The sequence below is a fragment of the Mucilaginibacter sp. genome (assembly GCF_039921305.1).
Lineage (GTDB): Bacteria > Bacteroidota > Bacteroidia > Sphingobacteriales > Sphingobacteriaceae > Mucilaginibacter.
In genome coordinates, this window is sequence record NZ_JBDSCA010000039.1 from 57,672 (window position 1) to 155,425 (window position 97,754).

The 97,754-nt window shown below is 40.7% G+C and carries 105 protein-coding genes and 1 other RNA gene (1 of these 106 only partly in view); 97 read left to right on the top strand and 9 right to left on the bottom strand.

The genetic code is table 11. From position 1 onward, the window contains the following. The 30 genes from ABIN91_RS10755 to ABIN91_RS10900 all read left to right on the top strand — a co-directional run. A protein-coding gene (locus tag ABIN91_RS10755; RefSeq protein WP_348051100.1) for a fasciclin domain-containing protein crosses the window boundary here: on the top strand, positions 1-1,524 show its 3' portion. It extends 705 nt beyond the left edge of the window; only the last 1,524 of its 2,229 coding nucleotides appear in the window; its start codon lies beyond the left edge, outside the window; it ends in the stop codon at positions 1,522-1,524. Positions 1,525-1,550: 26 nt separating this feature from the next. Continuing rightward, the gene (locus tag ABIN91_RS10760; RefSeq protein WP_348051101.1) at positions 1,551-4,829 is read left to right on the top strand and encodes a SusC/RagA family TonB-linked outer membrane protein; all 3,279 of its coding nucleotides are present in this window, start codon (positions 1,551-1,553) and stop codon (positions 4,827-4,829) included. 16 nt (positions 4,830-4,845) lie between these two features. Next, positions 4,846-6,408 (top strand): RagB/SusD family nutrient uptake outer membrane protein, encoded by a 1,563-nt coding sequence (locus ABIN91_RS10765; protein WP_348051102.1) that lies wholly within the window; start codon positions 4,846-4,848, stop codon positions 6,406-6,408. Between the two features lie 22 nt (positions 6,409-6,430). Continuing rightward, positions 6,431-8,170 (top strand): fasciclin domain-containing protein, encoded by a 1,740-nt coding sequence (locus ABIN91_RS10770; RefSeq protein ID WP_348051103.1) that lies wholly within the window; start codon positions 6,431-6,433, stop codon positions 8,168-8,170. Positions 8,171-8,272: 102 nt separating this feature from the next. Further along, positions 8,273-9,745 carry a fasciclin domain-containing protein gene (locus tag ABIN91_RS10775; RefSeq protein ID WP_348051104.1) on the top strand — a complete coding sequence of 491 codons (1,473 nt, stop codon included), beginning with the start codon at positions 8,273-8,275 and terminating at the stop codon, positions 9,743-9,745. A gap of 21 nt (positions 9,746-9,766) precedes the next feature. Further along, positions 9,767-12,961 (top strand): SusC/RagA family TonB-linked outer membrane protein, encoded by a 3,195-nt coding sequence (locus tag ABIN91_RS10780; RefSeq protein ID WP_348051105.1) that lies wholly within the window; start codon positions 9,767-9,769, stop codon positions 12,959-12,961. Positions 12,962-12,993: 32 nt separating this feature from the next. Further along, on the top strand, positions 12,994-14,703 hold the full coding sequence (locus ABIN91_RS10785) for a RagB/SusD family protein (RefSeq protein WP_348051106.1): 1,710 nt from the start codon (positions 12,994-12,996) through the stop codon (positions 14,701-14,703). Positions 14,704-14,904: 201 nt separating this feature from the next. Continuing rightward, positions 14,905-16,203 (top strand): hypothetical protein, encoded by a 1,299-nt coding sequence (locus ABIN91_RS10790; protein WP_348051107.1) that lies wholly within the window; start codon positions 14,905-14,907, stop codon positions 16,201-16,203. A gap of 13 nt (positions 16,204-16,216) precedes the next feature. Further along, positions 16,217-18,367 carry a hypothetical protein gene (locus ABIN91_RS10795; RefSeq protein ID WP_348051108.1) on the top strand — a complete coding sequence of 717 codons (2,151 nt, stop codon included), beginning with the start codon at positions 16,217-16,219 and terminating at the stop codon, positions 18,365-18,367. Positions 18,368-18,518: 151 nt separating this feature from the next. Then, on the top strand, positions 18,519-18,677 hold the full coding sequence (locus tag ABIN91_RS10800) for a hypothetical protein (protein WP_348051109.1): 159 nt from the start codon (positions 18,519-18,521) through the stop codon (positions 18,675-18,677). A gap of 87 nt (positions 18,678-18,764) precedes the next feature. Then, on the top strand, positions 18,765-19,304 hold the full coding sequence (locus ABIN91_RS10805; protein WP_348051110.1) for an OmpA family protein: 540 nt from the start codon (positions 18,765-18,767) through the stop codon (positions 19,302-19,304). Positions 19,305-19,695: 391 nt separating this feature from the next. After that, the gene (kaiC, locus tag ABIN91_RS10810) at positions 19,696-21,477 is read left to right on the top strand and encodes a circadian clock protein KaiC (protein ID WP_348051111.1); all 1,782 of its coding nucleotides are present in this window, start codon (positions 19,696-19,698) and stop codon (positions 21,475-21,477) included. Beyond that, positions 21,461-21,745 (top strand): circadian clock KaiB family protein, encoded by a 285-nt coding sequence (locus tag ABIN91_RS10815; protein WP_348051112.1) that lies wholly within the window; start codon positions 21,461-21,463, stop codon positions 21,743-21,745. Before kaiC ends, ABIN91_RS10815 begins: the two co-directional genes overlap by 17 nt. Positions 21,746-21,752: 7 nt before the next feature. Continuing rightward, positions 21,753-22,067, top strand: coding sequence for a circadian clock KaiB family protein (locus ABIN91_RS10820; RefSeq protein ID WP_348051113.1), 315 nt, complete (start codon positions 21,753-21,755; stop codon positions 22,065-22,067). Between the two features lie 10 nt (positions 22,068-22,077). After that, the gene (locus ABIN91_RS10825; protein ID WP_348051114.1) at positions 22,078-23,817 is read left to right on the top strand and encodes an ATP-binding protein; all 1,740 of its coding nucleotides are present in this window, start codon (positions 22,078-22,080) and stop codon (positions 23,815-23,817) included. 700 nt (positions 23,818-24,517) lie between these two features. After that, on the top strand, positions 24,518-27,673 hold the full coding sequence (locus ABIN91_RS10830) for a SusC/RagA family TonB-linked outer membrane protein (RefSeq protein WP_348051115.1): 3,156 nt from the start codon (positions 24,518-24,520) through the stop codon (positions 27,671-27,673). Between the two features lie 13 nt (positions 27,674-27,686). Further along, positions 27,687-29,558, top strand: coding sequence for a RagB/SusD family nutrient uptake outer membrane protein (locus tag ABIN91_RS10835; protein ID WP_348051116.1), 1,872 nt, complete (start codon positions 27,687-27,689; stop codon positions 29,556-29,558). Between the two features lie 210 nt (positions 29,559-29,768). Next, positions 29,769-31,013, top strand: coding sequence for a M20 family metallo-hydrolase (locus ABIN91_RS10840; protein ID WP_348051117.1), 1,245 nt, complete (start codon positions 29,769-29,771; stop codon positions 31,011-31,013). A 39-nt stretch (positions 31,014-31,052) separates the two neighbouring features. After that, positions 31,053-33,179 (top strand): peptidyl-dipeptidase Dcp, encoded by a 2,127-nt coding sequence (dcp, locus tag ABIN91_RS10845; protein WP_348051118.1) that lies wholly within the window; start codon positions 31,053-31,055, stop codon positions 33,177-33,179. Positions 33,180-33,489: 310 nt separating this feature from the next. Next, on the top strand, positions 33,490-35,034 hold the full coding sequence (locus ABIN91_RS10850) for a pseudouridine synthase (protein ID WP_348051119.1): 1,545 nt from the start codon (positions 33,490-33,492) through the stop codon (positions 35,032-35,034). Positions 35,035-35,313: 279 nt separating this feature from the next. After that, positions 35,314-36,723: an L-fucose/L-arabinose isomerase family protein gene (locus tag ABIN91_RS10855; RefSeq protein WP_348051120.1), complete on the top strand. Its 1,410-nt coding sequence runs from the start codon at positions 35,314-35,316 to the stop codon at positions 36,721-36,723. Positions 36,724-36,725: 2 nt separating this feature from the next. Continuing rightward, a complete protein-coding gene (locus ABIN91_RS10860) occupies positions 36,726-37,550 on the top strand; it encodes a transketolase (protein WP_348051121.1) in 825 nt (274 codons plus the stop codon). A 10-nt stretch (positions 37,551-37,560) separates the two neighbouring features. After that, complete coding sequence (locus ABIN91_RS10865; protein ID WP_348051122.1) at positions 37,561-38,532, top strand: transketolase C-terminal domain-containing protein; 972 nt, start codon at positions 37,561-37,563, stop codon at positions 38,530-38,532. Between the two features lie 52 nt (positions 38,533-38,584). Further along, positions 38,585-39,523 carry a D-ribose ABC transporter substrate-binding protein gene (locus ABIN91_RS10870; RefSeq protein ID WP_348051123.1) on the top strand — a complete coding sequence of 313 codons (939 nt, stop codon included), beginning with the start codon at positions 38,585-38,587 and terminating at the stop codon, positions 39,521-39,523. A 3-nt stretch (positions 39,524-39,526) separates the two neighbouring features. After that, positions 39,527-40,144: a DUF2291 domain-containing protein gene (locus ABIN91_RS10875; protein WP_348051124.1), complete on the top strand. Its 618-nt coding sequence runs from the start codon at positions 39,527-39,529 to the stop codon at positions 40,142-40,144. Positions 40,145-40,148: 4 nt separating this feature from the next. Beyond that, positions 40,149-41,651 (top strand): sugar ABC transporter ATP-binding protein, encoded by a 1,503-nt coding sequence (locus ABIN91_RS10880; RefSeq protein ID WP_348051125.1) that lies wholly within the window; start codon positions 40,149-40,151, stop codon positions 41,649-41,651. Positions 41,652-41,660: 9 nt separating this feature from the next. Further along, positions 41,661-42,629, top strand: coding sequence for a ribose ABC transporter permease (gene rbsC, locus ABIN91_RS10885; RefSeq protein ID WP_348051126.1), 969 nt, complete (start codon positions 41,661-41,663; stop codon positions 42,627-42,629). After that, positions 42,629-44,140, top strand: a complete 1,512-nt coding sequence (gene glpK / locus ABIN91_RS10890) for a glycerol kinase GlpK (protein ID WP_348051127.1) — start codon at positions 42,629-42,631, stop codon at positions 44,138-44,140. Before rbsC ends, glpK begins: the two co-directional genes overlap by 1 nt. Positions 44,141-44,610: 470 nt before the next feature. Continuing rightward, positions 44,611-50,262, top strand: a complete 5,652-nt coding sequence (locus ABIN91_RS10895) for a HAMP domain-containing protein (RefSeq protein WP_348051128.1) — start codon at positions 44,611-44,613, stop codon at positions 50,260-50,262. 7 nt (positions 50,263-50,269) lie between these two features. Beyond that, positions 50,270-51,487 (top strand): hybrid sensor histidine kinase/response regulator, encoded by a 1,218-nt coding sequence (locus tag ABIN91_RS10900; protein WP_348051129.1) that lies wholly within the window; start codon positions 50,270-50,272, stop codon positions 51,485-51,487. Between the two features lie 295 nt (positions 51,488-51,782). Here the strand turns inward: ABIN91_RS10900 and ABIN91_RS10905 are convergent, their stop codons facing one another. The 5 genes from ABIN91_RS10905 to ABIN91_RS10925 all read right to left on the bottom strand — a co-directional run bounded on the left by ABIN91_RS10905 (position 51,783) and on the right by ABIN91_RS10925 (position 54,267). Beyond that, positions 51,783-52,004, bottom strand: a complete 222-nt coding sequence (locus tag ABIN91_RS10905; protein ID WP_348051130.1) for a hypothetical protein — start codon at positions 52,002-52,004, stop codon at positions 51,783-51,785. 198 nt (positions 52,005-52,202) lie between these two features. Continuing rightward, positions 52,203-52,625, bottom strand: a complete 423-nt coding sequence (locus tag ABIN91_RS10910) for a helix-turn-helix transcriptional regulator (protein WP_348051131.1) — start codon at positions 52,623-52,625, stop codon at positions 52,203-52,205. Between the two features lie 4 nt (positions 52,626-52,629). Beyond that, positions 52,630-53,034: a hypothetical protein gene (locus tag ABIN91_RS10915; protein ID WP_348051132.1), complete on the bottom strand. Its 405-nt coding sequence runs from the start codon at positions 53,032-53,034 to the stop codon at positions 52,630-52,632. A 9-nt stretch (positions 53,035-53,043) separates the two neighbouring features. Further along, the gene (locus tag ABIN91_RS10920) at positions 53,044-53,496 is read right to left on the bottom strand and encodes a hypothetical protein (RefSeq protein ID WP_348051133.1); all 453 of its coding nucleotides are present in this window, start codon (positions 53,494-53,496) and stop codon (positions 53,044-53,046) included. A gap of 3 nt (positions 53,497-53,499) precedes the next feature. Further along, entirely contained in the window at positions 53,500-54,267 is a 768-nt protein-coding gene (locus tag ABIN91_RS10925) for a helix-turn-helix transcriptional regulator (protein WP_348051134.1), read from the bottom strand. A gap of 132 nt (positions 54,268-54,399) precedes the next feature. Here ABIN91_RS10925 and ABIN91_RS10930 point away from each other — a divergent pair, with 132 nt between their 5' ends. The 27 genes from ABIN91_RS10930 (at position 54,400) to ABIN91_RS11060 (ending at position 72,276) form a co-directional block, all read left to right on the top strand. Continuing rightward, the gene (locus ABIN91_RS10930; RefSeq protein ID WP_348051135.1) at positions 54,400-54,654 is read left to right on the top strand and encodes a LuxR C-terminal-related transcriptional regulator; all 255 of its coding nucleotides are present in this window, start codon (positions 54,400-54,402) and stop codon (positions 54,652-54,654) included. 4 nt (positions 54,655-54,658) lie between these two features. After that, positions 54,659-54,868 carry a hypothetical protein gene (locus tag ABIN91_RS10935; protein ID WP_348051136.1) on the top strand — a complete coding sequence of 70 codons (210 nt, stop codon included), beginning with the start codon at positions 54,659-54,661 and terminating at the stop codon, positions 54,866-54,868. Between the two features lie 2 nt (positions 54,869-54,870). Continuing rightward, a complete protein-coding gene (locus ABIN91_RS10940) occupies positions 54,871-55,254 on the top strand; it encodes a hypothetical protein (protein WP_348051137.1) in 384 nt (127 codons plus the stop codon). Then, on the top strand, positions 55,251-55,439 hold the full coding sequence (locus tag ABIN91_RS10945; RefSeq protein WP_348051138.1) for a hypothetical protein: 189 nt from the start codon (positions 55,251-55,253) through the stop codon (positions 55,437-55,439). Before ABIN91_RS10940 ends, ABIN91_RS10945 begins: the two co-directional genes overlap by 4 nt. A 1-nt stretch (position 55,440) precedes the next feature. After that, on the top strand, positions 55,441-55,719 hold the full coding sequence (locus ABIN91_RS10950; RefSeq protein ID WP_348051139.1) for a helix-turn-helix domain-containing protein: 279 nt from the start codon (positions 55,441-55,443) through the stop codon (positions 55,717-55,719). A 1-nt stretch (position 55,720) separates the two neighbouring features. After that, a complete protein-coding gene (locus ABIN91_RS10955; RefSeq protein ID WP_348051140.1) occupies positions 55,721-56,110 on the top strand; it encodes a hypothetical protein in 390 nt (129 codons plus the stop codon). Positions 56,111-56,119: 9 nt separating this feature from the next. Further along, positions 56,120-56,962: an AAA family ATPase gene (locus ABIN91_RS10960; RefSeq protein WP_348051141.1), complete on the top strand. Its 843-nt coding sequence runs from the start codon at positions 56,120-56,122 to the stop codon at positions 56,960-56,962. Between the two features lie 126 nt (positions 56,963-57,088). Next, a complete protein-coding gene (locus tag ABIN91_RS10965; RefSeq protein WP_348051142.1) occupies positions 57,089-57,988 on the top strand; it encodes a hypothetical protein in 900 nt (299 codons plus the stop codon). Between the two features lie 2 nt (positions 57,989-57,990). Then, on the top strand, positions 57,991-58,161 hold the full coding sequence (locus ABIN91_RS10970) for a hypothetical protein (RefSeq protein ID WP_348051143.1): 171 nt from the start codon (positions 57,991-57,993) through the stop codon (positions 58,159-58,161). Between the two features lie 29 nt (positions 58,162-58,190). Then, the gene (locus ABIN91_RS10975; RefSeq protein WP_348051144.1) at positions 58,191-58,379 is read left to right on the top strand and encodes a DUF3820 family protein; all 189 of its coding nucleotides are present in this window, start codon (positions 58,191-58,193) and stop codon (positions 58,377-58,379) included. A gap of 223 nt (positions 58,380-58,602) precedes the next feature. After that, on the top strand, positions 58,603-58,962 hold the full coding sequence (locus tag ABIN91_RS10980; RefSeq protein ID WP_348051145.1) for a DUF3127 domain-containing protein: 360 nt from the start codon (positions 58,603-58,605) through the stop codon (positions 58,960-58,962). A gap of 70 nt (positions 58,963-59,032) precedes the next feature. Then, positions 59,033-59,665, top strand: a complete 633-nt coding sequence (locus ABIN91_RS10985; RefSeq protein WP_348051146.1) for a hypothetical protein — start codon at positions 59,033-59,035, stop codon at positions 59,663-59,665. Next, positions 59,665-59,898: a hypothetical protein gene (locus tag ABIN91_RS10990; protein WP_348051147.1), complete on the top strand. Its 234-nt coding sequence runs from the start codon at positions 59,665-59,667 to the stop codon at positions 59,896-59,898. The genes ABIN91_RS10985 and ABIN91_RS10990 overlap by 1 nt, the downstream gene beginning before the upstream one ends. Before the next feature lie 2 nt (positions 59,899-59,900). Continuing rightward, positions 59,901-60,236 (top strand): DUF4406 domain-containing protein, encoded by a 336-nt coding sequence (locus ABIN91_RS10995; protein ID WP_348051148.1) that lies wholly within the window; start codon positions 59,901-59,903, stop codon positions 60,234-60,236. Continuing rightward, complete coding sequence (locus ABIN91_RS11000) at positions 60,227-61,756, top strand: DNA methyltransferase (RefSeq protein WP_348051149.1); 1,530 nt, start codon at positions 60,227-60,229, stop codon at positions 61,754-61,756. Before ABIN91_RS10995 ends, ABIN91_RS11000 begins: the two co-directional genes overlap by 10 nt. A gap of 133 nt (positions 61,757-61,889) precedes the next feature. Continuing rightward, positions 61,890-62,924 carry a DNA cytosine methyltransferase gene (locus ABIN91_RS11005; RefSeq protein ID WP_348051150.1) on the top strand — a complete coding sequence of 345 codons (1,035 nt, stop codon included), beginning with the start codon at positions 61,890-61,892 and terminating at the stop codon, positions 62,922-62,924. Further along, the gene (locus ABIN91_RS11010) at positions 62,921-63,178 is read left to right on the top strand and encodes a hypothetical protein (RefSeq protein WP_348051151.1); all 258 of its coding nucleotides are present in this window, start codon (positions 62,921-62,923) and stop codon (positions 63,176-63,178) included. The genes ABIN91_RS11005 and ABIN91_RS11010 overlap by 4 nt, the downstream gene beginning before the upstream one ends. Before the next feature lie 175 nt (positions 63,179-63,353). After that, the gene (locus ABIN91_RS11015) at positions 63,354-63,563 is read left to right on the top strand and encodes a hypothetical protein (protein ID WP_348051152.1); all 210 of its coding nucleotides are present in this window, start codon (positions 63,354-63,356) and stop codon (positions 63,561-63,563) included. A gap of 276 nt (positions 63,564-63,839) precedes the next feature. Then, entirely contained in the window at positions 63,840-64,220 is a 381-nt protein-coding gene (locus ABIN91_RS11020; protein WP_348051153.1) for a hypothetical protein, read from the top strand. Positions 64,221-64,238: 18 nt separating this feature from the next. Further along, positions 64,239-66,575: a DUF3987 domain-containing protein gene (locus tag ABIN91_RS11025; RefSeq protein WP_348051154.1), complete on the top strand. Its 2,337-nt coding sequence runs from the start codon at positions 64,239-64,241 to the stop codon at positions 66,573-66,575. 253 nt (positions 66,576-66,828) lie between these two features. Beyond that, positions 66,829-68,181 carry a hypothetical protein gene (locus ABIN91_RS11030; RefSeq protein ID WP_348051155.1) on the top strand — a complete coding sequence of 451 codons (1,353 nt, stop codon included), beginning with the start codon at positions 66,829-66,831 and terminating at the stop codon, positions 68,179-68,181. Between the two features lie 315 nt (positions 68,182-68,496). Further along, on the top strand, positions 68,497-68,691 hold the full coding sequence (locus ABIN91_RS11035) for a hypothetical protein (protein WP_348051156.1): 195 nt from the start codon (positions 68,497-68,499) through the stop codon (positions 68,689-68,691). Further along, positions 68,682-69,113, top strand: a complete 432-nt coding sequence (locus ABIN91_RS11040; protein ID WP_348051157.1) for a hypothetical protein — start codon at positions 68,682-68,684, stop codon at positions 69,111-69,113. Before ABIN91_RS11035 ends, ABIN91_RS11040 begins: the two co-directional genes overlap by 10 nt. Positions 69,114-69,116: 3 nt before the next feature. Beyond that, complete coding sequence (locus tag ABIN91_RS11045; RefSeq protein ID WP_348051158.1) at positions 69,117-69,545, top strand: hypothetical protein; 429 nt, start codon at positions 69,117-69,119, stop codon at positions 69,543-69,545. Next, positions 69,545-70,030, top strand: a complete 486-nt coding sequence (locus ABIN91_RS11050; protein ID WP_348051159.1) for a terminase small subunit — start codon at positions 69,545-69,547, stop codon at positions 70,028-70,030. The genes ABIN91_RS11045 and ABIN91_RS11050 overlap by 1 nt, the downstream gene beginning before the upstream one ends. Continuing rightward, complete coding sequence (locus ABIN91_RS11055) at positions 69,987-71,492, top strand: PBSX family phage terminase large subunit (protein ID WP_348051160.1); 1,506 nt, start codon at positions 69,987-69,989, stop codon at positions 71,490-71,492. Before ABIN91_RS11050 ends, ABIN91_RS11055 begins: the two co-directional genes overlap by 44 nt. A gap of 145 nt (positions 71,493-71,637) precedes the next feature. Next, a complete protein-coding gene (locus tag ABIN91_RS11060; protein ID WP_348051161.1) occupies positions 71,638-72,276 on the top strand; it encodes an NUMOD3 domain-containing DNA-binding protein in 639 nt (212 codons plus the stop codon). A 4-nt stretch (positions 72,277-72,280) separates the two neighbouring features. Here the strand turns inward: ABIN91_RS11060 and ABIN91_RS11065 are convergent, their stop codons facing one another. Further along, entirely contained in the window at positions 72,281-72,493 is a 213-nt protein-coding gene (locus tag ABIN91_RS11065; RefSeq protein WP_348051162.1) for a hypothetical protein, read from the bottom strand. A gap of 92 nt (positions 72,494-72,585) precedes the next feature. Between ABIN91_RS11065 and ABIN91_RS11070 the strand changes: the two genes are divergently transcribed. From ABIN91_RS11070 to ABIN91_RS11255, 38 genes are all read left to right on the top strand, one after another. Beyond that, positions 72,586-72,861 carry a hypothetical protein gene (locus ABIN91_RS11070; protein ID WP_348051163.1) on the top strand — a complete coding sequence of 92 codons (276 nt, stop codon included), beginning with the start codon at positions 72,586-72,588 and terminating at the stop codon, positions 72,859-72,861. 1 nt (position 72,862) lies between these two features. Continuing rightward, the gene (locus tag ABIN91_RS11075; protein WP_348051164.1) at positions 72,863-73,108 is read left to right on the top strand and encodes a hypothetical protein; all 246 of its coding nucleotides are present in this window, start codon (positions 72,863-72,865) and stop codon (positions 73,106-73,108) included. Between the two features lie 262 nt (positions 73,109-73,370). Continuing rightward, on the top strand, positions 73,371-73,610 hold the full coding sequence (locus ABIN91_RS11080; RefSeq protein ID WP_348051165.1) for a hypothetical protein: 240 nt from the start codon (positions 73,371-73,373) through the stop codon (positions 73,608-73,610). A gap of 174 nt (positions 73,611-73,784) precedes the next feature. Further along, a complete protein-coding gene (locus ABIN91_RS11085; RefSeq protein WP_348051166.1) occupies positions 73,785-73,970 on the top strand; it encodes a hypothetical protein in 186 nt (61 codons plus the stop codon). Between the two features lie 73 nt (positions 73,971-74,043). After that, entirely contained in the window at positions 74,044-74,247 is a 204-nt protein-coding gene (locus tag ABIN91_RS11090) for a hypothetical protein (protein WP_348051167.1), read from the top strand. 5 nt (positions 74,248-74,252) lie between these two features. Continuing rightward, positions 74,253-74,609, top strand: a complete 357-nt coding sequence (locus tag ABIN91_RS11095) for a hypothetical protein (RefSeq protein ID WP_348051168.1) — start codon at positions 74,253-74,255, stop codon at positions 74,607-74,609. Continuing rightward, positions 74,606-74,950 carry a hypothetical protein gene (locus tag ABIN91_RS11100; protein WP_348051169.1) on the top strand — a complete coding sequence of 115 codons (345 nt, stop codon included), beginning with the start codon at positions 74,606-74,608 and terminating at the stop codon, positions 74,948-74,950. Before ABIN91_RS11095 ends, ABIN91_RS11100 begins: the two co-directional genes overlap by 4 nt. Positions 74,951-75,967: 1,017 nt before the next feature. Continuing rightward, on the top strand, positions 75,968-77,434 hold the full coding sequence (locus tag ABIN91_RS11105; RefSeq protein ID WP_348051170.1) for a phage portal protein: 1,467 nt from the start codon (positions 75,968-75,970) through the stop codon (positions 77,432-77,434). A 345-nt stretch (positions 77,435-77,779) separates the two neighbouring features. Beyond that, positions 77,780-78,085: a transfer-messenger RNA gene (ssrA, locus tag ABIN91_RS11110) on the top strand. A gap of 106 nt (positions 78,086-78,191) precedes the next feature. Further along, positions 78,192-78,404: a hypothetical protein gene (locus ABIN91_RS11115; protein ID WP_348051171.1), complete on the top strand. Its 213-nt coding sequence runs from the start codon at positions 78,192-78,194 to the stop codon at positions 78,402-78,404. After that, the gene (locus tag ABIN91_RS11120) at positions 78,401-78,679 is read left to right on the top strand and encodes a hypothetical protein (RefSeq protein WP_348051172.1); all 279 of its coding nucleotides are present in this window, start codon (positions 78,401-78,403) and stop codon (positions 78,677-78,679) included. Before ABIN91_RS11115 ends, ABIN91_RS11120 begins: the two co-directional genes overlap by 4 nt. 4 nt (positions 78,680-78,683) lie before the next feature. Then, a complete protein-coding gene (locus tag ABIN91_RS11125; RefSeq protein ID WP_348051173.1) occupies positions 78,684-78,929 on the top strand; it encodes a hypothetical protein in 246 nt (81 codons plus the stop codon). Positions 78,930-78,931: 2 nt separating this feature from the next. Beyond that, positions 78,932-79,393 (top strand): ASCH domain-containing protein, encoded by a 462-nt coding sequence (locus tag ABIN91_RS11130; protein WP_348051174.1) that lies wholly within the window; start codon positions 78,932-78,934, stop codon positions 79,391-79,393. Between the two features lie 2 nt (positions 79,394-79,395). After that, positions 79,396-79,659, top strand: coding sequence for a hypothetical protein (locus tag ABIN91_RS11135; protein WP_348051175.1), 264 nt, complete (start codon positions 79,396-79,398; stop codon positions 79,657-79,659). Positions 79,660-80,006: 347 nt separating this feature from the next. Further along, the gene (locus ABIN91_RS11140) at positions 80,007-80,429 is read left to right on the top strand and encodes a hypothetical protein (protein WP_348051176.1); all 423 of its coding nucleotides are present in this window, start codon (positions 80,007-80,009) and stop codon (positions 80,427-80,429) included. Continuing rightward, a complete protein-coding gene (locus tag ABIN91_RS11145; RefSeq protein ID WP_348051177.1) occupies positions 80,426-80,749 on the top strand; it encodes a hypothetical protein in 324 nt (107 codons plus the stop codon). Before ABIN91_RS11140 ends, ABIN91_RS11145 begins: the two co-directional genes overlap by 4 nt. After that, positions 80,746-81,081: a hypothetical protein gene (locus tag ABIN91_RS11150; protein ID WP_348051178.1), complete on the top strand. Its 336-nt coding sequence runs from the start codon at positions 80,746-80,748 to the stop codon at positions 81,079-81,081. Before ABIN91_RS11145 ends, ABIN91_RS11150 begins: the two co-directional genes overlap by 4 nt. Positions 81,082-81,086: 5 nt before the next feature. Continuing rightward, on the top strand, positions 81,087-81,242 hold the full coding sequence (locus ABIN91_RS11155; protein WP_348051179.1) for a hypothetical protein: 156 nt from the start codon (positions 81,087-81,089) through the stop codon (positions 81,240-81,242). 10 nt (positions 81,243-81,252) lie between these two features. After that, positions 81,253-81,822 carry a hypothetical protein gene (locus ABIN91_RS11160; RefSeq protein WP_348051180.1) on the top strand — a complete coding sequence of 190 codons (570 nt, stop codon included), beginning with the start codon at positions 81,253-81,255 and terminating at the stop codon, positions 81,820-81,822. 6 nt (positions 81,823-81,828) lie between these two features. Next, positions 81,829-82,080 carry a hypothetical protein gene (locus ABIN91_RS11165; RefSeq protein ID WP_348051181.1) on the top strand — a complete coding sequence of 84 codons (252 nt, stop codon included), beginning with the start codon at positions 81,829-81,831 and terminating at the stop codon, positions 82,078-82,080. A 5-nt stretch (positions 82,081-82,085) separates the two neighbouring features. Then, positions 82,086-82,526, top strand: a complete 441-nt coding sequence (locus ABIN91_RS11170) for a hypothetical protein (RefSeq protein WP_348051182.1) — start codon at positions 82,086-82,088, stop codon at positions 82,524-82,526. Between the two features lie 150 nt (positions 82,527-82,676). Further along, the gene (locus ABIN91_RS11175; protein WP_348051183.1) at positions 82,677-82,958 is read left to right on the top strand and encodes a hypothetical protein; all 282 of its coding nucleotides are present in this window, start codon (positions 82,677-82,679) and stop codon (positions 82,956-82,958) included. A 101-nt stretch (positions 82,959-83,059) separates the two neighbouring features. Beyond that, positions 83,060-83,488: a hypothetical protein gene (locus tag ABIN91_RS11180; RefSeq protein ID WP_348051184.1), complete on the top strand. Its 429-nt coding sequence runs from the start codon at positions 83,060-83,062 to the stop codon at positions 83,486-83,488. Position 83,489: 1 nt separating this feature from the next. Next, positions 83,490-83,717: a hypothetical protein gene (locus tag ABIN91_RS11185; protein ID WP_348051185.1), complete on the top strand. Its 228-nt coding sequence runs from the start codon at positions 83,490-83,492 to the stop codon at positions 83,715-83,717. A 121-nt stretch (positions 83,718-83,838) separates the two neighbouring features. Next, positions 83,839-84,465 carry a DNA cytosine methyltransferase gene (locus ABIN91_RS11190; protein ID WP_348051186.1) on the top strand — a complete coding sequence of 209 codons (627 nt, stop codon included), beginning with the start codon at positions 83,839-83,841 and terminating at the stop codon, positions 84,463-84,465. A 291-nt stretch (positions 84,466-84,756) separates the two neighbouring features. Beyond that, a complete protein-coding gene (locus ABIN91_RS11195) occupies positions 84,757-85,437 on the top strand; it encodes a hypothetical protein (RefSeq protein ID WP_348051187.1) in 681 nt (226 codons plus the stop codon). Between the two features lie 3 nt (positions 85,438-85,440). Beyond that, positions 85,441-86,115, top strand: a complete 675-nt coding sequence (locus ABIN91_RS11200; protein WP_348051188.1) for a hypothetical protein — start codon at positions 85,441-85,443, stop codon at positions 86,113-86,115. Then, positions 86,115-87,194, top strand: a complete 1,080-nt coding sequence (locus ABIN91_RS11205) for a hypothetical protein (protein ID WP_348051189.1) — start codon at positions 86,115-86,117, stop codon at positions 87,192-87,194. Before ABIN91_RS11200 ends, ABIN91_RS11205 begins: the two co-directional genes overlap by 1 nt. 5 nt (positions 87,195-87,199) lie before the next feature. Then, positions 87,200-87,370 (top strand): hypothetical protein, encoded by a 171-nt coding sequence (locus ABIN91_RS11210; protein WP_348051190.1) that lies wholly within the window; start codon positions 87,200-87,202, stop codon positions 87,368-87,370. A 1-nt stretch (position 87,371) separates the two neighbouring features. Then, a complete protein-coding gene (locus ABIN91_RS11215; protein WP_348051191.1) occupies positions 87,372-87,695 on the top strand; it encodes a DUF6706 family protein in 324 nt (107 codons plus the stop codon). Beyond that, a complete protein-coding gene (locus ABIN91_RS11220) occupies positions 87,689-88,012 on the top strand; it encodes a hypothetical protein (RefSeq protein WP_348051192.1) in 324 nt (107 codons plus the stop codon). Before ABIN91_RS11215 ends, ABIN91_RS11220 begins: the two co-directional genes overlap by 7 nt. A gap of 23 nt (positions 88,013-88,035) precedes the next feature. Then, positions 88,036-88,461, top strand: a complete 426-nt coding sequence (locus ABIN91_RS11225; protein WP_348051193.1) for a hypothetical protein — start codon at positions 88,036-88,038, stop codon at positions 88,459-88,461. Then, positions 88,458-88,877, top strand: coding sequence for a hypothetical protein (locus ABIN91_RS11230; RefSeq protein ID WP_348051194.1), 420 nt, complete (start codon positions 88,458-88,460; stop codon positions 88,875-88,877). The genes ABIN91_RS11225 and ABIN91_RS11230 overlap by 4 nt, the downstream gene beginning before the upstream one ends. 33 nt (positions 88,878-88,910) lie before the next feature. Continuing rightward, positions 88,911-89,477: a hypothetical protein gene (locus ABIN91_RS11235; protein WP_348051195.1), complete on the top strand. Its 567-nt coding sequence runs from the start codon at positions 88,911-88,913 to the stop codon at positions 89,475-89,477. Positions 89,478-89,496: 19 nt separating this feature from the next. Further along, positions 89,497-89,691 carry a hypothetical protein gene (locus ABIN91_RS11240; protein ID WP_348051196.1) on the top strand — a complete coding sequence of 65 codons (195 nt, stop codon included), beginning with the start codon at positions 89,497-89,499 and terminating at the stop codon, positions 89,689-89,691. A 57-nt stretch (positions 89,692-89,748) separates the two neighbouring features. Then, positions 89,749-90,282: a hypothetical protein gene (locus ABIN91_RS11245; RefSeq protein WP_348051197.1), complete on the top strand. Its 534-nt coding sequence runs from the start codon at positions 89,749-89,751 to the stop codon at positions 90,280-90,282. A 35-nt stretch (positions 90,283-90,317) separates the two neighbouring features. Further along, positions 90,318-90,476: a hypothetical protein gene (locus ABIN91_RS11250; protein WP_348051198.1), complete on the top strand. Its 159-nt coding sequence runs from the start codon at positions 90,318-90,320 to the stop codon at positions 90,474-90,476. Between the two features lie 11 nt (positions 90,477-90,487). Then, a complete protein-coding gene (locus ABIN91_RS11255) occupies positions 90,488-95,041 on the top strand; it encodes a phage tail tape measure protein (RefSeq protein ID WP_348051199.1) in 4,554 nt (1,517 codons plus the stop codon). A 209-nt stretch (positions 95,042-95,250) separates the two neighbouring features. Here the strand turns inward: ABIN91_RS11255 and ABIN91_RS11260 are convergent, their stop codons facing one another. The 3 genes from ABIN91_RS11260 to ABIN91_RS11270 form a co-directional block, all read right to left on the bottom strand. Continuing rightward, entirely contained in the window at positions 95,251-95,658 is a 408-nt protein-coding gene (locus ABIN91_RS11260) for a hypothetical protein (protein ID WP_348051200.1), read from the bottom strand. Between the two features lie 134 nt (positions 95,659-95,792). Further along, positions 95,793-96,179: a helix-turn-helix transcriptional regulator gene (locus ABIN91_RS11265; protein ID WP_348051201.1), complete on the bottom strand. Its 387-nt coding sequence runs from the start codon at positions 96,177-96,179 to the stop codon at positions 95,793-95,795. 42 nt (positions 96,180-96,221) lie between these two features. After that, on the bottom strand, positions 96,222-96,404 hold the full coding sequence (locus ABIN91_RS11270) for a type II toxin-antitoxin system HicA family toxin (protein WP_348051202.1): 183 nt from the start codon (positions 96,402-96,404) through the stop codon (positions 96,222-96,224). Between the two features lie 190 nt (positions 96,405-96,594). On the opposite strand from ABIN91_RS11270, the gene ABIN91_RS11275 reads away from it, so the two are divergent. Both ABIN91_RS11275 and ABIN91_RS11280 read left to right on the top strand, forming a co-directional pair. Beyond that, the gene (locus ABIN91_RS11275; protein WP_348051203.1) at positions 96,595-97,062 is read left to right on the top strand and encodes a hypothetical protein; all 468 of its coding nucleotides are present in this window, start codon (positions 96,595-96,597) and stop codon (positions 97,060-97,062) included. Further along, on the top strand, positions 97,059-97,754 hold a 696-nt coding region (locus tag ABIN91_RS11280), incomplete at its 3' end, for a phage tail protein (RefSeq protein WP_348051204.1). The genes ABIN91_RS11275 and ABIN91_RS11280, both read left to right, overlap by 4 nt.

Genomic DNA, 97,754 nt, shown 5'->3' on the forward strand with positions numbered 1-97,754 from the left:
AGCTTTGATCAATACATCGCAACGAATCCCAACTACAGCGATTTTAGAAAATTAATGGATTCGATAGCTTTTTATGGAGCCAGCGTAACGTTAACGCATGCCAATTATGTAGCAACCGGCTCAACAGATTCGGTGTACATTAAATCATATGATGGCAGACTTGCATTTAGTTTGAATAACGAAAACTATACCGCTGCTTTAACAGCTTCACAAGCGGCTGGTTATACTATGGTTGTACCTACCAATACAGCTTTGAATGCCTACCGTGCCAGAATATTATCAAAATTTGGCAATTCGTTTTTTAAAGGAGCCCCTGCCAGTGTAATAGCCGACTTTATTAACTCACTAATGTGGCCATCAAATGTGTGGCCAAGCCAGTTTGCCCTTACAACAAATTACCAACTTGAGGGTGCTACAATGGGAACGTTGGATATAGTTGATAAACAAATATTAAGCAATGGTACTTTTTATGGTACTTCAAAATCGCAACAAGCAAACGTATTTAGAACAGTATTTGGTGTACAATACCTTGATCCTAAAACCAGTATAACTTTACAAGCCTATAATTTTGCCAGTACAGGTATAAAATCTCAGCTTATTCAACCAATTGTTAAAAATACCATATTCCTGATGAATGATGATGTACTTACAGCTAACGGCTGGAGGTATAACGAGGGAAGTGCAAGCTCTACAACTACTGCGTGGGGTTACAGATCTTCGTCATCAGGTAGTTATTCACACAGCGCTGTTTATCGCGATGTTATTTTCCGCCAGTTTGCAACAGGGGTTATCCCCGGCATAGATGCCTCAAGCTTAAGCGGATCGGGTATATTGGAATCCCTTAACCACGAGTTTATCAAATATAATAATGGTAAGGTGCAAACCAGCGGCACACTTGATGCTGGTGTTGATTTAAATGTAATAAAAACAGACGCCACATCTGTAAATGGTACAGCATATTATGTTGATGGTATGTTGTCGTTCACTAACAACAATGTTGGGTACCATATTCAAAAGCTGGCGGCTAAATATCCGGCGAGTTATTCGTCATTCTACTATTATCTATCAACAGCACCATCAACTTTGTATAACCAAACCACACAGGCTATTGCCGGGGTTAATACCGGGGTTGATGTTAGCTATACCATATTAGTACCAAACAACATTGCCATTTCAAAAGCAATTAAAGCAGGATTATTACCTGGGAATAAAACAACCGGTGCATTGCCAACAGCTGCACCGTCTTCAGCAGCGGATATTGACCTGGTTCGTAAGTTTATTTTGTATCACATAGTAAATGGTGCTTCGTTGCCTGTAGATCAGCGTACGCGCGGCGATAATTATACAACTATGCTGCAAAACGAAAGCGGTGCTTCCACATTCTTGTTAATTACCAATCAGCCTGGTGTGATGACCGTTACTGACAGACAGGGTGGGGTGGCTAACGTATTTAATGACGCCACAAGCAATCAAATATCAAACCGAGCCATCATCCAGTCTATGGATAATTACTTAAGCTATTAATTAAGCCTATTCCGAATAATATATATATGAAAACACTTTTACTAAAAAGTTTTTATTTATTGATGATTGGAACTTTAATTGGTTTACAACCAGTTAAAGCCCAAACTCAAAGCCAGGCACAGCAAACTACAACAATACGTGGCCGGGTTATAGATAAAAAAGACAAACAATCCATCATAGGCGCATCAGTTGTTGAGCTTGATAATAATAACCGTACCGTAACGGGTGTATCAACAGATATTGATGGTAATTTTGCCATTAAGGTTTCAAAAATCACCAACCAGATATCGGTTTCATTTATAGGCTACAAAACTTTTTTAACCAAGGCTGTTGGCGAACGTAGGATTATCAATGTGCAGTTAGAAGCCAACGCTAACCAAATGACGGAGGTAGCTATAACTGGCAACAGAACTGTGAGCAATGGTACCGGCTTAAATATCGATGCACGCAACTCTACCATGGCATCGTCAACCATTAATGCTAAAGATCTTGAAGAACTTGCCGTAACATCTATTGACCAGGCTTTAGCCGGGCGTTTACCAGGTGTTGACTTTGGTGCTACATCGGGCGATCCGGGTGCTGGTATGTCAATCCGAATCAGGGGTACGGCATCAATAACAGGCAGTGCCGAGCCATTGATTGTTTTGGATGGATTACCTTATGAAACCACTATTCCGCCCGATTTTAATTTTGGTACCGCCGATGATGTGGGTTATGCGCAATTGCTAAATATTTCACCCTCGGATATTAAAGATATTACGGTATTAAAAGATGCCGCTTCAACAGCGGTATGGGGTTCCAAGGCCGCTAATGGCGTATTGTTGATCAACACCAAGCGTGGTATAACTGGTAGCCCTATCATAAACTATAATTTGAAGGCTTCCATGTCTGTTCAGCCTAAAGGGATTCCGATGTTGGATGGAAATAGCTATGCTACATTGATACCGGAAGAATTTATGAATGCGACAGGTGCTCCTTTAGATTTTTTGGGTAACGCCGGTCAAAACAAAGCATTTCAGTACGACCCGTCAGACGCATTTTATTATTACAACTATGGCCAAAACACAAATTGGTTAGAGCTCATCACCCGCAAGGGCTTTACTCAAGATCATAACATATCAATGAGCGGTGGTGGCGAAAAAGCAAAATACTATGCATCCTTCGGCTACCTTAATCAAACCGGTACAACCTTGGGTACCGATCTTACACGTATCACAACAAAAATAAATCTGGATTATACGGTATCAAGCCGCTTGCGTTTTCGTACAGACTTAACCTATACGCATGTTAACAATACATTGAATTATGATAAATCGTTGAGGACTGTTGCTTATAATAAAATGCCTAATATGTCGCCTTACTTATATGATGAGTATGGAAACAAAACATCGGCATATTTTTCACCAACATCAAACATACAGGGTAGCTATCCGGATACCTACAATCCGTTAGCATTAGCCAACACAGGTTTAAGTCACTTATCCGGTGAACGTATTACCCCCAGGTTCAACATTCAGTATGATATTTTACCATCCTTATTAGTTTCAACTGTAGATTTGCAATTTGACATCAATAACCTTAAATCAAAAACATTTTTACCTCAAATAGCAACCGGGAAAATAAGTACAGATAACTCGGTTAACCTGGCCAGTGATAATGATGGGGATTCGTACAATGTACAATCTAAGGTAAATTTTATATACACCCCGCAATTAGGAGAGAAACATTCGTTACAGGCATTACTCTCGTTACAAACCGAAGATTCAAACTCAGCATCGTATAATGCTACAACCGGCAGAACAGCCTCTGCGTTTTTGCAAGATCCATCAAGCCCGGGCATTAATAGTTTAGGCTTAAGCTCAAGCCAGGGCGAAAGCCGCAATTTTGGGGCTGTGATACAAGGACAGTATGTTTTACTTGACCGTTATATTTTGAGTTTAAACGCCCGTTTAGATGGTAATTCTAAATTTGGACCGAATAACCGTTATGGATTGTTTCCGGGCATTGCCGGAAGGTGGCGTATATCAGGTGAGCCCTTTTTAAAGAAACTGACTTTTTTGAATGAGTTAAGCTTAAGATTAAGCTATGGTGAAGCAGGGCAAGCTCCGGATGGCAGCTATTATGGTACTTATACGCCTTTGGGCTGGTCATATAATGGCAGGGCATCTGTAGTGCCCGATAAGGTTGAGTTGAGTAACTTAAAATGGCAAACAGTAATAGGGAAAAACGTAGGATTTAATTTAGGCATATTCAATTCGCGTATTAAAGCCGATGTAGAGTTTTATCAAAACACAACTAAAGATCTGTTTTTCAAAGATTTGAGTGTTGCAAATATTTCTGGCTATAACACTATCGGATTAAACATTGGTACACTACAAAATAGCGGATGGGAGCTGGGTCTTAATACCATACCTATCAAAACTAAAAACTGGATTGTGGGCTTTGATTTTAATATCGCACAAAACGGTAATAAGTTAACTTCGGTATCTGATTTTTATCCGCGCGAAAGTTCTTTGGGTGTGCCCGGACTAGGCAAATTTAAATCGTTTTTATTGGTAGGTAACCCGTTTGGCTCTTTCTATGGATTTAAATATAAAGGAGTTTACAAAGATAAAGATGCCACCATTGCACTTGACGACGCTGGTAAACAAATATCCGATGCCAATGGCAACAAGGTATATATGCGATATAATTATCCCGCAATAAACTACACTTTTCAGCCGGGTGATGCGGTGTATGAAGACATAAACAAAGATGGTAATATTGATTATCGCGATCTGGTTTATCTGGGTAATGGCGTACCTAAGTTTACAGGTGGTTTTGGTCCGAACATTACCTTCATGGGGGCACTTAAAATCTCCGCGTTTTTCAGTTACCGTTGGGGATACCAGGTTATTAATAATGTTAAAATTACCACTACTAATATGTATGGGGTTAACAACCAAAGCACCGCAGTATTGAGGCGCTGGAGAAACCCGGGTGATGTTACTGATATACCCCGTGCTTTACTTGGTGTAGGTTACAATTGGTTAGGTTCTGACCGTTATGTAGAAGAAGGTTCTTTTGTGAAATTAAGCGCTGTTACTGTGCGGTATAATTTCCCGAAATCGTTTCTACAAAAGCTAAAAATGAATAGCCTGAGTATGTATTTAACCGGCCAAAACCTGTTAACGCTTACAAACTATACCGGCCAAAATCCGGATGTATCAACCCAGGGAGATAATACACCTTTTAGTTTCCCTACTGATGGCGGCTTAACGCCACCGTCAATAACTTACACATTTGGTTTAACCGTAGGATTTTAATAAGATGAATAGTAAGATGATCAATAATATAAGATATAGGGCCTTGTTGCTGGTTACCTTGTTGTTGGCCGGGGCATCGTCTTCGTGCAACAAATGGTTAGACCTGAAACCACAGGATGGCCTGGTGAAACAGGACTACTGGAAAACCAAAGAACAATTGGATGCCGCGGTATCAGGCTGTTATGCTTCAATGCTTGACGGGGCTTCATTACCCTTAACCAAATACATGTTTATATGGGGCGAGTTAAGAGGGGATATGACTGTATCTGCCAACGATGCAGCCGCAGGATCTACAACAACCACCCTTAGTACTTTAACCCGCGATGAACTGGATATGCAGCATACCGATTTGGTTTCTACCAACACGCTTACCAACTGGGATGCTTTTTATGAAATCATTAACTTGTGTAATAATGTAATTAAATATGGCCCAGGCGTTAAGGGTAATGATAACACATTAACCCAGGCTGCATTAAATGCTTACATAGGCGAGGCGCGCGGAATAAGGGGATTAATGTATTTTTACTTATACAGAACATTTGGAGAAGTACCATTGAAACTGGAGCCAACATCCAGCGACAGCGATATCAAACCATTGGCTAAAAGCACTAAAGAACAAGTATATGCTCAAATCATATCTGATTTAAAGTATGCCGCTGATAACACTGTAATTTCTTATGGTAATATAGCAGATGACAAAGGCAGAATAAACCAATATACAGCCTACACTATACTTGCTGATGCATACTTATGGAACGAAGATTACCAAAACTGTATTGATGCTTGCAACAAGGTGATTAACTCGGGCAATTACCAGATTTTCCCGGCCTTAACCGGGCAGTTTACCTGGTATAACAGTGTTTATATTACTGGTAACTCTGTTGAAAGTATATTTGAGCTACAATTTTACGCGCAAAAGCTCAATCCGTTTTATGATATGTTTGTTGGCAACAAAAGCCCTAAAGAGTTTAAAGCGGCCGATTATGTTGTTAACGGAGATTTATTTGGAACTGATCTATTGGATGCTTTTAACCACGATATCAGAGGATCAAATACATCCATGTCTGAAGGTACGGGCGCCATCCTTAAGTTTAACTTAGCCTCTACGGCAAGCACAACTTATCAGCATTGGTTTTTATACCGTTACTCTGATGTGTTACTGATGAAAGCTGAGGCACTAACCTGGTTATCACCAGGCAATGTGACTAATTCAACGGCCGCGATCAATATTGTTAACCAGATTAGAACTGCACGACATGCGCTTGCTGTTGTTGGTAACACCTCTATCAATGTGCCCGATCCAACAATTACACTTGATGTATCAAATTACATATTTAACGAACGCGCCCGTGAGTTTGCTTTTGAAGGGAAAAGATGGTTTGATATTCTTCGTAATGCCAAACGAAACAACTACGCCAATATTAATATTCTGTTAAATATTGTTTCGGCAAGCGCGCAGCCTGATAAGCAACAGTCGGTAATTAATAAATATAAAGATATACGCAGTCATTACTTACCTATATATACCAAAGAAATACAAAACAATAGCCTATTAGTTCAAAACTCATTTTATCAATAACCCATTTATTAAACCAGTAATTATGGAACAGAAATTAAAAACCAAACTATCATTTACGCTGATATCGGCTATGCTGGTATTGGGTTTATGGGGTTGTGTGAGAGAATCTATCCAGCATACAACATCGGATACGGTGAATATTACCCAATATTTGGGTAAATATCCCGAGAAGTTTTCATTATTAAGTAAGGTGTTGAGTATATCAGAAACAGCTTCGTTTTTGAAAGCGTATGGATCATACACCATGTTTGCACCAACAGACGATGCGATAAAAGCATATCTGACTACACTTGGAAAGGCTAATGTTGAAGACGTTAGCGCGGCCGCATGGAAAGATTTTGTAAGGTTTCATTTACTTGCAGATTCGGTGCCAACATCCAGATTTACTGATGGTAAACTGCCAACATTAACCATGTATGGCCAATTTTTAACAACACTGGCAAATAATACTAATGGTATTACCCAAATTACGGTAAACAGGCAGGCTAATATTACACAACCTAATATTTCGGTAGGTAATGGTATTATTCATGTAATTGATCATGTTTTGATACCTACGGCCCTTACAGTAGCAAAAACCATTGAGGCAAATCCTAAATACAGCATATTTACCCAGGCGTTAAAAGAAACTACTTTGTATGATAGTTTAAATTATGCGCCAACGGCAAACCCAATTGCTGGCCGGGCCTTTTTAACTGCTATAGCCGAAAGCGATGATGTGTTTAAAGCCGCAGGTATTACAAGCTATGCCGCTTTGAAAGCCAAATACTCAAATACAGGTAACCCTAAATCGGTTACAGATAGTTTGCACCTGTTTATGGACTATCATATTCTATATGATGCCAAATACCTGGCAGATATAATTGTTGCAAGTGCACATAATACATTGGCTTCTAACCAGGTACTTACAGCTAAATTATTGGGTACAACTGTATTGATAAATGATGATGATTTTAATGGAGTACATGAGCCAGGTGTGGTGTTAACTCGTGATTTTAGTGACATTACCGCAACCAATGGTGTTGTTAACGATGCGGCTACACATTTCGCGATCAAAATACGGAACCCTTACCCGGTTTATTTTGATGTACAGCAATTGCCTGATATCATGAAGAATACTTCTGTGTATCAAAAAAGCGCTGTTTATACTTATACCGCAGCCGAGACCGCATCCTTTGCTGATGTTAAATTTTCGGCAGCAACAGCAAAATTCGCCTATAATGGCACAAGTCAAACAGTTGCTAAAACAAGTTATAACAAAGATACCTACCGTGTTCCGTTGGGCGGTAGCAACCCGTTATGGTGTGAGTTTAGAACTCCATTAATTATACGTGGAACCTATAAAGTGTGGTTGGCATATTACCAACAGGTACAAGGATCGGCACCTACCACTGAGGCTTCAGCATCAATTGGTATTGATGGATCGGCAGATAGAGCGCCTTTGGCAAATGCACGTACCGTGAATTTTGGCACCAAGCGCCCCGGATTGAAAAAAACTGTTAATGGTGTGAGCGTTGATGATCCGGATGGCGAAGAAGCTATTGGTTTTAAAACCTATATGGCCAGTACAACAGGCGCGCAAGTTGCCAGGTTGATGGGGGTAGTTACCATTACACAAACAGGCCGCTACTGGTTCAGGTTAACCACGGTTAATGGTAATCAGGAAGCCAATAATGTGGATATGATACAATTTATTCCTGTTGGAATGGATCAACAATATCCAAAGTTTAACCCAGACTGCTCAATAATACCAAGACCATAATTACAAAAATCACCTACAGTGTAGCTAATATACTGTAGGTGAAATGATAGAATAAAAGTTATGCAGGGTGATTTATGCCCGCAAACACAAAAAATAATTTAAATGATGATCAATTTAAAAATACGATGTGCCGTTTTATTGCTTGCAGCCTGCGCTACGCTATCTGCCTGTAAAAATGCCTGGCAAAATCATGATGTAATAACCAACGAGGCGCTTAATATTACGTTGGCGGATCAGATCAATAAGACACCGGAGTTAAGTACCTTTAATACTTACCTCGTTAAAACCGGTTATGATAAAATACTGGCATCTACAAAATCGTATACAGTATGGGCGCCAACCAATACGGCTATGCAAGCTATTGATCCAACCATTTTAACTGATACCGCCAAACTGAGAAAATTTGTAGCTAACCATATTTCATACCAGCAATACTTTACAACTACACCAAATCCATCATTAGTAATCAGAACCCTTAGTGGGAAGAACATTATTTTTACCAGTTCCACGTTTGAGGATGCCAATATTGTTACAGGCAATGTTTATGTAATGAATGGTGTTTTGCATACTATAAACCAAGCCGCAGGAACCAGGCCAAACGCTTATGAGTTTATGGTAAGTAATTTTGCTTCGGGCAAACAAAACGCGTTTATCCAGAGTCTTTTTCATAGTGAAATTGATACGAGTAAAGGGGTTAAGTTATATACCGACCCGGTTACTAAAAAGAATGTTTATCAGGCTGGTACAACTTTTCCTGTAACTAAAAACTATTACTTTCAACGGGTATCTGATATCAGTAGTGAGGACAGTTTGGTTACATACATCATATTAAATGATGCAGCTTTTGATGCGGAAAAGGCAAAAATTGGTAAATACTATAACGTTAGCACATCAGCAACCATATCTGATAGTCTTACTAAATTCAATATTCTTAAAGATCTGGTTGTGAATCATGTGTATAGTGCTGATAATCTGCCTGATTCCATGATTACTACATCGGGTATTAAAATACACCTGGATAAAAGCGCCATTATACAAACTCAAAAGTTAAGTAATGGTGTTGCCTTTGTGGTTAATAGTATTGGGTATAAGCTATTCAGTAATAAAATACCTGATATATTAATACAAGGTGAATTTCCAGATTCATTGCGTACGCCATCATCGCCAACTATTAAGATCAAGAAAGATCCATTGAATGTTAGATTTACTGATATACAATCGGCCAGCATTACATCATCACCAGATCCACTTTATTTTTACAGATATAAGGTGACCGCAAACTCGGCCCAGTATAAAGTTTACTATCGTGCGCTTAATGATATTTATACCACTCCGTTTAACCAGAAGGTTGACTTTGGTACAGCCAGGCGATATCCCTTCGCTGCTGAAACTCCCTTAACAACATTAGGTTATCAACCTGTTTTGGTAGGCAATTACGCGGAAGTTTACCTGGGTACTTATACAGCCGCTAACTATGGCACTTTATACACATTTTTGGTTTCGGCGTTAGGGGTAACTGCTACAACGCCAAGCGCACTTTCATTAGATTACATCAAACTGGTCCCAATTAATTAATCGCTGATATAAATTACCTATATGCATTTTTTTACAAAATCGGTAAAAATACTACTACTACAAAGCCTGATGGTGTCTGTCGCGGCAACGCAACTGCATGCACAACAAGCCGATTCGTTAACCCGTACCAAAATAGGTTTAGCAACTAAAGCCAAAATTGTTATTAATGGAACTGTTAAAGAGGGAGCCACGGGCAAACCATTAGCCGGCATCAGCATTAGCGTAGGAGGATATTCTGCTGCTTTAACAGATGATAAAGGGCAGTTTAAAATTAATGTGACCAATTATGATGCGGTTATTACGGTTTCTGGCCCGGGCTATCAACGTAAGGTTGTTGCCTTGAAAGGAAAATCCAGTGTTAACATAAGTTTGTTTGAAGAAGGATATGTATCACAATATGATTTAACTACGCTGCCATACTCTGTTGTGCCTAAAAATCAGGTTCCTTTCGCGGTAACATCAATTAACACTCAGGGAACATGGAACAGAGCTTTGGAAACTCCAGACTCTTATTTGCAAGGCCGTGTTGCTGGCCTTGATGTGGTAAGACGCTCGGGCACGCCGGATATTGGTGCCGATATGTTATTGAGGGGATACAACTCGCTATATGCCACCACACAACCTTTAATAGTGGTTGATGGTATTATTTACGATAATAACAATTATGCGAAATCAATTATAGCAGGTCACGTAACCAATCACTTTGCTGATATCGATCTGAAAGATATTGATAACATTACTGTGATTAAAGATGGAAATTCAACCTATGGAACACGCGGTGGTAACGGCGTAATATTAATTACAACAGGCCGTGCAAAAGATGTAGCCACGCGACTTGATTTTGCCGCCTATGGTGGTATAAACGCGAGCGTAAAAAGCTTGCCGGTGATGGGAGCCGATAATTACAGAATTTATTTGGCCGATGTATTGAAAACTATCCCGGGGGTAACAGATGCACAAATACAGGCGCAACCTTACTTTAATGATAATCCAAATCCTAATTACTATACCTATCATCAAAATACTGATTGGCAAAAACAGGTAATGGGAAGCAGCGCGAGCCAAAATTACTATATGAAAGTTACCGGTGGGGATAATATTGCTACTTATGCCTTATCTGTAGGCTATCTGGGTAACCATGGATTAACTAATAATACCAATTTAACCCGTTACGAATCAAGATTTAACGCTACTCTTAACCTGTCGCGGAAATTAACTTCCAGAGTAAACCTGGCATTTGCAAAGAGTGAGCAAAATCTGCGCGATCAGGGGCAGGCTTATAATACCAATCCATTGTATCTGAGTTTGATTAAAGCTCCGTTCATGTTTCCTTATCAGATATCCGGTACGGGTATACAATCCCCCAATATTGCAAAAGCCGATACGTTTGGTGTAAGCAACCCAATTGCGGCTGCTAATAAGATCCAGGAACTTAATCGTAATTACAGGTTTGTTGGCTCAGTTGCGTTTGATTACCAGTTTAACAAGGAATTCGCACTTAAAACTATTGGGGGCTTAACTTATGATAAAGTACGTGAAAATGGCTTTTATCCGTCAAACGGCATAGCGCCAATTACTTACAGTTCATTTGTAGCTAACGATGTATCGTTTGCCAATGTACAACGTTTGTTTAGCTTGTATACCGATACCCGTTTACAGTATAATCATGAGTTTAATAAATCAAACCAGGTAGCGGCTAATGTTGGTTTCAGGTATAACCGGAGCGATAGTGAATCGGACTATGGATATGGCTTTAATACGGCCAGTGATGACTTTGTGAGTTTAGGAGGCGCAAACAACGCAACGCGTATAGTTGGCGGTAGCTTAGGTAAATGGAATTGGTTAAATACTTACGCCAATGTTGATTATAATGCCATGAACAAGTATTTCCTGTCTTTTAACCTTGCGGTTGATGGCTCATCTAGATTTGGTCCGGAAATATCAGGCGCTTTAGGAATTAATGGTGCCAAGTATGCGGTATTACCATCGGTGGCGGCATCGTGGTTGGTATCATCAGAGATATTTATGGCCGATAACCACCTTATCGAACTGTTAAAACTTCGCGCAAGCTACGGCTTGGTTGGTAATGATGATATAGGTAATTATAATTCAAAAAGTTTATACACTTCGCAAAACTTTTTAAGCAGGCAAGGATTAGTGCCAAGTGGAATTGGTAACCCAGGTGTTCAATGGGAGGGAGTAGCCAAATTGAATGTTGGTTTAGATGCAGGTTTTATGAATGGCCGCTTAAATGTAAGTGTTGATGTTTATAACGATAAGGTATCAAAAATGCTGATCTATCAATATGCCAATACCGGTACCGGCTTTAATTATGCCATTACCAATAGCGGTGGTATGCGCAACAATGGCATTGAGCTTGATATCACCGGAAGGGTAATTAACAAAGCTGCTTTTAAGTGGGATATGGGTTTAAACCTATCTGCTAACCGTAACAAAGTAACCACTTTGCCCGATGGTAATAGCTTTATATCAAGCTACGGCGGTGCCACTTTTATAACACAGGTTGGCCAGGCTGCTAATTTATTTTATGGCTATAAAACCAATGGTATATATATCAGTAATGCCGAAGCTTCGGCCTCGGGTTTAACCAATAAACTGGCCTCGGGTTACACAGCGGCATTTCAGGGTGGCGATGTAAGGTTTGTTGATACCAATGGCGATAAGGTGATTGATGAGAAAGACAGGCAGGTTATTGGCGACCCTAATCCGGATTTGATAGGCGCTTATAGTAACAGGATCACGTATAAAAGATGGTCGCTTGACGCGATGTTCGCTTTTAGTTTGGGTAACGATATTTATAACAGTACACGCGCTAACCTGGAATCATTATCTGACGTGCGAAACCAAACTCTGGCTGTGGTTAACCGCTGGAGGGTTGACGGGCAGGTAACCGATGTGCCCCGTGCATCATACGGTGACCCTGGTGCAAACTCGCGCTTCTCTGATCGTTGGATAGAGAATGGCTCTTACCTGCGTTTAAGAACATTATCATTAAGCTACAACGTGCCACTTAAAGGTAATTTCCTGCGGTCGGCAACGGTTTATGCTACCGGGAATAATTTGTTTACGGTTACCAAATATTTAGGGTACGACCCAGAGTTTAGTGCATTAGGCAGTGCATTTTCGCGCGGTGTTGATATCGGACTTGAACCTATGGTTACTTCAATGCAGTTAGGTGTGCGTATAGGCTTGTAATTAACAATAACAGAACACGAAATTTAGTATATATGAATAGGAATTTATCCGGGTTAATTAAAAAAGCATTTTTGTTGGTGATATGCATCAGCTTAGCATCGTGCAAAAAAATGTATGATATACAACCCGAAGACTCGTTAACAGGCAGCCAGGTTTACCAAAATGTTTACGATGCCGATGCGGCAGTATTAGGTATATATGGCCAGTTTATAGGTTTGGCCGATAGGTACATTATATTGAATGAGTTGCGTGGCGATTTGCTGGATATTACACCAAATGCTAACAATTATTTGAAGCAGTTAAATGTACACAATGTTACGTCAGACAACCCGTATGCCGACCCGAGACCGTTTTACAAAGTAATTAATAGCTGTAATGATGCATTGAAAAATTTCACCATCATGCACAATAATAAGCTGTTGGATGATAATCAATATTACCAACGTTATAGTGATATTGGTGTTTTACGCTGCTGGTTGTACTTGCAATTGGGTATCCATTATGGCAATATACCTTACATTACCGAGCCGGTTAGTACGGTAAATGATCTGAATAACGAAGCACAGTTTCCTAAAATTACTTTTGACCAGTTATTGGATAAACTAATCGCTTTTACCGAGGCTATACCTAAACCTTATCTTACTCAAAACACATCGGTAACAAGCCCTACATTGTTGCTTCCTTCTGGTACTTACGTATTAAAAGATGGTGTTTTTAAATTCTTTATTCATAAAAGAAGCTTTTTAGGCGATCTGAATCTTTGGAAAGGTAATTATCTGGCTGCCGCGAGTTACTATAAAGATGTTATGGAAACGGCCGGTACGCTAACTAACAGTGTTGATTATGATATCCAATTATATGATACTTATCGGGTAACTAATGACAATAGCGGGCGTAATACGCTATTAACCATAGGCACAATAAATCCGTGGATGTCTATCTTTTATAATCCATTAGCCGAGCCTGAGACTAACCGTGAGCGGATGTGGACATTACCGTTAGATCAAACTTATAATACCAATCCGTTTATTCCGCTGTTCTCGTCAACATCATCATACCTGCTTAAGCCATCAGCATTGGCTATTAATAATTGGGATAACCAGGTGCGTAGCGATGGTGGTTTGAGTGATCGCCGTGGTTTAAATGCATCGTACCGGATAACCGGCGGCAAAGTTGAAGTTGGTAAATACCTGGCTACTTATAACCCTTTATTGCCATTAAGTACCACTACAGGTATATTGGTAATGTATAGGGCCGGCGCATTGCATTTGCGTTATGCCGAAGCCATAAACCAATTGGGCCGTAGCATGTTAGCGGGTGTATTGATCAATGATGGTGTGTATACCGGGTTAAACGGGCAACCTAACCAATATAATGGCGCCCCTGATGTTTATCCGTTTAATTTTAACCCCGTAAAGCCTACCGGTGGTATAAATGGGCCATGGTACCGTAGTATTGGGATAAGAGGCCGGGCGGTTGATGCTAAAGTAACATTTGATCCGGCCAACCTGGTTACTGATACTGAAAATAAAATTATTGACGAAGATGGCCTCGAATTGGCATATGAAGGCTATCGCTGGGCTGATCTGTTGCGTATTGCTTTGAAAAGATACGGAACTGATCCAAATTACCTGGCTAATAAAATAGGTGCCAAATTTGATGCTACAGGTAGCCCTGATGCTGCTACGGTGCGTGCACGCTTATCTAACAAGGCAAATTGGTATTTACCATTTAAATGGTAGTTGCTGGCGGGACTTAAATGAATAATACTCTTGTCATTAATTGATATTGAAGGTTAGAACGAGTAGATAAATATATAGGCTAATGACTATTGATGGCTTGTTAGATCGTACTACTAAAAATGAAAATAATTATAAGGTACTTAAAATAGCAATTAACACATCATACAACACATCTAAACATTTAATAATAAAATTATACTAATGCTTAAAAGTATCTATCTAACACTATGTTTTAGTGGTTTTGCAGTTTTAACACATGCTCAGCAATTGGCCTTTCCGGGTGCTGAGGGATTTGGCCGGTTTGCTACCGGTGGCCGGGGCGGCACTATTTACCACGTTACAAATTTGAATGATACCGGTGAAGGTTCTTTTAGAGATGCGGTTAGTAAAGCGGATCGTACTGTGGTATTTGACCTGGGCGGTGTGATCAAGATCAAAGAGGGGATACTTGTTGCTCCAAAAGTCACCATTGCCGGGCAAACTGCGCCGGGTAATGGTATAGTAATTTATGGTAACAAGGTTGGCTTTTCAACCAATGACATCGTTAGATATATGCGTTTCCGTGGAAGCATAACTATGCCAAGGGGAGCTTGTACCGTTGTTGCTGATAATGCTACCGATGTAATATTTGATCACGTTACCGTTGAATGGGGGCGTTGGGATAATTTCCACATTAAGGGTACAACCAACATTACTTTACAATATTGTTTAATTGGCGAGCCTATCGACCCGCAACGTTTTGGGGCTTTGTTCGAAGATCCGCATAATGTTACGGTACATCATTGTTTATGGATAGATAATCACAGCCGTAATCCTAAAGCTAAAGCGGGTATTGAGTTTGTAAACAATGTTATTTATAACTGGGGCGTTAATGGTTTAGTTGGCGGGCATTCAGGCGCCGATCATTTTCAGGATGTGATTGGTAATTACTTTATAGCCGGGCCAAACTCTGGGCATGCGTTTTTGGGGATGTTCACTTCTACAGATCATGTTTATCACAAAGGCAATTATGTGGATATGGATAAGGATGGCGTGTTAAATGGTCGTAGGGTATCTGATTCGGATTTTGTAAGCAAGAAAGTTAAGCCGGCTATTTTGGTTGATTCAAATTCGGTTAAAGGTGCTACGCTAATGAAAGAACCTAACTTTAAAGGCAATGTTAAGATTGACGAAGCCGTTATTGCTTATCAGAAAGTAATGAAGGAAGCGGGGGCATCTATCAATCGTGATGCTGTTGATACCCGCATTATTGGTTATCTAAAAACAATAGGTAAAGAAGGTAAGATATTCAAAACCGAAGCCGATGCGGGTGGACAGGGTGAAATGGCTGCCGGTACTGCACCAAAAGATACCGACGGTGACGGAATAGCGGATGATTGGGAAATTAGCCACAAACTTGACCCTAAAAAGGGTAGTGATGCACAAGTTATTGGCAAAGATGGTTACAGTAACCTGGAAAGATATTTAAATGAGTTGGCAAATAAAGGAATTAAGAAATAGCTTGGTACTACACATGTATAAAAATAATACGGTTAAAAATTGGTTAATAATTGTGTTGCCTGCCCTTTTTACAGGGCAGGCTTTTGCACAAAAGCCCATTAACAGAATGGCTGTGGTAAGCAGGCATAATGTTGTGGTTAAAAAGATTGATTCGTTATCATCACTATCGGTTGGTAATGGGGCCTTTGCTTTTACGGTTGATGCTACGGGTTTGCAAACTTTCCCGGAAGCGTATCAAAAAGGAGTTCCTTTGGGTACCTTATCACAATGGGGGTGGGACTCGTTTAAGGATACGTCGGGCTATAAATTGTCAGAAACTTATAAATATTATAATCAGCAGGGCCGTAAAGTGAGCTATGTTGTTGAAAATAAAGAGCCTTTGCGCGGGAAGGATGCAACGCTATGGTTCAGGCAGAATGTGCACCGGGTAGAATTAGGTAACCTGGGTTTGGAAATAACTAAAAAGAATGGCAATCCGGTAACGGTTAAGGATATTCAGAATATTCACCAGGTGTTGAATTTATGGACCGGCGAGATAAAAAGTGATTTTACAATTGAGGGTATTCCGGTTGAGGTATTGACGGTATGCCATCAGGAAAAGGATATTGTTTCTACATCTGTTAAATCGGGATTGATCAGGCTGGGTAGATTGAAGATCAGATTAAGATTTCCGTACCCGACTGCAGACTGGACAGATGTTGGCAATAACTGGAAAAATCCCGAAAGGCATAAAACAGTTATTGTTTCGCATGGTGATGATCATGCTGTAATTAGCCATCAATTGGATTCGGCTTTGTATTATGCTTCGTTGGTTTGGAGTGGTAAGGCTGTTATTAATGAGAAGCAGGCACATTATTTTATTGTTTCTCCTGATAAAGATTCAGACAATATCCAACTAAGCTGTGGCTTTAGTGAAGAACAACAACATATAGCCACGCCATTATTCGGTGATGTAAAAACCAATAGCATTGCCGGGTGGAAATCATTCTGGAGCAGGGGCGGAGCAGTTGATTTTGCAGGCAGTACCGATCCAAGAGCCAAGGAACTGGAACGCCGGATAATCCTATCAGAGTATTTAACTAAGATACAATGTGCCGGCGATTTCCCGCCGCAAGAAACCGGATTGACCTATAACAGCTGGTATGGTAAGCCACACCTGGAAATGCATTGGTGGCATGCGGCGCATTTCCCGCTATGGGGCAGGCCAGATCTGTTAGAGCGAAGCATGAGCTATTATGATAAGATTGAAGACAGAGCTAAAGCCATTGCCATACGCCAGGGTTATGAGGGTGTACGTTGGCCGAAGATGACGGATAATAAAGGCAATGAAAGTCCATCTTCTATAGGGGCTATGCTGATCTGGCAGCAGCCGCATTACATAACCTTTGCGGAATTATGCTATCGCGACCAGCCCACTAAAGAAATTTTAGACAAGTACAGTAAGCTGGTGTTTGAAACAGCTGATTTTATGGCATCGTTTGCTACTTATGATGCCGCCAAAGGCAGATACGTTTTGGGTAAAGGCTTAATACCCGCGCAAGAGCGCTTTAAAGCCGAGGATACTTATAACCCCACATACGAACTTGCTTATTGGAACTGGGCCCTTGCAACGGCTCAAAAATGGCGTGAAAGGCTTGGCTTACCCCGCAACGTAAAATGGGATGATGTGATGAAGAAATTATCGCCACTACCACAGCAAAAAGGTTTATATCTTGCTACTGAGAGCGCTACCGACTCTTATACCAACCCAAGATATATTACCGATCATCCTTCGGTATTTGGTACGTTTGGCATGCTGCCAGAGAGTAAAATGCTGAACAAAGTGGTAATGAAAAAAACATTTAACTACATCTGGAAAAACTGGAAATGGGAGGATACCTGGGGCTGGGATTTCCCGATGACGGCCATGACGGCTACGCGTTTGGGTATGCCCGAAAAGGCTATTGATGCTTTATTTATGAATGTGCATACCAATACCTATTTGATAAACGGCCATAATTACCAGGATGGCAGGCTTCGTATTTATCTTCCCGGTAACGGTGGCTTGTTAAGTGCTGTTGCGCTGATGTGCGCAGGATGGGATGGTAACAAGGTGAAAAATCCAGGCTTCCCTAAGAATGGTAAATGGAAAGTGAAATGGGAAGGTTTGAAGCCAATGCCATAAATGATTGATGGTTAAAGGATTGAATGGCTGAATAAACAGGATTTGGGTATTCGGTTCTTCAATCATTATTAGTACAAACTATATTAACTGGTGTTTGTTTATTTAACGAGGCTGATGTTTTCGGCTTATTGTTTTATTAAATCAAACCGCCATGTTAAACAAGGATCAGGGTAAACCAACCCAAAAGTTAGAAACAGATAGGCCTTTGAGCGAAAAGGACGAAGTTAAAAAGGCAGAACACGAAATGGCTAAAGCTCAGAAAGGGATTAAGGATAGTGTTAAAGCTGATTTGAAGAGCCGGGAGAAATAATGAGTTGTGTTTTGAATGTGGAAATATTAAGAATAAAGAAAACCCTGAAAAGGTATTCTGACTAATTTAGACTCCAAACATTCAACCATGAAATTTATAAGATTAAGATATATACCGGTAACGGTATTGGCACTGGCATTAGGTTTATCGGCATGCAAAACTAAAAAAGTAATGCAGAAACCGCCTGGACCACCAGGGCCGCCACAAACCAAAGTGGTTTTGCCTGTTAAAGATAAACCTAATAATGATGTTGCGGCAAGTACAGTAGCCGTGGCTCCACTTGTTTTAAAGCCAGATTATAATTTTACCAATTTGCAGTTTGAGTTTAACTCGGCTATACTAAAAACATCATCATACCCCATGCTGGATAAGGTAGCTATGGAGATGAAAAAGGATGCATCAGTTAAATTCAACTTGAGCGGCTACGCTTCGGCAGAGGGGACTCCTGAACACAATATGGAGTTATCTGAGCAAAGAGCCAGCGCCGTTAAAATTTATTTACTAAATGCCGGTGTTACAGAGTCACAGATGAGTTCCAAAGGTTATGGCGAAGGGAATCCGATAAAACCTAATACCACCGAAGATAACCGTGCGCTTAACCGCAGGGTTGAGATCAAAAAGAATTAGGTACGTTTATAACATATCAATCATTTAAAGTCTGGTTTACTTGGTGTAATTAATGCCTACTAACCAGACTAATGAAAATTCTATTGTAAAACTATTTGCATCAGGATTCACTATTGGAGTAAACTATGATACGCGCCAGTGTAAACGCTGGGGTATAAACAGAAATTGGTTTACCTATCATGATAATGTAAGTTCACAGAACCGGTTATAGCATGGACTGGATTATTTTAAGTAACTAATGTATTATTTTATTTGGCGGTTTCAGAAACCTTACCAAGATTTCTGAAACCGTTATCTATTTACCTATTTCAAAAAACAATTATTTAAATCACATGTTGGAGGTAATTGTTATGTTATATAGAAAAGATAGACAGAATTTACATTGTTATTTATGCCCATTAAAACAAAAATAAAACAAATTAATGGTGTGGTACACCAAACCTTGCTTAAAACGCCAACCGGTATAAATGGATTGGATGAGATTACCCTTGGGGGCTTACCAGGCGGCAGGCCAACTTTAATTTGTGGTAGTGCGGGCTGTGGTAAAACACTTTTTTCTCTGGAGTTTATTATTCGTGGTGCGGAGCAATATAACGAACCTGGCGTATTTATAGCTTTTGAGGAAAAGGCTAATGAACTGGCAACCAATGTAGCTTCGCTTGGTTTTGACCTTAATAAATTACAAGAGCAAAAAAAAGTTAAAGTTGACTATATACACATTGACCGTAGTGAGATAGAGGAAACCGGTGAATATGATCTTGAAGGTTTATTTATTCGTTTAAATTATGCAATTGATAGTATTGGCGCTAAAAGAGTTGTGCTTGATACCATCGAAAATTTGTTTTCGGGCTTGAGTAATCAGGTAATATTGCGTGCGGAGTTACGCAGGCTTTTTCAATGGCTAAAAGACAAGGGCGTTACCGCTGTTATTACCGGTGAGCGTGGCGAAAGCTCGTTAACACGCCAAGGTTTAGAAGAGTATGTGTCGGATTGTGTGATATTGCTGGACCATCGGATCATCAATCAAATATCAACCCGCAGGTTGCGTATTGTTAAGTACCGTGGGTCGTTACATGGTACTAATGAATATCCGTTTTTAATTGATGACGAGGGAATATCTGTATTACCAGTAACTTCATTACGATTAAATAAGCCGGTGTCGTCGGATATTATTTCGAGCGGAATTGTTTCATTGGACGGGATGTTGAGTAAAGGCGGATTCTATCGCGGAAGCAGCATATTGGTATCTGGCACAGCCGGAACAGGTAAAACCAGTATAAGTGCCAGTTTTGCAAATGCTACTTGTTTAAATAAGGAAAGATGTTTGTTTTTTGCCTTTGAAGAATCCCCGCAGCAAATTATCCGCAATATGCATTCTATCGGGATGGATCTACAGAGCCATTTGGATAGCGGTTTGTTGCAGTTCTTCTCATCACGGCCAACGCTATATGGTTTAGAGATGCATTTGGTAGCCATGCATAAAGCCATTAAGAAATTTCAGCCCACAGCGGTGGTTTTAGACCCAATAACTAATCTAATAACTGTTGGTTCGGTTAGCGAAGTAAAATCTATGCTGGTAAGGTTGATAGATTTTTTACAGGAAGAGCAAATTACTGTAATGTTTACTGCTCTAAATTTAAATACGATTGTAACCGAGCAAACAGACGAGGGTGTATCATCATTGGTGGATTCGTGGGTGCTGTTGAAAGATATTGAATTGAACGGCGAGCGTAACAGAGGCCTATACATTATGAAGGCGCGCGGAATGAAGCACTCAAACCAGGTGCGCGAATTTGTGATAACAAATGATGGTTTAAATTTGATCAACGTTTATCTTGGCCCCGCTGGTGTACTAACGGGTTCTGCACGTGAGGCACAAGCCCTGCTGGAAGAAACCGGGCAGGTGTTGCATAATAATTCGGTAAGTAGGAAAGACCGCGAATTAGAACGTAAACGTCGGGTTTTACAAGCACAAATAGATAAGCTGCAATCGGAATTTGAATCTACTGAAGAAGAGTTGAATAAGGCCTATGTTGAAGAAGCGCTTAAGAAAGAGGCAATGGAGCAAACCCGTGCTAAATTGACAAATATGCGCAAGGGCCATATGGGAGTCGATAATAGCATAAAAACAGTTAAGGATAAAAAAAATAAAAATAGTGGAAGAATTATATGAATTGAGACTTTATGTAGCCGGAAAGACACAAAAGTCGGCCGCGGCATTAAGTAATCTCAAAAAATATTGCGAAGAACATTTAGCAGGTCAATATACTATAGAAGTGATTGATTTGCTTGAAAAGCCGCAATTGGCCGAAGGAGATCAAATTTTTGCTATACCAACTTTAGTAAAAAAGGTACCTGAGCCGGTGAGGAAAATTATTGGTGATTTATCAAACATAGAAAAAGTACTGGTGGGATTAGATATTCGTCCGAAAGTGTCATAACATATATATGAACCAGACTGGTGCCACTATATTGAATAATGATGTCGATAATACAGAGGTTTACGTATTGCGGTTGTTTGTAACGGGTGCGTCTCCGGTATCTGTGCGTGCTATTAATAATCTTCAAAAGATATTAGAGGAACATCTGAAAGATCGCTATGAACTGGATATCATTGATGTTCATCAGCAACCGCAGTTGGTGCAAAGCGAAAATGTTACTGCAGTACCTATGCTGATCAAAAAAATACCGGGCCCTAAAAGACGGTTAGTTGGTGATATGAGCGATACGGAAAAGGTTTTACGCGGGCTTGGTTTAACATAATATTATTGGTATGGGGAGTGAAAAAACATATCAGCAACTGGCCGACGAACTTGAAGTCACACTTTCAGAATTACAGGAGGTGCGGCATAACCTGGAAGAGGCAACCGATATTATTGAAGCTATCCGATCGGGTGAGATAGATGCATTGGTGGTGAAAAATGGTGATGAACATCAGTTGTTCACCCTGAAAAGTGCCGATCAAACCTACCGTATTTTTATCGAACAAATGACCGAGGGGGCAGTTACCCTTAACCGGGATATGAATATTGTTTACAGTAACTCGCGGTTTGCCGATTTGGTAGGCTTACCCCTGGAAAAAGTTACCGGGCAACCATTTTGCCGCTTTGTAACATCAGAATTTGAAAATTACTGTCCTGTACTGATAACTAAGGCATGGGAAAAGGACATGAAGGGTGAGTTACTACTGATGGCCAGTAATGGCTATCAAATACCTGTATTATTATCCTTAAAAACCCTTGATCTTGATGAGGGCCTATCAATGAGTGTGATCATAACAGATTTAACCGAGCAGAAAGAAAATCAAAGAATTTTAGAATATAAGAATACACAACTGGAAGAAGCCCAGCAGATTGCCCAACATTTAAATGCTAATCTGGAAAATACAGTTAAAGAAAGAACCCGGGAGCTTGAAACCAACATCCAACAAAAAAGCGAAGTTGAAATTGAACTTAGAAGTGGGCGAAAACGACTGATACGTATTTTGGAAACAATGGCCGAGGGGGTAAGTATTGTTGACCTTAACGGGAATTTAACCTATGCTAATCCGCTGGCTAAAAAGATTTTGGGGGTTAAAGACGGCCTTTTGCCAGATAAAAGTTTTTATAACGCGCAGTGGAAAAATCTACGTAAAGATGGAACGCCGCTGCCTGATGATGAGCATCCCATGGCTATAGCTATGGATACAGGTATGCCTGTTTATGACCATGAAATTGCTGTACAGCAAAATGATGAAACCAAGCTATATATATCAGTTAACGCGGCGCCATTGTATGATGAAAACGGTGTAGTTACTGGTGTTGTTGGTACGTTTATGGATGTTACCAACAGGCATCTGCAACAACAGCAAAAAGATGATTTTATTAGTATTGCCAGCCATGAGCTTAAAACGCCAATAACCAGTTTAAAGGCATCGTTACAACTTTTAACACGGTTGAAGAATACGTCGGCATCGGCCATGTTACCTAAACTGATAGACCAGGCCAATAGAAGTATGGAAAAAGTAAGTTCGCTGATTGAAGATTTGCTTGATGCCAGCCATATGAATGATGGACAATTACATTTAAAGAAAAAGAAATTTACCTTGTCACAATTGATAAACGATTGTTGTCAGCATGTACGTGACGAAGGAATTTACACGATTGTTACCGAAGGCGATCTCGATCTATCTGTTTATGCTGATGCTGAAAAGATTGAACAAGTGATAGTGAACTTTGTAAATAACGCGGCTAAGTATGCTCCAAAATCGAAAGATATCCATTTGAATGTATCAAAAGTAAAAGACATGGCGCGTGTTACCGTAACGGATAAAGGACCAGGCATTTCTGCTGATGATGTACCGCATTTGTTTGACCGTTACTACAGGGTTGACAGTAACGGGATCAAATACTCGGGATTAGGTTTGGGACTTTATATTTCGGCCGAAATTATCAGAAAACATAACGGCGAAATTGGCGTGGATAGTGAGGTAGGCAAGGGTAGTACCTTTTGGTTTATGATACCGTTAAGGTAGTTTTACCAACCACATAGTTTCTGCATTACCCATGTAGTTTTTAGTAACCAACCCAAACATCATTTTAATAATCACTTAACCAATACCTTTCTTGAGATTGGTGGTTTTCTATACATTAATACTGCTATGCACATAGCCTGGGTGTATAGTTCACGGACTATATTCCTATTCTAAATCTTTACGTAAGGTGCTTGCCTTTTATTAACTAAACGTATAGCATAATCCATTTTACGCCGAAAAAATAATTATCAAATTGACACATATCTGCTTTGTGTACAAAATACACAAAGATTAAGGGCTTCATTAATCATAATATCACCATTTATTAAAGAAAAATCATTGTTAATAAAGCGTAATAATAAGTTTTTATGATGTAACACTTTAATTACAATACTGCACTGATTCAGCCTATTATGATTTTAATTGATTGCGTTTAAAGCGTATAGAAATTTATTTAAACTATTAATAATCAGCATTCTATGGTGTTTTTTATTTGTTTTTATCATTTAACTTGCGATAAATTTACACCACCAACTAAGCGTTGAAACCAATTAAACTCATAGTATAATTCATGACAGATCATATTTTTTAATCGGCAGAAATATTCTGCTGGAGTGAATTGAACAAGGTTCAATTTCATGGCTATTACACCGGTTCTCAATAATCTGGTGGTCAGTTTTTTACCAAAACCAATTAAATTATGAAAAAACAAATTACTCTTCTAATTCTTATTTTAGTAACAGGGTGCTTATCTGCCTTCGCTCAAAATATCACTGTTAAAGGTGTTATAAAAGATAGCCAGGGATTACCTTTACCCGGTGCAGCTGTTAAAATTAAAGGAACACCTATAGGTGTGGCAGCTGATGTTTCTGGAAAATACAGTATAAGCACACCAGCAAAAGCAACATTGATTATCACAAGTGTAGGTTTTGCAGCGCAAGAGGTAGCTGTTGGTAGCCGTACCACTATTGATATAACCATGCTTGATGATAACAAACAACTTAATGAGGTTGTAGTTATTGGTTATGGCACACGCGAAAAGAAATACGTTACAGGAGCCATAGCAACCGTTAAAGCCGAACAACTAGAAAATGAAAATCCAGCCAGCGTTACCGATCTGTTGAAAGGTAATATAGCCGGTATTAATGTTGGCATGAATACTTCGCCTAAAGGTGGTGGCTCAGGCGATTTATTAATACGTGGTAAAGCTTCGCTCGCCGCAAGCACCACGCCGTTAATTGTTTTAGATGGGGTGGTATACCAAGGCCAACTGGCTGATATTAATCCAAATGATATTGAAACGCTTGACGTTTTGAAGGATCCCGGAACATTAGCGGTTTACGGTTCATCGTCTGCCGCGGGAGTGGTAGCTATTACCACTAAAAAAGGTAAGGCTGGTCCGCCTCAAATCACTTTCAATGTTAATTATGGTTTTGAACAATTACAAAAAGATCAAAAATTTTACCAGGGAGAAGCTTTTTTAAATTGGCGTGCTGATGGTCAAAGAGCATCAAATACAACTTTACCCGCTTACCAATGGTCAGACCCTAGAGCTTTGCCTGATGGTGTTACCGTGGCACAATGGATGGCCTTAACTGGTGCTACCGGTGATCCGGTTGATGTATGGCTTACCCGGTTAGGTCTTTTTGCTAACGAGAAAGCTAATTACATGGCAGGTAAGGTTACTGATTGGTCTAAACTGGTTTTCCAAAATGGTAAACGTCAGGATTATACAGCAAGCTTATCAGGTAAGAGTGATGTATTAAGCTATTATATGTCGGGAAATTTTGTTGACTATCAAAATTTAATAAAAGGCGGTGAGTATAAAAACTATCGCTTTAGAGCAAGCCTTGAAGGTAAAGCATCAAAGTATCTAACTTTAGGTTTCAATGCCCAATACGCTATGCGTGATGAAGGCGCGATAACAACAGGGCCCAGCAACCAATCAATTGATAATACCCAGGCAGACTGGACCCAGATCATTAACCAATCGCCATATGGTGATTTCTATAATGCAGATGGTTCAATTCGACGGATAGATACTGATGACAGCGGGCTGAATGCACGTAATCCATTTTTGGGAAATTACTATAATCAAAACGAAGCCGTACAAAGTACATTGCAAGCAAATCTGTATGCCAAAGTAAAGCTTCCGTTTGGCTTCCAATATCAACTTAATTTTGTACCAGATGTTGAATCCTATCGCAATTTTGAATTTAAACCAGTAGCTAACCCTAATGAGTTAGCCGGTGGCGAAGCCTGGCGTACAATGGAAAACCGGTATAAATTTTTGTTAGATAATTTGTTAACATGGGATAAAACTTTTGGTGTACATAACTTTAGCTTTACCGGACTACTTGAAAAAGAAAAATACCAAACCTGGTACACCAGCACAGCCAATTCTGGCTTAACCCCAAGTGATGCATTAGGTTACCACCAGATAGGAGCAGGCCTGCTGCCTGTTGAAAGCAGTGACGACCGTGTTTATAATGCCGACGCGTTAATGGGCCGTTTAAATTACACTTTAATGAGCCGGTATTTATTAAGTGCATCTATCCGCCGTGATGGTTTCTCACCATTTGGTCTTCAGTTTCCAAGATCAACATATGCAACAGCTGGCTTAGGCTGGATATTTAGCGATGAGAGCTTTATGAAAGGCAATCAATTTAAATGGTTAAATTATGGTAAGTTTCGTGTGAGCTATGGTTCAAATGGTAACCGTTTAGCAACCGGAACAGCCGATCCATCTTTAGCCTTAGCGGTAATAACAACAGCAAAATATCCTACTATTGTTGCCGGAACACTAACTAACAATGTGGCTTTATATGCAAGCTCATTACAAAACCCCAACCTGAGGTGGGAAACCACAACAGGAACCAATATAGGTTTAGATTTTGCCATTCTGAATAACCGATTAAGCGGCTCAATTGATGTGTATAATAGAAAAACTACCGATCAGATAGTTAAACGTACATTAACCACAATTGAAGGATTTAACATCAACGCATCATCGTTAACAAATATTGGCGAGGTTAACAATAAAGGTTTAGAACTTGCGCTAAACAGTAAAAATATAAGTTCAAAAAACTTTAACTGGAACTCAAGCGGTACCCTATATATAAACAGGAACAAGATTGTGCATTTATATGGAGCCACAACTATTACTAATGCCGATGGCTCTACTTCTACCATAGAAGCCGATGATAAAGCTAATGGTTGGTTTATAGGCCATGATATTGATGCCGTATGGGATTATAAAATTTTAGGTGTATGGCAAGCTAATGAAACCACAGAAGCGGCTAAATTTACCGGTGCTGGTATTAAACCAGGCGACTTTAAACTGGAAGATGTTGATGGTAATCATATTTATAATGATAACGACAAGCAGTTTTTAGGCTCAACCAATCCTGATTTCATTTGGTCGTTACGTAACGATTTTAACTTCTTTAAGCATTTTGATTTTTCCTTTTTGCTGGTATCGAGCATTGGCCAGTTAACACAATTTGATCAGGCTAAAAATCAGCCAGGCAGTGTGGGTTTTGCACGTCAAAGCTCGTATGTACTGCCTTACTGGACAGCTGATAATCCAATTAACGATTATGCCCGCTTAAATTCAGGTTCAAACGGAACAACAATACACGTTTGGCGCAAATCATCATTTGTACGCTTACAAACAGTTTCTGCAGGTTACACCTTCGACAAAAAGCTGGTAAATAAATTAGGAATACAAAGTGCCAAGGTATACTTCAATGCCAATAACGCTTTAGTTTATGCGCCAAGCTGGGATTTTTGGGACCCGCAGAATGCAGGGCCTACACCAAGAATTTTTTCGATGGGTTTAAACGTTACTTTTTAATGAATAGTGATATATGAAAAAGATAAATAAAAAGATTTTAACAGCGCTGATATTAGCGACTGTTATTATTACCAACGGTTGTACCAAACGTGAAGAACTTGTGCCCGAAGCTCCTTCAAAATTTACACCTGATGTAACCTTAACTTCGCCAGCGGCATTTAAGGCGGCTGTTGATTATATGAACCTGAATGCCCGCATCGAGTTTTTTGGGGATTCGGCACCAATGCTAACAGAATCTATTTTCTCTGATGTTGCCGTTGAGGGTACGACAGATAAAACCACACCAGCACAGGATCTAAATGTACGTATAACACCAACCGCGAATTTAAATAGTGATGACTATAATAAAATTGGCCGTTATTGGGAATTGTGGTGGAATGGTATTCATTATGCCAATACAGTTATCTCACGTATTGATAATGTAAAGTGGCCCACAACTGCGGCACGAAATACTATATTGGCTGCTGCTTACTTTCACAGAGCGCGTTGTTATTATCGTTTATGCAACGAGTGGGGGGATGTTCCGTTGATATTAAAAGAAGAGACAACCGTTAACGTTGGTTATTTTACTACACAACGGGCTGTGATATTAAAACAAATGAAAACCGATCTGGAATTTGCAATTGCAAATCTTACAGAAGCGGTTGATAAAGGTGAAGTTTCTAAAGGTGCGGCAAATCACTTATTGGCTAAAATTGATTTGTCTTTAGGTCTTTTTGATGACGCCCTTACAGCATTAAATGCCGTAATTAACGGTAGCCCATACCACTTAATGACAAACCGTTTTGGTATAGTAGCCAGCGATGCTTCTAAAAACGTAATATGGGATTTGCATCGTCCGGAAAACAAATCAATAGCTGCTAATACCGAAGCATTATACATTGTTTTAGATCGTGAAACTTTGGATGGAGCTACTGCTAACGGTTCACAGGTAATGCGTAATTGTATACCAATGTGGCATAATGGTACCATCCTAACACCAACTAATAAAAAACCTGGTGTTGTTGATGCGATAACTGCTGAATTTCCGCTTACCTTATGGTATGGCCGTGGCATTGGGCGTAATCGTGGCACACCATATGCCACAAAATACATATGGACAGATAATACCGATTTGCGCCACGCGCCAGGCAACTGGATGAATATGACCGATTTGGTATATAACAACTCAGCTATTAAGGCTACAGATCCGGCATGGTACGGGCAGAAATTGCAGCAATATACGGCTGCAAATGTAAATCAGGTATTTTTGAATGGCGCTAAAGATACCATTCGTGCGTGGTTTGGCTGGCCACATTATAAAGTGTTCATTGGCTCTGGTAGCATCGCGGTTGATAAATGGTGGAGTCCGCCACGCGGTACCAATACCGACTGGTATGTATTCCGTTTGGCAGAAACACTATTGTTAAGAGCCGAAACTTACCTATGGAAGAATGACCCGGCAAGTGCTATGGGTGATTTGAATACTGTTAGATTACGTGCACAAGCGGCTTTATTAACTGATCCTACAAAAGTTACCATGAGCACCGTGTTAGACGAGCGCGCCAGGGAACTATATTGGGAAGAGCCACGCCATGCCGAGCTTGCACGTATGGCATTTATTTATGCTCAAACTGGTAAAGCATCATATACCGGCAAAACCTATTCGTCAGCAAATTTCTCAACAGATAATTTCTTTTACGATCGCGTTATCGAAAAGAATGATTTTTATAATAAAGGAGTGGTTACAAACTCCGGAAATACCTTTACAATATCACCATATCACGTTTTGTGGCCAATACCAGATGCTGATATTAAGTTGAACATTAATGGACATATTAATCAAAACAAAGGTTACGATGGCTCATCCAGCAATATTGCGCCTCTGGACCATGTTGTACAATAAATAGTAAATTGGTTTATTTATTAATGAAGCTACCCGGTTTAGTACCGGGTAGCTTTTGTTTTTATAGATAGGGTATAATATGCAATATTTGAAACCCAATTACTGCTTTTCAAATAAAGTAACTAAATTGTGCGCTTAACAATATCCCCGCCAAGTAATGTATTGTAGGGATAATACTCTTGGTACTTATAACTGACTAAACAATACTGAATGAAGATTAATGCACCACGGTTAAGCGATCATTTTAAACAGATGAGCGAGATCGGTAAAATAGGAGAGACAGGTACTTGCCGCCCGGCACATTCTAAAGAAGAAAAGCAAGCGTTTGAACTTGCAGCAAGTTGGATGCAAAACGCGGGTATGAAAACCCATATAGATAACTTTGGCAATTTAATTGGCAGGCTTGAAGGCAGCAAACCAGAACTGCCTGTACTGATGATGGGTTCACATTTAGATTCACAACCCTACGGTGGCCGTTTTGATGGTGTAGCTGGAGTTTTATGTGCCATTGAAGCTGTAACAATCTTAACGGAGAGTGGCGTTAAACCTGAACGCAGTATCGAAGTGATTTCTTTCGCGGACGAAGAAGGTTGGCGATTTAAAAAGGGCCTATTCGGGTCGCGTGGAATATTAGGTAAATTAGAACAAGGTGAATTACAGCGTACTGATCACGATGGCATAACCCGTGAACAGGCTTTGATTGATTTTGGTTGCGATATTACAAAATTTGCAGAATCGGAATACAAACCGGGAAGTATTCATTGCTTTTTAGAGTTACATATTGAACAAGGGCCAATATTGGATTGGAGTAATAAACCAATTGGTGTTGTGTTTGGAATATCGGGGCCATTGTGGCTTACTGTTAAATTGAAAGGTATGGCTGGTCACACAGGTTCGGTGCCAATGCATCTTCGTCAGGATGCCTTGTTAGGTGCAGCTAAGATCATCGTTGGTTTGAATGAGATCGTTACCCAAATTCCCGGCGCTCCAACAGTTGGTACAGTGGCTACAATTGATGTATTCCCGGCATCACGTAACATTATTGCCGAAGGGGTAACCTTTACGCTTGATTTAAGAGATATTGATCTGGATAGACGGAATGCTTACGAAAAACAAGTTCGTGACTTGATCGCCACTACAGCCGAAAAACATAAACTCACTTACGAAATATCCGAAGATACCAATAGCGAACCACGCTATTGTGCCAATTGGATAAAAGATATTATTAAAGAAGAAACAATAACTCAGGGCTTAGATGCTCCCGAATTAATGAGCGGTCCGTTTCATGATGCCTTGGCATTGTCTTATGCCTGCGATTATGGAATGATATTTATCCGTTGTAAAGATGGCATCAGCCATAACCCATTGGAGTATTCATCTGATGAAGACTTAGCTTTGGGCACCGAGATATTGTATGGTACTATTTTAAAGGTACTGGCAAAACATCAATTATAACTGCTAACAAAACAACTCTGTACTATTATTAAATTATTTATGAAATATACTTACCGCTTACCCTTGCTTGTTATGTTAACCATTTCAACAGGTTCTGCTTTTGCCCAAAACGGCGGGCTTGATCCGTCTAACCCATTCTTCACGCCAAGCAATTTGCCTTTGCATGCGCCCGCTTTTGATAAGATCAAAAACAGCGACTACAAACCCGCTTTTGAAGCCGGAATGAAACAACGGCTCGAAGAAATTAAAAAAATCGCTAATAATCCAGCCGCTCCAACGTTTGCGAATACGCTGGTAGCTATGGAAAAAACTGGTCTTTTACTCACCCGTGTTCAGGAAACTTTTGATGTGCTGGCAGGTGCATATACCAACCCTGAACTACAAAAGGTTGAAGAAGAAGAAGCTCCTAAATTGGCTGCTAACAGCGATGAGGTTTATTTAAATACCAAGCTGTTTAAACGCATTGAAGCCATTTATACTAAGCGTGCGCAGCTAAAGCTGGATGCGGAATCAAAACGATTATTAGAGGTTTATTATCAAAACTTTGTGCTCGCCGGTGCACGTTTATCTGAAACGGATAAAGAAAAGCTTAAAAAACTCAATCAGGAAGAAGCATCGTTAAGCGCTAAATTTAGCAGCCAGTTATTAGCCGGAACAAAAGCTGGCGGTGTATTATTAAATGATAAATCAGAATTGGCAGGATTATCCGACGCCGCTATTGAAGTGGCTGCACGCAATGCAAAAGCAGCCGGGCATGATAGACAGTATTTGATTTCGTTACAGAACACCACGCAACAGCCCGATCTGCAATCATTAACCAACCGCGCTACGCGTCAAAAATTATACGAATCATCCATCAACCGTACTGAAAGGGGAGATGCTAACGATACACGTGCAACCATCGCACGTATGGCACAGATCCGCGCGCAAAAAGCGAGCTTACTTGGTTTTAGCAGTTATGCGGCCTGGAAGTTACAAAATCAAATGGCTAAAACTCCTGCTGCGGTTGAATCGTTTTTGAGTAAGCTGGTTCCTGCGGCTACTGCTAAAGCCAAACAAGAGGCTGCCGATATTCAGGCTCTTATAGATGAGCAAAAAGGTGGCTTTAAAGTTGAGGCCTGGGATTGGAATTTTTATTCCGAACAATTGCGCAAGGCACGTTTTGATCTGGACGAAAACCAAATCAAACCTTATCTCGAAATTGATAATGTGTTACGCAATGGCGTATTCTACGCGGCTAACCTGTTATACGGACTAACCTTTAAAGAACGGAAAGATTTGCCTGTTTATCAGGAAGATGTACGCGTTTTTGATGTAATTGACAAAGACGGTAGCCAGTTGGCCATATTTTATTGCGATTATTTTAAACGCGACAACAAACGTGGCGGGGCCTGGATGAGTAACATGGTTGATCAATCAAAACTGTTGGGAACCAAGCCTGTTATATACAACGTGTGTAACTTTACCAAGCCTGCACCCGGCCAGCCGGCGTTGATCAGCGCTTCGGATGTGCGTACCATGTTTCACGAGTTTGGGCATGCTTTGCACGGTATGTTTGCCAGTCAGCAATACCCAACCTTATCTGGAACGGCTACAGCGCGCGATTTTGTAGAGTTTCCATCTCAATTTAACGAACACTGGGCAATGGATCCTAAGGTGATCAAACACTACGCCATACACTATAAAACAGGTGAGCCAATGCCGCAGGAATTGATCAACAAAATTAACAAGGCTGCTACATTTAACCAGGGTTATTCATTTACCGAAATCCTGGCTGCTCATAACCTTGATCTGCAATGGCATAATTTACCTGCTAACGCTCCTTTAAAGGATGTTGACCAATACGAAGCAGAATCATTACACAAAACCGGGCTTGATCTGCCGCAAGTGCCGCCACGTTACCGGTCTACTTACTTTGCTCATATTTGGGGTAATGGCTATGCGGCCGGTTACTATGCTTACTCGTGGACGGAAATGTTGGCGCATGATGCCTTCGCATGGTTTCAGGAGAATGGCGGCCTTACCCGTGCCAATGGTCAACGCTTCCGCGATATGGTTATATCACGTGGTAATAGTCAGGATTTAGCTACCATGTACCGTAACTTCCGTGGTAAAGATCCTCAGATAAAACCTTTACTAATCTCTCGCGGGCTGATAAAAGAATAAATATCAACCTTCGAAAAATGATTTAAAGCCGTAAGCTAATAGCTTGCGGCTTTTGTTTTAACCCTGCTAACCCATGTGTATTGCTATTCTCAGCATTACATTATTTCCTTTAACCTAATTCAAGGAATATCTATAATTTCGCAGAGTCAAAAACAATACAAAAAACTTGAGGAACGGCGATCAAAGTAACATTTCATATTTTTCTGATAGCTCTATTAATGGTGTAGCGTTACCCGAGCGGTTTACCTTTCCATTTTTTTATGAACCACATCCATTAACAAAAATAGCAACAGCTGAATTGCAGCACTATTTGGAAACTCAAACGGATCTGGATCATAATTTCGGGCTTACAGAAAATCAGCAGGGAACTGCTATTGGTAAAATGTTTGGCGTTTTGGTTGTTCAAGATACTAATGAGAAATTGGGCTATTTATCGGCTTTTTCAGGAAAACTGGCTGGCTCGAATGATCATCCCATGTTTGTTCCGCCTGTTTTTGATATGCTTATCGAGGATAGTTTTTTCCTGAAGGAGCAGGAGATACTTAATAGCATCAACGATCAGGTCAAATTCATAGAATCGAATGAAAATTACAGAAGTCTGAAAGATGATTTTGAAAAGTTTTCATACCAATCCAATCAAGAAATATCTTCTTTTAAAGAGCAACTAAAAAACAATAAAGTAAATCGGAAAAAACTTCGTGAAGAGCGCAAAATCAATTTAGGCGAACATGATTATGCTGAATTTGAAGCATACATGATCAGGCATAGTTTGCACGATAAACATCAGTTGAATGTGTTGTTGGATAAGCAGAAACAACTTTTGGATGCTATCCAATTAAAGATGATGCAATTTGACGATAAGATTGAATCTTTGAAAAAAGAACGCAAGGAAAGATCGGCTGCTTTACAACAACAACTTTTTGAACAGTATGTATTTTTAAATAAGGACTTAAAAAAGAAAAGTTTACATTCTATATTCAGTGATACAGTTTTTGGGAAACCACCCTCGGCCGCAGGCGAGTGCGCCACTCCCAAACTTTTACAATACGCTTTTTTGAACGATTTTAAACCACTTGCAATGGCCGAGTTTTGGTGGGGGGCACCTCCAAAGTCTGAGATCAGGAAGCACAAACAATTTTATCCGGCCTGTACCGGAAAATGCAAGCCCATCCTGGAGCATATGTTGGAAGGAATGACCGTAGATGAAAACCCACTTTTAAACAATTTGGGCGAGGGCAAGAAACTTGAAATTGTTTATGAAGATGATAGTTTTGTAGTGGTTAATAAGCCTGCCGAATTATTGTCAGTTCCGGGAATCCAAATTCAGGATTCAGTTTATACCCGGCTCAAATCCGCATTCGTGAGCATCGAACCACTTATCATCCATCGGTTGGATATGGCTACTTCCGGGCTTTTGGTAGTAGCCAAAACTAAAGAGGCACACAAGGATATTCAAAGGCAATTTTTGAAACGAACCGTAATTAAGCGATACACCGCATTACTCTCTAAAGTGATTGAACAGCAGGAGGGAGAGATCAGCCTTCCTTTACGCGGAGATTTGGATAACCGCCCAAGGCAATTGGTTTGCTTTGAATTTGGAAAAAAAGCCATCACCCTATGGAAAGTTATCAAGAGAAATAAAACCACAACCAAAGTCCATTTTTGGCCTCTTACAGGTCGAACTCACCAATTGCGCATGCATTCGGCTCATGAACAAGGGCTTGATGCACCCATTGTTGGAGATGATCTATATGGTACTGCTTCGGAAAGACTATATCTTCATGCGGCTTATCTTGAGTTTGTACATCCGGAAACCAAAGAAACACTCAGTTTTGAAGTCCCAGAGGACTTTTAGGTAGTATTAAATATCGGATCGTTAATCTGGTATGTAGATGCTGTAACCCGCTTATTTTAAGTCGGGTTAAATACCTATGATAATATTCTACAAAATCCGGATAAACTATCATCACAAACCGCCGATATAATACAATAGTTTTGAAACAGCATCCCAATATAACAGCCTTGTTATGTTGAATATTTACAACAATGGCAATATTGATGTAATGAGCTCAGAATAGTAAACCATTATACTATTCTGCTTTAAACCAATTAATGATAAATATTTACAATCTATATGAGTACTAAAGCAACCTTAGGGGTAATTATTGGCAATCGTGATTTTTTTCCGGATAGGCTGGTTTCTGAAGCAAGGGCAGATATTATGGCTCTTTTCTCTCAGCTAAATATCAATCCCATTATGCTTGAAGAAGCTGATTCAAAGCTTGGCGGTGTTGAAACTTTTAAAGATGCTCAGAAATGTGCCGACCTGTTTAAAAAGCATCGCGAAGAGATTAGTGGTATCATGGTATTCCTGCCAAACTTTGGCGATGAAAAAGGTGTTGCCGATACCATCAAATTATCCGGTCTGGATGTACCCGTATTGATCCAAGCTTACCCCGATGATCTGAATAAATTGGATGTTGCCCGCCGTCGTGATTCGTGGTGCGGTAAGATCTCGGTTTGTAATAACCTTTATCAGTATGGTATTAAATACACGCTGACCAATGATCACGTAGTTCACCCAAGCAACCCGAAGTTCATGGCCGACCTGAAAGACTTTGTAGCTGTTTGCCGTGTGGTAAAAGGTTTACGTAGCGTTCGTATAGGAGCTATTGGTGCTAGGCCGGGAGCGTTTAACACCGTACGTTACAGTGAGAAGATCTTGCAGCGTAACGGCATTACCGTAACCACTGCCGATTTGAGCGAAATTTTAGGAAGGGCCAATAAATTGACCATAGAGCACCCCGAAGTACAGGCGCACTTGGATAAAATAAACGCCTACGCACCCAAAGGGCTCACACCCGATGAGGCTATGATACAAATAGCTAAACTGGATGTGGTACTGAATCAGTTTATGGAAGAGAACGCTTTGGATGCTACGGCTATCCAATGCTGGACATCGCTACAGCAAAACTATGGTTGCAACGTGTGTACCAGCATGAGCATCATGAGCGAAAACATGCTACCAAGCGCTTGTGAGGTTGACGTTACCGGAACTTTAACTATGTATGCCATGCAATTGGCATCAGGCTCACCAAGCGCGCTGGTGGATTGGAATAACAACTATGCTGATGATCCGAATAAATGCGTATTGTTCCATTGTGGTAACTGGGCCAAATCATTCCTGCCGGATATAGAGATCAGTACGGCTCCTATTTTGGGGACCACGGTTGGTGTAGAAAATACTTACGGTGCGCTGGACGGACGTACCCCGGCATCACCGTTAACCTATGGTCGTATTAGTACCGATGACCCTAAAGGCATTATCAAAGTTTACCTTGGCGAAGGTGAATTAACCGACGATGCATTGAACACATTCGGTAATCGCGCGGTAGCGCAGATACCAGACTTACAAGGCCTGATGCAATACGTTTGCCGCAATGGCTTTGAACACCATGTGGTGATGAACGCCTCAAAAACAGCCGGTATATTAAAAGAAGCATTAGGCAATTACATGGGCTGGGAAATTCACGAACACCTGTAAGCATGACGGATAAAGAACTCAAAGCAAAATCGGTTGAATACCGTAAAAAGATACTTAAGTATATTGTAAGCGCCAATGCCGGGCATACCGGGGGCAGCCTATCGTGTATTGATGTATTGAACGTTTTGTATAACGATGTGCTGAATGTTAGTCCCGATAGTTTTAGCTCTCCGGATAGGGACCGTTATATTCAGAGCAAGGGCCATTGTGTTGAGGCGTTGTTTGTGGTATTAGCTGATCAAGGCTTCTTCCCGGAAACGGACCTGGAAACGTTATGCAAATACAAATCGCATTACATTGGCCATCCTACCAAAAAAGTGCATGGTGTTGAACAAAATACGGGTGCTTTAGGCCATGGCTTGCCTATAAGCGTGGGCGTAGCGCTTGCTGCGAAGATGGATAAAAAGGATTATCGTGTTTTTACCCTTTTGGGCGATGGCGAATTACCTGAAGGTTCAAATTGGGAAGCCGCTTTAACGGCATCACATTACAAACTGGATAACCTGTGCGCCATTATTGATAACAACAAACTACAAATTACAGGTACCAATGCCGAAGTATGTAATACCGACCCCTTAGATGCTAAGTTTGAAAGCTTTGGCTGGGCCGTAAAACAGGTTGATGGGCACGATGTAAAAGCATTGAAAGAAGCCTTTGACAGTATGCCTTTTGAGCCGGGTAAACCTAACCTCATTATTGCCCACACCATTAAAGGTAAAGGCATCAGCTTTATGGAAAACTCGGTAAAGTGGCACCACGGCGTGCCTAATCCTGAACAATATCAAAGTGCCATAACCGAACTGGATGTGGCCCTGACTAACATTTAACACCACGAACTTGGGAGCAGTTATAGAAAACACATCGGCTAACGCCAAACCAAACCAGGACGTTTTTGCGGCTACTTTATTAAAGCTTGCCGAAACCGACAAAGATATTATTGCCGTGACCAGCGATTCGCGTGGATCGGGTAAGCTGGTTGCGTTCGGGCAGCAATTGCCCCAGCAAATTGTGGAGATAGGCATTGCCGAGCAAAACCTGGTAGGCGTAGCCGCGGGGCTGGCTTCGGCAGGCAAAAAGGCATTCGCTGTATCACCTGCCTGTTTTTTAACGGCAAGGGCATTGGAGCAGATCAAGAACGATGTATGCTACTCGGATAACCCGGTAAGGCTGATCGGCATAAGTGCTGGTGTAAGCTACGGCGCATTAGGCACCACCCACCACAGTCTGCATGATTTTGCAGTTTTGCGTGCTATTAACAATATTACCATTGTAGTACCCGCTGATAACTTTGAAACTGAGCAGGCGGTAAAGCTGGCCGCGCAAAGTACTAAACCGGTGTACCTGCGCTTCGGTAAAAAACCGATGCCGCTTTTAACTGATGATGGGAATATCGGTTTTGAATTTGGCAAAGGCAGGGTGATCAAAAAAGGTAGCGATGTTGCTATCATCGCCAATGGCGAAACCGTTTATCCGGCTTTACTGGCGGCGCAAAAATTGGAGCAGGACTCGGGCATATCAGCAACCGTGGTGAGTATGCATACCATCAAACCGCTTGATGTAGCACTTATCGCGCAATTAGCTTCGGAAACCAAAGCTATCATTACTGTAGAAGAGCACATGATAAGCGGCGGCTTAGGCGAAGCTTGCGCATCATACCTGTTGCAAAATGGCTACAAAAAGCCCTTTAAAATTATGGGTATTCCTGATGAGTATACCGTAACGGGCTCACAGGTTGAGATATTGAACCACTATGGGATTTCGGCAGATGGGATTGCCGAACAAGCCATTAAACTACTATCAGGAAACTGATAAACCAACAAAGAAGACCAAGCAATGAAACTTAGATTATATACTGATTTGAATGAGAAGATTAACCCTATTACTGTTATTCCTGCTGGCATTTTCAGGCTGCAAAGATAATTCCAAATCGGCCAAGCCAAAAAAAGTAGCGGTTATTGTATCTACCCTCAATAACCCCTGGTTTGTGTTTTTGGCACAAACTGCCGCCGCGCAAGCCAAAAGTTTGGGTTACGAAACCAAGATATTTGATTCGCAAAACAATACGGCTACCGAAACCGATAACTTTGAGAACGCTATTGCCGCCGGTTATGGAGCTATCCTGTTCAATCCTACAGATGCTAATGGGTCTGTAGTGAACGTGAACAAAGCCAAAGCAGCCGGCGTAGCTGTTTTTTGTATGGATAGGGAGGTTAACTCAACCACCGGTCCAACATCACAAATTCTATCCGATAGCTATTCAGGCTGTGTAAATCTCGGCAAATACTTTGTTAAGCAAATGCATAAAAAGGGTAAGTATGTTGAGATATTGGGCATAGTTGCCGATAACAACACCTGGAACCGTTCCAAAGGTTTTCACAGTGTAGTTGATTACTACCCCGGTTTGCAGATGGTAGCCCAGCAAAGCGCCGATTTTGACCGGAACAAAGGCCTCGAAGTAATGGAATCTATCTTACAAGCTCACCCGGATATTGATGGCGTGTTTTGCGGTAACGATGCTATGGCGATGGGCGCTTACCAAGCCTTAGCCGCCGCGGGCAAAGCCAATAAAGTAAAAGTAATGGGTTTTGATGGTGCCGAAGATGCTATACAAGGCATTAAAGATGGTAAGATACTGGCAACCGCTATGCAATTCCCCAAAGTGATGGCGCAAACCGCCGCCAACTACGCCGATGAATATTTTAAAGGTAAGCGCGATTTTCCCAAAAAGATACAGGTTGGAGTGGAGATGGTAACCGGTAAAAACGTAACCGATTATATAGCTTACGGTAAAAAGAATTAAGCCATGAGAAAGGAAATCAAATATACCATCTGGTTAGTAATTATCGTTTTTGTGGGTTATAACTCTGTTTACTTCCGCAAGTTAAGCGAGCTAAAAGCTACCGAAAAAACATTCAATGCGCCTGCTTACGCACAGGATTTGTTAAGCAATAAGTTACCTCCCGTTACCGAAAAGGCGATTACGCTGGATGAGTTAATCACCCAGCTAAAAGTATCGCCGACAAATACCTTTGCCGAAAACGGGCATGTATTATCCATAGGTAGCACCAAGTTTTTTATGGTGAAAGGCACAGGTACTATTACCGATATAGACGATAGTGATGTTAAACTACTCACTGTTGGTCAGAACGAATTACAAATAGCTACTGAGTTTGTATTTGGTAATGCCATCCGCGATGCATCGGGCTTGGTTAACCTGAACGATTTTACCAATACCATCGATCTGAGCAATATCTCATCAGAGATTAATAAGATCATTCGCGCCAAGGTGATTCCGCCGTTTAAGTCGGCCGCAAAAAAGGGCGACAAGGTTGAATTTACCGGAGCCATCGAACTGAACCAGGCACATCTTAACCTGAACGATATTGAGATGCTGCCCGTGTCCCTTAAAATAATCCCTTAAAGATATGTTAGTAGCAGATCATATCACCAAAAAGTTCCCCGGCGTTATCGCTTTACAAGATGTTTGCATGGAGCTGCATCCCGGTAAGGTAAACGCTATTCTGGGGGAAAATGGAGCGGGAAAATCCACGCTGATGAAGATATTGTCGGGCGTATACCCTGAATACGAGGGCCGTATTTTATTGCAGGATACCGAGGTAAACTTTGCCAATCCACGCGAAGCGCAGGGTGCTGGTATAGGTATCATCCACCAGGAATTGAACCTGGTACCCCATCTGAGCATCACCGAAAATATCTTTTTAGGACGGGAAATCACTAATAGGTGGGGGATGCTTGATGGCAAGGCCATGAAGGACCGTACCCGAGCTTTATTGGATAAACTTAAATTGAATGTTAGTCCGGATACTTTGATCTTTGATTTAAAGGTTGGTCAGCAGCAGGTAGTTGAGATTGCTAAGGCCCTGCTTACTGATTGCCAGGTATTGATCATGGATGAGCCAACATCGGCCATTACCGAAAGCGAGGTTGAGGTATTGTTCGGTATCATCAAAGAACTGCGCGACGAGAATAAGGTGATCGTTTATATCTCGCACAAGCTGGATGAGCTTTTCAAAATAGCCGATAGGTATATTGTGCTCCGCGATGGTAAAACCATTGAATCGGGCGAGATGAAGGATATCAACCATGATACCCTGATCCATAAAATGGTGGGTCGCGAGATCAACATCATTCGTAATAAGGGTTACGAAGCTACTACCGAGCCTGTATTAGCCATAAATAATATTAATCTTAAACATCCAGAAAATCAAAAGCGCGATTTGTTAAAGAATGTATCGCTGCACCTTTGCCCTGGTGAAGTGTTAGGTATATTTGGTTTAATGGGGGCGGGGAGAACCGAGTTACTGGAAACCATTTTTGGTCTGCATAGGGCACATACAGGTTCAATCAATATTAAGCAACAATCTACAAACTTCAGATCACCAGGCGAGGCTATGAAAGCCGGGATTGCTTTAGTACCAGAAGATCGCAAAAAGGACGGCTTGTTACTGAACCTTGATGTAAAAACCAACATCAGCATTACTACACTTGATAACCTGCAAAGCATGGGTTTACTTCACGATGGTAAAGAGCAGCAACTGGCTAAAAAATATATTGATTCGTTAAAGATCAAAACACCATCGGCAAACCAACTCACTAAAAACCTGAGTGGCGGTAATCAGCAAAAGATAGTGCTTGCTAAATGCCTGGCTACCCAACCCATTGTTTTGATGCTTGACGAGCCAACCCGGGGCATTGATATTAACGCTAAAAACGAGATCTACAAACTGATATTAGAACTGGCCGCAACGGGCATGGGTATCATCATGGTATCATCCGAATTACCGGAGATACTTGCCATATCCGACCGCATCCTGGTAATGGCCGAAGGCAGCATCACTGCCGAATTTAAGGCTGCCGATGCATCTGAGGACAATATCCTGAAAGCAGCCATTCCTAAAAACCTATAACAAACCGAGATGACTTTGAACCGCCAACATTTTGCAAAATTCCAATCGCTCATCGCGCTGGTTGTTTTGTGCATCGTATTGAGTTGCCTGTCAGATAAGTTCCTCACCGTTGATAACGGATGGAACGTAATGAGGCAAATATCTGTTAACATCTGCATCGCCGTGGGGATGACATTAGTTGTGCTTACTTCGGGAATCGACTTATCGGTAGGGTCGGTACTGGCCCTATGCGGAGCCATCACGGCCGGCCTGATGAAAAACGGCATCGAGGTACATTCAAGTAACCTTTATATTGGGTTTACACTATTAGGCGCTATCCTTGCGGGATTATTCACCGGGGCGGGAGTTGGCGCGTTTAACGGATTTGCTATAACCCGCTTTAAGGTACCTCCTTTTGTGGCAACCCTGGCTATGTTGACCATTGCACGCGGACTAACATTATTATGGACACAAGGCTTTCCAATTTCGGTATTCGGAGAAAAGTTTGGTTACATCGGCACGGGCTGGTTTTTAGGCATCCCTGTTCCGGTTTGGATCTCGGCCATTGTGGTTTTAACAGCTGTTGTGATCACCATGAAAACCCCCTTAGGGCGATATATTTATGCCATTGGCGGTAATGAAAATGCCGCTAAATTATCTGGTATCAACGTCAGCAAGGTTAAGATCATTGTTTACAGCATGGCCGGAGCATTAGCCGCTGTTGGTGGTTTGATCGTAACCTCAAGACTTGATTCGGCCCAGCCAAACGCAGGTATCAGTTATGAGTTAGATGCTATCGCGGCGGTTGTAATTGGCGGCACTTCCTTATCCGGCGGCAAAGGTACAATCTGGGGTACAGTATTGGGCGCGGTAATTATTGGCGTGCTTAATAATGGTTTGGTGTTGCTTAATGTATCGCCGTTTTGGCAACAAGTGGTAAAGGGAGGTGTGATTTTGCTGGCTGTAATTATTGATAAGGCTAATTCTAAATCAGAATAATGATGGATCAAAAATATATATTGGCGATAGATCAAGGTACCAGCAGTACCAAATCGATCATATTTGATCAATCTGGAAATCCGGTTGCTAAAGGGCACGTAGATCTTAATACCCAATTCATTGACGGTGGCCTTGTTGAACAGGATCCTTTTGAAATTTACCAAAATGTGCTTGCGTCAGTTAAAAACTGCCTGGACGATTACCAAAGCAAAGGCCTGAATATAATAGATGTTGTTTCTGTTGGGATATCTAACCAGCGGGAAACTTTTGTTGTATGGGATGAAACGGGTAAGCCATTGCATAATGCGGTGGTTTGGCAGTGCAAGCGGTCGGTAGCGGTTTGTGAACGTTTAAAATCGGAAGGCCTGAATGACGAGGTTAAACAAAGAACAGGATTGATCATTGATCCCTATTTTTCGGCAACCAAACTAATCTGGCTTTATGAAAACAACCTTAATATACATACGGCTATAGATGAGGGGCGGGCATATTTTGGTACTGTAGATACCTGGCTGCTATTCAAACTCAGCAAAGGCACACGGTATCTTACCGACCACACCAATGCATCAAGAACCATGTTTTTTAACTTGAAGACATTGCAATGGGATAAATATCTTTTAGACGCTTTTAACCTTAGTAAACTGAATTTACCAGAAGTTTGTTCATCATCCTTCAACTTTGGATCGAGCGATTTTGAAGGATTATTTAAAGTGGAGATACCAATTAACACCATGATCGGTGACTCGCATGCAGCAGCTTTTGGTGAACAGTGTTTTGAAAAAGGCCAGGCTAAAGCAACGCTCGGCACGGGTTGCTCAATCCTGATGAATGCCGGTGCAGATGTGCCCGATGGTGGTGAAGGAGTGATCACAACAATTTGCTGGAGTACCACTTCGCTAATTAATTACGCTTTAGAAGGTGTTATTGTTTCCTGTGGCTCAACAATAGAATGGTTGCGTAGAGAATTAGGCCTTTTTAGTGAGGTGATGCAAACACAGGATATGGCCAGAGCCGTTCCTGACAATAACGGTGTTTATATTATTCCGGCATTTAGCGGTTTAGGAGCGCCATATTGGGATATGAACCGGAAGGCAGAAATCCAGGGATTAACTTTCAGTTGTAATAAAAATCATATCGTAAGGGCAGGCCTGGAATCGGTGGCATATCAGATCCGCGCTGTAATAGATGTAATGAAGGATGCGGGGCAGCTTGATCTTCAAGGACTAATTGTTAACGGAGGTATAATTAACAATCAATTTGTGCTTGAATGTTTAACCAACTTATTAAACAGGCCGCTAACCTATGGCATTACAGATGCTTCGGGCTTGGGCGCGGCTTATCTCGCCGGATTGCAGGCAGGAATTTTTAAAGATCTAAATGATATCATCCGTATCGCAAAACACAGATCGACTATGATGCCGGTATCCGAACTTAAAATAGAGAAAAACTACAGAACATGGGAAATGTATGTAAAACTAGGGTCATCCAGGCAAATAGTCAGCACTACCTAAAATATTGAATCAGCCAAAGCAATAGGATTGTATTAAGTTTGAATTAACTTGTAGTAGAATTATAGCTTTAAATAGTCTGCTGAGGCAGACACAATTAGCTTTCGAAAGAAGGCTAATTTGTGCCCCTCCGGGTTGTACTTTTCGCTCTGTGAGATCGTCCAGAAGCTACAAAAGATTAAAGCGGCAGCCATAATGCTTATACAATCCCAACGAAGATGAGTCCCGGCCAAACAATATTAGCAGCAATTGGTTATAGTTCCAATCATAAAATAACCAATCTTTAAGTTACGACAGAACACCGTCACCTATTGCTGCGAAAAGTCTCCGGTACATAGTTGAATTCGGGTAGTTATATAGTAGGTAATTTGGAAATTGTTAATTAATTTTGATTAGTTTTAATGATACATTGCGATGGATAAGTATCATTTATTCCCTATATACCTTGAATACACAATTTAACTAACCAGTCCATGGAAGATGATTTACTGGATAATGTGCTGGATAAAACCGGCGTTGTCAACGAACACCTGAGTGATTCGCTCGATTTGAAAGAATTGTTAAAAGTACTTTCCATGGTCAAGAATGGAAAATTGGATGTACGTATGCCCGTCACGCAGGCGGGAATCAACGGCCGCATATGTGAAGTGCTTAATGATATCATCGATCTGAACGAGCGTTTTATTGAAGAAATATCATCAGCCGAAAAAACGATAGGTAAACGGGGTAACTTATCCAAACGAATAGAACTCAAAGACGCAAAAGGGGAGTGGGCCAACGGTGTTAGTTCCATCAATAATCTGATCGAAGACTTAACCTCGCCTACGCTTGAGATCGCTGGTATGATCAATTCGGTGGCTAATGGTGATCTGTCTAAACATATCCCTCTCGAAATTAAAGGGCACCCGCTTAAGGGCGAGTTTTTGCGTATAGCTAAAGAATCCAATCAGATGCTCTCTAAGCTGCAACTATTTTCCATGGAGGTGACTCGTGTTGCACGGCAGGTAGGTTCGGAAGGGAAACTGGGCGAACAGGCTAAAATTAAAGGCGTAGCCGGTGTATGGGCTGAATTGACCGATTCGGTAAACCAGATGGCCGGTAACCTGACAGCACAAGTGCGTAATGTTGCTGCGGTAACTACCGCGGTGGCTAAGGGCGACTTGTCGCGCAAGATCACGGTAGAAGCCAAAGGCGAAATATTAGAACTAAAGAACACTATCAATACCATGGTAGATCAGCTCAACTCGTTTTCGTCCGAAGTGACGCGGGTTGCGCTGGAAGTAGGTACCGAGGGTAAACTGGGCGGACAGGCAAAAGTGCCGGGTGTTGCAGGTACCTGGAAAGATTTAACAGACTCAGTAAACCGTATGGCGGGTAATCTTACTTCGCAGGTACGTAATATAGCCGGTGTAACAACGGCGGTGGCCAATGGCGATCTTTCTAAAAAGATCACGGTGGATGTAAAGGGAGAAATGCTTGAGTTGAAAAAAACCATTAACACAATGGTGGATCAATTGAACTCCTTCGCTTCCGAGGTAACACGTGTGGCGCTTGAGGTAGGAACGGAAGGTAAGCTGGGTGGGCAGGCGCGTGTGAAGGGCGTTGGCGGGGTGTGGAAAGATCTTACCGATTCGGTAAACCAGATGGGTAGTAACCTTACCGATCAGGTGCGTAATATAGCTGGTGTAACTACGGCAGTAGCAAAAGGTGACCTTTCACGGAAGATCACGGTGGATGCAAAGGGCGAGCTGTTGGAATTAAAGAACACGATCAATACGATGGTGGATCAGCTCAACTCCTTTTCGTCCGAGGTTACGCGTGTGGCGCGTGAGGTGGGCTCTGAAGGACAGTTGGGTGGCCAGGCGAACGTGCCCGGGGTAGGCGGAACCTGGAAGGATCTAACAGATTCGGTAAACCAAATGGCGGGTAACTTAACCGGCCAGGTACGTAACATAGCCGAAGTAACCACAGCGGTGGCGAAGGGTGATTTATCTAAAAAAATTACCGTAGACGTGCAGGGTGAAATGCTTGAGCTCAAGATCACGATCAATACAATGGTGGATCAGTTGAATTCATTCGGCTCGGAAGTAACCCGTGTAGCCCGTGAAGTAGGCTCGGAGGGGCAATTAGGAGGGCAGGCGAATGTGCCGGGCGTTGGCGGAACGTGGAAAGACTTAACGGACTCTGTGAATAAGATGGCCGATAACTTAACCTCGCAGGTACGTAATATCGCCGAGGTAACAACAGCGGTAGCAAAAGGCGACCTTTCACGTAAGATCACTGTAAATGCCAAAGGAGAGTTATTGGAATTGAAAGATACCATCAACACGATGGTGGATCAGCTGCGCGCTTTTGCTTCGGAGGTAACGCGGGTGGCACGTGAGGTGGGTTCGGAAGGGCAGTTAGGTGGGCAGGCCAATGTTCCGGGTGTAGATGGTACCTGGAAGGATTTAACGGATTCAGTAAATAAAATGGCCGGTAACTTAACGGCGCAATTACGTAACATAGCTGATGTGTCCATCGCGATCGCTAATGGTGACTTATCTAAAAAGATCACCGTTGACGTTCGTGGCGAGATCTTGCAACTAAAAGAAACCATTAATACGATGGTGGATCAGTTGCGTGGTTTTGCATCTGAAGTAACGCGGGTGGCGCGTGAGGTAGGTACCGATGGTAACCTGGGCGGGCAGGCTTTTGTGCCTGGTGTAGCCGGTACCTGGAAAGATTTAACCGATTCGGTAAATCAAATGTCCAGCAACTTAACATCACAGGTACGTAACATTGCCGAAGTAACGAAAGCGGTAGCCAGCGGCGACTTATCAAAAACGGTAATTATCGACGTTAAGGGCGAGATCATGGATTTGAAGAACACCATCAATACGATGGTGGATCAGCTCAACTCATTCGCGTCCGAAGTAACCCGTGTAGCACGTGAGGTGGGTACTGAAGGTAAGTTGGGCGGCCAGGCACACGTAAAAGGTGTGGGTGGTACGTGGAAAGACTTAACCGACTCGGTAAACCAGATGGCCTCTAACCTAACCGGGCAGATACGTGGTATTGCTAAGGTGGCCACCGGTATTGCCAAAGGCAACTTAAAACAGCGGCTATCCATCAACGCTTTGGGCGAGGTGGCCCAGTTAACAGATACCATCAATGAGATGATAGATACGCTGGCCGTATTTGCCGATGAGGTAACTACAGTAGCGCGTGAGGTGGGTGTACAAGGCCGTTTAGGTGGGCAGGCCAGTGTGCCGGGCGCATCAGGTACCTGGAAAGATTTAACAGAAAACGTGAACCAACTGGCCCAGAATCTTACCACGCAGGTGCGTTCCATATCGGAAGTAGCTTCGGCGGTAACAAAAGGTGACTTGACCCGTACCATCCGTGTAGAAGCAAAAGGTGAGTTAGAAGCATTAAAGGATACGATCAACCAGATGATCGCCAATTTGAAAGGCACTACCTTAAGAAACCACGAGCAGGATTGGCTGAAATCCAACCTGGCTAAGTTTGCGCAGATGCTGCAGGGGCAACGTGACCGGAACGCGGTAGCTAATAAAGTATTATCAGAACTGGCCGAGCTGGTAAATGCCCGTTATGGCGCCTTTTATATCCTGGAGCAACCGGAAGGTGCGGATGAAACTAAATTAAGGCTGTTTGCCGGTTATGCGCAAAAAAGCCGTAAGCTGATTGATCAGGAGTTTTCCATGAGCGAAGGACTGGTGGGGCAATGTGCTACGGATAAGGAACGGATAAGGCTGACTAATGTGCCAAACGAGTATTTGCAAATCAGTTCGGGTATCGGTAGTGCCGCCCCGATCGATCTGGTAATCTTACCGGTACTATTTGAAAACAATGTTAAGGCGGTTATTGAATTGGCCTCGTTTGAAAATTTTAGCGATACGCACATCGATTTTTTGGATCAATTGACTGAAAGTATAGGTATCGTGTTGAATAACATTGAAACTAATACCCGTACCGAGGAATTATTATCACAATCCCAATCACTGGCGAGCGAACTTTCGGCGCAGCAGGAAGAATTGCGCCGCGCTAACGATGAGTTACATGATAAAGGCCGCTCACTAGAAGAAAAGGCCGAGCAATTAACCTTGACTTCCAAATATAAATCGGAGTTTTTGGCCAACATGTCGCACGAGTTACGGACGCCGCTCAATAGTTTATTGATCCTCGCCCAGCAACTTTTTGAGAACCCCGAAGGTAACCTTACTGAAAAGCAACGGATGTTTGCCAAAACCATCCACTCCTGTGGTGATGACCTGATTCAGTTGATCAATGACATCCTTGACCTATCTAAGATCGAGTCGGGCGTGATCGCGGCTGATGTGATGCCGGTGAGCTTTAAAGAGATCGCATCCTTTGCCGAAGCTACCTTTAAGCCAATATCGGAAGCAAAAAACCTAAAATTTGAGATCGAGTTGCAGGAAACCCTGCCCGAGTTAATGGAAACTGACATGCAGCGCCTGAACCAGATTTTAAAGAACCTGCTGTCCAATGCGTTCAAATTTACCGAGAAGGGACGGGTGAAACTGCATATTTTCTCGCCCGTGGCAGGACAGGAAACTCCACTGCCTGAAATTGACTCTGTGATCGCCTTCTCTATCGAAGATTCGGGCATCGGTATTTCTAAAAATACTCAAGGCATTATATTCGAAGCATTCCAGCAAGCGGAAGGTTCCACCAGCCGTAAATATGGTGGAACCGGACTTGGCCTTTCCATTAGCAAGGGTTTTGCGGAATTGTTAGGCGGAACGATCACTGTTGGCAGTGAATTGGGTAAAGGAAGCACATTTACCTTATACCTACCACTAAAATACAAGGAAGAAAAATCGGCTCCGCTAAAAATACAGGAAGTTACACCAGTTTCGCATACCCGAACAACCCTCATCGACACTGCCGAATTGGTGATTGATGATGATCGTCATAATATCACCGCGGAAGATAAAGTACTATTGGTAATTGAAGACGATATTCGCTTTACGAAGATATTGATCGATAAAGCGCATGACCTGAACTTGAAAGTAGTGGTAGCGATTAGTTACCTGGAGATATTTGACAGCATCATTAAACACGACCCGATAGCGATTTCCCTGGATGTAAACATGCCGGAATCCAACGGTTGGAAGATTCTGAAACTGTTAAAAACCGATATCAACCTGCGTCACATTCCGGTACATGTGATTTCTGGCGAAGATAACCGGGCGACGGCGCTAAAATCAGGCGCCCGCACTTTCCATTTGAAACCTTTATCCAACAATTCGCTGGATGAGCTGATCACGGGTATTGTTAGCTTCCATGCCCATGCCAAGAAACGGGTACTGGTTATTGAGGATAATGAAGACGAATTACATCGCATGACCGAACTGATCGCTAATGACCGGATCGAGGTCTTCGGCGCGGCTACCGCAAAAAAAGCTTTGTCGCTGCTGAAAAAAGAAATGTTCGACTGTATTGTTGTAGACTATATGTTGCCCGATGCCAACGGAATTGAACTGCTCAACAAAATGAATCTGATCAAGCAACCGCAAACAACCATTATACTACATTCGGCGCGAGACTTTACCCAGAATGAGTTGATTCAATTAAGGCGGTTGAACCATAAGATAATTACCAAAACACCTACCTCTCATATTTTCCTATTGGAAGAGATCCTGGTGCTGCTGCATATTGATAAAAAGTTTATCAGCGAAAGCAAACTGAAAATGATTGATGGCATTGGCGTAAAGAGTGATATCCTGGAATCGAAAAAAGTACTGGTAGTGGATGATGACGTGCGTAATCTGTTCGCCATGACGGCAGTGTTTGAACGATCAAAAATAGATGTGGTCACCGCTGAAAGCGGCCGCGAAGCTATGGAGATCCTCAACAAAGATAAAAGCATCGATATTGTACTGATGGATATCATGATGCCGGAAATGGACGGTTACGAAACTATCCAAATGATCCGTAAGGAGGCTAAACACAAAATGCTGCCGATTATTGCGGTTACAGCCAAAGCGATGATCGGCGACCGCCAGAAATGTATCGCTTCAGGAGCCTCAGATTATATTACAAAACCGGTAAAAACCGATCAGTTATTATCGTTAATGAGGGTTTGGTTAATAAAATAATAGCGAGATGCCCGATACGAATCCGATCAAGATACTTTTAGTAGACGATAATGAAAATAACCTGCTATCCATGGAAGTGGTGTTGGAGCGCGAAGGTTACCTTTTTTCCAAAGCTACTTCCGGACGTGAAGCTTTAAGAATTCTGCTGAAGGAATCGGGTTTTTCACTCATCCTGTTGGATGTTAAAATGCCTATAATGGATGGTTATGAAACCGCAGAGCTCATTTATGAGCGGGATAAATTACGGCAGATTCCAATCATTTTTATCACCGCCCACGACTATGAGGAGGCTGCGGTGTTTAAAGGTTATAAAGCAGGCGCCGTAGACTTTATCCGTAAGCCTTTTAATTCAGAGCTATTGCGCTCCAAAGTAGGGGTATTTGCTGAGTTGTATAAAAAGACGCAGCTGTTACAGGAGCAAGAAGAAAAGCTGCTGGCTATCAATGACGACCTGATCAAACTCAATCAAAACCTAGAACAACGTGTGCTGGACCGCACACTCGAACTGGAAACTTTGAACCATGAACTCAAAGCGCTCAACCTGTCGAAAGACAAGTTTCTGTCAGTGATCTCGCATGACCTGCGAAACCCGTTAACCTCACTGTTAGCGTCGTCGGAAAACCTGACGCGCGACGCGGAAAAATTAAGACCAGATCAAATCAAACTTTTTTCGGGAATTATCAACCGGACTTCCAAGAAAATTTTGGAGCAGTTGAATGAGTTGGTTGAGTGGGCGAAGACACAGCGCGAAAAGGTTAATTTTTCGCCAGCGAAGTTACACTTGATGCGTGGTATCAGTGAGGCCCTGGAATTACTACGGCCAACAGCGGCCCAAAAAGAGATCGTATTTGACCATAATATCCCCAATGATATTTATGTCAATGCTGATGCGCTGATGCTACGCTCTATCTTGCAGAACCTGGTAACCAATGCGATCAAATTCACACCGTATGGCGGCCCGGCAATAACAGTGACAGCACAGCCGGTCGGGGACATGATCGAGATTTGTGTACAGGACTATGGTATAGGTATGTCTGATGAAGCCAAAGAGTTGATATTGACGGATGATCATACCCGATCTGTTTTAGGCACCAATCAGGAAAAAGGCAGCGGACTCGGTTTATTACTGGTGAAAGACTTCGTGCTACAGCACGGCGGACGAATCCAGGTTGACAGCCAACTGGGTAAAGGAACCTGTTTTAAATTTACGATGCCGAGAGTATGAGTAAGAAATACAGCACTCTAACTCGTTAGCTAACGTAGATTTTCATGCTCCCGAAAGGCCAGTTAGCCAAATATTAAATGATGTATTGCCATTCATTTTTTCCCGTTGGCCTCTGGTAACGCTACTCAATTGTTCAAATAACAGTAGGTCGCAGTTTTGATGAATAATGGTGTTGTGCGTGTTTAGAGTAATTAATCTAACCTTTATCTTTTGCCAGATTCATTCGCGCAAATAAAAATATCATTTTGGTGATTAATTCGCATAATCCTATTTTAAGACCGGTAAAAAGATAGATCTACATGGGGTCGAAAGTACCGAACTGCGCGACCAGTTCTTCCGGTGTCAATGCAGGAAGCTCCGCCATGATCATTTCATCTGGTGGTAAAGGCGCTTTAGGTACATCTTCATTTAACGCGCCGTGACTACTGATAATCAAAGTGATATAATCGAAATTGTATAAAATTCGGTAAGCTAATTTCGCAATAAGCATATGGTTACCGAATAGATTACCTATCATATTGCATCAGGTTGAACTTACTTGTAGTGGAAATCTTGCTTTAAACGCGGTTTTGGAGGGTTTTAAACAAAAATAGCCTTCTTTCGAAAGCTAAATTGTGACCCCTCAGGGATTAATCTGATATGTATAGATGATTTGATTGTCAGTTAGTTATGGTATAATTATATTTTTGGTGTAAGCGAAGTGTTACCTATATGCTCACTTGCCCTCAAGTTTCTCTATTTTCTTGTTCAGATTGTCAATCAGTTTTAGCATATAATTCTGATTTGCCTCCATCCTTTTAATGTAATCCTTAAGAGCTCCCAACTCCATGCTAATTGCATTCATATCTGTTATTAGGCTGGTCTTAGAAGGGTTCTTATCTATTGGCGATCCGTTCCCTGTAGATAGCCAATCTTGGTTAAGACCGTACTCCCTAACAAGCCGGGTGATAAACTCAAACCGAACCGGAAGCTTCCTTATTTCCATGTATGACAATGAGCTTTGCGCAATCTTCAGCTTCTTAGCGGCCTGGTTTTGGCTTTTATCAATATACTTCTCCCTGAAAATCTTTAAGCGGTTGGCAATCGCTGGGTCGTGTATGTCTCGGGGTATTCCTGATGTTGTTGATATGGTTGTCATGGGGCTAGTTGGTGGGTGTGTAGGTAAATTTAAACCAGAGATAGTCTGTGGGGCTTGTTTTTTTAAATTCATCTTCAAAATATAAGTTGTTTGAATAGGCAAAATCAAGTATTATTTTTATGTGCTCTGCTTGCTGTTCTCTTCTTTTTTCTTCCGTGTTCCATATATTAAGATACAAGCGTCCGGTTATCGGCGGCGCATCCAATACCCATGCGTTGACTCCTATATATACACAATCCTTAATCCTACAGCCAATACCATGACCAGATTTAAAGCCATTTTTAGGCCATAGGTTCGTACGCGGCAAGTAACTATCGTGTAATATATGCATCGCGGTATCGCGCACGGTGGCTATTATATCGCGCTGCCTTTCTCTATCTACCTGGGGGATGGTTATTCGTTTTGGCATGGCCCTATGTTATTCAGAATAAATTATTTTTCCGAGCCCTATAAGTTTTGCTACAGCAATCATGTTTGCAAAGCATATATTTTCAGTTTCTCCATTTTTACTATAGGCTACAGGATTGTAGGTCGGTTCGCTTTTTATCCAAGAGGCCATTTGTATCTTGCTATCGCTTTTGAATTTTGAACTAAGTACTACTTCGTTATCTTTAACTATAACATAAATAACTTGTTGCCCCCACTTTATCTTTATGGGTTCGCTAATTATTTGTCCAAACTGTTTATCCTTACTGGATATCATAAAATTACTTTGAACTAAAGCCTTGCCTGTCATTGCAAAGTTTTCAGCGGATGTTCTATTTGTTTTTAATATTACTTTTTGGGCTTTACGGAAAAGGATGCTATCTTGTTTCTGTGAAAAAGCTTTCACGGGAAACAACAGCGCAATTAAAATTATTAACTTTTTCATTTTCTATTTCATTTTAGGTCGTGTACGTTGCACAATTTGTATAACGCTAAATATCTGCTGCATATCTTCCAGTTTTAGCTGTTCATCTGGGTAATTGGGGTTAAGCGAATGTATCGTTACGATACCCTCTGCCACATCATGCGCGGCTATCTGCTTAATCAATATACCTTCAGTTTTATGAACGAATATCCAGTTTTTATAATTGTGTACATGCAGCTTTGTTTTCCATGAATCCCGATCAAGGTCACGACCAACTGCAATTCGGCCCGGGAATATACTTTCTTCAGCCAACTCAACAGTATCAAGGCATATCATACTATCCCCAACAACTTCAAAACCAATATAGGTTCCGTTTGGCTCTTTATCTACACCAATTAATATATCTTCCAAATCATCATAATATTCAGGATCAGCAAAACCTCGCATATACCCGGCATAAGCACGGGCGGGTACAATAGGAACGCGCATAGCCATCGTCCCATCTGGTAGGGTAATTATTTTCTCTGTTTTGTCTTCGTGATCCAGCGGGTTAGCGTATAGTCGGGTCGGGCTGGCTTCCAGACGGGGATTGGGGGAGGTTACCCATATTTCTTCCTCTGAAACATTAAATACTGACAGTATAGATGCTACCGTATCTCTTGACAAATTCTTCGAGCGGAAGTATTGGTATACCGTTTGACGTGTTACATCTAATGCTTTTGCAGCCCTATTTGCAGATATACCGCGTTTTTCAAGATATAATTTAAATCTTTCTCCTTGATAATCAATCATTTATAAATAATTGTAAATATTTATGCTTTAGTGTTTGTAAGTATGCAGTATTAATACTTACAATTTGTATTGTGCAACAGCAACAAAGATAAACATAAACATTAAACGCACATATAGCAAATATCTACTACAATGAAAATACTACCAACTACCTACGGTATTCCAAATATTGATTTTGAGGTCGATATTTTAACACCTCGAGAAATTGATATTTTTCAAAGAACACTTTTACCAGATAAGAACATCGCGCATGATCTTGGGATCAGTTACTATACCGTTTTGTCGCACTATAAAAGCATTCGCCAAAAGACCGGACTGTTAGATAAAATCCAAATTGGATGGTACTTAGGCTACGAATCAGGATTGCAAAAAAGACTAATCAATTAATTATATGGAAGTATTTGAAATGCCGGTAAAGATATCATGGACGACAATATTGTCTGATATGAAAGTGGGGGATAAGCTTACAGTTTCAGCAGATAAGCGATCTACAGTAGCATCGAGGATAAGCAGAGAAATAAAGCTAATGTGGCCGGAAAGGGAGTACCCAACTGACATGAAATCTGAACCAGGCAAAATGATAATCAAAAGAACCGCATAACCATGGCACAATTAGCACATAAAAAACCAAACCACGATCGCTTAAAGATAGCGCATAATGCACTGGACAGAATGATTGGCAAACTGAACTTTGTAAAGGTTCAGGACTGCGATCTGATTGATGGAGTGTATTACGTAAACTATACGTTGACATCGGCTTTCTCGGCACCGGATGACCTTTCTGTTGAGATTTCTCAGGCTGATTTTAAGAACTGGATACTATCGATCGAGGTAAACTACTGGCAGGCTTACCACATTGGTATGAGCGGCGAGGTTGAAAGTTACGAAACCCACGAAGCGGATTTAGATCAGTTTCTATCGGATAACAATTCTATATCAGATAATTACGGGATAATGAAAGAATATTTGGAGGATATAATATCATGAAGAATTACACCATTATACCAAACTCAGGACACCCATATACAAACATCCGCGAAGGACTGATGCACCCTGAAATAGGTATCCCATCACCCGCGCAACGTGGCGAAATTCTCTTACGAGTACTGCACACCAACGGCAGGGAAACACCATTGCCATTCTACAAACACGAAATACAGGAGGTTAAATAACATGGAAGGCATATCATTGGTAGAAACAAGTACGCTGGAAACACTGATCAGCGAAGTTCGCGGGCTAAGGGATACCGTATTATCTGGCAAACCAGATCGATACCTGAGTAGTTCAGACGCTGCCGCCATGATGGGATTTAGCGAAGTGTGGATATGCAATAACAAGCAACACATCGGCTATAGCACCATAGGAAAGTCTATAAGGTTCAAGGTCCGTGATATCGAGGCCTATATGGAAGCTAACTATTTTAAGATACAATCTAAAAGGAAGGGGAAGTAAAATGACAACACTACAGAAACACCAGGCATGGTTAGATACCAACCCTACCATAGCAGAACTCATAGCGTATTCAGCAAAGGTATTCAAGGCTGCTTATAGCGCTATTGACCGCATACAGTCTGCTTGCAAGCGCATCGTAACCCAGCGCCGGTTGTCAGAGCAGTACACTTGCAAGCCGAGGATAGCCAGCCCTGTTTACCCGGTATCATACAACCTGAATGACATTGGCACACGTGCGCATGAGCGCAGTCTTAACGAATGGTATTTGTGGTTAAATGGCGAGATAGGAAACATGTACGGGGTCGGTGAATTAATCGCCGAAATCGAAGCCGAATTGGGGCAGGAGCAGGCATTAGAGGAAGCATTAGAAATATTAAGTAAAACAAAGTAAAAAGTAATCATGGAATTAAAAAAAGCGACCAGGAGTCAGGTAAAACTTCGCCTGAACATATCAGCACCAAGCGGTGCCGGTAAAACATATTCAGCCTTACGCATGGCAAAAGGTCTGTGCGGAAGTTGGGATAAAATTGCTGTAATCGACACAGAGAATGAGTCCGCTAGTTTATATTCAAACCTTGGAGAGTTCAACACAATAGGACTTACTGCCCCATACACTCCTGAGAAATATATACAAGCTATTGAAGTATGTGAAAAGGCAGGTATGGAAGTGATTATACTTGATAGTACTACTCATGAATGGACCTGTATATTAGAAGAAAACGAATTACTCGCACAAGCAAAGTTCCGCGGCAACACATGGTCTGCCTGGTCAGTGACAACCCCGAGGCACGATAGGTTTGTAAACAAGGTATTACAATCAACCACTCACATTATTACTTGTACTCGCTCTAAAATGGAGACTGTAATGGGAGATGATAAAAAAGTTAAAAAGGTTGGCATGAAAGACCAGCAGCGGGAGGGATGGGAATATGAATTAACAGTATCCCTAAACATTGATCGCGATACGCATCTGGCTATCCCATCAAAAGATCGCACAAACTTATTTGAAGGTAAAAACCCATTTTTAATTACTGAGGAAACCGGAGAGCAGATCAAAAACTGGTGTGAAGATGGAGCCGCCCAAAAGTCAGGTGGTGAGAAATTGAAAGAAGCTTCAAGCCTTGTGGAGTTGGCTAATGTTTACAAGTCCCTACCGATTGCAGAACAAAAAGAGTTCATGAAATTAAAAGATGAGCTAAAGATAAAACTATCGCCACCCGAACTTAAATCTGCCGCCGCCTAATGCAATCGGCAAAGGAAGGTTTCTTTCAGTTCCAAGAAGCTGAATATTACCAAAGCGATGGATACGGTTTGAAAAGTCACATAATACTACCTGCCTTGAAAAAGAAGGTAGCTAAACCTAAAGGGAATGCAACAACTACCAATATTCAAAATTAGGGCCAGCGCAGCCAGTGAGATATTGGCAGGATCAATTGGGTTAAGTGAAGCGCAGTCAGCCAGGTTAGCTGATCTGTCCGCCCGCAAAGCCGACACCGCGGCAAAGCCTTTAACGCCAAATATGGATACCGAACTGGCAGCGTTGCTATACAAGAAAGCAAATCCTGAACTGCCAACTGGTGCAAAATCTTATTGTGAAAAATGGCTTAAAGAGCAACTGTACGACCGCCGTAAAAACTTTGCAAATAAGTATTTGGAAAAGGGGATAAGCTGTGAAGATGCCTCAATCGCATATGCTGCCGAAGCTTTAGGATGGGGGCAAGTTGCTAAAAACGAAGAGTGGTTTAGCGATGAGTGGATGGAAGGAACGCCTGATATAATTTGCGAGTTGTACAGTCGGGAAGTAGGCAGGGACAATGATATTATTGAAACTACAACCCCAACCATTATAGATATGAAGAACGTTTGGGATTGCTTCACCCTGCCATTATTCGAGGAAGAAATACCTACTGAGGGCTATGTAAAGCAATTACAGGTTTATATGCACATGGTATCACAAGAATACGGCGTTGAGTTCAACGATGCAATACTTTGTTACGCACTCATGGATGCGCCGGCAGATGTTATGCAAAAGGAAATGCGAAGGCTATCATGGGAGGAAGGACATCAAGGTTTAATCACTCCCGAAATCGGGGAGAGGGTTCGCAGGGAAATGACTTATTCCGATCTGCACGCTTCGCTTCGGTTGAAAACATTTATTGTTAAGCGCAACCCATCTATAATTGTTGAGCTAAAAATTAGAGTAGAAATGTGCAGGATTTATATATCCAAGTTGGTTGAATCTAAAAAATATTTACTGCAATCTGCGTAACCATGCCATACCAATTAACCAAAACGGGCACCATGCATTTAGAAATAGAACGTTTAGCCTCCGCCGCTGATGCCAAGTTAGAAGGCAGTTTGCGTGCCCTTGCCTTTAAACTTCAAGTCCAAATGGTTGATTTGAAATACGGCATAGGCTATCGGGATAAACTGATTGACTAATTAATTCAACAAGTTAGCAAACTGTAACTATGTACACCGACAACACACCAATGCCCTGGGGCAAGCATAAAGGAGTAGCACTGGCAAATGTGCCGGATGATTATTTGAAGTGGCTACATGTGGAGGGGAAAGCGCACGGAGATTTGAAACGGTACATTGAGGGTAATATGGCATCTATTAATACCAACATCAGTAAACAAGCGCAACGTGCCAGATAACCTACTAATCACCACCTACGAAATAACCGAAGCGGGGGATGTTCCTGTGGTAGTAACCACTTTTGAAATAATCGCCCCGCAGTTTGCAATTATTCTTATCAAATATTTGTTTGAAAAGATAAGTAGTTGTAACTTACATCGCCTTATGGCGACCTTACATTCCTATTAATAAACCGCCCATGTGGGCAAAAAACCGCCGAAAGGCATAAAACAATAAACAAGCATGGAAATAAAAGGCAAAGTACATGAAGTATCGCCAACCGTACAGGTTACGGATTCATTAAAAAAGAGGGAGCTAATCTTGGAATATATTGAAAACCCTCAATATCCTGAGTATATCAAGTTTGAAGCAATTCAGGATCGTTGCAGCTTGTTGGACAACGTTAAAGTCGGGGATGATATTGAGCTGTTTTTCAACTTGAAAGGCAGGCCGTGGACTGATAAGGCAGGCAAAAAAAGCTATTTCAACTCGCTGCATTTATGGAAGATAAATGTTTTTGGTAATGGCGCTGCTACACCAGAATATGCCGCTCCTGTTAACCTGAGCGCTGCTCCGGGTGATAATGATGACCTCCCTTTTTAACCTGTAATTAAATCTAATAGCCTGTATGGAAACATACGGGCTTAAGGCGGTAAAACACACCCAATAAATCATGAAAGATATTAACTCACTCCTTAACCTTTTTGTCAGTGACATGGATGCTTGGCAGGATTGGAGCAAATCCCCATTTAAGATTGATAATAAGGTATATGCCACTGATCAGCACACTATGGTAATTATACCGGACGAACACGCCCCAAATGCTGAACCACTAAAAGATTATGACCCTAAAAATATTCTTAGTATCATCCCTGAATCACGCCCTGCATTACAGACAATTACCACAAAACAGATACTCACCGCCCTAAAGGCTGTACCAACGGTGAGGGAGGATAAAGAGTGCAAGGCTTGCAAAGGTGAGGGTGAAGTAGAGTTTGAATTTTGCCATGAGGGTAGGGCATACACAACCGAATCCGATTGTCCACTATGTGATGGCGAAGGGACATTCCCTGATGAGGATGGAAAAGTTATCCCCGACCCAACTAAGTCAATCACTATAGGCAAATCTAATTTTGCACCTAAGTACATTAAGAAACTATATCAATTATGCCAGTTTTTTGACTTGACGGAAATTGATTTAGTTAGCCAGCCCACTGAAATGGCCGCTTCCTTATTTGAAAGGAATGGCATATCGTTCTTAGTTATGCCGGTGAAAGATGTTGAACCAGTTTACACAATAAAATAATGTCATTCCACAACCGCCTCTTAGAAACCCCCATCCCAGACACCGCTATACGTGTGGCGTTTCATACTTTGAAGGAAGGGGATATCTTCCTCATTGAACCTAACGGTAAAACCAGGCAGATAATTAAAAGGGAGTTTGATTTTGCAACAGTACGCAGATATGATGACTGGCTGGTACATTATACGTCCGGGAGTGAGGGGTGGGATAGGATGGTGATAAAAATAAATAAATGATTATGAAAATAGTATACATAGCTCACCCAATTGGTGGGGACGTAAAAAACAACATTGCTAAGGTTTTAGCAATTGTAAAGGATATAAACCTTACACATCCTGATGTGGTACCATTCGCTCCATACATAGTTGATTGTTTGGCCTTGGATGATTCTATACCAGAGCAACGTAAACGAGGCATGTCAAATAATGAACACTTTATCAGCAATAGGTTCATTGATGAGATTTGGTTATTCGGAGACAAAATAAGCGGTGGCATGCAGGCGGAAATTGAATTAGCATATCAGTTTAGCATTCCTGTTTATTCTAAATCGAAAGGGACTGCATTGTGGAAATAACCATTAAACAAGGCGACAACATCGAGCTGTTAAAGCAATACCCTGATAATTACTTTGATTCGGTTGTTACGGATTGCCCGTACGGATTAGGTAAAGAACCCGATGCATTAAAGTTGTTGCAGGATTGGATTGATCATGGATATCATGCCATTAAAGGCAAAGGATTCATGGGGAATGAATGGGATGCCTTTGTGCCACAACCTTTATTTTGGAAAGAAGTTTTCCGGGTTTTAAAGCCCGGTGGTTATGTATTGGCTTTTTTTGGTACCCGCACCTATGACTGGGGAACAATGGCAATTAGGTTGACTGGTTTTGAAATTAGGGATATGATAACTTGGCATTACGGCAGTGGATTTCCTAAGTCGTTGGATGTGAGTAAGCAGATGGATAAAATAGCGGGGGCGGAACGGGCTGAAATCGGAATAGGGAAAGCGGGTAGCGGAATGAACCCAGTAAAGGGTTTTGGTAAAAATACGACCAAAAGCAAATTAGCGAAGTGTTGCAGAAACTGTGGCAATGAGCTAAATAAAATAACGCATGCCGATTATAAATATGAATGCATTGATTGCGACGAAAGTTTTTTTGAATTTGAAACTGTAGATAAGGAAATATTTGTTGAGGCAAAAAAAGAATGGAGCATTACAGAACCTTCAACTGATGACGCCAAACAATGGGCAGGCTATGGTACCGCTATTAAGCCAGCCACAGAGCCCATATGCGTTGCCCGTAAGCCTATTGAGGGTACAGTTGCGAATAATATTTTAAAGTACGGTACCGGGGGGATTAATATTGATGGGTGTAGAATAGGTGAAGCTGGAGCGAGAAACAATGGAAGCAAACCTGATATTCAAGGGTATTCATCAAATCAGATTCATGGGAAATATAAGGCGACAGAACCCATTGATTATGAAATGGGCCGTTTCCCAGCCAACGTAATATTTGATCCTTATATGGCTGCGATACTTGATGAGCAAACGGGGGAGTTAACATCTGGTAAGCCTTCGGGTAAACGTAATGCTTCCAATAAAATTTATGGACAATATGCGCCGGGACAGGATGTAACAGGATTTGGTGACACCGGCGGAGCTTCCCGGTTCTTCTATTGTGCTAAAGCTTCACAAGATGAAAGGAATGCAGGATGTGAACATTTGATCAAGCAACAGGGCGGCATGGTATCAAATACGTCGGGCCAACACATGACGCGCAGAGATGAGGGCGGTATGCCTGATCCTGTTGCCAACTTCCACCCAACCGTTAAGCCGATATCCCTAATTCGCTACCTGCAACGGTTGGTTACTCCTAAAGGGGGCAAATGCCTTGACCCTTATGCAGGCAGTGGTACCAGTGGTTGCGCGGCGGCTTTTGAAGATATAGGCGAAATAGTTCTTATGGAAATGATGCCTGAATATTTGCCAATCATTGAAGCCCGCACTAAGTACTGGCAAAAGAAAGCAAACAGGGAAAGGTATATACAGGAGTTAAAAGATTCGCAAACTTCTTTATTCGACGCCGTAGCATGACATTCCTCCAAATCAAGCACCAAGAGTTAGCCTACGCTGAAAAACACGGCTTGCATACCTTGAAAAGGGTGGTGGAGGATGCGATTAAGCAGGTGGGTGGAGGGGTTTTAGTTAATAAACAATTGAAATTATTTTGAAAGATAAAAATGTGGATAATACCGAACACACACAAAATGTACTCAGCCTATGCCCAGGAATACTTGGACTCGAAAGAGGCATTGAAAGAGGAATTCGAGCCGTTACAACAAGTTGGGATATTCCACTCCGGGGAAATAAAGCGATCAACGTTGTCGCTTATGTGGAAATCGAAGCCTTTATCATTGCAAACTTGGTTGGACAAATGGAAGCGGGCATATTGGATGCCGCACCTATTTGGACGAACGTTAAAACATTCGATGCACTCCCATTTCGTAACAAAGTACACGGAATCATTGGAGGATATCCGTGCCAGCCATTCAGCCTCTCAGGAGAACGAAAGGGTACTGAAGACCCTCGACACCTTTGGCCGTATATACTTGAACAGATTAAAATCATTGGACCGGAATGGGTTTTCTTTGAAAATGTCGGAGGGCACCTTAGTTTGGGATATGCAGAAGTACGAAGAAGCTTATCAGATATTGGTTACCGAGTTGAGGAAGGAATCTTTACTGCGGAGGAAGTTGGCGCACCCCATAGACGAGAGCGGCTCTTTATTTTCGGAGTTATGGAAAACGCCGGTATCCTCGGATGGGGAAGGCGGAATAATAGAAATACGAAACGGAGCGAATGCGAAATACAAACTGAGGGATCAGGCACCGCACTGGAGAACCCCGACAGCCCAAAAAGCAACAGGGCCATCAGGAAGCGGCTTCAGCCCGTCGATAATGGATCAACTGAAACAATGGCCAACCCCAGCGACACGGGATTGGCGCAGTGGGGAGAGCAATATGCACGATCAGAATTCCAGGCCATTGAACGAAATGGTAGTTTTGAATTCCCGACAGGACAAGGGCGCTACCAATACGAATGGGAAGAGCCCCGTACGATTGAATCCAGCATGGTCTATACAATTAATGGGTACAACTTTACAGAAGACCTTCACCGCGCTATTGGTAATTCGGTTGTGGAGCAAACAGCAGAAATAGCATTTGTTAGTTTATTAAAAAAACATATAGCAGCACAATCATGACCATAATAGACCGCTACATCCAAAACAACCAACGCCGCCCCGCAGCTACGGTTGCCGCCGAACTTGGCGTATCAGAGGCGCATGTACAGTGCCGTAGACTTATGTTGTTTGACTATAAAACGGCAACATATACATTCGATGCGCAGGAAGAAATACAAGCCTTAGTTTCGCTCATAGCAGAGCGGGGTTCAGGGTGGGCGGTTGATATTGCTTTTCAGCGTATTAGGCAACTCGATAAACTTGCTTGGCTTTAACCAAACAAATATTTGTTTAAATAGATAACTTTCACTACACTTGTTAACGGTTGGCTCCTTAAAAGAAATTCACTTATTACCTCCTGTATGTCGCCTGTTACGCTCGTACCAGATAAGACGCCAACCTTTAGACAGCAGGGGGTAATAAATAATTAAAAACCTAAATATAATTATTATGGAAGAATTTAAAGTTGTTGATATCGTGCAATCCGATTGCGGGTATTATGGCGAAATAATAAAAATTGATGGTACCTATAACGCAATATTCTCTATTCAAGTAGACAGGCCACTTGACGGGGATTCCGATACCTTAATGATAAAAAGATCAGACTCCAACCTTGGCCAGTTCAAAAGTAAAGAGGTTGTAAATAAATTTCCGTGGTAATATTTCCTCCTTTAAATAAATGGGGCATAGACCCAGATGGCAACTTTCGCCAACGGCTTAAAAAAGGCAATTGGGCTGTCGGGTTAAATGGAGATATATGCTTTGATGGGTATTATCAGATTCAACACGGTAGACTAAAGGAGCCTGAATGGTTTATACACCTAATGAGCAAAGACTGGTTTGACTTTAACGAGTTTATGCCGATATATCTCCAGGCCTATATTAATGCCCGCATAAAGGAAATAACATTTATTACACACTATTAAAACCACCTATATGACTGAAGAACAATTAGCTACCGCTACCGAAGACGAGGTAAAAGATTTTATCAGACTAATCCTTATTAAGGATGGAGTTATAGGTATAAAAGATCGTTACCGTTTTGATATGTCCGGATATGAAACAACGACGGGTGAATGCACGATTAATAACATGGCGATACTAAACAAATTCGCTTTTTTAGGTCTTTACGATTATACTAACTTTCTTTTTTTGGATTTCTATAAGGGAACCCCAACATTGTATTTTGAGTATTTATATTCTGGAGATGGCGGTTTAAATAGCCTAAAATTTTCCGGGTATACTACAACTGAAATAATATATGAAGTACTAAAAGTTACTGTCCTTTCAGGAAAAGGAACACGAAGACGTAATTAAATAATCAACATCTCGAACATGAAGACAGATTTAGGGAAGTGCAAGAAGTTATTAGATTCAGGCCTGAGTTTGGTATGTGTCGGAAACAATAAAATACCAAACTTCCCCTGGAAGGATAAGCAAACCTCGCAATACTCTAAAGATATTTTTGAAAAAGACTACAATTATTCGGGTGGTATAATCAAGAAAAATGGCGAAGAAATACCGGCAACAGCCGGAGTTGGTATTATTACAGGGTTTAATGGCCTCGAGGTTTTCGATATTGATTTAAAAATATTTAAGACTTTAAAAGAGCAACAGGACTTTTGGGCAGAATACATTTCGTTTTTAAGAGATAATATTTTAGATTTTGATGATAAATTCGTTATATACAAAACCATAAACGGCGGATATCACATATTGTACCAGTGTGCAGTAATTGGCGGTAATGCAAAAATCGCAAAGCTTAAAGGGCATTCAGAAGCTATAATAGAAACCCGAGGCATAGGTGGGTATGTTTTCGTTTATGAAAACAAAGTATCTAAGAAATCTTATTTCGAGTTACAAGAAATATCTCAACTTGACCGTGAAGTTTTATTTTCAGTAAGTAAATATTATGATTATGTCGAAGAAAAAGATATATTAATACCAGAGAAGCTTTATGTAGAAACCAATACCAGTGAAACTACACCATGGTCAGATTACAATAATAAAACGTCAATATTTGATGTTATTGGATCTGAATTTGATATTATAAAACAGCTTAGTGACAAATACATTATTCGAAGACATGGTGCAACGTCACCCCATAGCGGATATGTCTATAAAAACAGCGGATGCATGTACCTTTTTAGTACTGGCACCATTTACCCTAACGAAAAATTAATTAGCCCGTTCACTGCGTTCACCTATAAATATCATAATAAAGATTTTAGTTCTGCTGCAAAAGATATTTATAAAAAAGGATTCGGTTCCAGGGTAATAAAGGTAGTTCCTGAACTGCAAATTGATCCACCTGTGGACTATGGTAATATTGAATTCCCTTTAGATATTTTTCCAAAAGAGATTCAAAACTATATGATACAATGCCGAGATACGCTTGATAACTCAATTGATTATATGGGTTGTTCATTCCTGTGGATGCTGTCTGTTATAATTGGCAATAGTGTAAAGATTCAGGTAAAGCCTGGCTGGGTTGAACCTGCTACGGTTTGGATGACAGTTGTTGGTAAAGCCGGTATTGGAAAAACTCCATCAATATCGAGTATTGTTTTCCCCCTTCAAAAGGAAAATAATCGCGAGATAAAAAAATTCGTAAAGTCTTATGATAAGTTCAACGAGTTTATGGAGCTTGATAAAAAAGATAGGGAGAATACGGAACAGATAAAAAGGCCTAAGAAAACACAATTTATTGCTGATGACATCACCCTTGAGGCTTTGGTGGATTTACATGAAGAAAACAAAAATTCTGTCGGTGTATTCAAAGATGAATTGGCCGGTTGGATCAAGGATATGAATAAATACCGAGCCGGTTCTGATCTTGAATTCTGGCTTTCTACTTGGTCTGCAAAATCTGTTTCACTAAACCGAAAAACAGCAAAGTCCGCATTCGTAGCGCATCCGCTAATACCTGTTCTCGGCGGTATTCAACCTGGCATATTCGATTCTTTTTATAATGATGAAAATAAGGATAATGGCTTTATTGACCGTATGCTTTTATGTTATCCCGATTTAACAGTAGAGGAATACAATGATAGAGAATTAGACTTCAGTACTATCAATTGGTATAACGATTATATGGTTGCCTTTTATAATAACATTAAGCAGTTAGTTGTAGAATTCGATACCGACGATGAAATAAAGCCTATGATAGCAATTATGGATAGCGAGGCTAAGATTGAATGGAAGCGTATATTTAATAAAATAACCGCGCAACAGAACGATGACGGCGAAAACGAATATATGAAATCGATGCTACCTAAGCAGAAATCATACATTCCAAGGTTTGCTTTACTAATTAGCTGTGTTACAAAATTCAATAACTCAGAAAGCAAGGATAGGTTAACCCATATATGCAAATCAGATTTGATAGCCGCAGAAAAACTAAGCGACTATTTTATTAAAATGGCTAAAAAGATAAAAATATCGTCTACTGAGATCAATGATATTAAGCAGATGTTGAGATTGAACGTAAGCAAACCTAAGCATGAACAATTTTTAGCGCTTTACCAGGTAAACCCTAATTTAAACCGGTCAGAGGTTGCAGAAAAATTAGGAGTTAGCCGAAAGACAATTCAACAGTGGGTAAATAAGTGTAACCCAACTGTAACCCAGGTTACACCTAAAAATGTATTAAAAAGTGTTGTAAATAGTTGATAATTAATATTTTAATGGAAGTGTAACCATAGGTTACAGGTTACACCCCCCCTCTTAGTATATTATATTTTTTAAAATTTAAAAAGGTAGTATCTAAATTAAAAATTAAAAAAAATACATTTTTAACAAGGTTACAGGTTGCACTTACATAAAAAACGCATTTATAATATCTAAAACAAGGTATTTTCAATTAAAACAGGGTTACAGTTAGGTTACACAAAGGTTACACGATGGTTACACCAATCAGTCAAAAATGAAGATTCTAAGAGATTACCAGATTAAAAACGCTACTGAAGGGACAGCAATACTTAAAGAGTTGGGGGTGGTTTACCTGGCTATGCAGGTTAGGACCGGAAAAACCGCCACGGCATTAGAAATTGCAAATCAATATGGTGCTATTAATGTTATTTTTTCCACAAAGAAAAAAGTTATTCAGTCAATAATTGATGATTATAATGACTTTGGGTACCTGTTTAAATTAACTGTTATCAATGATGAGTCTTTACATACCGTTGACGGTGATTTTGATTTGTTTATACATGATGAGCATCATCGCTGCGGATCGTTCCCGAAGCCTGGCATAAGTACTAAGAATTTAAAAGAAAGGTTTTCACACCTGCCAATGATATTTTTATCTGGTTCGCCACATCCAGAATCATTTTCACAGATTTTCCATCAATTTTGGATTTCAGATAAATCTCCTTTCAATCATTATAAAAATTTTTACCAATGGTTTAACGGGATGGAATTTGTGAAAACTACTTTTGATGTTGGCTATGGGGATGTAAATAACTATTCAAATAACGAAGAATCAATCTATAAGTACTATGCAGTACAGTTAAGAAAAATAGCTAAAGATGATCCGTTATATGATATTAAACAAAGTAAAATAGCTACTGAGCGTTTTGTAGCTATTCAGCAAATGAATAGAGCAAACGAAAGCCTAAAGAGCATAGTGGAACCATACATGATAAAGTTTACCCAGGCAGATGCTGGTTTTGAATCAGTAGTAAATGAAACTGTACTGCATTGCAAAATGAAAGATGTAACCTATAAAATTATATCTAAGTTAAAAAAAGATAAGGTAGTTCAGGGTAATACAGAGGTTATATTAGCTGATACACCGGCTAAGACAATGAGTAAAATTCATCAACTATCATCCGGTACGGTTAAGTTTGAGAGCGGTAATTCTGCTGTTATAGATGACTCAAAGGCTGTATTCATTAAAGAAAAGTTCATTGGTAAGAAATTAGGTATATTCTACAAGTTCCAGGAAGAACTACAAATGCTAAAGTCCGTATTTGGACAATACCTATGTTCAGACTTAGAAACTTTCAATACCACTGATAAAAGTATCGCGTTGCAGATCGTTTCAGGAAGAGAGGGTATATCACTTCAAAATGCTGACTATCTAGTTTACTTAAACCTTGACTTTTCGAGCTTGTCATATTGGCAAAGCCGAGATAGACTAACCACTATGGAACGTAAAAGTAATGATGTGTTCTGGATATTCTCAGAGGGGGGGATTGAGGACTATATTTATAATTCGGTAGTAAAAAAGAAAGATTATACACTCTCAGTATTTAAAAAACAATTTCTACAATAATGTCAAGCAAGTTCAAAAGTAAGGTAAAGATAGAATATGAAAAAAATGGGTATAAGGTTATTTCCCTTATCCGATTATCGGAAAGTGGCATAACAGACCTTATGTGCCTTAAAGATGGAAACGCTTTGTTCATTGAATGTAAAGAGGCTGGCGATACACTGAAGCCCTTACAGAAATACAAAATTGACCAATTAATAAAGGATGGTTTTATTGCGTTTTGCCTTAAAGATGGGCATGGACAAATCTACCCGCCGCCACTTTAACCAAATATTTGTTTGAAAAGATTAAATACATTACCTTTACTTTCATGTAAGCATGACCAACCTAACCCAACCAATCACAAACTATTTCAACAACATGAAACCAGGTGATATCATAACCATAGCCAAAGCCAATAACCCGGCAGCGCTTATAGCAGCGGCAAAGGAGTACATCGATCTGTACGGACCAACGATTATAGAGTTTAGCGCGGATAACACTAAAATTAGGAGGATAGAAGGATGGGTTTGAAAGCATGGGGGTTGAGGATAGGGAATTTGGTAACATCAAAGCAATGGAAAGGCAGCCATGCTATAGATGGCGTCGAAAGCATCGAAGAATGTTTTAAAGTTTTGGTAAAGGGATATTATCACGAATGCATAGCAGGCAAATATTTTGACCTTGATACAATTCCACTAACTCCTGAATGGCTAATTAAATTTGGCTTTATCCGTTCATCATCAACATCTGAACTTTGGTCATACGGCAATACGATGTTGATCTGGAAAACAGAATACGAATCTGATATGCTGGATAATTATTATGAATTCAGATTTGGTATTACCAGTAGTTACGGGGCTCATAGGCAGGTAAGATTGGATTATGTCCACCAATTACAAAACTTAACTTTCATTTTAACTGGTGAAGAATTAACTATAAAGGAGAACATATAAACCATGGGCTTAAAATTATCAACAGTAGCTAAGGTGCTACAGAAACAATCGCCTGAGCAATACCAGGCCGCTGTTAAGATGTGTGAGCCGATGCTGGCACAGCCAACTATTATTCCAGCTATTCACAAGGCCATCAAAGATACTTATCCGGATATGGATCGTACTGACGAAAGCATCATGTTCGCCGCTTGTGTGTATTCTGCATACTCTCCAGCTTCTCTTCTATCACCAGGTATAGAGCGCGCCCCAAATGGTATTCGTAAAGTTATGTGTGAGGTGATGCAATGGCAAGATGCACCGGTTGTAAATTATTATACCAGCATAGCATCTGCCTACTTAAAAAATCCAAAGTTTAAAGATAGGGTTAGCGCGGTGTTGTTAGGATTTGAGCAGTTTAGTGTTAGGAGTAATCAAATTGAATTATTCGGATAATGGCAGCACCTATTGGTAATCAGTTTTGGATGCAGCGGTCAAAGCATGGCAGAGATAAGCTATTTGCTTCACCGTCCCTATTATGGGGCGCTGCATGCGAATATTTTGAATGGTGTGTAGCAAATCCAATTGTTGACCCTCGATCATTTGGTGGGAAGCAGAAAATACAGCGTCCGTTTACAATGCAGGGATTGTGCCTTTACCTGAATTGCAACACTGCTTACTTTAGGGTTTTCAAGAGTAGACTTGAAGAAACAGAAGAAATTGATCAAGATTTTGACACGGTCATTACGTGTATAGAAGAAACCGTTTACCAGCAGAAGTTTGAAAATGCTGCCATTGGCGTTTATAATCAAAATATAATTGCCAGGGATTTAGGTTTGGTTGACAAACAGGATATCAAAAAAGATATGAAGGTGACTGGTGTTTTTGAGATTGGTTATGACGACGAAGATGATATCGACACCGACGAAGACGAACAATAATCCCCGTATCAAGTTCAAGAAAGGTATTTTCAATAATATCTATTGGCACTTGCGCAAGGCGTTTAAAAATCCGCTGATCAGGTTTATCTGGTGTTATGGCGGTTCATCGGCAGCCAAAACATATTCCACCGTTCAATGCATCATCACCGGCATGATGGAAAATCGGGATGAGAACACAATGGTGATAAGAAAGTTCGCCGTTGATATAAAAGATTCAATTTACAGCGATTTTACATCAATCATTTCTAAATGGAAGCTTACCGATCAGTTTATAATTCAACAGAATTTCATTAAATGTAAGCGAACCGGTTCGTTTGTTCGGTTTCGTGGTTTAGATGATAGCGAGAAAATAAAGGGTTTAAGTGGTTTTAAGCGAGTCGTGCTCGAAGAGGTGTCTCAGTTCGAGCAAACTGATTTAAAGCAGATACGTAAGCGCTTACGTGGTAAAGCAGGGCAGCAGATCATTGGCATCTTTAATCCTATTAGTGAAGAGCATTGGATTAAGAAAGAAATATTTGATAAAGAGTCGCTATTGGATGTGGATAGTGACATATCAGGTTACCAGGTAAACGAAAAAGGCAACCTGGTGATCATGAAAACCAATTACCTTGACAATATTTTCATTGTTGGCAGGTGGGCAGTAAATGAAGCTGGAGAACTGGTACAGATTGGTGGTTTTGTCGATCAGCACACCATAGATGATTTTGAAAAGGATAAGATTGATGATTATGAGTACTACCGGATATATGCCCTGGGGGAATGGGGAAAACTCGTAACTGGTGGTGAGTTCTGGAAGAAATTTAAGACCGCTGATCACGTAAATAAAAACGGATGGGATAAGTCATCCCCGATTTGGTTATCATGCGATGAGAACGTTAATCCATACCTGCCGTGGACTGTTTGGCAGATCAAAGGCAAGCATGCGCAACAAATTGATGAGATATTCTTATCTGACCCTAAAAATAGGATCCCGGATTCGGCGGCCGAGTTCTCAAAGCGTTACCCATTAGGTGAGGTTGCCGGTCTATTTGTCGGGGGAGATCGCACCAGTTGGAAAGATGATGTTAAGAAAATCAAGGGTGAAAACTACTTTACTGATATTATGAGTGCATTGAAGGATTACCGGCCGGTATTGAAGCTGCAGTCAGTTAACCCAAGCGTTGTTCAGTCTGCAAATTTTGTCAATGAGATATTTGCAGGAGATAGCGCATCGGGGGTCACCATTGGTATATCTGATGGATGCAAGAAGTCAATTTACGACTATCAGTACACCCAGGAAAATTCTGATGGTACTGTTTACAAAAAGTTGGTTAAGCATCCAATAACTAAAATAACATACCAGGAGTTCGGGCATGCTTCGGACTGTATGAGGTACCTCATAACCCACAACTTTTCTGCCGAATACCTTGCCTTCATCAACAAGAAGAAAGGGCTTGGCGTACGTGCGCTCTCAGGGGTGTAATAATAAATTCAAACAAATATTTGTTTAAAAAGATAATGTTCAGTATATTTGAATTACCGAACTGCGGCGGTAAATAAGAACTTTTAAGATCAGTCTTTAGCTTAGTAGAGCCCGCAATCTCGAACAGCTAAAGATTTTTTTATTTATGTCTATAGGAATATATAAAATCACATGCATCAAAAACAAACGCGTGTATATAGGGCAAAGCGTTGATCTGGAAAAAAGATTACACCAATACAAAATTATTAAATGCAAAAAGCAACCTAAAATTTATCGGTCTCTATTGAAATATGGGGTATCGAAACATAAGTTTGAGGTAGTAGTTGAATGCGATATAGAGGATTTAAATAAATGGGAGCGTTACTATCAAGATTTGTATTCAGCATGCGGTAAAAATGGATTGAATTGTCAATTAACGGAAAGCGACAATTTGAGCGGAACTCATTCAGAAGAAACCAGAGCTAAAATAAGTTTATCGGCAATGGGTAATACAAAGTGGCTTGGTAGAAAACATACACCAGAATCAATAGAAAAAATAAGAAAAGCAAAAACAGGAATAAAAAAGGCCGTAAAAGTTGTATACCCCATGGAAAGAGTAGAGGGTATGAGAAAAAATTGCGGTGATCATAAACCTGTAGTATGCATTGAAACAGGTATCGAGTATTATTCAATAGCTGAATGTGCCAGGCAATTAGATATACATAAATTCACCCTATACCAATACCTATCTGGATATAATAAATTAAAATCAATAAAAGGACTAACCTTTAAGCGTGTTGCATAGGGGGCTAAGACACGAATTTTTGAAAGTGATACTGTTTATCGCCAATGGTTATAGTAAAGGCATCAGCAGCCTGAAATCGCCTGAACAGCGTAACGTAGCTGTCGGTGTAACCGGGAATAGTGGTTGCAGATGCATGCAGGGCCTTAAGATTGGTATTGCAATAGGTCAATTGGTTATTCAATATAACCACAAAAAGTTTTTTAGCGCGTTTGTTCACGAAACAAATGTAAATAAATGTACAGATATTTACAAATAAATTTGGTAATGTAATAATAGGTACATATCTTTACATCATCAAATCAGAACAACATGAAAAAATTAAGCCTCGATACCAAACCAACAACTAAAGGGACTGCCAAATTGATTAGGGTATTCGTTTACGAAAACAGAGATGCCCTTTCTAGTGAATTGAAAGCATTCTATCAAACAGTTGCCGGAATGATTGACAGGGAAGTTTTAAAGCCCTCAGCACGTAGGGCTACGGTTAGTGACCTGACTGAAAGATCATACAACATTGACCTACATGTTTTAGCTGCAGGTGCGGCAGGTTTTGAACAGGAATTTATATCAATGAATAATTTATAGCATGAAGACTGAATACGAAATACAGAAAAGCATCGACACAGTTAATGGGTCAATGCAAAACACTATAGAAACGCTAACGAAACAAATAGCATGGGTTATAGTCAACCAAGACAATAAAATAGTTGGCGTTTATGATTCTCCCGAACAAACAGTTAGTGAACATTGCGACCTTAACAATTGGAGTTATTCAGAGGTCAACCTAACTGTAGGTGATTTTAAACCGCTACAGTGGAACTTTAATAAATAATCATGAACATTTGCTACCACTGCGAAGAGCTGACAGAAAACACAATTAAACAAACTACAGATGCTCTTTGCTATGTTTTTGGTATCATACTATGCGATAATTGCATTGATGCTTACGATAACAAGACTGGGCATTGCTCACTTGACTGTTGTATAAGCGGCCGATGTGACGAAAGCTGTTAACTTTTAGTAATCCGCCAAAGTGCGCAATCATAACCATTAATGGAGCATCCCCCAACCTCGCCGGATAACACGGCGGGGATTTGGTGGTAAAAAACGATACCATGGAATATTTAGGAACATACACTATTTGCCCGAACAATAATGACATTGAAGTTGATTGTTATGGCACGCACGAGCCAGCACAGCGCGAAACTTTAGAGCAGGAGGGGATTACTTCACATAACATACTGGAGGCTGTAAAACACTGCGAGATCGATATAACTGACTATATCCCTAATGGCGTGTTTGATCTTCTTTCAGATAAAGTAAACGAGAAGTAACCCAATGAAAAGAGAGCAATATAGGATCACTGTTATGACAAGAATATTCAATATTCTTGGTGAAACTAATCCAAAACGGGAACGTCTTTGCCAAAAATGCTTTAACAAAAGAATGTCAGTTGACAATGCCGTTAGTTATATAATTTTAAATAGTTAAGTTAAAACATATTAATTATGACCCGGGTACAACAGTTTAAGGCAGAATTAGCCGAATTACTTAAAAAATACGATGCTGAAATAACTCTTGAAGATAGAGGCGGATGGGCTTATGAAAAAGATCCATTTATTGAGGTTTATTTAAATGCAGTTTATGATGCTGATTTAAACTGCATACATCCGGCTGCTACTTACGAACTATAACCCCATTAACCCGCTCGGTGTCTTATAGGATGCCGGGCTTAGCCAAAACCATTACCAACCCTTACCCCGACCCATGACCACAGAACAAATAATAATCAAACACCTAACTGAAGGTAAAACCCAGGCTGAAATAGCCGAAATATTAAAAGCAAAAGGTATAAAGCCTTATAGCTTGAGCAGTATAGAAAAGCACTTAAAAGCTATTAGGCTCAAACACGGTGCTAAAACTATGTTTCATTTAGGGGTGATATTAGCTGAGATGAAATCTTATATTTGAAGGATATGACAGTACAAGAAAAGATATTACAAATCATCAGGGATAATATACCTTTAAAAGATGGGTTTACTGATCAGGAATTTGATATGTACATTAACCAGGTTGACGATACATATGAGGCGATCATAGCCCTGTTGCCGTCTAAAACGACCATTAGCCAAAATAGTATGCCTAATCCCAATACACCACTATGGTTATGGCATAAGGGCCGTAAAGAACCTGAATTGGCTGTTTATCGTGATGATGTTAAATGTTTTTATGAGCTTTACGAATCTGACTATATCAATAACGGTATCTCAATAGCTTTAGAATGTGCTACCCATTTTATGTATGTAAACAAGCCAGAGGATTATATATTATGAAAACAGCAGAGGAAATATTGAGCGCAGCCGCAAAAAAGCTATATGGAACAGACTATGCAGGAGCGCTATCTGATCACGCTCACGCATTAGAAGATATTGCTTATCTTGCTATGGAGCAATACGCTGAACAGTTTAAGGCGAAGTGGACACCCATAACACTCGACACGCTGCCAGAAATTGATCAGCCTGTATTACTTTGTAATAAAACATTCGATAGTTTCCTTGCATCATCGTTATCTAAAAACTCATATTTTACAGATAGCCCCTATGAATGGGAAACCGGCTTTGATATGCCAGCGCCTTTTAGAAGTTATGATTTTTGGCAACCAATAGTAGTATAATCCCCGCAATGAAAAGATACGCTAAAAACTATATTATCGAAATACTTCAATTCGTTTTACTGTATTTTCTTGACCTGGTATTTATTTCGGTATTACTTGCATTGTTATTTATATGCGTTATTTACACGTGCCCTAATAGTCCGTTGGTTGCATTTGCAGAAACCGCTATATTTTGCTTAGGTGGTTTATACTTGGTGGTTGTGATTCATGATGTATTTGAAGGTTATATATTTAAACAATAGCGCCCGATAATAGTATACCCTATAGCCTTACCCCAACAATCTACACCACCCTACAAGCCCGGCCACAAGCCGGGCTTTTCTCATTCCTACCCCATTCCAAACCGCCATAAAATAACAAAATTTTAACAATTTATTAAAGATATAATTACTAACAACATGTTATTTAATTATTAATTAATGAAACATCCTGATTTGAATAACGTACAATAACTACGAGTTAATTTAACCCATTTGGTATGAATAGATCAGGATAAACCATAAATTTGTACAGTTAAAATATTGTACTAAAACAGTTGCTATCCCCAAAGTACGAAAAAAGAGATATACGCAACGCAATACAAGTACGCCAGCTATGGCGTGGCTATGTCTTTGCGTATATCAGGGCTTCGTACCCCTAGGGATGGCTTAGATTAAATGTCACGTCATTAATTTATTTTAACCCATATGCTTTGATACACATCCCCTTCGAAGAGATTGATAATGTTATCTCTCTTTACACACCTGAAAAGTCCAGAGATTTAGTATACCAAATTGAAAATACATTGCTTGATAGCCCTGATACCCACGGAGACCTCAAAGCACAGATCAAACTTTTAAGAGAGTTAGGCTTTTTGTTTGATCGGATGGCAGGGGATTGACCGTCCGCCCGGCCCGTTACCGGTTTTAAAGGCTTGGCTTTGGTCAGGCTTTTTTTGTGTACCATGCTCTTACTTTCGATAAAAGGAAAGTTACTGTGGTATGGGTATGGGGGACTGGTGCTGTAGCTTTGCTACACATGGAATTATCCTTAATCACCTCACTGATTGCAGACCCGGCAAAGCTTATCAGTAAAATAGAAAGCACCCGTCAAAAAGATGACGGAACAGCAAAGCTTTACGATCCCGAAAACCACGATATAACAGATTGCAACATTCGCAAAAAGCGAGAAGTGTTTTATCCTGTTATGGATGCCAACGGTGTACAGGAGACAGACCCAACCAGCGGTGATGTAAAGCTACGTAGGGTATATGAAGAAGTTGCGCGTATCACATCGGCTGCGCAAAAGCAAATAGTTACATGGGCGGTACAAATCGCGGCTGGTGTTCCAGTAGAAATACAAGCAGATCCAGCTAATGCAACCGAAACTAAAATGGTTGCTCTCCTGAAAAAAACCTTAAAAGATAACAAAATGGAGTATCTCGATCAGGAGATACTACGTCTTACGGCCATTTATAAAATATGTGCTGAAATTTGGTATTCCGAACCGGTAGAACCTAACTTTTGGGGCGATCTCGGAAACAAGGCAAGCAAATTTCGCATGCGGTTAATGATTTTATCCGAAGAAAACGGCGATATTTTATATCCTGTAAAGGATAATACCGGCAATATGGTTGCTTTGGGTCGTGCTTATAAGATTAGGGATGATGAAGATAAAGAGATAAGTATGTTTGACCTGTTCTTGCATGATGGATATACTACTTTTAAGCAAGATGTAACAGGGTGGACTTCTCAAGGAAAAACCCCTACTAAATACGGAAAAGCCAATTTTATCGTTCACCAACAGGCCAGACGTGAATGGGACGATGTGCAGCCCAAAATAGCAAGACTTGAAACACTGGACAGCAATCATGCAGATCAGAACGATGCGACTGGTAGTCCTATTTTGGCTGTTAGCGGTAAGATAGAAGGCTTTGGCAAGCGAGGTGAAACCGGTAAGGTTTTTGAGTTAGAAAACGGTTCTGATATTAAGGTTGTCGAATCAACCGGCGCACCTGAATCTATAAAGATGGAGCGTGAAAATTTGGTTAAAGGAATATTTGACGAAACTAACACGCCGCAAATAAGCTTTAGTGAGGCGCAAGGTTTTGGTGCGAACATACCAGGTATCACTATCAAACTTCTTTTTCTGCCAGCGACACTGAAAGCTTTGGGCAGGCAATCGGGTGGATGGGGCATGTCGGTTCAGAGGCGGTATAACTTTTTAAAGTCTGCAATGGCTGTTATCAATACCGATGTTGCTTCGGCAGTAGGCATGGATATATCACCGTTATTTTCGATTTATATGCCTTCTAATGATACGGAGCGATATCAGAATATCGTTTCCCTGGTTGGCGCCGGCCTAATGTCCAAAGAAACAGCCCTGCAACAATTGGCTTTTACCAGTGATCCGGTTGCAGAATTTGAAAAAATAAAGAAAGAAGCCGCGGAGGCTGCTAAGTTAGTGCCGGGGCCTGTAGTGCCGCCAATGCCCCTTGTAAAATAAATCTTACCAAATATTTGTTTAATAAGATAAGTATACTTATATTCGTTTGTCCTTAGGGGACAGGGTTAGGGAAAAGGGAATAAGACTGGTGTAATAGCTGGTCTTACTTTGTTGAAGGATGGATGCGCGGATGTCGCCATCCTTTTTTAAATGACACCGGATTACGCGACAGGTGTATAAAGAATAGGGCGTAAAGGCTATAAAGGTGCATGAGCCATATTACCGTGACTACCTAATCGGTTATTAAAATTGTGGGGCGGATCAGGCTCGTTGGTTTTTATATTATCTAAAGTAAAGGTGGTATGTAATACATATTATCGTGACAGGAGGGAAAGACCTTACAATGTGGGTGCCCGGAATTGACAGGGTGAATAAAGTGGTTAATAACATGCAAAGGATGATGCTATACTTTTAAATGTGTATCAAAAACAACCGACAACTCTATAGTTGGAGCATTAGGAGCTAAAGTAGTTTCTATGTTCAATCGCAGTGCTGATTTAGAATTAGCAGCTTAATGTAGTGATGTTTATCCAAACACTAAATGGATTGGTGGAGGCTGGAAAGCCCTATAATGACGAATAAAAGCATGTAACAAGATTATTAATTAACTGACACGTTTGGACGAGGGTTCGACTCCCTCCACCTACACGCTAAAGCTTAACAGCTATCCAGTAAGCTACTGGCCATACCTCAACTGAGTACATAATGAGGATGATATTGGCCCTTTATTGGGCCTTTGTCAGTAAAGAAAACTTATATGAACCTACTAAAAAAACTCTGGAATAAACTAACCGGAAAGCAGAAAATGGAAGCAATAAAAGAAGAATTAAGCGAATACGCAAAAGAAAAACAAGCGGGCTACGATAAGTACGAGCTGGAACTTGCTTACAATAACAGCGGCCAAAAGAAAATCCGCAAACCAGCCCACGGCACCAATTATACACCACCTAAAAAGAAAAGGAAGAAATGAAAACTAAGTTTTACCTGAAAGTAAACAGTAATGGCTCTGTAAATACTACCAAAAGCCGACCGGATTTAAGGTTTGATGAGGTGGCTATATTGGTTAACGTTGAATTGCCTGATTTGCTTTTCCAGAAGCCACAAATTACAGCAACCATCGCCGTTAGTGATGAAAATATTACACCATTTACAATTGATGCAATTACAGTTGATAATGTAAAAGATGCTATTGAAACAGCTACTGGAATACAAGTTAAATTATCAATTGAACAGCCTGAAAACTAACCCTATGACCACAATCCAACAACAACTAAAAAACGCCTCGGTAAACGGATGTATACCTATTGACCGGGCCTTGCAGGTAGCAGCCGTAGCCGATCAGCAGCGAGAGGAAACAATTGCCTTGCTGCGTGAGTGCGAGCGCAATGTAGGCATGTACCTGGGCGAGAAGATAAACGCCCATTTATCTGTGCTCGAGGGCACCAAGTTTAGCGCGGTAGATTACCACTACGAAATTCCAAACGGGGAACAATAGTTATGAAAGCACTAACCATTAAACAGCCTTGGGCAGGCTTGATTGTATCCGGAGCAAAGGATATTGAAAATCGAACATGGAAAACTAATTTCAGAGGGCGTATATATGTTCATGCAAGCGCAAAAATAATTTCTGGGCATCGTGATGTAAGTAGCTACCTGTCTTATGAGCAATGGGATTCATTGAATGATTCTCAACTGGAAAGGCACTTAACGCAAGGGTTTTGGACTACATCAGCAATCGTTGGCGAGGTTGATATTGTTGACTGTGTACTTAATCATCCGTCCGTTTGGGCTGAGCACAAAGCAACCAAGATAAAAGAGATTGATGGCGTTAAGGTAGAAATTGAAGTGCCGGTTTATAATTGGGTATTGGCTAACGCTGTTGAATACGATAAGCCGATATTGAACGTAAAAGGCAAACTGAGCTTTTGGGAGTACTTACCATCTATAACACTAATTTAACCATGAAAAAAGCACTTTTAATACTCGCAACAGCCATCTTGCTCACAAGTTGCACAGCGGTAAATCACCATTTGCCAACTAACAACCCTGCTGGACTTTGGATTGGTATATGGCATGGAATCATATCTCCGATTACTTTAATCATTAGCATTTTTAATGATAAGGTTTCGGTTTGGGATACCAATAATAACGGATTTTTATATGTCGCTGGTTTCCTTATAGGCGCAGGATCATTAACAGGTTGGTCAGCAAAAGCAAGTAAGTAGTTATGAAAGCCATATCTACCATCACATCCCTCTTAGCCTTCCCGCTCATGTTAGCGATAGTGCTTTGGGAGGAAAGTAAGCAGCGAAGGAGGTCGAAATGCTAACCTACCTAAACCGCCACCTTATACTAATCGGATTCATCCTCAACGGGATATTGGCATTAACCTTTAATTATTTTGTGGGATGAGAAGAGTAAGCAGCATATCTGAACTCAAAAAGAAATATCCCTACGCTTATAAAGTAGTTCCTTACTATATGTGGGAATGGATATTTAGAAATATTCAGATTAATTAAAAGTTGACATAGCATTTAAAATTAAAGAGAAATGAAATTAGAATTAAAGAGAAATGAAATTAGAATTAAAGCACCTTGCTCCGTATTTGCCGTATGGGTTGAAATTTTATCGCCCCTATTTGATTTATAGCGGTGGTAGTGAACCCCAACCAGACCACGATGAATGGGGAGAAGATGAGGTAACTATAGAAAACGTAAAAATAGTTATTGAAAGCGGTATGCCTATAATCCTTAGGCCTTTAAGCGACTTAATTCAAACAATTACACATCAAGGGAAATCATTTGTCCCTATAAATGCAGTAAAGGGCTTATTTGGTTGGGATTATTTATTTTATGATGTGTATAAAAAAAAGGAAGAATTTAATCTCAACGCAGTAAAATATGCCTGTTTATCTAAACTGTTTGAGTGGCATTTCGACGTTTTCAACCTTATCGAACAAGGCCTCGCAATCGACATTAACACCATTCAATCATGACCACCCACCACGCCATTCAATACCGCCGCTTTGCCGGTATAACAGCAGCTATCATAGGATTGATAGTTTGGTGCTTGCTATTTGGGTCGTGTATATATGCGCCAGCAAATACTATAAAAGCTGATACTGTATCCATTGAACCAATTGACACACTACACAGCGAGATAGATACGTGTAACATCGTATTGGCACACTCGCAATATTTAGAAGCGTTAACAAAGCGAAAAGGAGCAAAACTATCTACCTTATTGGAATATCAAAAATCACTATTCCCCGCATGCGCGTGTGAAATAATGCAAAACATAAAAGAAAGACCATGAAAACCCTCATCCTAACAATCCTATTAGCTATTCCAGGAATGGTTATGGGGCAGGTACACGTAAAGGGTCCGATATACAGAAACACGGATAAAGAGCTTAAAACATTATCAGAATGGTTTAACTACGAAAGGTACGACGATAGCGTTACCATCTCATTCCGCAAAAAATCCATCAAATGGCTAAACGATACTACCGCTGTTATCTATGCAAATCCAATAAAAAAGAATTTAGATCCGCTCGGCGTTATCTTTTACAAAGGCAATAAGGCGTATTTGCTGAACTGCTATAAGTGTGATACTGTTTGGGTGGCTAAGTATGATATAAAAAAGTAAGAAAAATGGAATCAGTAAATGGATTGCTAACCGAATTGCAGGATATTGATAACAAACGCAGACGGGTTTATGTCAGATCATCAGACGGAACATGCTATACAATAAATGAGGTATTAGTTGATGATGATGGTGATGTTGTATTAATATGCGAAGACCTATAATAAAACGGAAATGGAACTAAAAGACATAAAACAATGGCAGGTTAAAGATGGCCGGGCTGTAGCTGTTAATCCTATAAATCCCTCAAAAGATTGCATCGTTAGTGAATCGGGGCTTATTGAAAACCTTGATAGGTCGTTAACAAGGCAGATTGCGTTTACAGTTTTCAACGCATGGGCTTCCAACCCCGCCAACCAGCCTCACACCAACGCACCTGATGGTATTTATGATGCAAGTGATTTTGGAGATTTGGTTTGGCAGTGTTACGACAATGATGTGAAACAGTGGCAAGATGCAAATCAGTCTAAGAAAGTCACTTGGGAACAGTTCAATGCATACTTTCATACCACTCGAAAGTTCCTCCCCCTTAAAGCCGTTGTAAAAGAGGAAAAGGAAGTTAGTACCTGTGTTAATCTTTTAGACGTTCAAAATTTGCTTAAATGCGAAATGTCCGACCTTAAAAAATGGGAGGCACTTTATCAAGCATGTACCACCACTCAAACAAATCCATATACGCTATTAATAGCACAGCTTAATCAATTAACAAATAAACTAACTAACCTACCTGTTTTAACATATTAACCAACCATGAAAAACGACAACCAACCGACCGAAAATAAAGCAGGGCTTAAAACGGCAGTTAAATCCGGAAGGGCATTCAATGGCTTTGAAAATGACAGGGGTAAAATAGTACACCTTGTTCCGCCTATGCCTTATATGTGCGGTGGTTATTGGGGCGATAAATCATTGTGTGGCATACACCCCGGTAGAAGATCAAACGGATGGTCAGAAGTTAATAGAGACGTTACGTGTCCTAAGTGCATTAAAAAAATAAACTAAAAGCTATGAAGATAAAAACCGCCTTAGAAATGGTTGAAGAAAGCACGCCGTTTTTTGTTGGAGATATGGTTTTATTGATGGAGAAATACGCGGCCCAATTCCAACCACCTACTCGTGTAAGGGAGGCGGCTTTATTTGAAATAGCTGCGAAAGTAATTAACCAATATAAAACTTCGAACCTATCAATTGATGAAGCAACTGTATTAGATGCTGTTATCGCAGGTGCTCAATGCCAACAATTACAAGACGTATTACTTCACAAATTAACCGATGAAGAATTATTATCCGCAATGCAATCCTATCATAGAGAGCAACCAAATGTTGCGATTCAACTGATAAAGGATAGGATAAAGGAGTTGAGAGCCATGCCAACAGGAAATGATTTAATGGGTCATGTTACAGCTGCAATTATGGAAAATCTTAACCTTTTAAAATTGATAGAGTAATGAGCGAACCTTTTTGCCAAAACTGTAAATATTGGGTTTCATCAGAAAAGCACAAAATTATGCTATGTCATATCGAAGTTCAGTTTACTAAAATAAGGGCAACTAAAGCGACCGATTATTGTCCATTCCATATATTTTTAACCCCCGGCAATGAAGCCACAAATAAATAAGGAAAGTATTATGAAAGTAGAACAATTGGAACGAGGAAATGAAATTAAGTCTGAAATCAGACAGCTTAATGAACAGTTAGAAAAATGGCAGCAAGCAGATAAGTTAAAAGTAAACTCATTTGTAAGACTTGCTTCCAGTGACGACTATTCAAACATAGATGTTAGGCCTCATTACATCAACTTCGATAATATGAAACGGGATGCCATTGAAACTATACAAAAAGAATTATCAGAATTTCAGGCTGAATTTGATACCCTTTAACCCCCATGCTCCACCAACCCATAACAATAGCCTCCATAGGTAGTATGCTTGTAGGCGGCTTTATAATTTATATTATTTTATACTTTTTAATTTAAAAAATCATGAACATTCTAAAATCAATTTCAGAAACTTTATCCCGTGCATTAGCCTGGATAAAAAATGCCTTAACCATAGGCACAGACATTGGCAACCAAATTAAAGCAATTGTGGATAGCCCTTATGTCGAGGGTATTGTTGCTTTAACCGGAACAAAACTTGACGATAAAGCATTGACCTTTTTAAAGGCCGCTATTGCGATATGGCTAAAAGATGCTAAGATTGTATCAGCCGATGTAACGGATGCCGACGAGGCCATTAAACAGGGCTCAATCGCTATATCTCAAATGACTACAGCAAGGGCAACAACATTGAGCGGGCTATCGGCTTATGCCAGTACCGTTGTAGCTAAATTGAACGGTAATGACTTGCCTATTGAACAAGCTTTGTCCGGTGTGCAAGTTGCTTATTTTCATCCTCAAAGTTTGGTGTAAGATGAACAGAAAAAACGAAATAGAGGCAGTAAAGCAATTAGGCGAAATGATAGGTTATGGGAACATGATGACTTTAGCCTCGGCATTGTGGGCTATTCAACTAAACAAATCAGGTAGTTCAACCGGTGCATTTGTTCCTGCATTGACGTCTGATTTGTTGGCAAGATACAGAATAGATGCTATGGAACAACAGGCAAACAAGATTCAAGAAATAACCCGAAATTCATAAGTAACCCCACTGCATACCATAAGAACTGATTTAGGGTCATTTCGAGCGTCAATCATTAATTTGGTTGGTGCTTTTTAGGTGCCGGGCGTTGGGTTCGGTTTAAAATCTCACAAAGAAATATATGAACGTATTAGAACTATTCGCAGGATCGCGATGTATCGGAAAGGCCGCTGAAAAATTAGGCCACAATGTTTTTAGCGTTGACTGGACAAAATATGAAAATATAGACCTATCGATTGACATTGAATTTTTGACCGCTGACATGATTCCATTTATACCAAACCATGTACACGCATCTTTTGATTGCACAACTTACACGATTGCGGCCATATCAACACATCGAAACGGAACAGAGCCAAAAAGTGAATATGCTATTAAATGCGACAGGGTAAACCAACATGTAATTTCATTGATTAAACAATGGCAGTTAATTAACCCAAATATTACATTTAGTTTTGAAAACCCTCGTGGTATGCTACGTAAAATGCCTTTTATGCAAGAGTTTAAACGACATACAGTTTGGTACTGCCAATATGGTGATGACCGGGCAAAGCCGACCGATATTTGGACAAATTTAAACTGGATTCCAAAACCTATTTGCCACAATGGGAATTTAAACTGCCATCATCAACCCGCTCCACGAGGTAGCAAAACGGGAACACAAGGTAAAAGGGGGAGTTATGAACGAAGTAAAATTCCTGAATTGCTTTGTGATTCATTGATGTCGGCTATTAAACTTACTGATTAGGTTAGTGAGATAATCATAATCTTTCAAAGCGCAATTTCAGAAATGGTTGGCGCTTTTTTAATACCATTTTCTCCATGCAGGGAATATGGTCTAACCCTACCAAATATGTGTTTGAAAAGATAAGGCTAATTACATCCGCTTACCAACACAAGCAAGTAAGCCCCCAAGCTTCCAACGCCCACCCCTTAAAGGTAAATTCGTGCTTAATCCGCAAGGTGTGAACGAGTAATTACCGGCTGCAACTTAGCGACAAGCAAAACGGGCCAGTCCCATAACAAACAAACTTTAAACATGTCACTTAAAATTAAGACAGCAGCACGACTGAAGGCATTGTTCGCAGGCGTAGCACTCTCTAAAAAAAACATTGATCTAATTGGCGATCAATTAGGCAAGGCCGGGCTTACCGATGAGGCAACAGACGAAGAAATTGATACCAAACTGAATGAGCGTAATGCTTTATACAGTTTTGAAGATCAGAAAAAGTTTGATGATTACCAAGTTGGTAAAGCCACAAAGGACGCTGCTGATAAGGAAGCGGCCCGCCTGAAAGCATTAGCAGAGGGTAAGCCTGCCCCTGAAGAAGTTGATCCAAACGAAACGAAGACTGAAAAGATGCTTCGATTAATGATGGAGAAACTTGAAAAACAGGATGCAGCGATTGCAGCCTTTGGTCAGGAAAAAGTGACAAATACCCGCAGGGAGCAGTTTATTAAATCTATGGCAGGTACTTCAACGGATTACCAGGCTAAAGAATTAAAGAAATTCGACCGTATCACTTTCAAGGATGATGATGATTTCACCGGATTTCTTGAAGATACTAAAGAAGATCATGCCAGTTCCATTCAGGATGATGCCAATAGCGGCTTAGGCAGCGACAGGCCAGCATCAGGGGGATCAGGCGCTGATACCAGCAAAAAAGGCGAAGCATCCCAAGCCGAAATGGATGCAGCATTTAAAAACTTTAAACTTTAAAACATGGGCTATATAGTCGATTTAGTGGATAAAGGAGTTCAGGTTAATAGCACGCTCGATAGCATTGTTATTATAAAAAACGACTTCTGTATTCCCGGTGGCAAGTCACTTGATGTGACAGGCTACTTTGGAGATGTGCTACAAGCAGGGCACGTTATTATAAAAGAAACTGCAACAGGCAATTACAAACCAATGCCAGCGACTGATTTAAGTCCGGCTGGTGTAGCTACAATAGGTTCTATTACATCCGGTGCCGGTTATACTAATGGTGTTTACGAAAATGTACCTCTTTCTGGTGGTGCAGGCAGAGATGTATTAGCTAATGTAACTGTTGCTGGTGCGGTAGTTACAGTCGTAACTATTACCAAAGTGGGCCGATACTATACAGTAGGAGATGTGCTATCCATACCAGCCGCTTATGCAGGCGGTACAGGCGCAGGGGCATCCGTTCCGGTAGCTACTATCGCTGATGGTGCGGCCGCTTACGGATCTTTGCCAACAGGTCATACCTATGCAGGCATTTTGGTTGCCAGTATTTTAGCAAAACGTCCATTCGCAGGTGTAATGTTGGAGGGGTGGGTAAATGAAAATGCATCTCCGTTCCCTGTGGCATCAATTAAAGCGGCATTCCAAACCGCAACTTCTAACCTTATTCAATTCAGAGGAGACTTATCATAATGGAACAATCAAATTTTATTAAGTACATACAAAAGTACTTCACTGGCTTCGTTGCCTTAGTCACCAAGACTATCAACGGCAGCAAAGATCCGCTAACATACCGTTACAAGACTATGCTTACACCAAAGCAGTCTATGGATGGTAAATGGACATCAATCACAGCAGATAACATAAACGTTGCTGCCGATGTGGTTGCCATGGATAGCCCGTTGCCGCTGAAAACACGCCCATCTATCGCCACCGCATCTGGTGACATTCCTAAATTAGGTATGGAGATGAAGATGAACGAAAACCAGTTAGATCAGCTGGATACACTGATCGCTAAAAACGCCGATATTTCTGAAATAACAAGCGAGTTGTTTGATGATAGCAAGCGTGGGTTGGTCGGTGTTGAAGAGCAAACTGAATACCTATTCCTTCGCGGCTTATCGTCTGGTATCGCTTTAACCGATACTGATAATGTTGGTACTGGTGTTCGCGTAAACTATGGTTACTTAGATGCCAATAAAGCGGGCGTTGCTGTTGTTTGGTCAAACGTAGGTGCATCTACACCTATTACTGATATTAATAACCTGATTGCCGCTGCATCTGATGCCGGTAAGACGATTTCTTATATCATGATGGATAAGATGTCATTCAATCTTGCCCGCCGCTCAGTGGAGGGTAAGGATCTGTATGCTACTAGCATTGGTAACTTTGGAACTACCAAGCCGACACCTACATACAAACAATTTTTGGAAGTATGGCAGGATGAAGCTAATGTTCAGTTTGATATCGTTGACCGCTCAGTTAAATTTGAGAAAGACGGTGTTAAAAAGACTGTAAAGGCATGGGACGAAGGAAAAGTAATTCTATTAACTGACAACAATGTTGGTAACCTGGTCTGGAAGAAAGTTGTTGAAGATAGCCACCGATCTGCCGCCGTTAATTACGTTAATGCAGATTTGGGCACACTGGTGTCAAAGTATGTAACGCATAAACCATTTGGTGAGTGGACAGATGTACAGGCCCGCCGTGTACCAGTAATCAACGGTGTTGATCAGGTATTCCAGTTAGATACTAAGGTCGTTCAGGCATAATCACCATGGCTAAGAAAAAAACAGAAGGAGTCGGCTACAAGGTAGTCGCTCCATTCAGAGACAAAAGCGACTGGAATATCTATTATGAGGTAGGACAGGATGTTAGCGAGCTTAGCCAGGATAGGTTGGATGAATTAGTTGAAAAAGGATTAGTAGAGCAGCAGACCGCACAATAACATGACCATAAAAGAAGCCCTAACAACCAAGACCGCCGCGCTATCATTAGCACCAGGTGTACTTGACTTAGAAATACTGGAGGGGGGGCTAATCGGTACGGCCGAGTACAACCCCACAACTGACGGTATGGAAGTTGACCTTGTTTGGGCGGGGCTTCTTTTAACCACTATTCAGGTGACTGAATTAAGGGAGGATGATATATCCATGAAGTGGTCAACTGACCTGCGCGGGATCTATTCATGGATCATGCGTAAATGGGGGTTAGTTGATCCGTTCCTGGTAGTTATACCTAAGCCAACTGTTAAACAAATAAGATTTTGGTAAACTTTAAACCACATACGCTTAGCTATACAACCCCCGGTACTCCCGGCGGTGAAGATAGCAACGGTTTTCCTTTACCAGATCAACCAGGCACCGCGGTTAGTGTTCCTTGTAGATTTCATGCTGACAGTAGCAAGGTATTCAAGAACGAGGATAGTACAGAGGTTAACCAGATTGGACGGATTAGGTTGGATGCCGGCGTAACGGTGCCAGCAGTTGGCGCCATTGTTATCGTGGCAGACCATGCAGGAGGTATCCAATTCACTGGACCGGTACGCGAAAGGTACGAAGCGCAAATGTCAGGGAGGTTAGAGGTATGATTAGCATTACAGCAGATTTCAATATGGCTGACATCGAAGCCTATATAAAGGAGGAAGAAGATGCTTTCTATGACGAGATAGTTGATAGCCTTCGAACCACAGGTAGAAAGCTGGTTGATAAAGCCAGAGCCAAAACTGCGGCTGAGCATGGGTTTAATAATATCACCTGGAACCTTCGCTCTTCCATTGGGATGTGCATAGTCGACGAAAACGGGCTTATTCAGGAAACCTATTTCCCGCCTATTGGCAAAGGAGAGCACGGAAACGAAGTTGGTAAGGAACTGGCTGAACGGCTGGCTTTATACGCGAGAGAGGTAAATGAAATGGCCATGATTTTTGTAGCTGGCGAGGATTATGCAAGCTTCGTTCAGGCCAAAGGCAAGGATGTTATAAACAACGTAATCGGCGATAACTTGGAGCCAGAACTTAATAAAATATTACGTCCATGAAAGACTCTTTCGATATTACCATTGATGTCAGGGCCATGCTGAACGTTCCCGCCATCACAGCACTGATCGGCACCGATGGTAAGATTTATCAGAACGACAGGCCATCAGGGCGTACGCTAATTACAGATATAGTTATTAATGCGCTTGGGATTACTAATAATGCGATTCAGAAAGGTAGTGGTAATGTTAATGGCTATGTACCATCACTTACAAGCGGTAGCGCCAAGGTAGCTGATCAGATTAAAATGATGGTCTTATCAAGAGCGGTTATTGCGCTATTGGATAGCCAATACAAAACAAGCTTTCAAACATGGATCGAGGATTCTCCGGTAATAATGCAGGATACCGATGGAAGCTACTTTGTCAATATTCCATTTAAATACCAGTCTATACAGGACAATTTTACAAACATTTAAAAACCGCCGAAAGGCATAAAACAACAATAAATTATGGCAACTTATGCAGTAGGCGGAGTAGAGAGCATTGAGCTTGCACCCGCATTTTTCACAGAAGCAGGAATAGCATTGGCAGTTTGGACCGAAGCCGAATATGTCGCCCCTGACAGTGTGCTTTATACCCGTAACGCAGACACTGAAACAGATTTAATACCGGAAGATAAAGAGGTTTCTTTTGTAACGTTCTACGCGCCAGGCGAGGCCGATACCCTTGTATTTGGATTACTACAGCATCATCCTACTATTATGGCTATGCTGTTTGATCAGGAATATGTGGCGGCTACTTCAAAAACTACCATGTTGGCAAGCCGAAAGGTAGCTAATCTTGCTGCGCGTATCACAACCCGAAGCATGAAAGATGATCGTAAGCAAATCATTGTAATTCCTAATATAAGGTTTACAACTTCAATAGTGAATAACCTTTCAAAAACAGCTTTACAACAATTATTACTTACTGGAAAAGTTGGTGCTTATAAAACAACTACAAGTAATAAAGATGCTATATCTCAAAAAACTTGGGTTACCGCAGCAGGTGTTGCAATTGATAGTACTACACCGTAATTGAGGGGAGATATCTAACATGAAAAACGTAAAGATCATTACTCCGTTTTTTGCTGAACAGACAAAAACGCATTATACTGAAGGCGCAGAGGTCAAAGTCCCAAATGATTTAGCTGAAAGGCATTCTTCTGAAGGTACAGGCTTCTTAGATATCCTACCTGATGACGAAGCCCTGCCAGGGGCGACAGATAAGTCAAAAACAGCAAAGAAGTAACTAAAAGCCCTGTCTTATAAATAGGCAGGGCTTTTTTAATACCATAAGACAAGTTAAATGGAAGACAAACAAATATTAAAAGCTGTTGCAGATACATTTGCAGGTAGTAAGCCGTTGTATGAAATGGTAGTTCCTGTTAGGTGGTTACCGATGGTACCTGAACCGGTGTTTCCAAAACGTACATTCCTGGATAGGCTGCTTATGCGACCAATTCCACCTCCTGCACCCGCACCCGAAACTCATCGCACCTTAATATTCTACCCTTGTGTGGTAGCCAACCAATACCGAATTGCAGGTGAATGTGCTTTGTTACCTGATGCCATTTTTAATGATGACAGCATGAACATATCTCTGATACCTGAGCACCAAAAAAGGATCGTTTATATCGTTGCATCTGCTATTCAGAACAATCACCTAGAGCCAGACCCAGAACTAATGCTATTTATTGAGCGTAACCTTACCGGCGAACAGTTGCGCGATGCCCTTGTTGCCAGCTTCCAGAGTTTAAACATGGAGGCTTTTACGGATACTATCGTCTTGATGCGGCCAATGGTAAAGATACTGAAACCGGAAGAGACGAGCCAAAATTAAGGGAGAGAGTTGATAGCCTCCCACATAGAAGTATTATGTCATTCCTAAAATATGCCGAGGGTGGATTTAATGAATGGGATGTAAAATGGAAATTAAGCTGGAGCAACTTTATGTTGTATATGAGCAGCATTCCGAGATACGATAGTGAAGACAACAAGAAGCCGGAAGTAAAAGATTCCGATGATATATTTTAAAAATATTAGATATGGCAGGTAATTTAAATTTCAAAACAAAGGTTGATATATCGGAATCAAAAGCCCGATTATTGGAATTAAAGAAACTGATTAATGATGTTGGTGGTGTTAGCATGGCTGGCCCCGGAAAGGGCCTAGATACCAAACCAATAACTCAATACCAGCAGGCTCAGTTGGCTTTAAAGCAAACCATGGTAGATGCGCAAGCGGTATCTGAAACCTTAAGACAAAAAAATCTTGCTTTAGAAGCCAGCTTTAAAGAGGGTAAAATAACTGCACAGGAATTGGCAGTAGCTGAGCGCCAAATCAAGAAAGACCGTCAAGAGCTTGCAGAAGCTACAAAAGCAGCAAGGGCGGCCCAAGTAGCGGCATCCGGTAGTTATGACGAGGCAAATCAAAAGTTAAAAGAGTTAGGCCGGTCTATAAAGGCAGCACAGGGCGGTTTTGAATCTACCAACCCGGCTATTAAAGCACAAATAGTAGAATATAATAAGCTTAATCAGGGCCTTAAGGATTTTGACGATACGATGGGAAACCATCAGCGACATGTTGGCGGTTATCGGGAAGCCTTAAACGGTGTTGGTTCTGATTTAAAATCACTGGCACTAAACTATATTTCTGTTTACGCAGCACTTGCAGCTGTGACACATGTAATAAAAACTAACGCTGAAATATCGGATAGCCTGGCAGATGTTAGACGTACCGCAAGCTTAACAGAAGTCGAAGTAAACGCATTAGCTGAAACATTAAAGAAAATAGATACACGCACATCACTTAAGGGCCTCTTAGATATCGCTATAATCGGAGGCCAGTTAGGTATAGCAAAAGATCAATTAGGTGGTTTTACTAAAGCTATTGATCAGTTATCTGTTACTTTAGCAGGAGAGATATCGGGCGGAGCAGAAGCAGTTGCCAGTTCATTGGGCAAAATAAATGGCGTATTTAAGGTTCAGCAAAAAGAAGGTACCGATGTTGAAAGGTCATTTAATAAAACAGGATCTGCTATATTGGCTTTGGGGCAGGCTGGCCTTGCAACAGGCGAATTTTTGCAGGACTTTGGTTTACGTACCGCGGGTGTTGCCAATATTTCCAAAATTAGCCTACCTGTAATATTAGCATACGGAGCAACATTAGAAGAAACAGGCGCTAGCGCTGAAGTTGCAGGTACAGCCATGTCAAAGTTAATAGGAAACCTCGCTTCAAAAAGAGATAATTTTTTCACTATTGCTAAAATAGCTGATTCTACATTAACATTAAAATCCTTTACCAACCTAATCAATACAGATGCTAACGCGGCATTACAAAAGTTCTTTGCCGGATTAAATGCTGGTGGCAAAGATCTGACAAGCTTTACAGATTTAATCGATAAGATCGGGCTAAAGGGTGGCCCGGCTAAGAATGCTATCATAGCCTTAGCTCAAAATCAGGGTTTATTGAATGAAAGGATTGGGGAAAGTAAAACTGCTTATGATGCCGGCACGCTTGCTGCGCAGCAATTTGCTATTAAGAACGATAATCTTGCAGCTTCGATAAGCAAACTATCAAATGAGTTTGATAAAGATGTACAGGGTGACGGTATAGGTAAGTTCTTTAAGCAAATAGTTGATGGAGCGCGTAATGCCTTAGATGCGATTGATAAAATTTTCAAAAGCCGGTCTTTCTCTGAGTTATCAGCTAGGTTATTTACTTTTGATGCTTCACATTTTGATAAGATCAATTCTATCACTGACAATTATAACGAAAGTAAAGTAGTTAAAAAGGATTATAATCCAATAGGTGCGTCAAGCGATATTATGATATCCGTACTTGCTGATAAACCTCTTGCTGATCTTGAAAAACTACGCAGGTCTTATATTGAAGCCGCTAAACAAGCTTTAGTTGCTGTAAATACCTACAGAAAAGGGATAGAGGATGGGTCGCTAAGAGATGGTGGCAAAATATCATTAGCCGACACTGAAAAAAACCTTGATGCCTTACGAAAAATGGTTCGGGAGTCAAGCGCCGCATACGATAAGGTTAAAGCCAATACCAAAGCTTCTACGAAAACAATTGCAGCAGACTTAACCGAAATAGCAGATTCAGAACTTAAAACTGTTAAAGAAATAAATGCCAGGATACTTGAATTAAAAAATGATGCTTTAGCCATTCCGGCTAATAAGGATAACGATGTTAAAAGAGTACAGGCTTTGAAAGCTACACTGAGGCAATTAGCAGGTGAGGCGGCTAAAAATGATCCATCAATTGCATTATCCGAATCATTATTAGCATCTCAAACAACAGTACAAGAAAAGATTGATGCTGTAAAAACAAAATATGCTAGCAAGGCAAAAACTAGAGATGAGCAGCAAGCAGATGAAATTAAAGCAAATTTTAAAGTTGCAAATGATGCTATTGATGCGCAGAATAAAAAACTTGCCGATGCTTTAAAGGATAAAAAGATAACTCATGCGCAGGCAAGGGCAAAGGGATTGGTACCGCAGGCAAACCTTACCCAATCTGATTTAGATAACGCTGAGGCGATATTATCCGGAACACAAGCTGTAGAAAAACTAAAAGGACAAATTGACCAGCAAAAAGCAATATATGCGGAATATGAATCTTATAAACTAAAAGCAGGCACGGTCGCGGCTGATGAACTATATAGCAAGGAAATCGGATCGGCAAAAAGTTATGTAGAATATCTCAAAAGTTTGCAGCCTACATTTGATCAGCTTAATTCCCCTGATTTAAAGGTTAAGGCAACGGCAAGCGCCACGCAGGATTTATTGGATAAGGAGGTTGCTAAAGCGAATACTGAAGCTTTGGTACAGCAAAAGAAACACTTGAGTGATCTGATTTTACAATACCAGGATTACGATCAAAAAAGAGCAACCCTGATAATTAATGCGGATGCAGATATAGCGATCTTACAGAAAGCCGGCAACAAACAGGGTGCTGATCAGGTCAGAAAAGACCTTGCTGATAGGCTGACGGTTATTGATGAAGGCCATATAAAAGAGCTTGATGCATATAAGGAATTGTTTGATAATATTGATGAATTATCTACTGATGCAGCTAAAAAGCTTATAGCAGAATTGAGGAATTCAGCGAACGAATCGTTTATGTTAGGTACTGTAACCAATGAAGCCTATCGGGATATCATTAAAAACTTAGATGCTACAAGTGATAAAGTAAACAACAAAATTCCATTTGGATTAAAAGAAATTGGATCTGCTTTTAAATCACTATCATCCGATGTTAGCAGTTTCGATTCAGGGTTAGGCAAAGCTCTTAATACGATAGGGGATGTTGTGAGCGGTGTTGGCTCAATTAAGGAGGGCCTGAATACAATCAATAGCAGTAAAAGTAGCGGTTTTGATAAAATAACCTCTGGACTGGGCATTATCGGAACTGGCTTGTCGTTGGTTACATCGGTATTTAAATTATTCGACCATTCAGAACAAGCAGCAGCAAAAGCGCAAGCCCAACAGCAATATAATAGCCAATTGCAAATTAAGGCTAATGATGCGATAACAAAGCAACTAACCGAACAGCTTGCCATAATTAAGGACATTTACGGAACTTCACGCATTACAAGTTACGGAAAATCATTGTCTGATATCAACAAAGCGGAGGCTGATCAACAGGCTAAGTTATCTGGGAAATTTACACTGACAGGGAATAAACAGCTTGATGATTTTATTGCAAAAATAAACAATGGGGGTACACGTGGAACGCTTGAATTAGGATTGCAGACTATTTTTGACTTATTAAAGCAAAATGGAGGAACCGTTGATCTTGCAACTCAATCATTGGCTCAGCTTCAAATCCTATTACTTAATGGCAAGATAGATGATGGCACTGCAAGCATCGTTCAATCACTAATTGACCTTAAAAAACAATACCAAGATACCCTTAACTCGCTTAACGCTGAAAGTGTAGGTACAAGCTTTGACAGTTTACTTGATAATATCGTGTCGATGTTTGGTAATATTAATACCAATGCTCGGGACTGGGCTGATAATTTTACCAATATTATTCAGGGGGCTATCTCAAAATCATTTCAGCGGCAATACCTGGAAACTCAGCTACAAGATTTTTACAATGAACTTGCCGCTGATGTAAAAGCAAACGGAGGCGGTGCGCTTACCGCATCTCAAATAAAAGCATTGAAGGATCAATATGATCGGGATATCGCCAACGCTAAAGCGGGCATCACAAGTATTGAGCAAATTACTGGTCAAAAATTTGGCACACCTGGCTCATCCGGGCAGCCAACAACAGCGGCCGCTCAGATATCCGCTTCAATAACGGAACCAACCGCATCGCGATGGCTCGGCGTTGCAACCGGCACACAGCTTGCAACCGTTCAGGTTAAGGACCTGATGGTAATTCAAAATAATACATTAGGCGATTTGTATCAAAATGCAATATCTGGATTAATACAGCTTGGTAAAATTGAGGCGAATACCCGCCGCACTGCTGATAATACAGATGATGTGAAATTATACCTTAAACAGATCAGCACTAATACTTCTGGTAGTTATGGGTTGGATTTAAGAGCAGCAGGTAAGTTTGGATATTAATTAAAATAAATAAAAATGACAGAATTACTAAACAAACTCAATCAGATGAAGCAGGAGGCGTATGCCCGTAACCCCTGTTTGCAATTGCAAACACCTCCTGATGTAATTGGATATTGCTTTTTGAGATTTGTAAAGGAGTTTTGGGTGCCAGGATGGTGATCTTCAATAAGCAAAATATTAGATTATTTTTAACGAAATAGGCAAGAAGATTATTTAAAATAATATCCCCCGATGGTAATGGTGTAGACTGTCGGTCGGTAATTAAACCTTTCTATGTTACTAGTCCAATCTATTTTTGTCCCTTTCGTTAATCCATCAGCATAAAATGTTTTATCTATTTGACCAAATATGTGAAGTGTAGTATTTGATGCCATTTTATCTCCTACTTCGTATTTTAAAGTAATTCCATCATCGTTAGCAGTAACATCATAAAGTTTTACGGTTCCGTCTGAATTAAACTTTAATAGTAAGGTAGTATATAACGTTCCATTCTTAGCATCAGCCGAGTATGTTTTTAAAGTCATATCTAAGGCAACGGTATCGGTATCGTCTTTTTTCTTACAACTTGAAAGCGCAACTATTGTAAATATTAAAATTGCAAATATCATTTTTTTCATTCCATAAAAATGAAAAAAAATATTGGAATACAAAATAGATCGAAGTTGTTATATTTGCGGCAACCGGGGGAGCCGCTTAGACCGGCAATGTAATTTCATTTGCATGATTATTATTGTTTCGTAGCCCCAGTTATTTACACCAATTCCAATTCGCTTAATTCACGTCCTAATTCCTTAATGCCAGTCAATATCCTTTTAACTTGGTTATCAGATGGTTTTTTGCCTCCATTGATATACTCAGATAACAGGCTTTTATGCATGCCAATGCGTTTACCTAATGCAGATGCATTGATCTCTCTGTAAAACTCAAAGAATGACGGCAGATCATATTTTAATTCAATCTGATCTGTTGTAATCTCTGATTTACCTGCTTCGCTTGCATACATATTATAAGCCTCTACAATATTCGTTCTGATCTCGGAAACTGTATCCCCCATTGTGCTTACCAGGCCTCCGGCTTCTTCGCGATAAGCCCCGTAACCATCTTGACCTTTTTCGATTATAAAATCTACTTTTTTCATCTTCATTGCTTTATGAATGTATTATATCTTTAAAAGCGGGGCCTAAACCCCTGCTTGTTTCTTAATTGCTTTTTCCATTCCTTTAGGAACTTCTTTTGACCCGTGGTAGGGGAAGATTAATATTCCCTCTTTTGTCGGGTGCTTCATTTTGATGTGGCTACCTTGTTGGCTTACTTCCTGCCACCCTGCCTGCTTTACTTTTTTGAATAATTCTGATGATTTCATCTCCTTTCTTTGTTGATATAAAGGTAAACAATAGTTCACTAAATACAAAATAAAAAGTGAACTATTTTACACTATTATTTATCAAAAACCCCATTTGTTCTTACTCCAGAAAACACACGCCACTTACCAACCGTCATAAGTAAACCCAAAAAACCCAATCCAAAACCGCATACAGGTAAATTCGTGAATAATGGCTAACTTATTAAATGGCAAAAACTTCAACCTATTCGGGCTGATAATTCCGCATAATGGAAGCGATAGTTTTTTGCTGTTCCCTGCAAGGAAGCAGAGCCTTAGCTATGATTTTCCAGACGAAAGCGGTATTGATATTGACCTGACTACGCCTCAATTTTCAGCGCGGGAGTTCACATTAAAGCTATCGATGGTAGCTAATAATAGGGCCGACTTCTGGACAAAGTATAACGGACTATTTACTGAGCTATCGCTTCCTGGGACAACTACTATATACCTGGATGATGCCGATAAAAGCTTCCTTGTGTATTACAAAAGCATGAGTGATATAACAAAACTATCGGTGCTCAATAGCAGTGGGCAGGTAGGTTGCTCATTCGACCTTGTCTTTGGCGAGGCCGATCCGCGCAGTAATATCGATGTGGTTTATTTGGATGCGGATTTAAACGATTACTTAATAGAATGATAACGATTTACCAGGCAGGAACAAACGCCGTAAGGCAGATTGTAAATCCACTTGCAAATAGTCAGCAAGAACAGGGGGTAATGGGCAAGGATATTGTCACCATTAACTGCTCGTTGCCTTTTGCGGTAAATTTTGGTATTGGAGATTACGCTACGGTATTTGATAGCCTTTATAAGATTAATGTTCCACCCGTGTTGCAAAAAATATCAGGACGTAATTATCAGTATACAATCACCTTAGAGGGCCGAATTGGCGATTTAGGTAAAACACAATTCCTATTTCTTGATGCTGACAACAACTTTACGGAGTCTGAATTTCCATTAAGGGCCAGGCTTATTGATTTTGCTGATTTTCTATTGGCAAATATTAAAAGGCGATATCCGGATGACCCAGAATACCCAATAAAGAACTGGCAGATATCAGGGGTTCAGGATACTGATTTTAAAGACCTGACATTTTCACGCAATAACTGCCTTGACGCGCTGAATTATGCTATTAAAGAATTTGATACTGAATATTCACTTGACGGAACTAAAATATACCTGTATAAAAGGCAACCAGCATCGGGTGTGCTTTTGCGATACGGCGCCGGTCTATATGGCCTTACCAGGCAACCTTTAGATAATGGCAACATTGTTAACCTGCTATATGCTTATGGTAGTGATAAGAACATAGGTAGCGATTACAGGGGG

Coding starts and splice junctions, on each gene's coding strand:
- ABIN91_RS10760 (WP_348051101.1), top strand. CDS start 1,551: ATGAAAACACTTTTACTAAAAAGTTTTTATTTATTGATGATTGGAACT.
- ABIN91_RS10765 (WP_348051102.1), top strand. CDS start 4,846: ATGATCAATAATATAAGATATAGGGCCTTGTTGCTGGTTACCTTGTTG.
- ABIN91_RS10770 (WP_348051103.1), top strand. CDS start 6,431: ATGGAACAGAAATTAAAAACCAAACTATCATTTACGCTGATATCGGCT.
- ABIN91_RS10775 (WP_348051104.1), top strand. CDS start 8,273: ATGATGATCAATTTAAAAATACGATGTGCCGTTTTATTGCTTGCAGCC.
- ABIN91_RS10780 (WP_348051105.1), top strand. CDS start 9,767: ATGCATTTTTTTACAAAATCGGTAAAAATACTACTACTACAAAGCCTG.
- ABIN91_RS10785 (WP_348051106.1), top strand. CDS start 12,994: ATGAATAGGAATTTATCCGGGTTAATTAAAAAAGCATTTTTGTTGGTG.
- ABIN91_RS10790 (WP_348051107.1), top strand. CDS start 14,905: ATGCTTAAAAGTATCTATCTAACACTATGTTTTAGTGGTTTTGCAGTT.
- ABIN91_RS10795 (WP_348051108.1), top strand. CDS start 16,217: ATGTATAAAAATAATACGGTTAAAAATTGGTTAATAATTGTGTTGCCT.
- ABIN91_RS10800 (WP_348051109.1), top strand. CDS start 18,519: ATGTTAAACAAGGATCAGGGTAAACCAACCCAAAAGTTAGAAACAGAT.
- ABIN91_RS10805 (WP_348051110.1), top strand. CDS start 18,765: ATGAAATTTATAAGATTAAGATATATACCGGTAACGGTATTGGCACTG.
- kaiC (WP_348051111.1), top strand. CDS start 19,696: ATGCCCATTAAAACAAAAATAAAACAAATTAATGGTGTGGTACACCAA.
- ABIN91_RS10820 (WP_348051113.1), top strand. CDS start 21,753: ATGAACCAGACTGGTGCCACTATATTGAATAATGATGTCGATAATACA.
- ABIN91_RS10825 (WP_348051114.1), top strand. CDS start 22,078: ATGGGGAGTGAAAAAACATATCAGCAACTGGCCGACGAACTTGAAGTC.
- ABIN91_RS10830 (WP_348051115.1), top strand. CDS start 24,518: ATGAAAAAACAAATTACTCTTCTAATTCTTATTTTAGTAACAGGGTGC.
- ABIN91_RS10835 (WP_348051116.1), top strand. CDS start 27,687: ATGAAAAAGATAAATAAAAAGATTTTAACAGCGCTGATATTAGCGACT.
- ABIN91_RS10840 (WP_348051117.1), top strand. CDS start 29,769: ATGAAGATTAATGCACCACGGTTAAGCGATCATTTTAAACAGATGAGC.
- dcp (WP_348051118.1), top strand. CDS start 31,053: ATGAAATATACTTACCGCTTACCCTTGCTTGTTATGTTAACCATTTCA.
- ABIN91_RS10855 (WP_348051120.1), top strand. CDS start 35,314: ATGAGTACTAAAGCAACCTTAGGGGTAATTATTGGCAATCGTGATTTT.
- ABIN91_RS10860 (WP_348051121.1), top strand. CDS start 36,726: ATGACGGATAAAGAACTCAAAGCAAAATCGGTTGAATACCGTAAAAAG.
- ABIN91_RS10870 (WP_348051123.1), top strand. CDS start 38,585: ATGAGAAGATTAACCCTATTACTGTTATTCCTGCTGGCATTTTCAGGC.
- ABIN91_RS10875 (WP_348051124.1), top strand. CDS start 39,527: ATGAGAAAGGAAATCAAATATACCATCTGGTTAGTAATTATCGTTTTT.
- ABIN91_RS10880 (WP_348051125.1), top strand. CDS start 40,149: ATGTTAGTAGCAGATCATATCACCAAAAAGTTCCCCGGCGTTATCGCT.
- rbsC (WP_348051126.1), top strand. CDS start 41,661: ATGACTTTGAACCGCCAACATTTTGCAAAATTCCAATCGCTCATCGCG.
- glpK (WP_348051127.1), top strand. CDS start 42,629: ATGATGGATCAAAAATATATATTGGCGATAGATCAAGGTACCAGCAGT.
- ABIN91_RS10895 (WP_348051128.1), top strand. CDS start 44,611: ATGGAAGATGATTTACTGGATAATGTGCTGGATAAAACCGGCGTTGTC.
- ABIN91_RS10900 (WP_348051129.1), top strand. CDS start 50,270: ATGCCCGATACGAATCCGATCAAGATACTTTTAGTAGACGATAATGAA.
- ABIN91_RS10905 (WP_348051130.1), bottom strand. CDS start 52,004: ATGATAGGTAATCTATTCGGTAACCATATGCTTATTGCGAAATTAGCT.
- ABIN91_RS10910 (WP_348051131.1), bottom strand. CDS start 52,625: ATGACAACCATATCAACAACATCAGGAATACCCCGAGACATACACGAC.
- ABIN91_RS10915 (WP_348051132.1), bottom strand. CDS start 53,034: ATGCCAAAACGAATAACCATCCCCCAGGTAGATAGAGAAAGGCAGCGC.
- ABIN91_RS10920 (WP_348051133.1), bottom strand. CDS start 53,496: ATGAAAAAGTTAATAATTTTAATTGCGCTGTTGTTTCCCGTGAAAGCT.
- ABIN91_RS10925 (WP_348051134.1), bottom strand. CDS start 54,267: ATGATTGATTATCAAGGAGAAAGATTTAAATTATATCTTGAAAAACGC.
- ABIN91_RS10930 (WP_348051135.1), top strand. CDS start 54,400: ATGAAAATACTACCAACTACCTACGGTATTCCAAATATTGATTTTGAG.
- ABIN91_RS10935 (WP_348051136.1), top strand. CDS start 54,659: ATGGAAGTATTTGAAATGCCGGTAAAGATATCATGGACGACAATATTG.
- ABIN91_RS10940 (WP_348051137.1), top strand. CDS start 54,871: ATGGCACAATTAGCACATAAAAAACCAAACCACGATCGCTTAAAGATA.
- ABIN91_RS10945 (WP_348051138.1), top strand. CDS start 55,251: ATGAAGAATTACACCATTATACCAAACTCAGGACACCCATATACAAAC.
- ABIN91_RS10950 (WP_348051139.1), top strand. CDS start 55,441: ATGGAAGGCATATCATTGGTAGAAACAAGTACGCTGGAAACACTGATC.
- ABIN91_RS10955 (WP_348051140.1), top strand. CDS start 55,721: ATGACAACACTACAGAAACACCAGGCATGGTTAGATACCAACCCTACC.
- ABIN91_RS10960 (WP_348051141.1), top strand. CDS start 56,120: ATGGAATTAAAAAAAGCGACCAGGAGTCAGGTAAAACTTCGCCTGAAC.
- ABIN91_RS10965 (WP_348051142.1), top strand. CDS start 57,089: ATGCAACAACTACCAATATTCAAAATTAGGGCCAGCGCAGCCAGTGAG.
- ABIN91_RS10970 (WP_348051143.1), top strand. CDS start 57,991: ATGCCATACCAATTAACCAAAACGGGCACCATGCATTTAGAAATAGAA.
- ABIN91_RS10975 (WP_348051144.1), top strand. CDS start 58,191: ATGTACACCGACAACACACCAATGCCCTGGGGCAAGCATAAAGGAGTA.
- ABIN91_RS10980 (WP_348051145.1), top strand. CDS start 58,603: ATGGAAATAAAAGGCAAAGTACATGAAGTATCGCCAACCGTACAGGTT.
- ABIN91_RS10985 (WP_348051146.1), top strand. CDS start 59,033: ATGAAAGATATTAACTCACTCCTTAACCTTTTTGTCAGTGACATGGAT.
- ABIN91_RS10990 (WP_348051147.1), top strand. CDS start 59,665: ATGTCATTCCACAACCGCCTCTTAGAAACCCCCATCCCAGACACCGCT.
- ABIN91_RS10995 (WP_348051148.1), top strand. CDS start 59,901: ATGAAAATAGTATACATAGCTCACCCAATTGGTGGGGACGTAAAAAAC.
- ABIN91_RS11010 (WP_348051151.1), top strand. CDS start 62,921: ATGACCATAATAGACCGCTACATCCAAAACAACCAACGCCGCCCCGCA.
- ABIN91_RS11015 (WP_348051152.1), top strand. CDS start 63,354: ATGGAAGAATTTAAAGTTGTTGATATCGTGCAATCCGATTGCGGGTAT.
- ABIN91_RS11020 (WP_348051153.1), top strand. CDS start 63,840: ATGACTGAAGAACAATTAGCTACCGCTACCGAAGACGAGGTAAAAGAT.
- ABIN91_RS11025 (WP_348051154.1), top strand. CDS start 64,239: ATGAAGACAGATTTAGGGAAGTGCAAGAAGTTATTAGATTCAGGCCTG.
- ABIN91_RS11030 (WP_348051155.1), top strand. CDS start 66,829: ATGAAGATTCTAAGAGATTACCAGATTAAAAACGCTACTGAAGGGACA.
- ABIN91_RS11035 (WP_348051156.1), top strand. CDS start 68,497: ATGACCAACCTAACCCAACCAATCACAAACTATTTCAACAACATGAAA.
- ABIN91_RS11040 (WP_348051157.1), top strand. CDS start 68,682: ATGGGTTTGAAAGCATGGGGGTTGAGGATAGGGAATTTGGTAACATCA.
- ABIN91_RS11045 (WP_348051158.1), top strand. CDS start 69,117: ATGGGCTTAAAATTATCAACAGTAGCTAAGGTGCTACAGAAACAATCG.
- ABIN91_RS11050 (WP_348051159.1), top strand. CDS start 69,545: ATGGCAGCACCTATTGGTAATCAGTTTTGGATGCAGCGGTCAAAGCAT.
- ABIN91_RS11055 (WP_348051160.1), top strand. CDS start 69,987: ATGACGACGAAGATGATATCGACACCGACGAAGACGAACAATAATCCC.
- ABIN91_RS11060 (WP_348051161.1), top strand. CDS start 71,638: ATGTCTATAGGAATATATAAAATCACATGCATCAAAAACAAACGCGTG.
- ABIN91_RS11070 (WP_348051163.1), top strand. CDS start 72,586: ATGAAAAAATTAAGCCTCGATACCAAACCAACAACTAAAGGGACTGCC.
- ABIN91_RS11075 (WP_348051164.1), top strand. CDS start 72,863: ATGAAGACTGAATACGAAATACAGAAAAGCATCGACACAGTTAATGGG.
- ABIN91_RS11085 (WP_348051166.1), top strand. CDS start 73,785: ATGACCCGGGTACAACAGTTTAAGGCAGAATTAGCCGAATTACTTAAA.
- ABIN91_RS11090 (WP_348051167.1), top strand. CDS start 74,044: ATGACCACAGAACAAATAATAATCAAACACCTAACTGAAGGTAAAACC.
- ABIN91_RS11095 (WP_348051168.1), top strand. CDS start 74,253: ATGACAGTACAAGAAAAGATATTACAAATCATCAGGGATAATATACCT.
- ABIN91_RS11100 (WP_348051169.1), top strand. CDS start 74,606: ATGAAAACAGCAGAGGAAATATTGAGCGCAGCCGCAAAAAAGCTATAT.
- ABIN91_RS11105 (WP_348051170.1), top strand. CDS start 75,968: ATGGAATTATCCTTAATCACCTCACTGATTGCAGACCCGGCAAAGCTT.
- ABIN91_RS11115 (WP_348051171.1), top strand. CDS start 78,192: ATGAACCTACTAAAAAAACTCTGGAATAAACTAACCGGAAAGCAGAAA.
- ABIN91_RS11120 (WP_348051172.1), top strand. CDS start 78,401: ATGAAAACTAAGTTTTACCTGAAAGTAAACAGTAATGGCTCTGTAAAT.
- ABIN91_RS11125 (WP_348051173.1), top strand. CDS start 78,684: ATGACCACAATCCAACAACAACTAAAAAACGCCTCGGTAAACGGATGT.
- ABIN91_RS11130 (WP_348051174.1), top strand. CDS start 78,932: ATGAAAGCACTAACCATTAAACAGCCTTGGGCAGGCTTGATTGTATCC.
- ABIN91_RS11135 (WP_348051175.1), top strand. CDS start 79,396: ATGAAAAAAGCACTTTTAATACTCGCAACAGCCATCTTGCTCACAAGT.
- ABIN91_RS11140 (WP_348051176.1), top strand. CDS start 80,007: ATGAAATTAGAATTAAAGCACCTTGCTCCGTATTTGCCGTATGGGTTG.
- ABIN91_RS11145 (WP_348051177.1), top strand. CDS start 80,426: ATGACCACCCACCACGCCATTCAATACCGCCGCTTTGCCGGTATAACA.
- ABIN91_RS11150 (WP_348051178.1), top strand. CDS start 80,746: ATGAAAACCCTCATCCTAACAATCCTATTAGCTATTCCAGGAATGGTT.
- ABIN91_RS11155 (WP_348051179.1), top strand. CDS start 81,087: ATGGAATCAGTAAATGGATTGCTAACCGAATTGCAGGATATTGATAAC.
- ABIN91_RS11160 (WP_348051180.1), top strand. CDS start 81,253: ATGGAACTAAAAGACATAAAACAATGGCAGGTTAAAGATGGCCGGGCT.
- ABIN91_RS11165 (WP_348051181.1), top strand. CDS start 81,829: ATGAAAAACGACAACCAACCGACCGAAAATAAAGCAGGGCTTAAAACG.
- ABIN91_RS11170 (WP_348051182.1), top strand. CDS start 82,086: ATGAAGATAAAAACCGCCTTAGAAATGGTTGAAGAAAGCACGCCGTTT.
- ABIN91_RS11175 (WP_348051183.1), top strand. CDS start 82,677: ATGAAGCCACAAATAAATAAGGAAAGTATTATGAAAGTAGAACAATTG.
- ABIN91_RS11180 (WP_348051184.1), top strand. CDS start 83,060: ATGAACATTCTAAAATCAATTTCAGAAACTTTATCCCGTGCATTAGCC.
- ABIN91_RS11185 (WP_348051185.1), top strand. CDS start 83,490: ATGAACAGAAAAAACGAAATAGAGGCAGTAAAGCAATTAGGCGAAATG.
- ABIN91_RS11190 (WP_348051186.1), top strand. CDS start 83,839: ATGAACGTATTAGAACTATTCGCAGGATCGCGATGTATCGGAAAGGCC.
- ABIN91_RS11195 (WP_348051187.1), top strand. CDS start 84,757: ATGTCACTTAAAATTAAGACAGCAGCACGACTGAAGGCATTGTTCGCA.
- ABIN91_RS11200 (WP_348051188.1), top strand. CDS start 85,441: ATGGGCTATATAGTCGATTTAGTGGATAAAGGAGTTCAGGTTAATAGC.
- ABIN91_RS11205 (WP_348051189.1), top strand. CDS start 86,115: ATGGAACAATCAAATTTTATTAAGTACATACAAAAGTACTTCACTGGC.
- ABIN91_RS11210 (WP_348051190.1), top strand. CDS start 87,200: ATGGCTAAGAAAAAAACAGAAGGAGTCGGCTACAAGGTAGTCGCTCCA.
- ABIN91_RS11215 (WP_348051191.1), top strand. CDS start 87,372: ATGACCATAAAAGAAGCCCTAACAACCAAGACCGCCGCGCTATCATTA.
- ABIN91_RS11225 (WP_348051193.1), top strand. CDS start 88,036: ATGGCTGACATCGAAGCCTATATAAAGGAGGAAGAAGATGCTTTCTAT.
- ABIN91_RS11230 (WP_348051194.1), top strand. CDS start 88,458: ATGAAAGACTCTTTCGATATTACCATTGATGTCAGGGCCATGCTGAAC.
- ABIN91_RS11235 (WP_348051195.1), top strand. CDS start 88,911: ATGGCAACTTATGCAGTAGGCGGAGTAGAGAGCATTGAGCTTGCACCC.
- ABIN91_RS11240 (WP_348051196.1), top strand. CDS start 89,497: ATGAAAAACGTAAAGATCATTACTCCGTTTTTTGCTGAACAGACAAAA.
- ABIN91_RS11245 (WP_348051197.1), top strand. CDS start 89,749: ATGGAAGACAAACAAATATTAAAAGCTGTTGCAGATACATTTGCAGGT.
- ABIN91_RS11250 (WP_348051198.1), top strand. CDS start 90,318: ATGTCATTCCTAAAATATGCCGAGGGTGGATTTAATGAATGGGATGTA.
- ABIN91_RS11255 (WP_348051199.1), top strand. CDS start 90,488: ATGGCAGGTAATTTAAATTTCAAAACAAAGGTTGATATATCGGAATCA.
- ABIN91_RS11260 (WP_348051200.1), bottom strand. CDS start 95,658: ATGAAAAAAATGATATTTGCAATTTTAATATTTACAATAGTTGCGCTT.
- ABIN91_RS11265 (WP_348051201.1), bottom strand. CDS start 96,179: ATGAAAAAAGTAGATTTTATAATCGAAAAAGGTCAAGATGGTTACGGG.
- ABIN91_RS11270 (WP_348051202.1), bottom strand. CDS start 96,404: ATGAAATCATCAGAATTATTCAAAAAAGTAAAGCAGGCAGGGTGGCAG.
- ABIN91_RS11275 (WP_348051203.1), top strand. CDS start 96,595: ATGGCTAACTTATTAAATGGCAAAAACTTCAACCTATTCGGGCTGATA.